Consider the following 114,355-nt stretch of genomic DNA (forward strand, 5'->3'; position numbering starts at 1 on the left):
CTCACCGAACACGTCAACAGGCAATCGCAAAAAATCGACAAGATCGAACAACACTCTGAAAATACAAACGAATTGGAAGCGAGAGTTATCAACAGCCCGCTCCGCATCACCAGACCAGCAAAACCAAAACCAGAATCATTGGCCAATCGGTCAAAAAGCGTTGCCAAGAGCCAGGGAACCGCGGAAGGGATCTGGCCGGCAGCCGATTATGGCCGCAGCGCCAGACCACCTGGCACCACCGCCAACACTCGCTCGCGGCTGAAACACCCCCGGTTCTCCCGCACGATCTGCGTCAGAAACTCGCGCACCGCCCTCACCCGCGGCACGGCAATCAAGTCGCGGTGGCAGATCATCCAATAGGTCCGCTTCAACTCGATCTCGTCGGGCAGCACGATCTCAATGTCCTTTTCGTCGCGCGCCATAAAATGCGGCAGCACACAGAGGCCAAGCCCTTGGCGTACGGCCTTCAGCTGCGTGAGGATGCTGGAACTCTGAAAATGCGCCCTGAGGCCCGGCTGGATCTCGCCGAGATAATCGAGCCCGGGCGCGAAGATCATGTCTTCGATGTAACCCACGAAACGATGGGCAGCGAGATCGTTGCGGCTCCTGATCGGCGGATGACTGGCGAGATAGCTGCGGGAACCATAGACATGCAGCGTATAGGGTGTCAGCACCTCTGAATGGTAAGGGCCGGCCTTTGGCGCCGTCAGCGCCACCGACAGATCCGCCTCCTTGCGCGACAGCGACATGATCTGCTGGATCGCCACCAGCTCCAGCGAAATGTTGGGGTAGGTCGCGGCGAAGCTCGAAAGCCTGTCCGACAGGAAGAAGTTACCGAAACCTTCGAGTGTGCTCAGCCTGACGACGCCGCGCTGCGCCGTCAGGCCGTCGCTGATATCGAGCTGCAGCTGCTCGGTCTCGCGCTCGATGCGCTCGGCGGTCTCGACGAACCGCTGGCCGATCGCCGTCAGCACGTAGCCGCGCGGATTGCGCTCGAACAGCTTGACCTTGAGCGCAAATTCCAGCCGGTCGATCCGACGGGAAACCGTCGCGTGGCTGGTGCGCAACCGCCTTGCCGCGGTCGACAATTGCCCGGTGCGGGCGACCGCCAGAAAGAACTGCAGGTCGTCCCAGGTGAAGTTCGGATTCATCTCGCTGCCCCCATCTGTTCGAAAATGAACAGACCCTGTTTGCAATTTACGGGCAGCAGCGCTTGCGTCCAAGCGAATTTTTCCGGATTGTATCGTCGGAGCCGACATCTGAGGAGCATGTCTGGCCAAATTTGAACAGAACGGGACCGATGGTCCGGCAACGCCATGCGCTTGCCGGAGCCGAGCGGGATTTCGCATGGTTTGTGCCGGACTGATGACCCTTGGAGGAGGACACGATGACGAAGAAACTGCTTACCGCATTTGCCATGATGCTTGCCAGCAGCACCGCGGCGCTCGCCGATGCATCCGACGGCAAGGTCAAGATCGGCATCTTGAACGACCAGTCCGGCGTCTATGCCGATTTCGGCGGCAAATCCTCCTACGAGGCAGCGCTGATGGCGGTCGAGGATTTCGGCGGCAAGGTTCTGGGTGTGCCGGTGGAAGTGATTACCGCCGACCACCAGAACAAGGCCGACATCGCCTCCAACATCGCCCGGCAATGGTACGACACCGAGCAGGTCGACAGCATCATGGAGCTGACGAGTTCTTCGGTCGGCCTCGCCGTCCAGGCACTGTCGAAGGAAAAGAAGAAGATCACCATCAATACCGGCGCTGCCACCACAGAGCTTACCGGCAAGCAATGCTCGCCCTATGGTTTCCACTGGGCCTATGACACCCATGCGCTTGCGGTCGGCACCGGTGGCGCGCTGGTCAAGCAGGGCGGCGACAGCTGGTTCTTCCTGACCGCCGACTACGCCTTCGGTTACTCGCTCGAGGAAAACACCGGCAACTACGTCAAGGAAAACGGCGGCACCGTCGTCGGCTCGGTTCGCCATCCGCTGGCGACCACCGACTTCTCATCCTTCCTGTTGCAGGCGCAGTCTTCCGGCGCCAAGGTCATCGGCCTCGCCAATGCCGGCCTCGATACCTCCAACGCCATCAAGCAGGCCGCCGAATTCGGCATCGTCCAGGGCGGCCAGCGCCTGGCGGCCTTGCTCTTCACGCTCGCGGAAGTCCATGGCCTCGGCCTTGAAGCGGCACAGGGGTTGACGCTGACCGAAGGCTTCTACTGGAACCGCAACGAGGAAACGGCAAAATTCGGCAAGCGCTTCATGGAGCGCACCGGCAAGATGCCGAACATGGTCCATGCCGGCACCTATTCCGCCGTGCTTTCCTATCTGAAGGCGATCGAAAAGGCCGGCAGCGATGACGGCGATGCCGTTTCGAAGGAACTGCGTGCGCTGCCCGTCAACGACGTCTTTGCCGAAAACGGCAAGGTCGCCGAGAACGGCCGCATGATCCACGACATGTATCTCTTGGAAGTGAAAAAGCCGGACGAAAGCAAGGAGCCCTGGGACTATTTCAAAGTGCTCGCCACCATCCCCGGTTCCGACGCCTTCATCGATCCGGCCAAGAGCGGCTGCGACCTCGTGAAGTCGTGAGCGGTCGGATCGCGATGACCGCTGTCTTGCCAGAACAGAATGGAGCGCCGCGGGTGGTTTTGTCCGCCCGCGGTCTCCGTCGCGATTTCGGCGGTTTCACCGCCGTCAACAACGTCAACCTCGACGTCCACGATGCACGGGTCCACGCACTGATCGGTCCGAACGGCGCCGGCAAGACGACCGTCTTCAACCTTCTGACCAAGTTCCTGCAGCCGACCGACGGCACGATCACGCTGCTCGGCGAAGACATCACCCGCATGGCGCCGGACAAGGTGGCGCGCATGGGGCTGGTGCGCTCGTTCCAGATCTCGGCGGTGTTTCCGCATATGAGCGTGCTCGAAAATGTGCGGGTGGCGCTGCAGCGGCCGAACGGACTTGCCACCCAGTTCTGGAAGCCGATGTCGGCGCTCGACGGGCTGACGGCAAAGGCCGATCAGCTCATCCGCTCCGTTGGTCTCGATAAGGAAAGAAACGCGGTTGCCGCCGATCTTTCCTATGGCCGCAAGCGGGTGCTGGAGATCGCCACCACGCTGGCGCTCGACCCGAAGGTTCTCTTGCTCGACGAGCCGATGGCCGGCATGGGCCACGAGGATGTCGGCATGGTGGCCGAGATCATCCGCGAGGTGGCGCGCGAACGCGCCGTGCTGATGGTCGAGCACAATCTTTCCGTCGTCTCGACCCTTTGCCACCACGTCACCGTGCTGCAGCGGGGAGAAATCCTCGCCGAGGGCGACTATGCAGAAGTGTCGGCCGACCCGCGGGTGCGCACCGCCTACATGGGCACCGAGGAGGCTTGAGATGAAACCGCTGCTGAAAGTCTCCGGCCTCAACGCCTGGTACGGCGAAAGCCACATCCTGCACGGCGTCGACATGACGGTCGGCGAAGGCGAGATGGTCACCCTGCTCGGGCGCAACGGCGTCGGCAAGACCACCACCCTGCGCTCGATCATGGGAATCGTGCGCAATCGCAAGGGCGCGATCGATTTTTCTGGCGAGGACCTGATCAAGGTTCCGCTGCACCGGGTCGCCCATCGCGGCCTCGGCTTCATCCCCGAGGAGCGCGGCATCTTCTCGACGCTCTCGGTCTATGAAAACCTGCTGCTGCCGCCGGCCGTGGCCAAGGGCGGCATGACGGTCGACGAAATCTTCGAGCTTTTTCCCAATCTGCACGAGCGCCGCAACAGCCCGGGCACCAAGCTTTCCGGCGGCGAACAGCAGATGCTGGCGATTGCCCGGATCTTGAGAACCGGCGTGCGCATGATGCTGCTCGACGAACCGACCGAGGGACTCGCCCCGGTCATCGTCCAGCGCATCGGCGACGTGCTCAAGACATTGAAGGAGCGCGGCATGACCGTTCTTCTGGTCGAACAGAACTTCCGCTTCGCCAGCAAGGTTGCCGACCGTTTCTACCTGATGGATCATGGCCGCATGGTCGGCGAGTTTCCGGTCTCGGAGCTCTCCGATCGCATGGGCATGCTGCATGACGTGCTGGGGGTCTGAGCCATGACCATGATCTTTGGAATTCCACTGCAAGCCTTCCTCGGCCAACTGCTGATCGGCCTGATCAACGGCTCGTTCTATGCACTCCTGAGCCTCGGCCTTGCGATCATCTTCGGCCTCTTGCGCGTCATCAACTTCGCTCACGGCGCGCAATACATGCTCGGCGCCTTCTTCGCCTGGATGCTGCTTTCCTATTTCGGCATCGGCTACTGGCCGGCGCTGATCGTGGCACCGCTTGCCGTCGGGCTTGTCGGCGCCGTCATCGAGCGCACGATGCTGAGAAGGCTCTACACGCTCGATCCGCTTTATGGCCTGCTCTTCACCTTCGGCCTGGCGCTGACGATCGAAGGCACCTTTCGCTATCTCTATGGCGCTTCGGGCCAGCCCTATGCCACGCCGGCAGCCCTTGCCGGCGGCACCAATCTCGGCTTCATGTTCCTGCCCGTCTATCGCGGCTGGGTGATCGCCTTCTCGCTCGTCGTCTGCATCGGCACCTGGCTGGTGATCGAAAAGACCAAGCTCGGCTCCTATCTGCGGGCGGCGACAGAAAACCCTATTCTCGTCCAGTCCTTCGGCATCAACGTGCCGTTCCTGTTGACGCTCACCTACGCGCTGGGGGCTGCACTTGCCGCCCTTGCCGGGGTGCTTGCGGCGCCGATCTACCAGGTCTCGCCGTTGATGGGATCGAACATCATTATCGTCGTCTTCGCCGTGGTGGTGGTCGGCGGTATGGGCTCGATCATGGGAGCAATCATCACCGGCTATCTGCTTGGCGTTGCCGAGGGGTTGACCAAGGTGTTCTACCCCGAAGCCTCCAACATCGTGATCTTCGTGATCATGGCCATCGTTCTCCTGATACGGCCGGCAGGCCTCTTCGGCCGGGATGTTTGATATGACACTGACACTCGATATCGATAAGCCCAGGGAAAAGAAGCCGGTCGTCGCACAAACGATCTTCCTGGCGGCGGGTCTTGCGCTGCTGGTGCTCGCCCCTCTGTTCTTCTATCCCGTATTCCTGATGAAGCTGCTGTGCTTCGCGCTCTTTGCCTGCGCCTTCAACCTGCTGCTCGGTTACACCGGCCTCTTGTCCTTCGGACACGCGGCCTTCTTCGGCGGCGCCGCCTATTTCACCGCCCATGCGGTGAAGGAATGGGGGCTGCCGCCGGAACTCGGCATTCTCGTCGGTGTCGCAGGAGCCGCGTTTCTTGGCGCGATCATCGGTTTCCTCGCTATCCGCAGGCAGGGCATCTACTTCGCCATGATCACGCTGGCGCTGGCGCAGATGTTCTATTTCTTCTGCCTGCAGGCCGAGTTTACCAAGGGCGAGGACGGCATCCAGTCCGTGCCGCGCGGCCATCTCTTCGGCTTCATCGATCTCAGCCAGTCGGCGAACATGTATTACTTCGTGCTCGGAGTCTTCATCATCGGCGTGGCGATCATCTGGCGGATCATTCACTCGCCCTTCGGCATGATCCTGAAATCGATCAGGGAGAACGAGACGCGCGCCGTGTCGCTCGGCTACTCCGTGCGCAACTACAAGCTTGCGGCCTTCGTCATGTCGGCGGCACTCACCGGCCTTGCCGGCGGCGTGAAGGCGCTGGTCTTCCAGTTCGCGACGCTGACCGACGTCAGCTGGCAGATGTCCGGTGAGGTCATCCTCATGACGCTGCTCGGCGGTATCGGCACGCTGATCGGACCGCTGTTCGGCGCCGGCCTGGTCGTGACCTTGCAGAACTATCTCGCGACCTCCGAATTCCCGGTCACCATCATTACCGGCCTGGTCTTCATGGTCTGCGTGCTGCTCTTCCGGCGCGGTATCGTCGGCGAGTTCTATAATTCGAGGCTCGGCCGCAAGCTCGGCTTTGAACATCGACACTGAGCATTTCCAGGAAAAGTGCGAAGCGGTTTTCCGTCAGGAAATGCGTAAAAACAGAGAGCTAGAGCGTTTCCGCGACGCCGTTTAACCGGAAACGCTCTCTAGACAGGTCGGAGACATTGGCTCACGGCCGGACCGGGCATCGACAAGAGAGTGATGAGCCCATGGACACGTTCGACTATATCGTCGTCGGAGCGGGTAGCGCCGGTTGCGTTCTGGCCAACCGCCTTTCCGAAAACCCGGATCGCCGCGTCCTGCTGCTCGAGGCCGGCGGCAGCGACAACTATCACTGGATCCACATTCCGGTCGGCTATCTCTATTGCATCAACAACCCCCGCACCGACTGGTGTTTCACCACAGCTGCAGAGGAAGGGTTGAACGGTCGTGCTCTCGGCTACCCGCGTGGCAAGGTGCTCGGCGGCTGCTCGTCGATCAACGGCATGATCTACATGCGTGGCCAGGCGCGCGACTACGATCACTGGCGCCAGCTCCGGTGCACCGGTTGGGGCTGGGATGACGTCCTTCCGCACTTCCGCAAATCGGAAGACCACTATCGCGGCGCCGACGAAATGCATGGCGCCGGCGGCGAGTGGCGGGTAGAGAAGGCGCGCGTTCGCTGGGCCGTGCTTGACGCTTTCCAGAAGGCAGCGACCGAGGCCGGCATCCCGGAAACGCCCGATTTCAACCGCGGCAATAATGAAGGCTCCGGCTATTTCGACGTCAACCAGCGTTCCGGCATCCGCTGGAACACGGCAAAGGCGTTTCTGCGGCCCGCACGCGGCCGGAGCAATCTCACCATTCTGACCAAGGCGCATGTCCGGCGGCTGGTGATCGAGGAAGGTCGCATCGCCGGCGTCGAATTCCAGCACGATGGTTTGGTCAAGCGTGTTCGTTGTCGCCGCGAAACCGTTCTTTCGGCGGGCGCCATCGGCTCGCCGCAGATCTTGGAGCTTTCCGGTGTTGGCCGGGGCAATGTCCTGAGGGATAATGGGATCGAGGTCCGGCACGAGTTGGCCGGCGTCGGCGAAAACCTGCAGGATCATCTGCAACTGCGCCTCGCCTACAAGGTGACCGGGGTGCCGACCCTGAACGAGAAGGCAAGCACGTTTCTCGGCAAGGCGGCGATCGGCCTCGAATATCTCGCCAGGCGCTCAGGCCCGATGGCCATGGCACCGAGCCAGCTCGGCATCTTCACCCGTTCCGGCCCCGAGAAGGAAACGCCGGACCTGCAATATCACGTCCAGCCGGTGACGCTCGAAAAGTTCGGCGAGCCGGTTCATCCCTTTCCGGCGATTACCGCCAGCGTCTGCAATCTTCGCCCCGAAAGCCGGGGGTCGGTGCATCTCAAAGGGCCCGATTTCGCCGCAGCACCCGACATTCGCCCGCGCTATCTGACGGCAGAGGCCGACCGCGATGTCGCGGTCCGTTCCATTCGCCTGACGCGTCGCATCGTCAGCCAGCCATCCTTCGCCCGTTTCAACCCGACCGAGTTCAAGCCGGGACCTTCCTATGAGAGCGACGAGGATCTGCGGCGTGCTGCCGGCGATATCGGCACGACGATCTTCCACCCGGTCGGCACCTGCCGGATGGGCGCGGATCCGGAAAGCGTCGTCGACCCGGAATTGCGGCTGCGTGGCCTGCAAGGCCTGCGGATTGCCGATGCCTCGATCATGCCGACAATCACCTCGGGCAACACCAATTCGCCGACGATCATGATCGCCGAAAAAGCGGCGACGATGATCCTGGAAGCCAACCGCTGAGGGCTTTTCCGGGCCGATTTCACCGTCGGGATTACGGTAAACCAGGCCAAAAGCGACTCGAAAACCTTAAATTCCGGGACCGGAACCTCTATATGAGCCCGTGAAGGCCTCATGGGCCCAAGCACAATACAAGGGGTTTGAATGGCAATGCAGCGTTTTGGACGAGCTCTGGCGATGATGGCGATCGGTCTCACTGTCGCGCTCACGGTTGTGGATGTCGCCGAGGCCCGGCGCTCGGGCGGCGGCTTCGGCAGCCGTGGCACGCGCACCTTTTCGCAGCCGCCAGCCACCCGCACCGCGCCGACAAACGCGGCACCGATCGACCGCACGATGACGCCGCGCCAGGACGCCGGCCCAACGACGACCAATCCCGGGGCAGCTCAGACGCGCCCCGCCGGCGCCAACACGCCCAACGCACGGCCCGGCTTCTTCAGCGGCTTCGGTGGTTCGCTCCTCGGTGGCCTCATGGTCGGCGGCCTGATCGGCATGCTGATGGGCGGCGGCTTCGGCGGTGCTGCCGGCTTCCTCGGCCTGATCGTGCAGATGCTGTTGATCGGTGGCGTGATCATGCTCGCTATGCGCTTCTTCGGCCGCAACCGCCAGCCGGCCTATGCCGGTCCGTCCGAGCGTTCGTCGGCCCACTCGCCTTCGACTGGCGTACCGTCGTTCAAGATCCCGAGCATCGGCGGTGGCCAGGCAGGCGGCCAATCGAGTGCACGCCCGACCGTCGTACCGACACCAGCCCCCGTCACCGACGGCCCGGCCGATGAAATCGGTGTCGGCCAGTCCGATCTCGAACAGTTCGAGAAGATGCTGAAGGACGTTCAAGCAGCCTATGCGGCAGAGGACTACGGCACCCTGCGTCGTTTGACGACGCCGGAAGCCATGTCCTACCTGGCCGAAGAACTCAGCGACAACGCCACCAGCGGCGTCAAGAACGACGTCACCGAAGTCCATCTCGTCCAGGGCGATGTCGCCGAGGCCTGGTCGGAAAACGGCACCGACTTCGCGACCGTCGCCATGCGCTACGAGAGCATCGACGTCATGCGCGACCGTACGACCGGCAAGGTGATCAGCGGCGATCCGGACAACCTGACCGAAGCCGTCGAGCTTTGGACCTTCGTACGCAAGCCCGAAGGCGAATGGCAGGTGTCGGCGATCCAGGGCGTCGGGCACGCCTGATAGCGCCAACAATCCAAAACCTTTGAGACCCGGCCGGCCCATCCGACCGGGTCTTTTTTTGCGCTTGCGACACCGCCCGACTCTAGCGCGCGACGGGGTGAAGCGCAGGCCCACCTGGTTCGTGCAAGGACGCAGACGAGTGATAACTCCGCATCAGCCCGCAACCGGCTCCTCATCGCCGAGAAGGCGCTCGATCAGCGTCCGCAACCAGCGATGCCCCAGATCGCCGTCGCGACGACGATGCCAGATCTGCTCGAAGTCGAACAGCGGAATGGCAAAGGGCGGCTCGAAGACGACCAGCCCGTGACCGTCCCCCTGTGGAAGGATGCGGCGCGCCACGGTCAGGACAAGATCCGTGCCGCGCACCAAGCCCGGTGCGACGCTCCAATGCGGAACCGCAAGACAGATGCGGCGCGTCTTGCCGGTCGCCGCGAGCGCAAGATCGATCTCGTTGCCGGCGTCGCCACGCAATGACACCAGCACATGCGGTCGGGCGAGATAGTCACCAAGATCGATGGCCAGCGATCCGCCAAGCTGTGACGCGTCGGCAAGGCAGGCAAAGCTTTCCCGAAAGAGCAACGATGATCGGATGCCTCCGCCGTGCGTCGGGAACACGCCCAGCGCCAGATCGATCTCGCCGTCCACCACCTGCGACGCCATGACCTCGCGGCTCGCCTGGCTGACGATCAGATCGATATATGGTGCCTCGGCCCGCAGGGTCGCCATCAGCTTCGGCAGCAGAACGGCAGCCCCGTAATCCGACATTGCCAATCGGAACACATGCCGCTCCGTTGCGGGATCAAAACCTGCGGGCGCAAGCAACGACCGCACGCGACCCATGGCCTCCACGAGCCGTGGCGCGAGCTCAAGCGCCCGTATGGTCGGCTCCAGCCGCCCGCCGTGGCGCACCAGCAGGGGATCATCGAAGAGTTCGCGCAAGCGCGCCAGCGCATGGCTGACCGCAGGCTGGCTCTTGTTCAGACGGACTGCCGCACGCGAGACATGGCGCTCAGTCAGCAACGCATCGAGCACGACCAGCAGGTTCAGATCGATTCCAGTCAGATTATTCATTCAACGAATATAGATCGTGCGAACTGCGAATTTCCATTCTTCATTTGGATGATGAACCATCGGGCGGTCAAACAGATCGGAATATTGTCATGCCAAATGCCGGATCACTCCTCCTCATCCTCGCCGCTGTCTTCGCCGGAGCCGTCGTGCCGTTCCAGCCCGGCGCCAACGCCATGCTTGGCCGGTTAATCGGTCATCCCCTCTGGGCGACGGTCGTTTCGCTCGGCGCCAGCCTCGCCCTCATCATTCCCATCATGATCGCCGTTCGCGTACCGATGCCAACGCTCGGTGAGACACTGAAGGGTCCCTGGTGGATCTGGATCGGCGGCCGTCATCTACATCACTGCCGCACTGCTGCTCGCCCCAAAACTCGGCGCCGCCAGTTTCATTGTCGCGGTGATCGCCGGACAGATGGCGGTCTCTGTCGTCATCGATCATTTCGGCCTGATGGGCTTTCCGGAAAAGCCGGTCAGCCTCGCCCGCCTCGTCGGCGTTGCGCTGATCATCGGCGGTATGGTCATCACGCAAATTGCAAGCACCATGCCCGCGCTGGCAAGCCAGGCCCGGTGAGCATGCACGCCTCCAACCACAATTCTTGTCGCTGACCCCGCAAGCATGTTAACACACGGTCATGTCGACCGAACCACACCTGATGGCGTGACGAGCCCCGCAAGGCGGGGCTTGCAGCAGCGAGCCCAAAGTCGCCCGTGTCTCACGGGCTGGTCTTCGTTGATTCGATTGATCTCCTTCTCCTAGATCGACGGCACGGCCCAACGACAGGTCGCCACGATGATCGGGAGCGCGAGGCAATCGACTGCCATTCGGGCTCGTTATGACATCGCCATCCCCCTGGAAATCGGCCGACTTCCGGCGCGTCGGGTTCGCTCTCGCCTTTTATTCCTTCTGCTCGTGGATGCTGGTCGCAGCACTGCCACTTCTCGTCGCCCAACGGTTCGGCACCGGCACAGACCTTGTCGGCAGCCTTGCGCTGCGGCTCGCACCGCGCATCCTGTTTGCCCCGGCTGCCGCCAGCCTGATCCGCCGCGCGGGCTCTCGGCTGCCCGTTGGTGCGGGGCTGATCGTCACTGCATTGTGCCTCTTCGCCCTTGCCGGCGTCGAACACGCAGGCACGCTTCAGATGGTGGTTCTGACAATCGGCCTTGCAGACACGATTGTCGTTCCAGGCCTGCTGGCGTTGCGCGCCGCCGCCGTGCCTTCCGGCCGCAATATGGAAGCCAACACGACGTTTCAGACGATCGATCGTCTCGCCAAAATCTTTGGCCCGCCGACGGCAGGTCTCATGCTGACGGTTATATCCCCTGCCCTCACCTTCCTTGCGCTTGCAGCCGGCCACCTCGTGGCCGCGTTCGCCCTTTGCCGGGGCGTTGCAACACCGGAGCAGATGCGGGTCAAACGGGAGCCAGCCGCTCGATCCGGTCTTTTCCGAGAGGCCGCGGCGACCATGCGCGAGAACCCGGTTCTTTGGGTACTCGTCCTGCCTGCTCTCGGCTACATGATTTCTCTCGGCGCGCTGCAGCCCTTCCTGTTCTGGCTCAATCACGACCAGTTCGGGCTTGGCGCCGCCACGTGGACCGTGCTGCTTGCAGCGCAAGGGACGGGTGCCGTCATCGGCGCGCTGGTCTCAAACCGCCTGGCGCGAACGCTGATCGATACACACTCGCTGCTGATGGCCTATCTCGTCGCAAGCCTTCTCGAAGGCGTGACGACGCTTGCGCTGGTCTTCGCCCCGACCCATGCGTTGGCGACGGTGGTGCTGATCATCGGCGGCATACCGGAGATGGTGGCTTTTGCCGCCTATTTCACGCTGCTCCAGCAGCGGCTGAACCTTGAGCGCCAGGCCGTCTTCTATGCGCTGAGCCTGCCGTTGATGGATCTGTTCATGGTGGCGGGCGTCCTCGCCGGCACCTTGCACAGCGGCGGCTGGATGACGCTTCGGCAGTTCTGGTTCGTCGCCAGTGCCGGCGCTATCCTTCCCGTTCTTCCGTTTCTTGCCTTCAGACCTTGCCGAAGATCGTAAGGGCCTGAACCGAAAGCGACATGGCCCAGAAAAAGTATGGCCGGCGGCTGGCGCGATCGCCACCGTGCGGGTCATACTCTCCCGGGCTGAAATGAGGGCACGGGCATGCGAGACAAACTATTCATTGACGGAAAATGGGAGAAACCCCGCCGCGGCGGTATGCTCGACGTGATCGATCCGGCAACGGAGGAGGTCATCCACCGCGTGCCGGCCGCCACCTACGACGATATCGACCGCGCCGTCAAAGCTGCCCGCATCGCCTTCGACAGCGGCCCATGGCCGAAGCTTACCGGCACGGAGCGGGCCGTCTATCTCCGCGCGATTGCCGAGAAGATCGAGGAAAGACGCCATGCGCTGGCGCATCTCGAAGTCACCGATAACGGCAAGCCGCTGCCGGAAGCACTGTGGGATATCGACGATGCCGCCGGGTGCTTCCGCTACTATGCCGGGCTTGCCGAGGAACTCGACGCCAACCCGGAGGAAACGATCGCCGTCGGCGACACCAGGTTCAGAGCCCGTGCCATCCGCGAACCGCTCGGCATCGTCGGCGCGATCACGCCCTGGAACTATCCGTTGCTGATGGTTTCCTGGAAGGTGGCGCCGGCGCTTGCCGCCGGCTGCACCATGGTGCTGAAACCGTCCGAGCTGACGCCGCTGACGGCTCTGGAACTGGGCGCAATCGCCGAGGAGGTCGAGCTTCCGCCCGGCGTGCTCAACATCGTCACCGGCACCGGCCAGGATGCCGGCCAGCCGCTGACCGAGCACCCGCTGGTCGACAAACTCGCCTTTACCGGCTCGGTACCGACAGGGCGAAAGGTGATGATGGCCGGCGCCCAGGACATCAAGAACATCAGCCTCGAGCTTGGCGGCAAGTCGCCCTTCGTGGTCTTTGCCGACAGCGATATCGAAAAGGCCGTCGAATGGATCATGTTCGGCATCTTTTGGAACCAGGGGCAGGTCTGCTCGGCAACCTCGCGCGTGCTCATCGAGGAACCGATCTACGATACCGTCGTCAAAAGGCTCTGCGAAGAGGCGGGCAAGATCACCATCGGCAACGGCCTCGACGAGGGCACATTGCTCGGGCCAATCGTTTCCAAGGGACAATATGACAAGATCCTGACCGCGATCGACCGCGCCCGCCAGGACGGCGCCACCATCGCGGCGGGCGGCGGCAGGCCCGCCGGTTTCAACAGCGGTTACTTCATCGAGCCGACCGTTTTGACCGACATGAGCGAAGACAGCTATGTCTGGCGCGAGGAGATCTTCGGGCCTGTCGTCTGCGTCAAGCCGTTCGCGGACGAGGCCGATGCGGTGCGCATGGCCAACGACAGCCGCTTCGGCCTTGCCGCGGCGGTCATGTCCGAGGACAAGGAGCGCTGCGAACGCGTCGCCCGGGCGCTACGCGCTGGCATCATCTGGATCAACTGCTCGCAACCGACCTTCCCCGAGGCGCCCTGGGGCGGCTACAAGCAATCGGGTATCGGTCGCGAACTCGGTCGCTGGGGCCTTTCCAACTATCTGGAGACCAAGCAGATCACCAGCTTCGATACCGACGAGCCGTGGGGCTGGTACATCAAGGCGTAGAGCGCCCCGCAGCACGGCGTCGGCCGCCAAGGACAGCGTCAAATTCCCTTCATGCGGCTATGGAATAAGCCAGATGACGGCAGCATCATGCCGCGGGGCTGCCGCATTGCGCGATTTGCGCGCTGGAGGGATGCGATGAACAGATCAACTGGCGACTTCGAAGGACAGGATTGGCTCGAGGCGGAACTCACCGATACGCTCGATGAAGACTATGAACTCGAGCTTTCCGAGCCGGCGCTTTCGGAAGAGATCCGCAAGATCTACCGCAAGAGCCACCCGCCGTCGCTGCCACGCATCGACTATTTCCGCGCTCTGATCGCGCTGCAGTCCGAGCTGATCAAGCTGCAGGACTGGGTCGTGCACCACAAGGAAAAGGTCGTGGTGATCTTCGAGGGGCGCGATTCCGCCGGCAAGGGCGGCGTGATCAAGCGCATCACCCAGCGGCTCAATCCGCGTGTCGTCAGGGTCGCGGCCTTGCCCGCCCCATCGGACCGCGAAAAGACCCAGTGGTATTTCCAGCGCTACGTGCCGCATCTACCGGCCGGCGGCGAGATCGTGCTGTTCGACCGCTCCTGGTACAATCGCTCCGGCGTCGAGCGCGTCATGGGCTTTGCCAGCGAAGACCAGGTCGAGCAGTTCTTCAACGACGTGCCGGAGTTCGAGCGCATGCTGGTGCGCTCCGGCATCCGGCTGGTCAAATACTGGTTCTCGATCACCGACGAGGAGCAGCAGATGCGCTTCCTGGTGCGCATCCACGACCCGCTGAAGCAGTGGAAGCTGTCACCGATGGATCTGCAATCGCGCGTGCGCTGGGAGGCCTATACCAAGGCCAAGGAAGAGACCTTCGCCAGAACGAACATCCCCGAGGCGCCGTGGCACATCGTCGAAGGCAACGACAAGAAGCGGGCGCGGCTGAACTGTATGGACCACCTGCTGCAGCAGATCCCCTATGAGGATGTGCCGCACGAGGAGATCACCCTGCCGGAGCGGGTGTTCAACCCGGACTACGAACGCAAGGTGCTGCCGCCTGAACTCTACGTGCCGTCAAAATACTAAGGCGACGTCAACGCGAAATGGCGCAGGCCTGGCTTTCCGGGCCTGCGCACTTGCAAACACCCCGTGGAAATCGGACAGTCCGTGAAACGACAGTTTCATGGAATTGGCAATGAGTCCCAAAGAGCGATCCTTCCTCACTCGCGTTCGTCAGGTCCTGCCGGAACTCCATCCGGCAGAGCGACGCCTTGGAGACTTTCTCTGCGACTTTCCCGGCGAGGTCGCCAGCTATTCCGCCCAGGAGCTGGCGGCACTGGCGCATGTGTCGAAGGCCACCGTATCGCGTTTCATCCAGCGGCTCGGCTATGAAAACTACGAAGAGGCGCGCCGCCATGCGCGCGCCGACAAGCAGACGGGATCACGGCTCTTCCTGGCGACAAGCGCCGATACGGCCGGCGAGCAATCCGTTACCGCCCATGTGGCCCAAGGGGTCGCCAATATCGAGGCGACCTTCCTTGCGATATCGGAAACACAGATCAACGCTGCGTCGGCAGCGCTGTTGAAGGCACGCAAGGTCTGGGTCATCGGCTTTCGTGCCAGCCACTCCTTCGCCACCTATCTGCAATGGCAGCTGACGCAGGTGATCGAGAACATCTCGGCCATTCCCGGAGGCGGCCAGACGCTGGGCGAACATCTCGTCAGCTTCACGCCCGACGACGTCGTCATCGTCTTCGGCCTGCGCCGCCGCATCGCCCTGATGGATGCGCTCATCAACCAGGTGGAAAAATCCGGTGCCCGCCTGCTTTATATCACCGACGAGGGCGTGCCCTTCCTCAGCCAGGCCGAGTGGCATTTCCGCTGCCAGACGCTGGCACCCGGGCCGCTCTTCAACCACGTCTCGGTCATGGCGCTCTGCCATCTGCTGACGACGCGTTGCATCGAAACGGCAGGCATCAGCGGCCGCAACCGTCTGCGCGGCATCGAAGCGTTAAACGACGCGCTCGAAGAGCTGTGATCGTTGTTTGGGCATCTGCCTGAAACAGCAGTGCATTATTCGATCACAAGAAACCACAGTTTCAAGTCGTAGATACCGACCAACGGCGCTCCATATCTTTGATTGAAAAGGAGAAACTGTAGTTTCTAACCTTTTGGCATGAAACCTGCATTCCTCAATGGCGTTGTTTCGAAGGTGAATTGTGCTGTCCGGCAAGAGCGCCCGTCAGGCGCGAAACGTCCGGCTCATCCGTTTCGGAGCAAGATTCTTGTATGAAACTGTGATTTCTTGATATAGCATCATGAAACTAAGTTTTCACGCCAGTTAAGCCATAAAGGGGAACAAACCATGGCAGCGGAAAATATGGTGCCGTCCGGCAAGTCTTCGCCGGTCATTCGACAATTGGAATCAGCCTTCACCAAGATCGGCGTCACCGGCGCCCACAAACAGATCATCGCCCTGGTTCTGATCGGCTGCCTGTTCGACAGTTTCGAGCAGAACACCATCGGCGTCGCCGGCCCGATCCTCAAGGAACATTGGGGCCTGACCGGCACGGATATCGGCTTCCTCAACACCATCACCTTCGGCAGCGCCGCTCTCGGCCGGTTGCTGTCGGGCATTCTCGGCGATCGCTACGGCCGCCGCGTGATGCTGACGATCAACCTTCTGCTCTTCACCATCGGCTCGGCCGCCTGCGCACTCGCGCCGAATTTCGCAGCGCTGTGCTTTGCCCGCGCCATTGTCGGCTTCGGCGTCGGCGGCGAAATCTCGACCGCGGTGACGATGCTGTCGGAATTCTGCTCGCCGAAATTCCGCGGGACGGCGGCCGGCCTCGTCAATGTTGGCGCCGGCGGCTTCGGCAACTTCCTTGCCCCCGCCTTCGGCCTGTTGATCTTCACGCTCTTTCCCGGTGAAAACAGCTGGCGCTGGCTTTTCGCCTCGCTGGCATTGCCCGCGCTGCTCGTGGTCTTCTATCGCCGGTTTGTGCCGGAGACACCGCGCTTCCTTGCTTCGCAGGGAAAGATCGACGAGGCCAACAAGGTGCTGTCGATTCTGGCCTCCGGATCACTGCGGCCCCGCAATCTGAAGGTTCAGGAATACCTGACCAAGGATCATCTCCAGGACGAAGCACCTGCCAAGAGCGACTGGAAGGAGCTTTTCCGGGCACCGTTCATCGGCAGAACCATTCCCGTCGCAATCGCCATCCTGATGAGCTACGGCGCCCAGCTATCGGTGCTCACATTGATGCCGATCATCTTCGTGTCGATGGGCTACACCCTGCAGGGCAGCCTGCTCTACAGCATGATCATCCAGAGCGGCAGCGTGCTCGGCGCCATCGCCGCCTCGATGTTCGGCTATTATTTCCCGCGCAAGAAAGTGCTGACGTTCGGTGCGGTCTTCGCGTGCCTGGCGGCCATTTCGATCGCCTATCTCGGAACCAACATCTACCTCGTCCTGATGTTTGGAGCGATCTTCCAGTTCTTCGTGCTTTTGCTCAACACCTCGATCTGGATCTACGCGCCGGAGCTCTTCCCGACACGCATTCGCGCCTTCGGCGTAGCACTTATCCTGGCGACAGGGTCGGCCGCGGGCTCCTTCGTGCCAACGATCTCCGGCATGCTGTTCGACACCTATGGCATGGTCGGGGTGTTCGGGCTGGCAGCCGGCATGTACGCAGTCTTCGCATTCTGCATCCAGCTCGGTCCCGAGACCTATGGCATGTCGATGGAAGATCTGGACCAGCCGGCGGACGCCGACCTCGCCAAGGCTGAGCCCAAACAGGTCAATGTCGGCATGGAAGTCAGAACGTGACCGCACATATCCTGTTGATCAACCCGAACAGCTCGCAGGCAACAAGCAGCATGATGCTCGCCATCGCTGAGCGGGCTGTAACCGGACGCACGGCCGTGGCAGTCGCCACGGCCGTGCGGAACCCGCAGATGATCGTCACGCCGCAGCAGCTGACCGCTGCGGCCGGCGAGGTCATCGAGATCGGCGCGGCCCATGGCGCCGGTTGCCTCGGCATCATCGTCAGTGCCTTCGGCGATCCCGGCCTTGCTACCCTCAGGGACCGTGTCGACATCCCCGTCGTCGGCATCTGCGAGGCATCGATGATCGAAGCCGCGCTGAGCGGCCGCAAGTTCGGCGTCGCAACCACGACGCCGGACCTGATCGAGGCCATCGACGACCGCGCCCGCGACCTCGGCCTTGCCGGCCAATATACCGGCATCCGCTGTACGCCCGGCGATCCGCTCGCGCTTGCCGGCGACGAAAAGCTGCTGCGGGAAGCACTCGACGAGGCGGTGCGGCAATGCATCGAGCTTGATGGCGCCGAGGCCGTCATCATCGGCGGCGGCCCGCTCGGCCAGGCGGCCGAACAGTTGCAGCCGCATTTCACCACGCCGATCATCGCCCCCATCCCTTGTGCGGTGGAGCGCGTGCTCGATCTGATGCGGGTCAACGCGTGACCCGCATCAGATCGATATATCGACCGTCAGAACTGGAAAACCGCTTCGCGCTTTTCCTGGTAGTGCTCTAAGCAAACGCCTCGCCCCCCGCTCCTTGCCGGGCGATTGACCTTGTTGACGGCAAGGACTCTGTGATATTTTCGAACATTCTTACATGCAAAACCGAAGCTGGGGCGGAGGTGGCGCTATGAACTATGTTTGTGCTTCGGTCGCCGGGCTAGCGTTTTTCACCTCGGCGGCTTTTGCGGGTCCCTTGCATGACGCGGCAAGAGACGGCGACGTCAAGCGCGTCACCCTGTTGCTGGATCAGGGTACCGACATCACCGAGCCGGATACGGCCGGCGAGCCGGCATTGCTGGTCGCGTCCCTTGCCGGACGGCCGGATGTCGTCGCCCTGCTGCTCGATCGCGGCTGCGACATCGAGATCCGCAACAAGGGCGGGCTGACCGCCCTGCACGCCGCGGCCTATGGCGGCAATCTCGACACCGTCAAGCTGCTGCTCGCCAAGGGCGCCGACGTCAACGACACCAAGAACTTCTACAAGATGTCGCCGCTTCATGCCGCAGCCGAGGAGGGTCACGCCGATGTCGTGGCTGTGCTGCTTACCCAAAAGGCCGAGGTCGAGGCGAAGGAACGCAACGGCTACACGCCACTGACACAGGCCGGCTGGCGCTCGCACTGGGACGCCGCCGAGCTTCTGCTGAAAGCGGGCGCCACCTGCCAGAAGGCCGACCTCGTCGGCGACTGGCTTTATACCGAATGCACGAAGCGGAAGTGACGCCAGAGCGTGCGCCAGCCGCATCCGGAATCGGAGAAGAGGAATGTTTTACAATCGATACGCATGCGCCGTCGGCCTCGCTGCGACGGCGTTTCTGGCACTGTCCGGGCCGATAATGGCGGAAGACCTCGTCAACACCGGCTACTTCGGCGATGTCGCCATCAAGGGCTACGACCCGGTCGCCTATTTCACCGAGAGCAAGGCGCTCGAAGGCTCGCCGCAATTTTCCTACCGCTGGCTCGGAGCGAACTGGCAGTTTGCCAGCGCCGAGAACCGTGAGCTTTTCATCCGCGAACCCACCCGCTACGCCCCGCAATATGGCGGCTACTGCGCCGACGGTGTGTCGTTTGGCACGGTGACCACCAATATCGATCCGAAGGCCTGGCGCATCATCGAGGGCAAGCTGTTCCTGAGCTACGATCCGGGTGCGGCAGAAGGCTTCGAGAAGAACCCGAACAAGCTGGTCGATTCGAAGAAGCACTGGTCTGAAGTGGAGAACACGCTCATTTCGGAAAAGCTCGGCACGACCTGGCAGGCGGCGCGCTGACCGGATAGCGATCACTGCTCGATCGAGAAGAATTTTAGCGCCTGCGGCGTCAAGTGGATGAAGTCTGCGCCGCGCTCGCCCTTGGCCGTGTTGCGATAGACATAGCCGCAGACCATGCGGTCGAGGAAATATCCGTCGAATTTCTCGCAGAGCTGGTTGCCCTTCACCTCGGCGCGCCCGGTGATGTTTGTGTTGGCGCTGCGATAGGCGGTGTTGCCGGCCTTATCGAAGAATTGCACGAAGCTCGTGCCATTCTTGTGCTGCCCGGCCCAGGTCTTGTCTTGGGTCAGCGTGCCAAGTTCCGCCGGCCCGAGCCTGTCCGCCGCCGCCCCGACGAAGCCGAAGGGCCACTCCGGAATGCCGGCAGTGCGCAGTCCGTAGAGGTGGCGATTGAGGTCCTCTTCGCGCCAGTAATCATAGAGGTAGCTGTAATAGGTGAGGTTGGTGTCGGGAAAGAGCTGAAGCAGCTTTGCGCCCTCTGCCACCGCGCGCGCCCGATCGCCGCGCTGGGCATAGGCCGAGGCCAGATACTCCCGTGCAGCCTCCGCATTCGGTAGGGCCTCGCCGGCTGCTTCGATCAGCGGGATCGCCCGGTCGGTGTCGCGTGCGGTGTAGTAGACGATGCCCGCCAGCAGCCGGAAACTCGGAGACGGTGACGGATCGAGCCTCAATGCCCGTTCCAGATCGGCGATTGCCTGTTCGTGTTCGCCGGTTTGCGCCAGGATCAGCGCCAGGTTGGCAAAGGCCTCTGGATCGCTCGGCTGCGCCGTGACCGCCCTGGCGGCAGATTCCCGCGCCTCCGTTTCGCGACCGTCGACGAGCTGCAGCAATGCCAGCACTGTGTGCGCGCGCGCATTGTTGGCGTCGAGCTTCAGGGCCTGGCCGGCAGCGTCATAAGCGATCTTGCGGGCAACGGCCGCCGACCAGAGATAATTGTAGTCATTGCGCCAGACGTCGACGGCGACCCGCGCGATCCCCGCATGGGCATCGGCGAAACGCGGATCGAGATCGATCGCCTTCTGATAGAAGGCCAGCGTCTGGCGATAGGTATCGACATCGCTATAGATGAGCCCCTGCTGCTCGGCCCGCATGTAGTAGTCGTAGGCTTCGAGATTGTCGGTCGGGATGCGCGCCAGCTGGTCGCGTTCGCCTTCGCTGAGTTTGACCTCCAGCGCCGCGATGATCTTGCCGATGACGTCGTCCTGGACCGCGAAGAGATCGGCATATTGCCGGTCATAGCGCTCCGCCCAGAGCGATAGACCGCTCATCGCATCGATCAGCTTGACGTTGATGCGCAGCCGCTGGTCGGCCCGTTGCAACGTGCCCTCCAGAATGTAGTGAACGCCAAGCTCCGCTGCCACGTCCTGGATCTTCGAAGCGTTGTCCTTCATCGCGAACACCGAATGGCGAGCGATTACGAACAGGCCGGACACCTTCGAAAGCTCGGTGATCAGGTCGTCGGTCAACCCCTCGGCCAGATGGTCATGATCCCGGTCGCCGCTGACATTGATGAACGGCAGGACTGCGACGGATGGCTGGTCCGGCAGGGGATAGGCAAAGCGCTCGGTCGGCGTCTCCGGCAGGATGAGCGTCCACGGCTGCCACCAGGCGGCGACAAATGCGAGGAGCAACATGAGGGCGCCGGCAATGAGCATGCTCCTTCGCGCAAAATGCTGCTGCGTATCCTTGACGATGGTCTTGCCAGCGTCATCAGGGTCGAGAAGCACGTGATAGACGCGGATCGGTTCGGCCATCCCCCGGACCGTCTGCTCGCCGAGCGAGGCGTAGCCGACACTAAGCTTCAATCGAACCTGGTCGTAGGCCGTACCCGATATCGCGATGCCACCGGGCTCGGCCAGCCCCTGCACCCGATCGGCGGTGTTGACGCCATCGCCGTGAATGTCGTCGCCTTCAACGATGATGTCGCCGAGATTGATGCCGATGCGGAAATCGAGCCGCCGGTCAGTTGTGACCTTGTCGGCCTGTTCGGCCTTGCGCTGTTGGATCTCCACCGCGCAGCGGAGTGCATCGACGACGCTGCGGAATTCCACCAGCAGCCCGTCACCCATGGTCTTGACCAGCCGGCCGTGATGTTCGGCAAACTGCGGCTCCAGAATGTCATGCAGGTCGCTCTGGAAATTGGCGCGCGTTCCCTCCTCGTCGAGCCGGCTCAGGCGACTGTATCCGGCGACGTCGGCGATCAGGACGGCTGCGAGGCGGCGCTCCATCGACGGTCTCTTCACGTGCGATGTATTCCAGCGACGATGTTACCGCAGGTCGTCAGGCGCCGCCATCGCGTCGGCAGCGAACGGCACCAGCACCGTAGTAACTGTTACGTACTTGCGGTTTTCCGCCCATCGCGCACCATCGAAGCATTGCTGGCCCCGCACGGCTTTGCGCATGCCGTCGGATTGTCCTTCGGTTATCTGCTTTGCGCGCTCATCCGGAGGATTTTGCCATGATTAAACGACGGACCATTCTGATGTACGGCGCGCTTGCTACCGCGCTTCCCCATGTGACAGCCTTGCCGTCCTTCGCCGCAGATGCGGCCCTCACGCCTGATGACGCGCGGGCGATCGCCAAGGAGGCAACGATCTACGGATTTCCGCTGGTCGACAATTACCGCGTGCAACATTCCTATTTCGTCGACGCCGGCGGGCCGGAGTTCAAGGCGCCGTGGAACACGCTGTTCAACAATGCCCGGGTCTATACGCCGGACGACAAGGCGATCCAGACGCCGAATTCAGACACGCCCTACTCCTATGTCGGCGCGGATCTCAGGGCCGAACCGTTGGTGTTCACCGTGCCGGCAATCGAGAAGGAACGGTACTACTCGCTTCAGTTCATCGAACAGTACACCTTCAACTTCGCCTATGTCGGCAGCCGCGCGACAGGCAACGATGCCGGCAGCTACCTGCTTGCCGGGCCGAACTGGAAGGGCGAAACCCCTCCCGGCATCAAGGACGTCATCCGCTCGGAAACGGAGTTTGCCTTCGTGCTCTACCGCACGCAGCTCTTCAATCCTGGCGATATCGAGAACGTCAAGAAGATCCAGGCCGGCTACAAGGTCGAGCCCTTGTCGGCATTTCTCGGAAAGCCGGCGCCTGCGCCCGCCCCCGCCGTCGACTTCTTCACGCCGCTCAGTGCGGAGGAGGAAAAGACGTCGCCCGAGGTCTTCAGCGAACTCAACTTCATTCTGCAGTTCTGCCCGACCGATCCTTCGGAAAAGGAGCTGATGGCACGCTTTTCCGAGCTCAACATCGGTGCTGGCAAGACATTCGACTTCACGGCCTTCCCGCCGGATATCCAGAAGGCGATCACCGACGGCATGGCCGACGGCTGGGCGGCCTTTAAGGAACACAAGGAAACCATGATCGATACCGGCAAGCTCTCGAGCGCCGACTGCTTCGGAACCCGAGCCTTCCTGAAGAACGACTACATGCAGCGCATGTCCGGTGCTGTGCTCGGCATCTACGGCAACTCCAAGGAAGAGGCGATCTATCCTGCCTATTTCATCGACGATCAGAAGCAACCGCTCTCCGGCGCGAGCAAATATGCGTTGCGCTTCGAACACGGCCAACTGCCCCCCGTCAATGCCTTCTGGTCGCTGACGCTCTACGAACTGCCGGCAAGCCTGCTCTACGCCAATCCGCTCAACCGTTATCTCATCAATTCGCCGATGCTCCCGAGCCTGAAGCAGGATGCCGACGGCGGCCTGACGCTTCATGTCCAGAACGAGAGCCCAGGCGCAGATCGGGAGAGCAATTGGCTACCGGCTCCCAAGGGCCCGTTCTTCGTGGTGATGCGCCTCTACTGGCCAAAACCCGATGCCCTCGACGGCAAATGGAAAGCCCCGCCACTGAAATCTGCGACATGAGCAGAGAGGATGACCAGCATGAATACATTTCGAACCACTGTTGCTCTCGCGGCGACCCTTGCCTTGATCGGCATCCTGCCGGCCACCGCCGCAGATCCTGTAATCGTCGGAGTCGACAATTTCATCCGCGCCGAGAGCGACATGTATGCCGCGGCCATGGTCAAGGACGGGGCGCTGGGCAAGTTCCTGCACCGCCGCGAGCCCGCCTCGATCGACAACCAGACGGTCATACGCCTCAACCGCGACACGCTCTATTCCTCGGCGGTGTTCGACCTTGATGCCGGTCCTGTCACCATCACGCTGCCCGATGCAGGAAAGCGCTTCATGTCGATGCAGGTGATCAACGAGGATCACTACGTGCCCGAGGTCGTCTACGATGCCGGAGAGCACACGCTGACGAAGGAGGGTGTCGGCACGCGCTATGTCGTCGTGGCAATTCGCACGCTCGTCGACCCGGCCGACGCCAAGGATATCGAAGCGGTCCATGCCTTGCAGGACGCGATCAAGGCCAGTCAGGCGAAGAGCGGCAGCTTCGAGGTCCCCGCCTGGGATCCGGCGAGCCAGAAGACGGTGCGCGAGGCATTGCTCGTGCTCGGCGCGACGATGCCCGACTTCAAGAAAGCCTTCGGGACCAAGGAGCAAGTCGATCCCGTTCGCCATCTGATCGGCACGGCGTCGGGCTGGGGCGGGAATCCGGATAAGGATGCGGTTTATCTCAACATCACGCCGACCAAAAATGACGGCGCGACTGTGTACAAGCTCGATGTGAAAGACGTGCCCGTCGACGCATTCTGGTCGGTGAGCGTCTACAATGCTGCCGGGTATTTCGAGAAGAACAAGTATGATGCCTACACGGTCAACGATATCACCGCGAAGAAGGGCGATGATGGCACGGTGGCGATCCAGTTCGGCGGTTGCGACGGCAAGATCGCCAACTGCCTGCCGACAACCAAGGGCTGGAACTACGCGGTGCGTCTCTATCGGCCGCGGCAGGAAATACTGGATGGAAAGTGGCAGTTTCCTGAGCCGAGCGCGGTCAACTAGCCCGGCGTTGGAACCAACTGCACAAACATTGCCTAGCCGCGCGTCGAGTGGGATGCGCGGCGGGCGGACGATCTATCAAGGAGGTTATGTCGGGCTTGGTTGGCAGAACATTGCCGGGCAATGGCTGCGCCCGGCCGATGAGCGCAATCAGGCGCTCGTGCGCTTGCGTGCCGGCTGGCGCTTGGGCGCCGGGGCCACGGGTTCGGCGTCAGCCTCATGCAACAACCGCTGAGCCTTGAGCTTTTCGGTCTTCTTCTCGCGCGCCAGCTTTTCCGCCGCAACGATACCGCGGGCCGTATGGTCGGTCGCCGCAGCCTTGTCGGCTGCCGACAAACGCTCAGGCTTGAAAAGATCTTTCTTCGTCGACGTCATGCGTACCTCCTCGCTCGGGCGTGGACCGATGCCGAAATCGGCATCGGTACCTCAGATTTAGCGGGTGCGGACAGCCTTCTTCGGTGCCGGCAGCAGGCCTTCGCGCTGAAGCTTCTTGCGCGCGAGCTTGCGCTGGCGACGAACGGCTTCGGCCTTTTCGCGAACGCGCTTTTCCGACGGCTTTTCATAGGCGCTGCGCGCCTTGAATTCGCGGAACAGTCCCTCGCGCTGCATTTTCTTCTTCAGAATGCGGAGTGCCTGGTCGACGTTGTTGTCTCTGACGAGTACCTGCAAGATGTATCCTTCCCTTTGGTTGGGGCCGCACATCGGCGGACCGAGATTGCTGTAGCTATCTTCCGATCCGGATGCGCGACGGTTTCAGCCAGGGTTCACCCTTGGCAATGATGCGCGACGGTCCCTCTTCGATGGGAGAGGCCGCCTCAGTGGTCTCGACGTCGCTTGCAACGATGCGACGTTCGAAGTTCTCGCCGTCGAAACGGACGCGATATTGGGTCTCGCCGTGGTCGGCGGGCAGAACACCGATGATCCGGCACGTCCTGACGGCGGGTGCCAGCTTGGTGAAATCGGCCCTTACGGTCACCGTGTCGCCAACGGCACAAATTCTGCGGGTCATGATAGTTTCCTTCCCCGGAATGTGCAGGGTCCGGACGCAAAAAGGCCGGGCTTCACCCGACCTCTTCCCGTCAATCAAACGTCCCCAGCCAGTACATCCGTGGTCGGGGGAGGCAGATGACGATTCATTCCGCCCGGAGATTGTCGGCAGAGTTCTTGCCGGTCTTGCGGTCGCGGACGATGTCGTAGGTGACCTTCTGGCCTTCCGCCAGCGAGCCCATGCCTGCACGCTCTACAGCGGAAACATGAACAAACACGTCGGTCGTACCGTCATCCGGCTGGATGAAGCCAAAACCCTTGGTGCCATTGAACCACTTTACAGTGCCTGAATTCATAACGATCTCCTTTCAATCGTTGATTTCGCTCGACGGGTATTCGCCGAGCCGTGTCGATGTTGAGAGGAAATCTGACAACGCTTTTCAGCGCTTTGACAAAGGTCGCAAGCAATATTCGATTGCACCCATATAATTCTTTTTTCGGGATTTTCAATGTTTCATTTGGAATACGGCCCGAAATGCAGCGGCACTGCCGAAAAACAACGTTGAATCACGTTCGTTTCGATTGGAATCCTTTCGGAATTTCCATCCCATTATTTTTGGGCGCCTCAAGAAATATATTGGCGCTACCGACCATAAACGACGAATACAGAGCAATAGCCCAGTTCAGGAAAGCATAGAGGCTTCAAGAAATCGGCAAGTGCCGGCATCGCCAAGCGCTCGGCGCAGTTTCATCTTGGATTGAGGCAAGTGGGAAAGACGGTTTCGCCGCATGGCCGGCCTTGCAGACCGCCTCGCTTCAAGCGCGAGACTGACGGGCATGATTGCCCGCCAGCACTATTGTTGGATTCCCGAGATTACTCGGCTGCCTCTGCTTCGGGCATCGGCACGTAGTTGAGGATCGGGGACAGCCAGCGTTCGACCTCGCGCACCGGCATACGCTTGCGCCCCGCATAATCCTCCACCTGATCCCGCTCGACCTTGGCGACACCGAAATAATAGGCCTCGGGATGGCCGACATAGAGACCGGAGACGGACGAACCGGGCCACATCGCAAAGCTCTCGGTCAAGGTCACGCCGATCGCCTTTTCGGCGTCGAGCAACCGGAACAGCGTTTCCTTTTCCGTATGGTCGGGCTGAGCCGGATAGCCAGGTGCCGGGCGAATACCGGCATAGGGCTCACCGACCAGGTCCTGCGGCGAGAATGTCTCGTCCGCAGCATAACCCCAGAGTTCCTTGCGCACGTATTCATGCATGCGCTCGGCAAAGGCTTCGGCGAACCGGTCGGCCAGTGCTTTGACCATGATCGACGAATAGTCGTCGTTGGCGCGCTCGAAGCGCTCGGCGATCGCCACTTCCTCGATACCGGCCGTGACGACGAAGCCGCCGAGATAATCTCTGCTGCCGCTGTCGACAGGTGCGACGAAATCCGACAGCGCCACGTTCGGTCGCCCGTCGCGCTTGCTCAGCTGCTGACGCAGCGTGAAGAAGGTGCCGAGCGTCTCGCCGCGCGTTTCCTCGGTAAACAGCCGGATGTCGTCGCCGACGGTTCCGGCCGGCCAGAAGCCGACGACCGCCTTCGGGGCAAACCATTTCTCGGCGATGATCTTGGCAAGCATGGCCTGCGCATCCTCGAACAGCTGACGTGCGGCCTGCCCTTGCTTCTCGTCATCGAGGATTTTGGGATAGACGCCCTTCAGTTCCCAGGTCTGGAAGAACGGCGTCCAGTCGATGTAGCGCGCCAGCTCGTCCAGCTCCCACCCCTGAAACACCCGCGTACCGAGAAACGAGGGAGCCTTGGCCTGATAGCCGCTCCAGTCGATCTTGTGAGCATTGGCGCGCGCCTGCGATAGCGGCAGGCGGCGCTTTTCCGCCTCGTTGCGAGCATGGGCGTCGGCAACCTTGCGATATTCAGCGCGGATCGTCTCGACGTAAGAGCCCTTGGCTTCCGACGACAACAGGCTGGAGACGACCCCGACCGCACGGCTCGCATCGGTGACGTAGACCGTCTGGCCGCGGTCGTAGCGCGGATTGATCTTGACCGCCGTATGCACCCGGCTCGTCGTCGCGCCGCCGATCAACAGCGGGATATCAAAACCTTCGCGCTCGAGCTCCGAGGCAACATGCACCATCTCGTCGAGCGATGGCGTGATCAGGCCGGAAAGGCCGATGATGTCGACCTTCTGCGCCTTGGCCACCTCGAGGATCTTGGCGGATGGCACCATGACGCCGAGATCGATGATCTCGTAATTGTTGCAGGCAAGCACGACGCCGACGATGTTCTTGCCGATGTCGTGCACGTCGCCCTTGACCGTCGCCATCAGGATCTTGCCGGCGCTCTGGCGCTCGCCTTCGCCACCGGCGGCCAGCCGCTCGGCTTCCATGTGCGGAAGCAGAACGGCAACCGCCTGCTTCATCACGCGCGCCGATTTCACCACCTGCGGCAGGAACATCTTGCCCGAGCCGAAAAGATCGCCGACGACATTCATGCCGGCCATCAACGGACCTTCGATGACATGCAGCGGCCGGGCGCTCGAAAGCCGCGCCTCGTCGGTATCGGCCTCGATATATTCGGTGATGCCGTTGACCAGCGCGTGCTCGAGTCGCTTTTCGACCGGCCATTCACGCCAGGAAAGATCTTTCTCCTTGGCCTGGGCGCCGCCCTGTCCGCGATAGCGCTCGGCAATCTCCAGCATGCGTTCGGTCGAATCGGCGCGGCGGTTCAGGACCACGTCTTCGCAGGCCTCGCGCAGCTCGGCATCGATGCCGTCATAGACGGCAAGCTGGCCGGCATTGACGATGCCCATGTCCATGCCCGCCTGGATGGCATGGTAGAGGAACACGGCGTGCATCGCCTCGCGCACCGGTTCGTTGCCGCGGAAGGAGAACGACAGGTTGGAGACCCCGCCGGAGATGTGCACATGCGGCAGCGTCGCAATGATTTCGCGCGTTGCTTCGATGAAGTCGACGCCGTAGTTGTTGTGTTCCTCGATGCCGGTCGCGACGGCAAAGATGTTCGGGTCGAAGATGATGTCTTCGGGCGGGAAGCCGGCTTCTTCGGTCAGCAGTTTGTAGGCGCGGGTGCAGATCTCGACCTTGCGCGCCTTGGTATCTGCCTGCCCAACCTCGTCGAAGGCCATGATGACGACGGCAGCGCCATAGGCGCGGCAAAGCCTGGCGTGATGCAGAAACGCCTCTTCGCCTTCCTTCATCGAGATCGAGTTGACCAGCGGCTTGCCCTGGACACATTTCAATCCGGCCTCGATCACCTCCCACTTCGACGAATCGATCATGACGGGCACGCGGGCGATATCAGGTTCGGAAGCGATAAGGTTGAGGAACTCGACCATCGCCTGCTTCGAATCGATCAGGCCCTCGTCCATGTTGATGTCGATGATCTGCGCGCCGTTGGCGACCTGATCGCGGGCGACATCGAGCGCTGCGGAATAGTCGCCGGCGGTGATCAGCTTGCGGAACTTGGCCGAGCCGGTGACGTTGGTGCGCTCGCCGACATTGACGAAGGGAATGTCTGAGGTGAGCGTGAAGGGCTCGAGGCCCGAGAGCCGCATCAGCGGCGCGACATCGGGGATCAGGCGTGGCGGGTGTTTGGCAACCGCCTTGGCGATCGCGCTGATATGGGCGGGCGTCGAGCCGCAGCAGCCGCCGACGATGTTGAGGAGACCGTCGCGGGCAAAGGCTTCGACCTGGGCTGCCATCTGGTCCGGGGTCTCGTCATATCGCCCGAATTCGTTTGGCAGGCCGGCGTTCGGATAGGCGCAGACGAAGGTGTCGGCGACACTCGAAAGTTCGTCGATGTGCGCGCGCATGGCATTGGCGCCGAGCGCACAGTTGAGCCCGATGGTGAAAGGCTCGGCATGGCGCACGGAATGCCAGAACGCCGTCGGCGTCTGGCCCGACAGCGTACGGCCGGAAAGATCGGTGATCGTGCCGGAGATCATCACCGGCAGTTCGATACCCTTCTCTGCGAACACTTCCTTGGTGGCGAAGATCGCCGCCTTGGCGTTGAGCGTATCGAAGATCGTCTCGATCAGGATGATATCGGCGCCGCCGTCGATCAGGCCGCGGATCTGTTCGGCATAGGCGATCCTGAGATCGTCGAAGGTCACCGCCCGGTAGCCCGGATTGTTGACGTCAGGCGAAATCGACGCGGTCCTATTCGTCGGGCCGAGCGCTCCGGCGACGAACCGGCGACGGCCGTCATGCGCTTCGGCGCGCCTTGCCGCCCGGCGCGCCAGGCGGGCGCCGTCACGATTGAGGTCGTAGACCATGTCTTCCATGCCGTAGTCGGCCTGGGCAATGCGGGTCGAGGAGAACGTGTTCGTTTCCAGGATGTCGGCGCCGGCGATGGCGTAGGAATAGTGGATGTCCTCGATCGCCTTCGGCTGCGTCAGGGTCAACAGGTCGTTGTTGCCCTGCTGATGGCAGGCACAACCGCCGAAGCGATCGCCACGGAAGTGATCCTCGACGAAACCCAGCTGCTGGATTTCCGTGCCCATTGCACCATCCATGATCAGGATGCGCTCGCTGGCCGCCTGCTTCAGCGCCCGCATGACTTCGGAGCCATCCGGCTTGGAGGAAAGGTCGCCGAAAAGGGCGTCGATGGCGGACATGGGAAATCTCCCGTTCTGAAAACGACAAGCAATAGTCAAGTCAATCACATAAAGACATCTTTATGTCAACATATGAACGGATTTAATTTGCCGCAATGACGTTGGCTTGGTAGCCTTGGCGCATGCGGTTTCAGTCTGCGCACAGGAGCGACAGAAAGGCGATTCCGCCTTTTGGGTGAACGCCACGGCAAAGAAAATGGCCCGCCGCGACCGCAGCGAGCCATGCGAATGCCATCAGAAGACAAACTCAGAGCGTTTCTGGCTTAAATTGAGCCGCGGAAACGCTCTGTCGCTTCGTTTTTCCGCATTTCCTGACGGAAAACCGCTTCGCACTTTTCCTGGAAATGCTCTAAAGACGGCCGAGGCAATCCTGCGTTTCATAGATGGCGCAGAGAATATGGTAGAAACTGCTCGCCGGCACCGGTTCGTCGACGAAACTGCCATCTGGTTTCTGCTTGTCGCGCCACAGCCCGGCCACCGGTGTCTCCAGGAACAGGTTGAGTGCCGAAGCCGCCCGCGCCGCCGAGGCGAGATAGCGCTCACGCTCCGCGCCTTCTGTGAGGGCTGCAAAACGAACCGAAGCCTTCAGCCATTCCGTCTGCGGCCAAAGCCGTGCGATCGGGTCGGCGACCGAGAAATCGTCGAAGAGCGTCATGACCGCGACATTGCGGGTCGGGCAGATGCCGTGCGCCTCGCCGATCGCAAACAGCCGCCGCGCCTTGACGATCGCCTCGGCATTGCCGCGCCGCTCGGCCCAGCGCAGCACCAGCCACGCCCATTCGAACAGATGGCCGGGCTCGACGATACGCCCCTTGTCACCCGGGAACGGCGCCCAGTCGTGGTCGAAGAACTCCCGCAACGCGCCGGTACCGCCGTCGATGAAATGATCCATCGCCAGATGCGCGATCTCGTCTGCAAGGTTGAACCAGGCGACGCGATCAAAGCCGACGACCTCCTCGCTCGCCAGGCACGCTTCGAACAGATGCATGTGCGGATTGGAGCAGAGCGGCAGCCGCGACGGATCGTCCTCTTCAAAGCCGATGAGCGGGTGCTTGCAGTGGGCCTCGATGCGTTGGCGCAAACCGTTGCTGCGCTCGATCATTTCCGGCCTGCGCTCGGGGAAGACCTCGGCCAGATAGGCAAAGGCCAGCAACGCGAAAGCCTGATTGTAGAGGTCGAAGGCGGCATCGATGAGGTTGCCGTCGGCATCCGCAAGCGCGCCGTAAAAGCCCGTCGGCTGCAGATAGACCCGATCGAAATAGGCAAGCCCGCCCTCGGCGGCACTCTTCCAGTCGCCCGCCCAGCCGCGCCTGCCGGCCTCGGCGAAACAGTAGACCTGACGCGGCTGCACCCGCGCCCGGCGATTGGCCCGCGTTGGCTCGCCGGCCATGTCGATGGTTTCGGCGAAACCGCCGCCCGTGGCATCGACGCCCTTTTCGCGCCAGAGCGGCAGGGCCCTTTCGGCCAGCCACGCCGACAAGATAGCGGATTGCGAGAAAATATCCTGCGGCAACGGTTCAGCCCTCGAGCTTCAGTTCATCATGGTTCTTGCCGAGCAGCTCGGCCAGCGCCTCGACCACCATGTTGTGGTCCTCGCGCTGCGGCAGGCCGGACACGGTCACCGCACCGATGCAGCCCGTGCCCTTGACGACGATCGGGAAACTGCCGCCATGGGCCGCATATTCGGCATCCGGAAGCCCGAGCTTCGCCTGCAGATTGGTCTGCTGCTTCAACAGCCCGAGGCCGGTCGAGTAGCTGCTCTTGAACAGGCGAAAAACGGTGTTGCGCTTGCGGCGCACCCAGTTCGGATTGTCAGGCGTCGCGCCCTCAAGCGCGGTATAAAACACCTGCATCGAAAACAGCGTGACATCGATGACGACGCCGAGCTTGCGTTCGGCGGCCATGCGGCGCAACGTCGTGCCCAGTTGCCATGCCATTTCCAGGTCGAAACTGTCGAATTGCAGCTCGCGCTCCTGTTGGCCGATGCGCTTGAGATCATTGTCGATATTCATGAAGCCTCCGCTCAATCCTTCCAGAGCCAAGCCGCGCCGCGCACGCCGGAACTGTCCCCGTGCATCGCCTTGCGAACAGGCGTTTCGAAACTGTCGCCAAAGAGGTAGTTGACCACCCGCGGCGGCACATCCTCATAGATCTCGTCGACATTCGACATGCCCCCGCCGAGCACGAAGACATCCGGGTCGACGATGTTGGTCAAAAGCGCAAGGCTGCGCGCCAGCCGGTCGACGAAACGATTGTAGACGCCTGTTGACGCCGGATCGCCGGCCCGCTTCGCCTCGATGATATCGCGACCACGCTTTTCGACGCCGGTGGTCAGGCGATAGTCGAGCTCGACCCCGGTGCCGCAGGCGTACATGTCGAGGCAGCCGTGTTTGCCGCACCAGCATTTGTGGCCGGGATACTCGTCCTTGGTCATCCATGGCAGCGGATAGTGGCCGATTTCGGCGGCGACGCCCTGGTAGCCGGCATGCACCTTCTTGCCGATCGCCAGCCCGCCGCCATGGCCGGTGCCGACAATCACGCCGAACACTGTCTGCGCGTCCTTGCCGGCACCGTCGACTGCCTCCGACACCGCCAGGCAATTGGCGTCGTTGGCGAGCCGCACCTTGCGGCCGAGCGCCTGTTCGAGGTCGCGCCCGAGCGGCTTGCCGTTGATCAGCACAGCGTTGGAGTTGCGCACGATACCGGTGCGCGGATTGGGACTGCCGGGAATGCCGATGCCGATCGATCCTTGTTCGCCCGCCGTCTTTTCGGCGGCGGCAACAAGGCCGTGAACGGCCAGAATGCAGTCGTCATAGCCGCTGGTCGGGGTCGCGACGCGGTGGCGGGCGCGCGTTTCACCATCGCGATCAAGCGCGATGACTTCCATTTTCGTGCCGCCCCAATCAATTCCGATGAACATGTCTGGATCAGGTCTCTGGGTGAAGGTCGCATGAAGGAGCGCCAGCCTCCTCAAGCCGGCGCTGATCACTGCTTAGCATCCGAAAGACGGGAAACACCAGCCCCCGATTTCGGCACGCCTCGGTAGAGGAGGAAACCGGATTGGACAGGCGCCTTCCGCTATCCCCTGCATTCCCGGCACCGCACGCCATGCCCTATTTCGCGAAGGCACCGCGCAAAAACACTTGGCGAAGAGGCCTTGCTTTTGTATGGGTGCTATCCGAGTGGTCCCGTAGCTCAGCAGGATAGAGCACCAGATTCCTAATCTGGGGGTCGCGCGTTCGAATCGCGCCGGGATCACCATCCTTCTCGTCAGCAGGACAAATCACAGGCGCGACGCTCCGCCGAGCCGGCTCTTGCGATGCCGATGCACCCGATGCCGATGTAAGCGATCATGGTTCAGCTGCTTGTGACCTACATGGAAATGCGCACTCGGCCGACTGGCGAGCCTTTGCTGCCGCCTGTCGAGGGCACGGCGTTTGCGCCTGAGCGCTTGGCAGCAGAGGAATTCCTCTCGCTCTACCGCGCAGTCGCCGAACCTTTGCGCTGGGATCAGCGACTGCGCATGCCTGCCGATGAGCTCGATGCCTTTTTGCGCAGCCCGTCGACCGCGCTCTATATCCTGCGGGTGGAAGGCAGTGCCGTCGGGCTCTGCGAATTCGAGCGCGCTGACACTTCCGATGTCGAACTCACCCATTTCGGCCTGATCCCGCAAGCGCAGGGAAGAAGGCTGGGGCCGTTTCTTCTCGATGGCTCACTGCGTGCCATCTGGGATCGGGCACCGGATCGCGTCTGGCTGCACACGGATACCTGGGATCACGCCAAGGCACAGGACACCTATCGCCGCGCCGGCTTCGGCATTTTCATGCAGAGGCTCGAAGAGTTCAGCGTCTAGCCAACCGATTGCCGCGCATTCACGAAGCCGTGAGTTTCTGCCCGTTCTCCGGCACAAAACATGCCCTCATCCATTTCCCCAATGAAAGGAAATGGTGAAGCCAATGAAAAAGCTGGCAATTGTTGCGCTTTCGCTGGCAACGGCCTTCTCCAGCGCAGCCCCGGTACAGGCATTCCCGTCGGTAACACCCATGAAGGCAGGCATCTCCGACGTCGAGACCGTGCAGTACTATCACCGCCGCTGGTATCGCGGATACGATGGCTACCGATGGCGGGGCGATCGGCGCTATTACCGTCACCGCCACTGGGATGACGACGACGACGATGACAATGTAGGCGCGATCATCGGCGGCCTTGCCGCCGGCGCCATCATCGGCGGGCTGATGGCCCAGCCGAGACGGTACTATGGCGGCAACGCCCATACGAGCTGGTGCTACAGTCGATACAGCTCCTACCGGGCATGGGACAATACCTTCCAGCCCTATTATGGCGCCCGCCGCGCCTGCTACTCGCCTTATCGGTAAACCTGCGATGAAGGCCCTGCCGCCCGTCTGGGCGGCGGGTGAAAGCATAACCTGATGTAAGGCAAGCACTTTCCTGAGCGCAGGACAGCCGATTTCGTCGTGTTCAAGCGTCGAGCAGCGCGCTCCGCTTGATCAATGCGTGCCCGCCCAAAGCGAAAAGTGCTCCCTCATCGATCCCTCCCCTGACTGATCAGCGTCGCCGGCCCCGCTGCCATGATGACCGTCGGTTTTGGCTGCGGCTTGACATTTCCGTAAGGCTGACCTTATCATTCCAATATAAAGTATCTTAGTACATAACTATGATATAACTATAAGAGAGGAACATAAGATGAAATCAGCAAGGATTGCACTGCTTCTGGGAACGGCACTCATCGCCTCCTCGTCCTTCGCCTTCGCGCAGGAAAAGGGCGGCGTCATCAACGTCGCCACGGTCGGCGAGCCGCCGACGCTCGACCCTATGGCTTCGACGGCCGACCTGGTCGGCATCGTCTCGCAGCATATGTTCGAGACGCTCTACACCTTCGACAAGGATTGGAAGCCGACGCCGCTTCTGGCTGTGGCCATGCCGGAAATCAGCGCCGACGGCAAAACCTACACGATCAAGCTGCGCTCCGGCGTCAAGTTCCATGACGGCACCGACATGGATGCGACCGACGTCGTCGCCTCGCTCGAGCGCTGGACGAAGACCGCCTCGCGCGGCAAGCAGACGGCAACGACGATCGCCGGCATCGAGGCCGTCGACCCGACCACGGTCAAGATCTCGCTCAACACCCCCTATGCGCCGCTGGTCTCGCTGCTCGCCTTCAACAATTCCGCGGCAATCGTACTGCCTTCGGAAAAGCAGGCTGAGCCGATGGTCGATTTCGTCGGCACCGGCCCCTACAAGCTCAAGGAGCGCAAGGCCGACCAGTACATCCAGCTTGAGCGTTACGACGGCTATGTCTCGCCCGAGGGCGAAAGCAACGGTTATGGCGGCGCGCGTCACCAGTATGCCGACGAGATCCGCTTCGTGCCGGTTCCCGACCCGAACACCCGTGTCGAGGCCGCCGTCTCCGGTCAGTACGACTACGTCGATTCGCTGCCGGTCGAATCCTTCGAACGGGTGAAAGGCTCGAGCGCTTCCGAACCTGTGATGCTGCAGCCTTTCGGCTGGCCTGTCTTTGTCCTCAACTCAGGCAACGGCATGACCAAGAATCTGGAACTGCGCAAGGCGATCCGCGCCGCACTCAGCATGGAAGACATGATGGCGGCCGCCTTCGGCAGCACCGACTTCTACGCGCTCGATGCCGCCCTCTACCCGGCGCAGTATGTCTGGCGCACCGAAGCCGGCACGGAAGGCGGCTACAATGTCGCCGATCCGGAAAAGGCAGGCGAACTCTTGAAGGCTACCGGCTACAAGGGTGAGCCGCTGCGCATCCTGACCAGCCGCCAGTACGAGTTCCACTACAAAATGGCACAGGTCGCCGCCGAGTATCTGAAGCTCGCGGGCTTCACCGTCGATCTGCAGGTGGTCGACTGGGCAACGCTCACCCAGCGCCGCGCCGACCCGACACTCTGGGATATCTATATCACCCACAGCCCGTTCCTGCCGGAACCGGCGCTGATCGGCATGATGTCGACCAAGGCGCCCGGAAACTGGGATACGCCGGCCCGCGCCAAGGCCGTCGATGCCTTCAACGCCGAATCGGATGCTGGCAAGCGCGTCACACTCTGGGCCGACGTCCAGAAGGTGATCTACGAGGAAGTGCCGTTCATCAAGATCGGCGACTTCAACGCCCTGTCGGCAAAGACCAAGACGCTTGACGGCGTCTCCCCCGCGCCGTGGCCCTACTTCTGGAACGCTTCGATCAAGAAGTAAGCTTTCATCCACTTGAAGCCTTCGGCGGGCGGTCTTTCCCTTCACGGATTGCTGCCCGCCGGATAGCCCGGCGCTGCCTTGCCAGTGCCCGTGCGGAAGAAGTTCGAGGCACCCATGATACGCTATATTCTCCAGCGCCTGTTCGGCATGATCGTGGTCATGGCGCTCGTCGTCACCATTGTCTTCGTCATCGTCCGCGTGACACCCGGCGATCCCGCCGCCGTCATGCTCGGACCGGAAGCGACGCAGCAAGACATCGCCGAATTGCGCACCAAGCTTGGTCTCGACCAGTCGCTCGGCCTGCAATATGTCTACTATATCGGGCAGCTGCTGCAGGGCGATCTCGGCCAGTCGATCTTCCTCAACCAGCCGGTCACTTCGGCGCTTGCCGAGCGTGCCGAGCCGACCTTCTTCCTGACCCTGTTCTCGATTCTGATCGCCAGCGGCATTGCGCTGCCGATCGGCATCTACGCCGCCTACCGCCGCGGCTCCTTCGTCGACCAGGCGGCCACCACGCTGGCGATGCTTGCCGCCAGCATTCCGAGCTTCTGGCTCGGCCTGATCCTCATCCAGTTCCTCGCGGTCCGCCTCGGCTGGTTCCCGGTTTCGGGTTACGGCGGGCCGGGTTCATCCTTCGCAGAGCGCATGTACCATCTGACCTTGCCGGCCATTGCGCTCGGGGTCGTCTCCTCGGCGCTGATCCTGCGCTTTACCCGCGCCTCGATGCTCGATGTGCTCGGCGACGACTTCATCCGCACCGCCCGCGCCAAGGGTCTCGGCGAACGCAAGGTGGTAATGAAACACGCGCTGAAGAATGCCCTCATCCCGATCCTGACCATCATCGGTCTCACCGCCGCGGTTCTGATCTCCGGCGCCGTCGTCACAGAAACCGTCTTCGGCCTTCCGGGCGTCGGCAATCTCGTCGTCTCCGCCGTGCTCAGGCGCGACTACCCTGTGATCCAGGGCGCGCTGCTCGTCATCGCCGCTCTTTACGTGCTGATCAATTTCGCGATCGACATGCTCTATCTCCTCGTTGATCCAAGGGTTCGCTACTGATGACCGCCACCGTATCAACCCCTGTCGCAAGCGAGCGTGCCAAGTTCCTGCGCCGCCTGCTCAAGCGCAAGACCGTTGCCTTCGGTCTCTTCGTTCTCGTCGTCTTCGTGCTCCTGGCCGTCTTCGCGCCGCTGATCGCGCCCTATGCGCCCGGCAAGCTGTCGATCGTCAACCGCCTGTCGCCGCCGAGCCTGCAATGGTTCTTCGGCACTGACGAATTCGGGCGCGACGTGTTTTCGCGCACGCTCTATGCCGGCCGGCTTTCGCTGCTCGTCGGCGCCGCCGTCGTCACGCTCGCAACGATCGTCGGTGTCGTCATGGGCCTCGTCGCCGGCTTCTTTCCGAAGCTCGACGCGCCGATCGCCCGCCTGATCGACGCGATGATGGCCTTTCCCGATATCCTGCTGGCGATCGCGCTCGTCGCCGCCCTCGGCCCGTCGCTGACGACGGTGATCGTCGCGCTCAGCGTCGTCTACGCGCCGCGGCTGGCGCGGGTGGTGCGCGCCTCGACGCTGGTGATCCGCGAGCTGCCCTATGTCGAGGCGGCTCGCGCGCTCGGCATCTCGACGCCGCACATCATGACGCGGCATGTGCTGCGCAACCTGCTCTCGCCGATCCTGGTGCAGGGCACGTTCCTATTTGCCCATGCCATGCTGGCCGAAGCCGGGCTTTCCTTCCTCGGCGTCGGCGTCAGTCCTGAGATCCCGACCTGGGGCACGATGATCGCCTCGGGCCGGCAATATATCGGACAGGCCGATTGGGTGACGCTGTTTCCCGGCATCGCCATCGTGCTTTCGGTTCTGTCCCTGCAGATGGTTGGCGATGGTTTGCGCGACATGCTCGACCCCCGCCTCAGAAAGGACCTGTGATCCATGCCCACCGCAACCCGTAGCACCAGCCCCATGCTGATCAGCAACGTGAAGCCCGTCGCCTTCGGCATGGCGGCACCGAGCGAAACCGTCGACATCCTGATCGGTGGCGACGGCACCATTGCCCGCATCGGCAGCCAGTTGTCGGCGCCTGAAGGCACCCAGCGCATCGACGGCAAGGGTGCCTGGATTTCGCCCGGCTGGATCGATCTGCACGCCCATGTCTGGCATGGCGGCACCGACATTTCGGTCCGGCCGCAACTCTGCGGCATGGAGCGCGGCGTCACCACCATCGTCGACGCCGGTTCGGCCGGCGAAGCCAACTTCCATGGTTTTCGCGAATACATCATCGAGCCGGCGCGCGAGCGCATCAAGGCCTTCCTCAATCTCGGCTCGATCGGCCTCGTCGCCTGCAACCGCGTCAGCGAGCTCAGCGACATCCGCTCGATTGACATCGACCGCATCATCGCCTGCTACCAGGAAAACCGCGAGCATATCGTCGGCCTGAAAGTGCGCGCCAGCCACGTGATCACCGGCTCCTGGGGCGTAACCCCGGTCAAGCTCGGCAAGAAGATCGCCAAGATCCTCAAGATCCCGATGATGGTGCATGTTGGCGAACCGCCGGCGCTCTATGACGAAGTGCTTGAAATCCTCGGCCCCGGCGACATCGTCACCCATTGCTTCAACGGCAAGGCCGGCAGTAGCATCATCGAGGACGAAGACCTGTTCGAGCTTGCCGAGCGCTGCGCCGGCGAAGGCATCCGGCTCGACATCGGCCATGGCGGCGCGTCGTTTTCGTTCCGCGTCGCGGAAGTCGCCATTGCCCGCGGCCTGCTGCCCTTCTCGATCTCCACCGATGTGCACCTGCGCAGCATGAACCAGTCAGTCTGGGACCTCGGCACCACCATGTCGAAGCTCTTGAGCGTCGGCATGCAGTTCGAAAAGGTCGTCGAGGCCGTGACGCAGGCTCCGGCCTCGGTCATTCGCCTGCCGATGGACGGGCTTCTGACCGTCGGCGCGCGCGCCGAGTTCACCCTCTTCGATCTCGTCGATTCCGAACTGCGCGTCTTCGATTCACTTGGAGCCGAAGCGCATCTCAACCGCCTCTTCGAGCCGCGATATGCGCTCATGGGCACGGACGTCGTGGCGGCAAACAGATACCAGCCGCAGCATGTCGAATGCCCCGACCACAGCCACGGCTTCAGCTACCGTTGAACCATCACAGAACACAGAAACTGGCAGGATATCGCGTGAACAGTTTGGACCATAAGACCAAGGGCCGTGTGCCGGCTTCGCCCTACCAGAGGCTTGCAGCCCTCGGCATCGACCTGCCCCCGGCACCGCCGCCGATCGCCAACTTCGTCACCCATGTTCAGGAGGGCAACATTCTCTACCTCTCCGGACAGGGCCCGCGCGAGGTCGACGGCCACCTGCATGCCGGCAAGGTCGGCGCCGACGTCGACGTTGAAAGCGCCTATGAGCACGCGCGGCTGACGGGCATCAATCTGCTGGCGGTGATGCATGATGCGCTCGGCGATCTCGGCCGCGTCAAGCGCATCGTCAAGCTCCTCGGCATGGTCAACGCCGTACCGGACTTCGCCGATCATCCGCAGGTGATCAATGGTTGCTCCGACCTGCTGATCGACGTCTTCGGCGAAGCGGGGCAGCATGCCCGCTCGGCCGTCGGTTTCGGATCGCTTCCCGGCAACATCACCGTCGAGATCGAAGCGATCGTCTCGCTTCACGAGTGACGGTTTAAGGGAGGTCGGATCAATGGCTGCGCCAGCCCATCATCTTCTCGATCCGCTCGGCGGAAACCCTGACGTGATCGGCGTAGAAGTTGCGATCGTCGACGATCTTCTGTTCGGGCAGAACGATGGAGATGGTCGCGACGCAGCTGCCCTTGTCGTCGAGGATCGGGGCGGCGACGCAGGCGACCGCATAGTCGGATTCACCGGCCTGGATCGAAAGCTTGGCGGCAAGCGCCGTCTCGGCCTGGCTCGACAGTGCGGCCGGATCTACATCGGCCCGGCCCGTCGGCGATGTGCGGGCGCAACGGCGGAACAGCTCCAACCTCTCGTCGGAGGGCAGATGGCCGACCAGCAATCGTCCGGAGGCCGTCCAGTTAAGCGGCACCCGGGTGCCGACCCTGGATGTCACCTGGAAATGGCCGGGGCCGTCCGCCATGGCGAGCACCTGCATGTAGTCGCCGTCGCGACCGCAGAGCTGGATGGTTTCGGCAACCTCGCGACCGAGATCATGCATCTCCCGCGTCGCCACGCCGAGGAAATCGAGCGAGCGCGCATAGGCGAGACCGTAATGGTAGAGCCTGTCACCGAGCCAGACCTGGCCGTCGGCATCGCGGCTGAGCAGGTTCTTTTCCACCATGTCGTCGACGATGACATAGGCCGTCGACAGCGGCGCGCCGACCGCTTTGGCAATCGCGTAGACGCCGCTCGGAGAACCGGTCTCGTAGAGGAAGTCGAGCACCTGCAATGCCCGATCCATGCCGCTTACGCGCGAACGGCGGGTCTTGCCGGTCGGCTCCATGTCGTCGCCGGCTTCGGCGGCAATCGTCGTCTTGTCCAAGGGTCTACTCCCATGCAATTCGAAATTCGCATCAGATGGGCGGTCAGCAACGGCTTTCCGTCTCACCCGCGACAACGGCCGGTTCGGCGATCCGAAACGGCCCGTTCATATCTCATTACTATGGTAGATATTCCGCGAAAACGGAATAGCTTAACCTGTTCCGACTGCCAGAAAATCATATGGAGACCACCATGCCTGACCGCGACATCCGCGAAGCTCTCGGACTTCGGCCCGTTATCAACGTATCCGGCACGATGACCAGCCTCGGCGCATCGATCGTGGTTCCGGAAGCGATCGCCGCGATGACAGGCATACTGCCGCAATTCGTCGAGATCAACGACCTGCAGCGCAAGATCAGCCCGGTGATTGCCCGGCTGACGGGCGCCGAGGCCGGCTTCATCACCGCCTCCTGCTCCGCCGGCATCAGCCTTGCAGTCGCCGGCACCATGACCGGCAACGACCTCGCCGCGATCGAGCGCCTGCCCGATGCCACGGGCTTGAAGAACGAAGTCATCATCCAGATGGGCCATGTCGTCAGCTATGGTGCGCCGGTCGACCAGGCGATCCGCATTGCCGGCGGCAAGCCGGTGCTCGTCGGCCAGGCGACGTCGGCCTATCGCTATCACATCGAAGGCGCCATCAACGAGCGCACGGCGGCTGCCATCTATGTCGTCTCCCACCATGTGGTTCAGTACGGCCTTATCGGGCTCAAGGAATTCGCCGAGGCCTGCCATGCCAAGGGCGTGCCGGTCATCGTCGATGCCGCATCCGAATATGATCTGAAGATCTTCCTCGAACAGGGCGCGGACATCGTCCTCTATTCCGGTCACAAATTCCTGGGCGGCCCGACCTCCGGCATCGTCGCCGGCGAAAAGACGCTGGTGCGCAACGCCTTCCTGCAGAACCTCGGCATCGGCCGCGGCATGAAGGTCGGCAAGGAAAGCATGCTCGGCGTGATGGCAGCCCTCATCGCCTGGGAAACGCGCGACCACCAGGGGATCCGCGACCGCGAGGCCGGCTATCTCCATCTCTGGCGCGACACGCTCGACGGCCGCCCGGGCGTCAAGCACGTGATCGAAGCTGACCCGACCGGCAATCCGCTCGACCGCCTGCGCGTCACCATCGATCCGCAGGAAGCCCACATCACCGCCTGGGATCTCGCCGATGCGCTGGCGCGCGGTCAGCCGCCGATCATCGTGCGCGACCACGAGGTCGAGCACAATTACTTCTATCTCGACCCCTGCAACCTGCACCCCGGCCAGGAAACCATCGTGGCAGACCGCCTTTCCGAGGAGCTGACAAAGGCGCGCAGCTCCAACGAGATCATCGCCACGCCGCTTCATGAGCGCAATGCCCGCCGCTTCGCCGGCCTGTTGCGCTGGCCCGACTGAGACCGATCCGCCCACCCCGTGCAGAACGACAAGGAATGTGAGACATGACCCGCACCGACGCTGCCACCGATCCGTCGAAAGCTGTGCTTTCGGTCGAGAACCTGACAACCTCGTTTCTGGTCGACGGCGCCTGGAAGCCTGTGGTGCGGGACATCTCGTTCTCGGTCATGCCGGGAGAGACGGTGGCGATCGTCGGTGAATCCGGCTCGGGCAAGAGCGTGACGTCCCTTTCGATCATGCGCCTGCTGCAGAAGGACATGAGCCGAACCGAAGGGCGAGTCATGCTCGGCGGCTGCAACATCCTCGATCTGCCGGAAAGCGACATGCGCCGCGTGCGCGGCAACGAAGTGGCGATGATCTTCCAGGAGCCGATGACCAGCCTGAACCCGCTGTTCACCATCGGCGACCAGATTTCCGAAGCGCTGCTCTGCCATCGACCGATGAGCAAGGCGGAAGCGAAGGCCGAGACCATTCGCCTGCTCGACAAGGTCAGGATCCCGTCGGCCGCTTCCCGTTTCGACGAATACCCGCACCGCTTCTCCGGCGGCATGCGCCAGCGCGTCATGATCGCCATGGCGCTTGCCAGCCGTCCGAAGCTCCTGATCGCCGACGAGCCGACGACCGCCCTCGACGTGACGATCCAGGGACAGATCCTCGACCTCATCAAGGTGCTGCAGGAGGAGGAAGGAACGTCCGTCCTGTTCATCACCCACGACATGGGCGTGGTTGCGGAGATCGCCGACCGCACCGTGGTGATGTTCCGCGGCGAAGCGGTGGAAACCGGCCGGACGGACGACATCTTCCTGCGCGCCAAACATCCCTATACCCGCGCACTTCTCTCGGCCGTACCGATGCTCGGCTCGATGAAGGGCAAGCCGCAGCCGCTGCGTTTTCCTGTTATCGACAGCGTCACTGGCCTGCCGGATACGCCGGCCGAGGGAACGAGCACGGTCGCTCAGACCCGCCCGATCCTTGAGGTGAAAAACCTCGTCAAGCGCTTCGACATTCATGCCGGGCTGCTCGGCAAGCTGCAGGGCCGCGTGCACGCCATCGAAAACGTCTCCTTCAGCCTGCAGCCGGGCGAAACGCTGTCGCTCGTCGGCGAATCCGGCTGCGGCAAGTCGACCACCGGTCGCGCCATCATGCGGCTGATCGAACCGCAGAGCGGGTCGGTCGTTCTCAACGGCCAGGACGTGCTGGCCATGGATCGCAAACGCTTGCGCGAAATGCGCCGGACCATGCAGATGATCTTCCAGGATCCCTTCGCCAGCCTCAATCCTCGCATGACCGTGGGGGCTGCGATCGCCGAACCCTATCTCGAGCACAAGCTCGGCACCGCGAGCCAGGCCCGCGACAAGGTCGCCGACCTGCTGGAGCGCGTCGGCCTGCAGGCCGACATGGCCGCGCGCTACCCGCATGAATTCTCCGGCGGACAGCGCCAGCGTGTCTGCATTGCGCGGGCGCTGGCGCTCGATCCGAAGGTCATCGTTGCCGACGAATCGGTCTCGGCCCTCGACGTCTCGATCAAGGCGCAGGTCATCAACCTTCTGCTCGACCTGCAGGCGAGCCTCGGCCTTGCCTATCTCTTCATCTCGCACGACATGGCCGTCGTCGAACGCGTCAGCCACCGTGTCGCGGTAATGTATCTCGGCGAGATCGTCGAGATCGGCCCGCGCACCGATATCTTCGAAAACCCGCAGCACCCCTACACCCGCAAGCTGATGGCAGCCGTGCCGATCGCCGATCCGACCCGGCGGCACACCAGGCGCAATGTCGCCAGCGACGAGATCAAGAGCCCGATGCGCGCGCCCGACTATGTCGTGGGCGAGCGGCAGTACCGCCAGATTTCGGCGGAGCACTTCGTGCAAGTGTAGAAAGCGGGCGCTTAAAACCGCGCCGTCACTTGTCTGGCGTGCAGACGCGCAGGCGATGGCCATCGGGATCGAGCGCGACAAAGGTGCGGCCGAAGACGGCGGTCATCAGGTCCTGCTCGATCGGGATCCCAGCCTTGCGCCATTCCGCGTAAAGCCGCTCGACCTCGGCGTCGTCCTTGACCATGAAGGCGATCTCCATCCGGTGGCCCGAACCGGAGGAGACGAAGTTCGCGGCCTTGGTGGACCAGAGGCTGAAGTTCAGGCCGTTATCGAGGGCATAGGCGACGTAGGCCGGAAAGGCCGCAACCGGCCCACGGCCAAGCAGCCGTGTGTAGAAGGCGGCGCTCTGTTCAGGATCTTCCACGTAAAGCAGGATGAGGTTCGGGGTCAGCATCGTCGATCATCTCCGTTGTTCGATGGTCGCAAGCTAGCGCGTGCCACTGTCAGCTTTTGTCAGCATCGAAATCATGCCCGGCGCAAAAAAGCCGCCGCTCCGAGGATGGAGCCGGCGGCCTTGTCGGACCATGCTAACCACTGAGGTCGGCGTCTGCGTCAGAAGACGGCCAGATATTTCAACAGCGAAATGATACCGATAACGAGCACGATAGCCTGCACGATCTGTTTCGCCCGGCCGTCCAGCGGCAGGCGCTGAACCAGATAAAGCACGAGCACGATGACGAGGAACGTGATCAGAATGCTGATAAGAAGCCCCATAGACAAACTCCCTTTTCAAGGCGACGCGAAGTCGTCTGAGTTGTAACTATGAGGCGAGCCGAAAAGTTCCAATACTGGCAAATACTTATTTAGATAAGGCTGGGTTCCGGCCTCCGTCCCTGCCGACTGGCAGCAGTTCCGCGCACACGAAATCAGAGCTCGCGGCGATCATGCCGCGCACGACTGGCTCATCAGCGTTGATTGCATGGAAGATCGGGAGAAGGGTGTCAGCCGGCCGCCTTGCAGGCGATCCCGGCATCATTCTCGCCCTTCGTCGCATCGTAGAGCGTTGCCTCGTCACCTTTCGTCCACCAGATATACTGGCCGCCGGCATACTTGGCACCCGATGCGGAAATCACGTTAGAGGCGACGGTGAAGTTGCCGTCGAGGGTGAAGGTCACCAATGAGGCCGGGCCGGCATTGATGTATTCGGCTTCGACCGTCTTGCCGCCGCAGTCATAGCGCGCCGACTGGCGATCGACGGTCTCTGCCCCCGGAACCGAAATCGTGACATCGACACTGCCCGATCCGCCCGCTGCCATCGACGCCAGCGTCAGCGCCGGCGCGCCGGCCGACTTGCCGAGGACCAGTTTCGACCCTTCGACATCCCAGGAAAGCTCGGTGCGCAGTGCCGCCAGGAATTTCTGTTCCTGATCCATCACCGCCGGCACGCACATCTTGCGGGTCGAGGCCGCCGGGCCGAAGGTGATCTTCGCACCGGAAAGGCTGAAAGTACCGGTAAAGTGGTTGCAGCCGGCCATGCCGCCATAGGTTCCATCGTCGCGGATCTCCAGCGTCGACTGAAGATTGTCGATCACCCCGCGGCCGGCGATATCTTCGGCAAGCCAGATGCCGACAAGCTGTTGCGGCACGTTTTCGGCAGCGACCGTCTGCATTGAGGCCATTTCGATCAGCACGCAGGCGCAGGAAAGGGCGGTGGCGACTTTCAGCATCGGGAACTCCTTCGCGCTTCGACTCGTCGTCCGATTCTTAGCCCGATCACACGCCGGATTGAAGACCGCGCCCTTGTTGCACGTCGATTTCGCCTGTAGAGCCTAGCGCATACAATGAAGATCGGCATCGGTTTTCGGCAAAACCAAAACGCGGCTTCCCTCTGTCGGAGCGAGCGTTAGGCGCTCGGCCGGGCGCTTGCGCCCCCGCCCCGCTGTAAGGCTGGAAGAACGAACAAGAACATGGGAATTGGCATGGCATCCCGCGAAAACGCGAAGCGCCGACTGACGATCCTGGGCTCGACCGGCTCCATCGGCACCAATACGCTCGATGTCGTCGAGCGGCTGGGCGGTCGCGACAGTTTCGAGATCGTCGCTCTGACCGGAAACGGCAACATTCCGCTGCTGGCGCAGCAGGCGATTGTCCACGGCGCAGAGCTTGCCGTTACCGCCGACGACAGCCATTACGCCAGCCTGAAGACAGCGCTCTCCGGCACCGGCATTGAGGTTGCGTCAGGCAGGAGCGGCCTGATCGAGGCGGCGGAGCGCGACGCCGGCTGGGTGATGGCGGCAATCGTCGGCAATGCCGGACTTGCCCCGACGCTGGCCGCCGCAAGCCGCGGCGCCGACATCGCGCTTGCCAACAAGGAATGCCTGGTTTCCGCCGGCAGCCTGTTCATCGAAGCGGTCAGGAAGGGCGGCGGCCGCCTCTTGCCGGTCGATAGCGAACACAACGCCATCTTCCAGGTGCTGGAAGAGCACCAGCGCCATGCCGTCGAGCGCATCATCCTCACAGCCTCCGGCGGCCCCTTCCGCACCAAGACACTCGAAGAGATGCGCCACGTGACGGCCGACGTCGCCCGCGCCCATCCGAACTGGTCGATGGGTCTGAAGATCTCGATCGACAGCGCCTCGATGTTCAACAAGGCGCTGGAGATGATCGAAGCCAAGCACCTGTTCGGCCTCAGGCCGGAGCAGATCGAGGTGATCGTGCATCCGCAGTCGGTCATCCACTCGATGGTCGGCTACACCGATGGCTCGGTGCTGGCGCAGCTCGGCTGCCCCGACATGCGCACCGCCATCGGCTATGCGCTCTCCTATCCCAGCCGCTGCGACCTGCCGATCGAACGGCTCGACTTCGCCAAGCTGTCGCGCCTCGATTTCGAAGCGCCCGATGAAATCAGGTTTCCGGCAATCCGCCTGGCGCGCCGCGCCATGGAACAGGGCGGCGTGCAGGGGGCCGTGCTGAACGGCGCCAAGGAGACGGCGCTGGAAGCCTTCATCGCCGGTCGGGCCGGGTTCCTGGACATGGCCGAAATTGTCGAGCAGGTAATGGACAAGCTCTCGGACCTGCCTGCGGCCGTCACCATGGACGATGTCTTTGCCGCCGACGAAAAAGCCCGACAACTGGCTGCCGGGCTGATCCGATAGTTTGCTGATCGGGCGTTCCCGCCCCTCATCCGGCTGCCGCCACTTTCTCCCCGCACGCGGAGAGAAGGTTAGGGGCAGATTTCTCGAAAGATAAGTGAAGCCTTACGCGACGGCCCGTGCCAGCGCGCAGCGCGACCACAGCGAATGCAGCGCGCCGACCAGATGGTCGATATCGGCATCCGAATGCAGCGGCGTCGGAGTGATGCGCAGGCGCTCGGTCTTCGTCGGCACCGTCGGGTAGTTGATCGGCTGCACATAGACGCCAAAATGGTCGAGCAGCAGGTCGGAGATCCACTTGCACTTGGCGGCGTCGCCGACCATGACCGGCACGATATGGCTCGGGTTCGGCATATGCGGAATGCCGCGCTGGTCGAGCAGCGAGCGCAGCCGGCGCACGCGCTCCTGATGGGCGAAGCGTTCGATCTGGCTTTCCTTCAGATGACGGATGGAGGCAAGCGCACCAGCCGCAAGCGTCGGTGGCAGCGCCGTCGTGAAGATGAAGCCCGAAGCAAAGGAGCGGATGAAATCGCAAAGCGCCGTCGAGCCGGTGATGTAGCCGCCCATGACGCCGAAGGCCTTGCCGAGCGTGCCTTCGATGACGGTGAGGCGATGCATCAGGCCTTCGCGCTCGGCGATACCGCCGCCACGCGGGCCGTATATGCCGACGGCGTGCACTTCGTCGAGATAGGTCATCGCGCCGTATTTGTCGGCGAGATCGCAGAGCTCCTTGATCGGGGCAATGTCGCCATCCATCGAATAGACGGATTCAAAGGCAATGATCTTCGGCGCGCGCGGATCGGCTGCGGCAAGCTTGGCTTCGAGGTCGGCCACCGAGTTGTGCTTGAAGATGACGCGTTCGCACTTGGAATGACGAATCCCCTCGATCATCGAAGCGTGGTTCCCGGCGTCTGAGAAGACGATGACACCGGGAATCTTCGAACAGAGCGTTCCAAGGGCGGCCCAGTTGGACACGTAACCCGAGGTGAACAGAAGCGCCGATTCCTTGCCATGCAGATCTGCGAGCTCGCGCTCGAGCAGCACATGGTAGTGGTTGGTTCCGGAAATGTTGCGGGTGCCGCCGGCACCGGCGCCGCATTCGTCGATGGCGCGTTTCATCGCCTCGGTGACGATGGTGTGCTGGCCCATGCCGAGATAGTCGTTGGAACACCAGACGGTGACTTCCTGAATGCCTTCAGCCGTGTGGCGCGCGGCCTTCGGAAAGTTGCCGCGATGGCGAGCGATATCGGCGAAAACCCGGTAGCGACCTTCCTGATGCAGCCCGTCCAGCTCGGTTTTAAAGAAATTCTCGAAATCCATCATCTTCTCCAGTGCCCTGCCGCTTTTTTTGATTCAAAGCGACCGGGGGTCAACCCCGCAATGCGACGCGGCCGCCGCCTGCGGCAAAAGGCCTCTAGTTTTGAACCGTTCCAAAGAAAGCCTTAGCGCATGTAAATCCCTCCAAGCTTGATCGAAGTCAAGCTTGGACGAAAAAAGGGCGGCCGAAACCGCCCTTTTTGACGCATCAAGACAGGCCCGCATTGCTCATGCTGCAGCCACCGCGCGTTTTGCCATCACCTTGACCAGATTGGCGCGATAGGCGGCATCCGCGTGGATGTCGGAAAGCAGGTCGGAAGCGTCGACCGGCACATTGGCAAGCGCATCCGGCGACCACTGCGACGAAAGCGCCGCCTCCATGTCCTTGTGCCGGAAGACGCCACTCGATCCGGCCCCCGTCACCGCGACGCGAACATCGCCATTGTCCCGGCGCACGACGAAGACGCCGGTCATGGCGTAGCGCGAGGCCGGGTTGGCGAACTTCTGGTAGGCTGCCTTTGCCGGAGCCTCGAAGGCGATCGCGGTCACCAGTTCGCCGTCTTCGAGCGCGGTCTCGAAAAGACCGGTGAAGAAATCGCCGGCGGCAATTTCCCGCCTATCGGTGACAATGGTCGCATCGAGCGCCAGCATCGCCGAAGGGTAGTCGGCAGCCGGATCGTTGTTGGCGATGGAGCCGCCGATCGTGCCCATGTGGCGCACATGCGGGTCGCCGATATGGCTGGCAAGCCCTGAGATCGCCGGGCACACGGCCGCCAGCTCGGCGGAGGACGCCACGTCGAAATGGGTGGCCGCAGCACCGATCCTCACGGTTCGCCCCGTCACCTTGATGCCCTTCATTTCCGCGACATGCCTGAGATCGATGAGGTCGGTCGGTGCGGCAAGCCGCTGCTTCATCGTCGGGATCAGCGTCATCCCGCCGGAGAGATATTTGCCCTCGCCTGCGGCCTGCTTGAGTTTGACGGCATCCTGGATAGAGGACGCCCGGTGATAATGGGTCTCGTACATGACACGTCCTCCCGCTCAGTTTGCGGCATGGGCGGCAGCCCACACCTTTTGCGGCGTCGCCGGCATCGTCAGCCGGTTGTTGCCGATGGCGTCGGTGATGGCGTTGATCAGCGCCGGCGGCGAGCCGATGGCGCCGGCCTCGCCGCAGCCCTTGATCCCGAGCGGATTGTTCGGGCAGGGCGTGTTCGAGGTCGAGACCGTGAATGACGGCAGGTCGTCGGCCCGCGGCATGGCATAATCCATGTAGCTTGCCGTCAAGAGCTGGCCGTTTGCCGGATCGTAGTGAACGCCCTCGAGCAGCGCCTGGCCGATGCCCTGCGCCAGGCCGCCATGCACCTGCCCCTCGACGATCATCGGGTTGATGATGTTGCCGAAATCGTCGGCGGCGACGAACTGGATGATCTTGGTCTGCCCCGTATCGGGATCGACCTCCACTTCGCAGATGTAGCAGCCGGCGGGGAAGGTGAAGTTGGCCGGATCGTAGAACGCGCCCTCTTTCAGCCCCGGCTCCATGCCCGGCGGCAGGTTGTGGGCGGTATAGGCGGCAAGCGCCATCTGGAACCACGGTACCGTCTTGTCGGTGCCGGCGACCTTGAGTTCGCCGTTCTCGATGACGATGTCGCTTTCATCCGCCTCCATCAGGTGGGCGGCGATCTTCTTCGCCTTGGCTTCAACCTTGTCGAGCGCCTTGACGACGGCCGACATGCCGACCGCCCCCGAGCGCGAGCCGTAGGTGCCCATGCCCATCTGCACCTTGTCGGTGTCGCCGTGGACGATGTTGACGCTGTCGATCGGCACGCCGAAGCGATCGGCGACCAGTTGGGCGAAGGTGGTTTCATGCCCCTGCCCGTGGCTGTGCGACCCGGTCAGAACCTCGATGGTGCCGACGGCATTGACTCGGACCTCGGCCGATTCCCAGAGACCGACGCCGGCACCGAGCGAGCCGACCGCCGCCGACGGCGCGATGCCGCAGGCCTCGATATAGCAGCTCATGCCAATGCCGCGCTTCATCCCGCGTTTAGCGGCTTCCGCCTTGCGGGCAGCAAACCCGTTCCAGTCGGAGGCCTGCATCGCGGCATTGAGCGAGGTTTCGTAATCGCCGGCATCGTAATTCATGATGACGGGCGTCTGGTGCGGGAAGGTGCGGATGAAGTTGATCCGCCGGAGTTCCGCCGGCGAAACTCCAAGCTCTCGCGCCGCCGTCTCCATGGTGCGCTCCAGGAGATAGGTCGCTTCCGGGCGGCCAGCGCCGCGATAGGCATCGACCGGGGCAGTGTTGGTGTAGACGGTGCGCACATTGGCGTGGATCGCCGGTATGTCGTACTGGCCCGACAGGAGCGTCGCATAGAGATAGGTCGGCACCGACGAGGAGAACAACGACATGTAGGCGCCGAGATTGGCAACCGTATCGACCTTCAGCCCGATGATCCGGTTGTTGGCATCGAACGCCATCTTCACCTTCGAGTGGTGGTCGCGGCCATGCGCATCGGTCAGGAAGGCTTCCGTGCGGTCGGAGGTCCATTTCACCGGCACGCCGGTACGCTTGGAGGCCCAGAGACAGACGACCTCTTCCGGATAGATAAAGATCTTCGAGCCGAAGCCGCCGCCGACATCCGGCGCGATGACACGCAGCTTGTTTTCGGGCGCGACATTATAGAACGCGCTCATCACCAGCCGCGCCACATGCGGGTTCTGGCTGGTGGTGTAGCAGGTGTAGTGATCGTCGCCGCCATCATAGATCCCGAGCGTGGCGCGCGGCTCCATCGCGTTCGGCGACAGGCGGTTGTTGTGGATAGTGATCTCGGTCACATGCGCAGCCGAGGCGATCGCCTTGTCGGTGGCGGCGGCATCGCCGATCTGCCAGTCGAAGATCAAGTTGTTGGGTGCTTCCGGGTGAAGCTGCGGCTGCCCCTGCTCCAGCGCCTTGGTCGCATCGGTGACGACGGGCAGTTCCTGGTAATCGACGACGACGGCTTCGGCGGCATCCTTCGCTTCCGCAATGCTGTCGGCAACGACGATGGCGACGGCGTCACCGACGTAACGCACCGTCTCGTGCGCGAGCGGCCGCCAGGCGCCCATCTTCATCGGCGATCCGTCCTTGGAATGGATCATCCAGCCGCAGATGAGATTGCCGATACCGTCGGCGAGCAGTTGCTCGCCGTCGAGCACGCCGATCACGCCGGGCATGGCCTTGGCCGCCGCCGCGTCGATCGACTTGATCTTCGCATGCGCATAGGGACTGCGCACGAAGATCGCATATTTCATGCCCGGCACCGACATGTCGTCCGTATAGCGCCCCTTGCCGGTCAGGAACCGTTTGTCTTCCTTGCGCGCCACCCGCGCGCCAATACCTTCAACGCCCATTGCCGATCTCCTCCCGAGATATCCAGCGAAAGTCCTGCGGTGAAATGTGATCGCGGCGAAACGTCATCGCCGCGGGCCGGACTTCATTCGGCAGCGACGCGGGCGCCGCCCATCTCGGCTGCCGCCGCAAGGATCGCCTTGACGATGTTGTGGTAGCCGGTGCAACGACAGATATTGCCGTCGAGTTCGGCGCGCACGGTCGCCTCATCGAGCTGCCCGCCATGCCGGCGGATCATGTCGACCGCTGTCATCACCATGCCGGGTGTGCAGAAACCGCATTGCAGGCCATGATTGGCCTTGAAGGCGGCCTGCACCGGGTGCAGCTCGCCATTGGCGGCCAGTCCTTCGATGGTGGTGACCTGTGAGCCCGCCGCCTGCGCAGCGAGGGTGGAACAGCTCTTGACCGACATTCCGTCCATATGAACGACGCACGCGCCGCATTGCGACGTGTCGCAGCCGACATGGGTGCCGGACAGCCCAAGGTTCTCACGAATGAAATGCACCAGCAACGTCCGGTCATCACATTGACCGCTCACCTGACGGCCGTTGACCGTCATTGTAATTTTCGCCATTTCGCTCCTCCGGGTGGGTCAATGCCAACACGAGCGCGAACGGTAAGCCGGGTGATGATCTGTTCACGCGACCAGGTACGCGCCAACTGCTATCGATGCCCTTCGCCTCGATATCCCTCCTCCGGGTTCCCGCGGCTTGTTTGTATCATTGTCTTTTTTTGGAATGTCGCAACCGCCCAAGGGTCAGGCGCGATAAAAATTTTGCGTGATGGTTGTGTTAGCTGAAATCGGGCCTTCATGTCCCGTTCAGGAACGATATCATTATGTTGGCGGCGAAGAGAATCCGCCAGACCTCCTGTAGACTTTCACAGCGGCCGGTTTATTTTCTGAATTTGCAAGTTCAAGTGGAGAAAGACATCTCGTCTTTGCGCCAATCACTCAGGGACGGACGAGGCGACAGGCTGAAATCCGTAGAGATCGGAGAGAACAATAATGAAGAAAGCCATCGCACTTGTGCTGGTTGCGTTGTCGGTTGCGAGCTGCACCCAGACTGAAAAGGGTGCCGGCATCGGCGCCGTCTCGGGCGCGATCATCGGCGGCGCGATCACCGGTGACGTTCGTGGCGCAGCTGTGGGCGCTGCGATCGGCGGCGTTTCGGGCGCGGTCATCGGCCATGTCACCGAACAGCCGGGCCAGTGCTACTACCGCGACCGCTACGGCCGCCGCTACATCGACTCCTGCCCGCGCTAAGCCGCAAGGACGGTCGACAACATCGACACGACGTCCACCTGTCAAATGACGGACCGGACGAAACATCGCCCCTCATGGCCACCTGCCGTGAGGGGTTTTCGTTTTCCTGACTGTCTCGGCAATCTGCCGATCAGCCATCAGATCCCGGCAGCCGTATCGAGCGCGCAGGAATCGGGTGGCCCGCGACAACACAATCCTGTCAGCTGCCTCGAAATAGCTTGATCGAGGCCCACTCCATGCTGAAACCGCCTGCAACTACCTTGCCGCCAGCTTTCAAACACATCGCCTGGTCCAACCTGTTTGCGCAATTCTCCGAGCAAATCGCCTTGGCCGCAGCACCGCTTGCGGCAGTCCTTCTGCTTTCGGCTGGCCCCGCGGAATCGGGCTGGCTGCAGATGGCCCAGACGCTGCCGTTTCTGCTGCTCTCCATTCCGGCCGGCCTGCTCGTCGACCGCGCCTCGCGGCGAATGCTAATGGTCTTCTCGGAAATGCTGCGTGCCCTCTCCCTGGTCGCCACTCTGCTTTTGATTGCGAGCGGTATGCTCACCCTGCCGCTTCTGGCGATCATGGGTTTTGTCGGCGCAATCGGAACGGTCTGCTACAGTGTCGCCGCCCCGGCATTGATCCCGGCCATCGTTCCGCGCACGCAGCTCGCCGACGCCAATCGCTGGCTGGAGCTTGCCCGCAGCCTCGCCTATTCCGGTGGTCCGGCAATCGGCGGAGCAATCATCGCCTGGACCGGTGCCTCGCTCGCCTATGTTGCGGCCACCACGCTCTCCCTTCTCGCCGTCGTGCTGCTCGCCGGCCTTCGCGAACAGGAGCAAGCGGCCGGGCCGCAACGCAATCTGCTTGATGACCTGATCGAAGGCGCACGCTTCCTTGCCGGCCATGCGCTCCTGCGGCCGATACTTGTCTCCGCGGTCGTGTTCAACACATCCTGGTTCGTGCTGCAGGCGGTCTATGTCGCCTATGCTGTCCGCACACTCGGACTGACGGCAACGGGCGTCGGTGTCACGCTCGGCATCTATGGAGCCGGAATGATGATCGGAGCCTATGCCGCCCCGACACTTGCGCGCCGTATCCCCTTCGGCGTCATGATCGCGCTCGGTCCGCTCGGTGGTCTGCTCGCCGCCGTCGTCATGCTGCTGACGGTCTGGTTCCCCCTCGGCGCGCTTGCGGGAGTGAGCTTCTTTCTCTTCGGTGCGGGGCCGATTCTCTGGTCGATCGCCACCCTCACGCTCAGGCAGGCCATCACCCCAAACGCGATGCTGGGGCGGGTTTCAGCCTTCATTACCACGGCGACATTCGGCGCAAGGCCGATCGGCGCGGCGCTCGGCGCTCTCGTCGCCACCCACTTCGGCGTCAAGGCTTGCCTCGTGGTCGCGGCGACCGGGTTCCTCATCCAGTTCCTGGTGATCATCGCCTCCCAGGTTCCCCGTTTGCAGGGCCTGCCCGAACCGGCTTGACCCCATTCAACCGCATCAGCGCGACCATCTGACACCCCGCAAACGGCAATCCCGAGCACGGAGCCACCGCCGACGTTGTGGCGGCGGCGCCCGGTTTTTGTGCTGCGTTGACAACATTCCGGCTCTTTTTCAGGGAAATCGACCCGGAATCTGGGCCTCAGGGGTGGATGCGGCCGGCCGTCATCGTTAACAGATGGAAAACCTTAGGCATGCAATAGTGACCCCGCCGCATGAAGGCAGTTTGTATTGGGTCGCCTTAAGACGGGATGCGGAAGCGAATGTCCCCACCACGGTCGAGTATTGCGTACTGGAAGGCAGCGACTGCGCTCGCCGTTGCCGCCTCGTGCGCGCTCGGCCCGATGTCCGTCACCAAGGCCTATGCGTTCAAGATCTTCGGCATGAAGTTTTTCGAGGGTGACGAGGACGCGGCCCAGGTCATCGACCCCGTCAACTACACCCTCACCTTCGACGCCGGTACCGACGACAAGGAATTGAAAGAGGCGCTTGAGAACAGCTCGCAGCTGGTCCAGGGCCAGGAAAAACCGGTTTCAGGCAACCTTGGCCTTGCGATCCGCGCCCGCGACGACCGCGACCGCCTGCTGGCGGCACTCTATGAGAAGGCCCGATACGGCGGCACCGTCGCAATCCAGATCAATGGTCAGGACATCGACAGCCTGCCACCCGATCCATCTTTCCCTGACGGCAAGGCCATACCCGTCACCGTCAGGGTGACGCCGGGCCCGGTGTTTTCGCTAGGCTCGGTCAAGTTCGAAGGCGACGCCGCCGGCCTCAATCCCGCCGACTACGATCTCGCGCTCGGAACCCGGGCGGATTCGACGCGGATCATCAAGGCCGGCGAAAAGGTCGTCAACGATCTGCGCGAGCAGGGACGGCCGCTTGCCAAGCTGACCGAGCGCAGCGTCGTTGCCGATCATGCAGATTCGACCGTCGACGTGGTGATATCAGCCGAAAGCGGGCCGGTGGCGCCCGTTGGCGAAGTCAGCGTTTCCGGAACCAAGACCGTCGATCCGGGGTTTGTTCGCGATTATTCGCGGCTCAACGAGGGCCGCCCCTATTCGCCCGAGGACATCCGCAAGGCGTCCGAGCGGCTGCGTCAACTCGGCGTGTTCTCGAGCGTGACCATCAAGGAAGCCAACACGCTTTCGCCCGACGGCTCGATCCCGATGAAGATCGAGGTGTCCGAGGGCAAGCACAAGTATTTCGGCTTCGGCGCCCAGGTCTCGACCACGGACGGTCTCGGGCTTTCCGGCTACTGGGGACACCGCAATCTGTTCGGCCGTGCGGAATCGCTGCGTGTCGAGGGCTCGATCGACCGTATCGGCGAGACCCAGGAACTCGATAAGCTCGACTATTCCGCGGGCATCCTCTTTGCCAAGCCCGGCGCCTTCGGTCCGGCCTCGACCTTCACCGCAAGCCTCAAGGCCAACATCCAGGATCCCGATGCCTATCGCGCCAAGATCCTGACCGGTGCGGCCGGCGCCACATTCGAACTGTCGCCGACCGACACCTTTTCCGGTGGCGGCGAGCTGAGCTGGGCGAATATCGACGACGCCTTCGGCTCCAATTCCTACCTGACAGCTGCCATTCCGCTCGAATATGTGCGCGACACCCGCGATGACAAGCTGAACGCGACCGAGGGCTACCGGGCGTTGGTCAACGCCAAACCAAGCTACGAGATCAAGGGCCAGACCTTCTTCTCGTCCTTCGAAGCAGCGGCATCGGGTTACCAAGCGCTCGGCGACGAGAAGCGTTTCGTTCTTGCCGGCAGGATCGGTGCGGGCGTTCTGGTCGGCGGCGACGGCCTTGCCGACATACCGGCAAACCGCCGCTTCTATCTTGGCGGAGGCGGCTCGGTGCGCGGTTATTCCTACCAGGAGATCAGCCCGCGCAACAGCAACAACGACGAGACCGGCGGACGCTCCTATGTCAACACTTCGGTCGAGGCGCGCATCGCCATCACCGACACGATCGGCATCGTGCCCTTCATCGACGCCGGCACCGTGTCTGCCAGCACCACGCCCGATTTCTCCGACATTCGCGCCGGCGCCGGCATCGGCCTTCGCTATCAGACGCCGTTCGGACCGATCCGTCTCGATGTGGCGATGCCGCTCAACAAATATCCCGGCGGCACCAGCTACGGCATCTATGCCGGTATCGGCCAATCCTTCTGATCCGCGCCGGTTCCAGCCGATTTCTGCGCCGCAGCCGGCAAATTTCGCACGAGCGCCCGGAGTTTCTGCCTGCAAAGATTCCGCAGCGACACAAGTTGCGTTATGGGTAGATCATGAATCACGTCGTCCGCTTCCTTCGCGCAACGCTGCGCTATTGCCTTTATGTGCTTGGCGCGCTTGCGGTCGCAGCTCTTCTCCTCGTCGCCTTCGTCGGCTTCACGACTCCCGGCGCCCGCCTTGTCGCCTGGGCGATCGAGAAATATGCGGCGACCCCGGACCAGATCGTGCGGATTGCCGACCCGAGCCCGCTTCTGACCGGCCAGTTCACCGCCGGCAGCGTGACGCTGTTCGATGGCGAGGGCATCTATGCGGAGGTTCGCGATCTCTCGCTCAACTGGTCGCCCGCGGCCCTCTTGTCCTTCCGCTTCGACGCCGCGGCGATTTCGGCAGGCTCCATCCGCGTCGAGCGCCTGCCGGTGCCTTCGACCGAAACCAAGGAAGTGCGCTCGACCTTCGCGCTTCCGGTCGACGTCAAGATCGATGCGATCGACCTCAAGGAAATCGTCATCGGCAAGGCAATCGCCGGCGAGGACCAGTTCCTGACGGCGAGCGGCAAGGTAAACGCCACCAACGAGAGCATCGCGCTCGCCATAACGGCGGCCCAGCGCGACCGGCCCGAGGCCCGTGCCGTTGCCGACATCGTCTTCAATCCGGCCGGCAACGAACTGAAACTTGAAGCGACCGTCAATGAGCCCGCCAACGGCGTTCTGGCGAAGCTCCTGCGCCTGCCGAACGAACCCGCCGTCAACATCAAGGTAACCGGCGAAGGACCGCTTTCGGACTGGGCCGGCGCCGGGACGGCTGCGCTTGACGGCACCGAGATCCTCAAGCTAGACGGCCGTCACGTCCAGTCTACCGATGGCATGCATCGGCTGACGCTTTCCGGCGGCGGCGGCTTCGGCTCGCTGATGCCGCCGGCCTTGCGCCCGATGTTCGAGGGCCAGACCAGCATCGATCTTGCTGCTGCCTTCGACGGCAAGGGCATGGTGCGCGTCGACAAGGGGCACGTGGCGACCGGCGCGCTTGCCTTCGCCGCCTTCGGCACCTTCGACAGCAAGGGCGAGAACAATCTGCAGGCAAGGCTCGCCGGTACCAATGGCGCCATCGATTTCCGCTGGCCACTGGAAAAGGGCGAGGCCCGCGTCCTGATCAATACCGTTAATCTGTCGCTGATCGGCGATGCCCAATCGGCAATCCTTGACGCGGCCGCCGACGTCGCCTCTGTCGCACTGCCGGACGTGGCCCTCGGCGCCATCAAGCTGTCGGCTGCGAGCGATGGCTTCAACCTGGCGACACAGTCGGGTCCGATCAAGACGACGGTCGAGGTCGGCCAGGTCGGCTTCGACAATGCCGATCTCGTCCGGCTGGTCCAGGCGCCGATGAAGATCGTCGGCGACATCACTGTTGCCAAGGACAGCATCACCTTTGCGCCGGTGACGCTGGAAAGCCCCGGCGTTGGCGGCACCGTCGAAGGCGCCTTCTCGCGCGAAACCAATACGGTTGCCGCGACCTTCAAGCTCTTCACGGTCCCAGGCGCCCTGCCGCCCGCTGCCGCTGCAAAATTCGACGGCACGATTGCGCTTGCCGGGAGCATCAAGACCGGCGCCAACGGCAGCGTCACCGTCGAAAACATCGATCTCAAATCCGGGACGATCGAGGCTGCCGGCTCCGTGGCGCTCGCTGAAGGCAATCTGACGGCGGATCTTAAAGGTGTCCTGCCGGATCTCGGCAAGCTGCTCGCCGACGCCAAGGGCAAGGCCGACTTCACCGCCGCTGTGACCGGACCGCTCGCCGAACTCGGCATCAAGGCGGAACTGTCCTCGAGCGGCGCGACGCTCGCCGGTCGCACGCTCAGCGACCTGACCATCAAGGCCGACGCCACCGCAAACCAGAGCAGCCCGCAGGCCAAGCTGACGGCAACCGGTGCGCTCGACGGTCAACCGATCGACGTGCGTGCCGACGTCGTCTCGAAGGACGGTCGCACATCGATCCCGGTGCTCGAAGCCAAGATCGGCGAGAACACGCTCAACGGCGCCATCAACTTCACCCCCGACTTCAAACCCGACGGCACTGTCGATTTCAATCTTCCGGACCTTGGGCTGCTTGCCGCCATGGCCGGCCAGAAGGCGTCCGGAGATCTCTCTGGATCGGCGGCGATCCGGACGGCCAACGGCATCACCTCCATCGTGCTCAAGGCCGGCGGCAGCGGCATCAAGCGCGATGACCTGACGATCGCCAAGCCGACGGCCGACATCACCATTGCCGACCTTTCGGCACTGGCGATCAAGGGCAGCGTCCGGGCAGAGACAATTGCCCAGGGGGCCAACCGGGTTTCCGGATTGAGCCTCGACTTCACCCAGCAGGCCGGCAAGACAGGCTTTGCCATCGACGGCAAGTATGACGGCGGGCCTTTGACGGCGAGGGGCGACCTGACGAGTTCGAACGGGCGCACGGAAATCCGTCTTTCCTCCTTCGGCGCGACGCCGAAACAGATTGCACTAAAGCTCGCGGCGCCGACCGTGATCGCGATCGAGAAGGGCACCGTGCGCCTGAATGCGCTCACGATCCAGGCATCGAAAGGCACGATCGCGGTCAGCGGCACCGCCGGCCAAAAGCTCGATATTACCGCAAAGCTGAACGCCCTGCCGGCAGCCCTGGTCAATGCCTTCGCACCGGGCCTCGGCGCGGAAGGGGCAATCGGCGGCACCGTCGATGTCGGCGGAACGGCGGCAGCGCCGGTCGTCGCCTATAACCTCAAATGGTCCGGCGCCTCGCTGGCAGCCGCGCGCACCGCCGGCGTCGGTGCCTTCGACATCTCGGCCAATGGCAAGTTTGCCAACAACCGCGTGACGCTCGACACCACGCTCTCCGGCGCCGGCGGCCTCGCATTCAAGGGCGGCGGCAATGTCGATATCGGCGGCAACATGCCGATCGCCATGAAGTTCAACGGCAATGTGCCCTTCGCGCTCGTTGCCAACCTGATGGCCCAGCAGGGCTTCACGCTCACGGGCCAGGCCTCCGTCGACCTTTCGATTTCCGGCTCGGCCAAGGCACCGCAGATTGCCGGCACGATCACCACCTCAGGCGGACGCCTTGTCGACGTCCGGCGCAACCTCGCGCTCAACAACCTGACGGCCAACGTGGCGCTCGACGGCAAGCAGGCGACGATCTCCAAGCTTTCCGCCAACCTCGCGACCGGCGGCTCGGTCGAGGTCACCGGCACGGTCGGCACCGTACCCAGCTCCGGCTTTCCGGCCAACCTGATCATCAGGCTCAACAACGCCACCTATGTCGACGGCACGCTGTTCACTGCGCAGCTTGCCGGCGAGATGACCTTGACAGGTCCGCTGGTCGCCACCCCGACACTCGGCGGCAAGGTGACGATCCGCAAGGCAGCAATTACCATTCCCGAGAAACTGCCGACCTCGCTCTCGGCTATCGACATCAAGCACAAGAATGCGCCGGCCAAGGTCAAGCGGATGGCCAGGGACATCCGCAAGGACGAGAAGCCGGCAGGCGCCAATGCCAGCGGCGTCATCGCCTTCAACCTTGGCGTCACGGCCAATCAGGTCTTCGTGCGCGGCCGCGGCATCGATGCCGAACTCGGCGGCGACCTGACGATCCGCGGCACGGCCGTGCAGCCGACCATTTCGGGCGGTTTCGAGATGCGCCGCGGCCGTTTGGAAATCCTCGGCAAACGCCTGACCTTTACCGATGGCACCATCGGCTTCGGTGGCGACCTGATCCCGACACTCAATCTCAAGGCGACATCGACCGCCGGCGCGACGACCATCACCGTCAGCGTCACAGGCCTTGCCAACAATCCGCAGATCACCTTCTCGTCGTCGCCAGCCCTGCCCCAGGACGAAATTTTGGCGCAGCTGATCTTCAACCGCTCGCTGTCCAACCTCTCGGCCTTCCAGATTGCTCAGCTTGCCTCTGCCGTCAGCCAGCTGGCGGGCGGTGGCTCGACCTCGCTGCTCGACGGTCTGCGCAACAAGCTCGGCGTCGACGATCTCGACGTCACCACCGACGAGAACGGCGGCGCCTCGGTGCGCGCCGGCAAGTATCTTAACGACCGCACCTATATCGAGCTGCAGCAAGGCTCGGATTCAGGCTCCAGCAAGGCCGTGATCAATCTCGATGTCGGCAAGGGCGTCAAGCTGAAGGGTGCGGCCGGCGGTGACGGCTCCGCATCGGGCGGCATCTTCTTCGAAAAGGAATATTGAGGCGGCGCGTCATCAATACCGTTTTGACTGACGGCGTGCCTACCTTCGCCACAAAGAATACGCCCGCGGGTCGCTAACGATCCGCGGGCGTATTCTTTGTCGTCTTCCGTCTTCGGACGGCCGGGACGGATCAGTCGTCCGTCACAGCCCCGGGCGAAAATAGATGCCACTGAGCTTGCCGCCGGGGGCAAGCATCAGCCCGCATTCCAGCGTTCCCTTTTCGAAGCGCACGTCATAGACATCCCAACCTTCTTGCAGCACGCCCTTGAACGCCACGCTCTGCAGTGACCCCAGGCGGTCGAGTTCGGCTTTGGCGAGGGGCGCCTGCTCGCGCGCCACCGCTGCGAGCGGCGGCGTCATGCCTTCGTAGTCGGGCTCGCCGCGCTGGTGCTCGGCGATGACGCGGCGAAGCAATGCCTCACTGTCGGGAAACGGGATCTTATCCTTCACGCGCTTCTCCAGGTCGTCGGCAACGGCACGCGCCTTCGTCTCGTCGATGCGTTTCGCCGCCTGTTCGTAGCCGCCCTGATGCAGCACTACGCCTTCCACCTCACCTTGCTCGTTGCGGGTGAAAGAGAGTTGCGCCTGGACGATGCGATAGAAGAACAGGTCATCCGCTTCGGGATAGATTTCGAGCGCATTCTGCCCGGTCAACTGCGCCATCAGTCCGCCCTCGCGGCGGGTGACGCTGAGCACATCGCCGGCCTCGAACTGGAAGTCGCCCACAACAGAGCCGTGTTTTTCGGGATCGAAACGAACCTCGGTTCGAGGCCGTGCCTGCTCATAACGTCGCCACGCGACGGTATCCGGCGATAGGTCGGTCATCCTGGTCTCCTTGGCAAGAGTGATGAGTTCGCTGATAGAGACGGCCCGACCGCTCGATATTTTCTGCAGCGCCGCGCCGATCAGCGACAGGCTGTGCTCGACCCGATCACGCAGATCGACGAGCGCGGATTGCTGGATCGTCAGTGTCTGGCCGAGATCCGGCGCGGCGCCCGCCAGCAACACGGTGATCCGGGTCAGGCTCAGGCCGAGACGCTTCAATGCGAGGATCTCGGTCAGCCGGGCGATTTCCGCAGCGCCATAGAGCCGCCAGTTCTTTTCCGTCCGGCGCGGTGCGATCAGCCCACGATCCTCGTAGACACGCAGCGCCCGCACGGTCAGGCCGAGACGATCGGCACATTCGGCGGCGGACAAAAGGGGATCATGGTTTCGCTTGTCGCTCATGGGAGCCTCCTGGAACTATCTTCTAAGGTATGACCTTAGGTTCGGCTCAAGCGATATTTGGTGTGGGTAGAATCAAGATTTCGCGGAGGATGCTCGCGCTTGGGTCGGGTCGCCATGGATTTTGCACAATTCCGTCCCTACCTGCCCTCTCGCGCAAATTGCATGTTTCCCTAAATCGTATCCGATTTAAGGCTAAAAACATGCAACGGTTCATAGTGCCACAGCGACCTTTGTACGTCGAAAAAGACGCGCGGCGCTGTAGGCCGCAATTTCGGAACAACCCGTATTTTCAGGTGGTTTTTTGTCTCTCCAGCTTCTCGATATCGATCTTCCGCCCACCCTGGCACCGCTGCTCGCAGGTTATGACTGCCGAAAGGATAGCCTCGGCCAGTCAGACTCCAGCGTCTTCCTGTTCGACGCAAAAGACCGCCCGCCCCTCGTTCTCAAGGTCGAAGAGGCCGGTCCCTTTGACGAGCTTGTCGATGAGGCCGAGCGGCTCGAATGGCTGGGCAAGCAGGGAATGCCCTGTCCGCGCGTCGTCGCCCGCGACGTGTACGCGCAAAAGAACTGGCTGCTGATGGAGGCGGTCGAAGGCATCGACCTCGCCTCAAGCACCCTTGCCGCCTCGGAGCAGGTTGTTCTGCTCGCCGAAGCGCTACGCCGCATGCATGCGCTCGATGTCGATGCCTGCCCGTTCGATCACCGGATTGGTGCGCGTGTCGCGATCGCCAGGCTGCGTGCAGAAGCGGACCTGGTCGATGAGACCGACTTCGACGACGAGCGCCTCGGCAAGACCGCCGACGAACTCTTCGTCGAGCTTCAGGCGCGCATCCCTCAGGAGGGAGAGCCGGTCGTCACCCATGGCGACGCCTGCCTTCCAAACATCATCGTCAGGGATGGCCGCTTCGCCGGTTTCATCGATTGCAGCCGTCTGGGCGTCGCCGACCCCTATCAGGATCTGGCGCTGACCTGCCGCAGCATTGCCTACAATCTCGGGGAGGAATGGGTTCAGCCGTTTCTCGATCTCTACGGCATCCGTCGTGCCGATCCCGAAAAACTCGGCTTCTATTGCCTTCTCGACGAGTTCTTCTGACCTCGGGGAAAGCAAGCGCAGGATGGCCCGCGCCGCCTTATGCGGCGTCGCGGGCCTCGATATTGAGATCGACGATATCGGCATCGCCGAGGTCGATGTCTTCCAGGGCGTTGAACAACGCCCAGATATGGCCGAACGGGTCGATGAAGGCACCGACGCGGTCTCCGGTCGACAGCGTCTCCGCCGGGTTTCTGAGGGCGGCACCCGCCCCGATCGCCCGGCCGATGACCCGGTCGACATCCTTCACATGCAGTTCGAGAATGACCGCCGTCGTGCCGAGCGCATGCGGCGATCTCGGCCCGCCTAGTTTCGGCTCCGCGTCCCGCCGCGGATTGGCACCGGCGATCCGGAAGACGGATTCGCCGATCCTGAGATCGGCGCTGGTTAAAATCCCGCTCGGCCATTCATGCCGTTGCACCAGTTCGGCACCCAGCACATCACGATAAAAGGCAATGGCGCGATCCTCGTCGCCATGCCGGACAAATAGCTTCACACAGATCTGCCGATCGGCCAGCCTGCCGCCATTGATGACCATGACATCCTCCAATCTCGGGTGAGGCGCACATCATATACAAAAACGAGAACAAATCAAGAACGACTGGCGCAAAAACGCAATTTTCGACCCTCGCCCTCCACGCGGAAAGAAGGCACTAAAATGCGCCCGTCAGCTTGCTGGTCTTCAACAGGATGTTCGTCTCCGTCACGGTAATGCCGTCGATCAGCCGGATCCGCCTCAGCGTCTCGTCGAACGACACCAGGTCCCTGTCCTCAAGCTCGGCGATGAAGTCCCAGCGGCCGTTGGTGCTGTGCAGCGCCCTCACCTGTGGCAGACCGCGCAACTGCCCGGCGACCCGGTCGGCCATCTTGCCGTGGACCTCGATCATCACCACGGCCCGCACGCCGGAGGCCGGGATTTCCTGTCCCGTGCGAATGGTAAAGGCGGCGATCGTCCCGTTGGCGACCAGCCGGTCGATGCGTGCTGCAACGGTTGCGCGCGATACGCCGGTCCGCGCCGAAAGGGTCGAAACAGGCAGACGGGCATTTTGGCGCAGGGCACTGATCAGCGCCTGATCAAGGTCGTCCATATCTCTCACTTTGCAAAATCGGACTTAGCAATCTGTCGATCTTACCTTTCCAATCGACAGTTTTCCATCTTTTTGCTGTCACGCGTTTTGAGGATAATCCGCGCCATCCACGGGAATCATGACAGAAGGAACAGGGCGGATATGACGACCATCACGCTGATCGGCGCACCCATCGAGGAAGGTTCTGGACGACGCGGCGCGGCCATGGGCCCCACGGCACTTCGTATCGCCGGTATCGACACCGTTCTGCGCGAACTCGGCCACACGGTTTACGATGAAGGCGACGTCAAGCCGCTGCCGGCACGCGACCTCGCCAACCACCCCGGCGCCAACAACCTGCAGATCGTCGCCGCCTTCGCCCGCGCGCTGCACGATTCGGTCCATGACACCGTTCGCAAGGGCCATTTCCCGATCATTCTGGGCGGCGACCACGCGCTTTCGATGGGCAGCGTTTCCGGCATGGCGCGTTACGCCGCCGAAGTCGGCCGACCGCTGTTCGTGCTCTGGCTCGACGCCCATGCCGACTTCAACTCCCCGGCAACCTCGCCGTCGGGCAACATGCATGGCATGCCGGTCGCCTTCTACTGCGGCAAGGCCGAGTTTGCCCCGATCCTGCCTGCGGACCGGCCTATGGTCGATCCGACCAAGGTCTTCCAGGTCGGCATCCGCTCGGTCGACGACCGCGAACGCGAAGAGATCGCCGAACATGGCGTGCGTGTCTACGACATGCGTGCGGTCGACGAGCTCGGCATGGCGCACATCATGCGTCATATCCTCGATGAAGTGCGCTCGGCCAACGGCCTCCTGCATGTCAGCCTCGACGTCGACTTCATGGATCCCGAGCTGGCACCGGGCGTCGGCACCACCGTTCCGGGCGGCGCCACCTTCCGCGAAGCCCACCTGATCATGGAAATGCTCTGGGAGAGCGATCTCGTGTCCTCGCTCGACGTCGTAGAACTTAATCCGTTCCTCGACGATCGCGGCAAGAGCGCGCGTGTCCTGGTCGAGCTGACCGCGAGCCTTTTCGGCCGCCGTGTCCTTGACCGCCCGACCCGCAGCGCCTGAAATAGAAACAACGGAGGACGACGGATGAACACCACGGCAGACCTGATCGAAACCGAATACCGGCTCGGCGCACACAACTATAAACCGCTCGACGTTGTGCTTTCACGCGGCGAAGGCGTCTATGTCTGGGACATGGAAGGCAACCGCTACCTCGACTGCCTGTCGGCCTATTCCGCCGTCAACCAGGGCCACTGCCACCCGAAGATCTTCCAGGCGATGATGGAGCAGGCGCAGAAGCTGACGCTCACCTCCCGCGCCTTCCGCAACGACCAGCTGGCGCATTTCTATGAAGAGATCGCAGCACTCACCGGTTCGCACAAGGTGCTGCCGATGAACTCGGGCGCAGAAGCCGTCGAGACCGCCGTCAAGGCGGTGCGCAAGTGGGGCTACGAGGTCAAGGGTGTCGCGGAAAACAAAGCGGAGATCATCGTCTGCTCCAACAATTTCCATGGCCGCACGATGGGCATCGTCGGCTTCTCGACCGATCCGGACGCCCGCACCGGCTTCGGCCCGTTTGCGCCGGGCTTCAAGGTCGTCCCCTTCGGCGACATCGACGCCTTCCGCGCCGCGATCAACGAGAACACCGTCGCCTTCCTGGTCGAACCGATCCAGGGCGAAGCAGGTGTTCTGGTTCCCACCTCCGGCTATTTCCCGGCAGTGCGCGAGCTTTGCACCAAACACGGCATCACGCTGATCCTGGACGAGATTCAGACCGGCCTCGGCCGCACCGGCAAGCTGCTGGCTGAAGAACACGAGGGCATCGAAGCCGATGTGACGCTGATCGGCAAGGCGCTTTCGGGTGGTTTCTACCCGGTCTCGGCCGTGCTTTCGAACTCGGAAGTGCTCGGCGTGCTTAAGCCCGGCCAGCACGGCTCGACCTTCGGCGGCAATCCGCTTGCCTGTGCCATCGCCCGCGCGGCGCTGAGGGCCCTGACCGAGGAAGGCATGATCGAGAACTCGGCGCGCATGGGCGACCGCTTCCAGAAGGGCCTGACCGACATCCGTTCGAACATCATCAAGGAAGTTCGCGGCCGCGGACTGATGCTGGCGGTCGAGCTGGTGCCGGAAGCCGGTGGCGCCCGCAAATATTGCGAAGCGCTGAAGCAGCTCGGGATCCTTGCCAAGGACACCCATGGCGACACGATCCGCATCGCGCCGCCGCTGGTGATCACCGCCGAACAGGTCGATTGGGCGGTGGAACAGTTCGCCAAGGTTCTCGCTTCCGCTTGATCCCCTGACATTCTTTGTGTTCCATTGCGCCCCGGCTTCGACCGGGGCGCAATGTCTTACTACCAACCTGCGCCGATACTGGCCTATTGCGCCGGAGCGATTTTGGTTTCCGGCAAGGAGAAAACCGGAACCGGACCCAGCGTCCGGTCAGGATCGACGCAGGCTGGAGGCCAATATCGGCACAGGTTGGTATTAGCACTTGCAAAAGCAAGTCTTAACGAATCCCGGCCTATAGTCCCTTCCCAAAGCGCAAAGCGGTTCCTCCGCGCATGATGCAGCTGCGCCCCGCCGGATGTCGTCGGCGGACTTTTGAAAACTCTCCCCATCGGCTCAATGGCCGCGCCAGCCGCGACCGCACCGCACGGAGATGTAACGAGTTTGGCGGTGTCGCGCGCCTTAAGGCGTCGACCGGAAAGCTGGAAGGACCTTCGATGACAAGCACACTCAGGACGGCTGGTTTCGACGGCGAGACGCTGGAAATCATCGCGTTCCGCCTCCACGATCAGGAATTCTGCGTCAAGACCACCACGATCCGCGAGATCCGCGGCTGGGCCCCCTCGACCCCCATTCCGCATTCGCCACCCGAGGTCATCGGCGTGATGAACCTGCGCGGCACCGTGATCCCGATCATCGACCTTGCCCACAAGCTCGGCATGAAATCGACCACGGCCAATGAGCGCAGCGCCATCGTCGTCGCCGAAGTGCACAACATGGTGATCGGTCTCGTCGTCGACCGTGTCTCCGACATCCTCACGGTCCAGGGCAACCAGGTGCAACCGGTTCCCGAAGTCACCGCATCCTTCGACAAGAGCTTTGCCGAAGGCATCATCGCCAACGAGAACGGCATGATCTGCTTCCTCAACCTCGCTCGCATGTTCAAGGAACGCGAAGTCGAGGAAATGGCCGCCTAAACAACAGATTCTGCGTCGCATCAAGGCCCGCTTTGCCCTGGGCAAGGCGGCCTTTTTGCGTTCGGGCGGCGTGGCCCCGTGGCGCCACCCATGATTCGTAAACGATGAGTTGCTAATTCAACCTAGAAACAGCATACGAGTTTTCACAACTAAAATTTGATGTTTGCTATTTTAACAGCTGCTTAATAAGCCTGCCACTAATCTAGATTGTATAAGCAAGACGTCATGGGCATGAACGCCCACGAGTTCGAACTCCCCCCTCGAAGCACGAAAACGCTGACCCCGTTTGGGCCGGCGACGACGGACCAGACAATTTTCGGCAAGCCGGCATTTGTCCTTGTCCCCGGAGTCTGCGCCGCTCTTGGCCCCGCACGCCCTGTCGACAGCACAAGCAACAATGATCCGGCTTTCCGGTTTGAAACAACAAGAACCAAACCAGAGGGTAATCATGTTCTCTTTCGGGCAGAGTCTGGATTCACGCCAGATCGTCGCCGCGCTTTCAAAGTCGCAGGCCATGATCCAGTTCGATCTCACGGGAAAAATTTTGACGGCCAACGAAAACTTCTGCCAGGCACTTGGCTACAACCTGCAGGAGATCGTCGGCCAGCACCACCGCATGTTCTGCGCGCCGGATTATGTCCAGACCCAGGAATATCGCGACTTCTGGGCGCGGCTCGGACGCGGCGAGTTTGACGCCAATGCCTACAAGCGCGTTGCCAAGGGCGGCCGCGAAATCTGGATCCAGGCGACCTACAATCCGGTGTTTCACAACGGCAAGCCCTACAAGGTCGTAAAATTCGCAAGCGACATCACAGCGGCCAAGATCAAGGCCAACGAGGATGGCGGCAAACTCGATGCCATATCGAGATCGCAGGCGGTGATCGAATTCACCCCCGGGGGCGAAATCCTCATGGCCAACGAGAACTTCTGCAACGCACTCGGTTACAGCCTTCAGGAAATTCAGGGCAGGCATCACAGCATGTTCTGCGAACCCAGCTATGTGCGCGGCACTGAGTATGCCGAATTCTGGAAGAAGCTGGCCGCCGGCGAGTTCATCTCCAACGAGTTTGTCCGTTACGGCAAGGCCGGCAAGGAGATCTGGATCCAGGCGGCCTATAATCCGATCCGCGATCCGAGCGGCAAGGTCTACAAGGTCGTCAAGTTCGCGACCGACGTCAGCGAGCGCATGGGCGCAATCAAGGCGCTCGGCCTCGGCCTGCAGGCGCTTGCCGAGGGCGACCTCACTCACAGCCTGCCGACACCCTTCGTTCCCAGCATGGAAACGGTGCGTACCGATTTCAATGGCGCGATCGATCGGCTTTGTCGGGCGATGCAGACTGTTGGCGACAATGCCAACGCCATCGCTTCCGGCGCCCGCGAGATCCGCTCGGCCGCCGACGATCTTTCCAAACGCACGGAGCAGCAGGCGGCCTCTGTGGAGGAAACCGCAGCCGCCCTCGACGAGATCACCACGACAGTCGTCGATTCCAGCCGTCGCGCCGAAGAAGCGGGCGGACTGGTCGCCAAGACCAAGGCGGGCGCCGAACGCTCCGGCAACGTCGTCAAGAACGCGATCGGAGCGATGGATCAGATCGAGCAATCGTCACGCGAGATCTCCAACATCATCGGCGTCATCGACGACATCGCCTTCCAGACCAACCTCCTGGCGCTCAATGCCGGCGTCGAGGCGGCACGTGCCGGTGAAGCCGGCAAGGGCTTTGCTGTCGTCGCCCAGGAAGTGCGCGAACTCGCCCAGCGCTCGGCCCAGGCCGCCAAGGAGATCAAGGCGCTGATCACCGCCTCCAGCGACCACGTCAAGAACGGCGTATCGCTTGTCGGACAGACGGGGGCGGCGCTCGAGGAAATTCTGGTCCAGGTCCAGGAGATCAATCTCAACGTTTCGGCCATTGTCGAGGCCGCACGCGAGCAGTCGACGGGGTTGAAGGAGATCAACCAGGCGGTCAATTCGATGGATCAGGCAACCCAGCAGAATGCAGCGATGGTCGAGGAAAGCACGGCCGCAAGCCACAACATGTCGCGGGAAGCCGAAGCCCTCCACGCCCTGCTACGCCAGTTCCGCATCGGCCAGGACACGGCGCCGTTCGAGATGCAGCGTCACGCCGAGGAACGACAGCAGGCAACACGACTGAACGCCACCGCCCGCGCCATGCGCGGCGGACAAAGACAAGCGCTCGCCGGCGCACCATTGAACGACGGATGGCAGAATTTCTGAGCGCAATCCCTGCACCCCGCGCTCAGGAATGAGGGAAGGTGGCGACCGGTCGCCGCCTTCCCTAAAAACTCTATGGGATCGCGCCATCGCCGCATGGCGAGTACCGATCGACAGCCGCTCTCCAGTGTTCGACATCGTCAGGCGGTTCCGCAAACAAGCTGACAATCAAGATCCTCAGGCCGCTTCCGGGCGCTTGATCTTCGACGCCGCTTCAAGCACCAACGGGCTCAGACCCTCGCCGCCGCCATCGATATGCCGGAACAGCTGTCGCCGCATGCGCGGCTCCCAGAACTTGTTGATATGCGTCGCAACGCCCTCAGCGGCTTCGTCCTGCGGCTGGCTCTTGAAGAAGGTGGCGATCTGGTTCGCCATGTAGATCAGCTTGGCATTGGTGTCATGCGACATCGGCGACGGCTCCGGACTTGATGCGTTCGGCATGGGTGAAGATTTCGAATTCGTCGCCGCGCACCAGCGCGATCAACGTCATGCCCGCCGCTTGCGCCGTGCGGATCGCCAGCGCCGTCGGCGCCGAGATCGCGATGATGACTGGGCTGCCGACGACAGCGGTCTTCTGCACCATCTCGACAGAAACGCGGCTGGTAACGATGACGGCGCCGTCGCAGCCGCGGAAGCCGGCACGCGCTGCCGCGCCGACGAGCTTGTCCAGCGCATTGTGACGGCCGACGTCCTCGCGCACCGCGATCAATCCCTTGCCCGGCACATAGAATGCGGCGCCGTGCACGGCGCGCGTTTCGAAATGCAGCGGCTGCTGACCGTTGAGCAGCGCGACCGCCTTGACCACGTCTTCCTGCGACAGACGAAGCGTCGATGCCGAAACGTCGGGCGTCGGCCGCACCGCCTGCTCGATCGATTCGATGCCGCAGAGACCGCAGCCGACAGGGCCGGCCATATGGCGGCGGCGCAGGCGCAGCATGTCGTTCTGCTTGTCCTTGAGCGTGATCTGCAGGTCGATGCCGAGGTTGCCGGCAACCTCGTCGGCCATCGCCTCGACCGCTTCGATCTGGCCGGGCTCGGTGATGATACCCTCGGTCAGGCTGAAGCCGACGGCGAAGTCCTCGAGGTTCCCGGGGGTGGCCATCATCACCGCATGGGTCGAACCGCCAAAGGTGAAGGCCACCGGCGTCTCCTCCGGGACCACACGGGACCCGTCCCGCAAGGCCCCATTGCGACGGGCGGCTTCCGGCACGGTCTTCGACATCTGGAATTTCGGCATTGATGGCCCGGACATGGAGGCTACTCCGCAGCCTCCAGCTTGCCGGCGATCCGGCGTGACTGCCGCGCCTGCTCGTCATAATCCTGCTGCCAGTCCGACGGCCCGTTGGACGGCATCACCTGAACCGCCGTCACCTTGTATTCCGGGCAATTGGTCGCCCAGTCGGAGAAGTCGGTGGTGATGACGTTTGCCTGCGTCGTCGGGTGGTGGAAGGTGGTGTAGACGACACCGGGTGCCACCCGATCGGTGATCTGCGAGCGCAAGGTCGTCTCGCCGGCGCGGCTGGCAAGCCTGATCCAGTCGCCATCGCGGATGCCCCGTTGCTCGGCGTCGTGCGGGTGGATTTCCAGCCGGTCCTCCGCATGCCAGACGACATTGTCGGTGCGCCGCGTCTGGGCGCCGACATTATACTGGCTGAGAATGCGGCCGGTGGTCAGAAGCAGCGGGAAGCGCGGACCGGTGCGCTCGTCCGTCGCGACATATTCGGTGCGGATGAATTTGCCCTTGCCGCGTACGAAGCCGTCGACATGCATGATCGGCGAGCCCTCCGGGTGTTTCTCATTGCAGGGCCACTGCACGGAACCCATCCTGTCCAGATAGTCGTAGGAGACGAGCGCAAAGCTCGGCGTCGTCGCGGCGATCTCGTCCATGATTTCGGAGGGGTGGCGATAGCTCCAGTTGAGACCCATGGCCTGCGCCAGCTTCTGCGTCACTTCCCAGTCGGCATAGCCGTTCTTCGGCGTCATCACCTTGCGCACGCGGTTGATGCGGCGCTCGGCATTGGTGAAGGTGCCGTCCTTCTCGAGGAAGGTCGAGCCCGGCAGGAACACCTGAGCGTAGTTGGCCGTCTCGTTGAGGAAGAGGTCGTGCACGACGACGCACTCCATCGCCGCAAGGCCGGCGGCCACATGCTTGGTATCCGGGTCGGACTGCAGGATGTCCTCGCCCTGGATGTAGATGCCCTTGAAGGTGCCGTCGACCGCGGCGTCGAGCATGTTCGGGATGCGCAGACCCGGCTCGTTGGAAATCTCGACACCCCAGAGCTTCTCGAAGGTCTCGCGCGTTGCATCGTCGGAGACGTGGCGGTAACCCGGCAGCTCGTGCGGGAACGAGCCCATGTCGCAGGAGCCCTGTACATTGTTCTGGCCGCGCAGCGGGTTAACGCCGACGCCCGGCCGGCCGATATTGCCGGTGACCATCGCGAGGTTGGCGATCGCCATGACGGTGGTCGAGCCCTGGCTGTGTTCGGTGACGCCGAGGCCGTAATAGATCGCGCCGTTGCCGCCGGTGGCATAGAGCCGTGCCGCCCCACGCACCAGTTCGGCAGGGACGCCGGTATAGGCCTCGGTCGCTTCCGGGCTGTGATAGGGCTCAGCGACGAAGGCTGCCCAGTCCTCATATTCCGACCAGTCGCAGCGTTCGCGGATGAAGGCCTCGTTGGCGAGGCCCTCCGTAACGATGACATGCGCCAGCGACGTCAGAATGGCAACGTTGGTGCCGGGCTGCAGAGGCAGGTGATAGGATGCTTCGATATGCGGCGAGCGCACGATATCGGTGCGGCGCGGATCGATGACGATCAGCTTTGCGCCCTCACGCAAACGCTTCTTCAGCCGCGAAGCAAAGACTGGATGGCCGTCCGTCGGGTTGGCGCCGATGATCACCGCAACGTCGGTGAACTCGACCGAATCGAAGTTCTGCGTGCCGGCCGAGGTGCCGAAGGCCTGGCCGAGGCCGTAGCCGGTCGGCGAGTGGCAGACGCGGGCGCAGGTGTCGACATTGTTGTTGCCGAAACCGGCGCGCACCAGCTTCTGCACCAGATAGGTCTCTTCGTTGGTGCAGCGCGACGAGGTGATGCCGCCGACCGAATCGCGGCCATACTGATACTGGATGCGCCGGAACTCCGCGGCCACATGCGCATAGGCCTGCTCCCAGGTCACTTCGCGCCAGGGATCGGAGATCTTTTCGCGGATCATCGGGTTGAGGATGCGATCCCCATGGTTCGAGTAGCCATAGGCAAACCGGCCCTTGACGCAGGAATGGCCGCGGTTCGCCTGGCCGTCCTTCCACGGCACCATGCGCACCAGTTCCTCGCCGCGCATCTCCGCCTTGAACGAGCAGCCGACGCCGCAATAGGCGCAGGTGGTGACGACGGAATGCTCCGGCTGGCCGATCTCAATCACCGACTTTTCCGTCAGCGTCGCCGTCGGGCAGGCCTGGACGCAGGCGCCGCAGGAGACGCATTCCGACGACATGAAGTCTTCGGCCATGCCTGCGGAAACGCGGCTGTCGAAACCACGGCCGCCGATCGTCAGCGCGAACGTGCCCTGCACTTCCTCGCAGGCGCGCACGCAGCGCGAGCAGACGATGCATTTCGCCGGATCAAAGGTGAAGTAGGGGTTGGATTCGTCCTTCGGCTGCCATTTGGCGTTGATGCCGCCGTTGTTGCGCGCCTTGACGTGATTGTCACCCTCATAGCCGTAGCGAACATCGCGAAGGCCGACTGCGCCGGCCATGTCCTGCAGCTCGCAGTCGCCATTGGCGGCACAGGTCAGACAGTCGAGCGGATGGTCGGAAATATAGAGTTCCATCACCCCGCGGCGAACGTCCTTCAGCCGCGGCGTCTGGGTCGACACTTCGAGCCCCGGCGCCACTGGCGTGGTGCAGGAGGCGGGCATGCCGGCCCGGCCCTTGATCTCGACGAGACAGAGCCGGCACGACCCGAAGGCGTCCATCATGTCGGAGGCGCAGAGCTTCGGCACCTCGATGCCGGCATCCATCGCCGCCCGCATGATCGACGTGCCCTCGGGCACCGTCACCTCACGGCCGTCGATAGTCAGCGTCACCATGGTTTCGGAGCGGGAGGCCGGCGTTCCATAGTCGATTTCATGAATGAGAGACATGGTCTTCCTCCTCACTCCGCCGCTTCGACAAGCGGAGCCGGTTTAAAATCATCCGGAAAATGCGTCATGGCGCTGACGACGGGATAGGGCGTGAACCCGCCGAGCGCGCAGAGCGAGCCGAACTTCATGGTGTTGCAGAGATCGGAGAGCAATTCGCGGTTCTTCTCCGGCTCGATGCCGGCGGCGATCTTGTCGGCCACCTCGACGCCGCGGGTCGAGCCGATGCGACAGGGCGTGCACTTCCCGCAGCTCTCGATGGCGCAGAATTCCATGGCGAAACGCGCCTGTTTCAGCATGTCGGCGGTATCGTCGAAGACGACGATGCCGGCATGGCCGATCAAACCGTCCCTTGCGGCAAAGGCTTCATAGTCGAACGGCGTGTCGAACAGCGCGCGCGGGAAATAGGCGCCGAGCGGGCCGCCCACCTGCACCGCCTTGACCGGACGGCCGCTCGCCGTGCCGCCGCCGATATGATCGATGATCTCGCCGAGCGCCAGGCCGAAGGCGGTTTCGAATAGGCCGGGATGCTTGACGTTGCCAGCGATCTGGATCGGGATCGTGCCGCGCGAACGGCCCATGCCGAAGTCGCGGTAGAAGACAGCACCCTTGTCCATGATGACAGGAACGGAGGCGAGCGAGATGACGTTGTTGATGACGGTCGGACAGTCGAACAGGCCCTTGTGTGCCGGCAACGGCGGCTTGGCGCGCACGATGCCGCGCTTGCCCTCGAGGCTGTTCAGGAGCGCCGTTTCCTCGCCGCAGACATAGGCGCCGGCGCCGGTGCGCACCTCCATGTCGAACGCCCGGCCGGAGCCGAGCACCGATGGCCCGAGCACGCCAGCGGCACGCGCGATCTCGATCGCCTTAGCCATCGTCGCGATCGCATGCGGATATTCGGACCTCGTGTAGATGAAGCCCTTGGTCGCACCGGTCGCGAGCCCTGATATCGCCATGCCTTCGATCAGCACGAAGGGATCGCCCTCCATGATCATCCGGTCGGCAAAGGTGCCGCTGTCGCCCTCGTCGGCGTTGCAGACGATGTATTTGCGTGCGCCAGCGGCTTCGAGCACGGTCTTCCACTTGATCCCGGTCGGAAAGCCGGCGCCGCCGCGACCGCGAAGACCACTGTCGGTCACCTGGGCAACGATTGCCATCGGCTCCATGGCGATGGCGTTCTCAAGTCCGCGAAGACCGCCATGCGAGCGGTAATCGTCGAGCGACAGCGGATCGATGACGCCACAGCGCGCAAACGTCAGCCGTGTCTGCTGCTTCAGGAACGGAATATCCTCGGTCTTCCCGAGACAGAGCGCGTGATCGCCGCCGGCAACAAGCCCGGCATCAAGCAGAGAGACAACATCACGGGCCTTCACCGGCCCATAGGCGACGCGCCCCTCCGAGGTTTCCACCTCGACCAGCGGCTCCAGCCAGTGCAGTCCGCGCGAACCGTTGCGCACAATGGCAACGTCGAGGCCGCGCGCGGCGACCGCGTCCTCCATCGCCTTTGCAACCTTGTCGGCGCCCAGCGCCAATGCTGCGGCATCACGGGGAATGTAGATCTTTGTTGTCATCGGCGCGCCTCCGCGACGAGAGCTTCGAGATCGTCGGCATCGACCCGGGCATGCACCTCTCCGTCGAGCATCGCGGAGGGTGCGCAGGAACAGAGCCCGAGACAGTAGACCGGCTCGAGCGTCACCGCGCCGTCGGGTGTCGTCTCGTGGAAGTCGATGCCGAGCAGGTGCTTGGCGCGTTCCGCAAGCGCATCGCCGCCCATCGACTGGCAGGCTTCGGCGCGACAGAGCTTCAACACATGACGACCGGCCGGGTGCTCGCGAAAATCGTGATAGAAGGAAAAGACGCCGTAGACTTCGGCGCGCGACAGGTTGAGCTCCCGCGCGATGACAGGCAGACAGTCCTGCGGCACATATCCGAACTCGTGCTGGATCTCATGCAGGATCGGCAGCAGCGGCCCTTCGAGCCCCTTCAGTTCCTCGACGATCGCAAGCGTGCGTCCGGGCACATCGCCACGCGGCTGGTGAATATTCACTCAGGAGCCCTCCCGGCTCGCGGCTGCAGCGCCCCTTGTACGGACCTCGCCCAGCTCGAATTGGCATCTTCTGGGAAGGCCGTTTCCTCCACGCCCTTGCCCAAGAGTGAAAAGCTTCGCCCTTCTGGCCGGAAGGGTCAATAAGGCTGTTTCGTTGATTGATAGAAAAAATCTATTGAACCTGATTTCGTTCGCCGAGAATGCGCGCTTCGTGCAAAAGCGCCGATACCAGCGGCGTGAATGGTTCACGATGGGTCGCAACCAGGCCAACGGTGTGGCGGGCATCCGGTTCGACGATCGGAATCATCTTGATATCATCGTGAAAGCCGAATGATTTCGCGACGTTAAACGGCATGATGCTCGCCCAGCGACCGGTGCGCACATGGGAGAAAAGCACGATCATCGAGTTTGATTCGAGCGTCGGCTCAGCGACGACGCCGGCCTCGGAAAGATGCTGGTTGACGATGCGGCGGTTCTGCATATCGGCGGTCAATAGACAAAGCCGAACGTTGCTAACCTCCTTCCACGTCACGGTTTCGCGATCGGAAAGCGGCGTTCCGGTGGCCGTCACGAGGTGATATCGCTCGATCTGCAGCGGAACGCTGGTCACGCGCCCGAGCGGCTCGTTCTCCAGATAGGTCAGTCCGGCATCGATCTCGAGGTTTTCGAGCAGCGCCAGGATCTGCAACGAGGTGGTCGACAGCACCGAGAACGTCACATCCGGATGCTTCTCCTGAAACGGCGCGGTGATCATCGGCACCATGGCAAGCGTCGTCGGGATCGCCGCCAGCCTGATATGCCCGGAGAGCCCCTTGCGCGCCGCGCGCATTTCCTCGCGCATCGTGCGGGCATCGCCGACGATGCGCCGCGCCCATTCCAGCACCCGCTGCCCCTCCGGGGTCAGCCCCTGAAAACGCGAACCGCGGCTGACGAGCATGACGCCGAGCTGTTCTTCCAGCTGGCGGATTGCCGCCGACAACGTCGGTTGCGTCACGCCGCATTCAAGCGCCGCCCGGCCGAAGTGCCTTTCGCGAGCGAGCACCAGGAACATTTCCAGCTTGTCGATCATCACACGTGTCTCAAGCGATCAACTGGCCGCCGTTGACCTCCAGCACTTGGCCCGTGATGTAGCCGGCAAGCGCATGGGAGGCGAGGAAGAGATAGGCCGGCGCGCAGTCTTCGGCGGTTCCGAGCCTGCCGATCGGGATTGTCTTGCGCGTTGCCTCCAGTTTCTCCGGCGACGAGTAACGCTCGTGAAACTCTGTCGTGATGGTGCCGGGCGAAACGCAATTGACCCTTATGCCTTCCGGGGCCAGTTCGCGCGCCAGCGCCTTGGAATAGGTGGAGACGAACGCCTTGGTTGCCGAATAGATCGAGGAGCCGGCGCTGCCGCCGGTCAGCGCCGAAATCGACACGGTGTTGACGATCGCCGGATGCGTGCCTTTGCGAAGAAGCGGCAACATGGCGCGTGTCATCTCGACCACCGAGGTCTGGTTGAGCTGAACGACGGTGCGATACTGTTCGTCCGTCAGTTCCGCCGCCGGAAAGCGGCCAACCATCGTGCCGGCATTGTTGACAAGGATATCGACGCTGTCGAATCGGCTGCGGATCGCCTCCGCCAAAGCCTCGACGCCGCCATCCGCCAGGAAGTCGGCTGCAGCCACATGCGCCCGGCCCTCGGTCGCTGCCGTCTCCAGAAAATCCGGCAGTTCCCCGACCGATCGCCCGGCATGCACGAAGACACGCGCGCCGCAATCGAGGAACTGGCGCGCCACCTCAAGGCCGATGCCGCGTCCGCCACCGGTCACCACCACATTCATGCCCTTGAACAAGGCCGGATGAAACATGTCTTTTCCCTCTTCCCGTCATTGCCAAAGTCGCCTATCGCCGAGGCGATTGCAACGCGCGCAATCGACATAGCCGACGACGAAAGCAGATTCGCGACAAACGCCGATTTCTGAAATTGCACAGCTTTCGTTTTTGCTTATTATGAAAAAAAACGAAAACGGGAGGTTTCGGAATGTATCTGACGGGGCGGCAGGCGGAAATCCTGGAACTGGCGAAGAACGAAGGACGCGTGCTCGTCGAGGAGCTGGCGCAGCGCTTTTCGGTGACGCCGCAAACCATCCGCAAGGACCTGAACGACCTCTGCGACGCCAAGATCCTGAACCGGATTCACGGCGGCGCGATCTGCCCGAGCGGCAAGGAAAACGTCAAATACGATGCCCGCCGCCAGATCGCCGCACCGGAGAAGCAGGCGATCGGCAGGGCGGCCGCCGCCCTCATCCCCGACAACGCCTCGCTGTTCATCAACATCGGCACGACGACGGAAGCGGTCGGCGAAGCACTTCTCGACCACAAGGAATTGATGGTCATCACCAACAATATCAACGTCGCCAACCACTTGCGCGTCTTTCCCTCGATCGAGGTGGTTATCACCGGCGGCGTCGTTCGCGGCTCCGACGGCGGTATCGTCGGCGAGGCTGCGGTCGATTTCATCAAGCAGTTCAAGGTCGACTTCGCCGTCATCGGCGCCTCGGCCATCGACCATGACGGCGCGCTGCTCGATTTCGATTTTCGCGAAGTGAAAGTCGCCCAGGCGATCATCGCCAATGCCCGCCATGTCATCCTCGTTTCCGACTCGACAAAATTCGAAAGAACGGCCCCGGTCCGCATCGGCCATATCTCCCAGGTTCAGACCTTCATCACCGATCGCTGTCTCATTGATAACGTGCGGAAAATCTGCGCAGAGCAGGACGTTCGCCTGATCGAAACCGAGGCTTGAAGATCGTTTTTTAGACTGTCCTGAGATTCGAACAACATTCGTTTGACATTCGATATCTTTTCGCTTTAACTGATTTCGCTTTCGCGACTGCATCAATTTGTGCATTGCGAAACGTGGGAGGGGAAAAGCAGTGGCAGAGCAGGCAATCTTCGACGTCTTCATTATCGGCGGCGGCATCAACGGATGCGGCATTGCGCGTGATGCGGTCGGTCGGGGATACTCCGTCGCGCTCGCTGAAATGAACGACTTTGCCTCCGGCACGTCGTCCGGCTCGACCAAGCTCATCCACGGCGGCCTGCGCTATCTCGAACATTATGAGTTCCGCCTGGTGCGCGAGGCGCTGATGGAGCGCGAAGTGCTCTGGGCAATGGCACCGCACGTCATCTGGCCGATGCGCTTCGTCCTTCCCTATCATAAGGGCGGCCCGCGCCCGGCCTGGCTCATCCGCCTCGGCCTGTTTCTTTACGACCATATTGGCGGCCGCAAGCTGCTGCCGGCAACGGCCACGCTCGACATGACGCGCGATCCGGCCGGAAAGCCGCTGAAGCGGCTCTTTACCAAGGCTTTCGAATATTCCGACGGTTGGGTCAACGATGCCCGACTGGTCGTGCTCAATGCCCGCGATGCCGCCGACCGCGGCGCCCGGATCATGGCGCGCACCCGGGTGATCTCGGCAAAGCGCGACAACGGCAACTGGGTGGTCGACACGGAAAATGCCGCGACCGGCGAACGTCGGCAGATCCGAGCGCGCATGCTGGTCAATGCCGCAGGCCCTTGGGTCGATGCGGTACTATCAGGCGCGCTCGGCAAGAACGACGTTCACAATGTGCGCCTGGTCCAGGGCAGCCACATCGTCGTCCGCAAGAAGTTCAACGACCCCCGCGCCTATTTCTTCCAGAATCCGGATGGCCGGATCATGTTCGCCATCCCCTATGAGGACGATTTCACGCTGATCGGCACCACCGATCGCGACTATACCGGCAACCCGGCCGACGTCCGCATCAGCGACGCCGAGGTCGACTACCTCTGCAAGGCCGCGAGCGAGTATTTCCTCGAGCCGATAGAAAAGGACGACATCGTCTGGACCTATTCCGCCGTTCGCCCGCTGTTCGACGACGGCGCCAGCAAGGCGCAGGAAGCAACCCGCGACTACGTTCTTCGCGTCGAAGGCGACAGGGCCGCGGCCCCGCTCCTCAACGTTTTCGGCGGCAAGCTGACGACCTATCGCCGCCTGAGCGAATCCGCGCTCGAGAAGATCGGCGATGCCATCGGCGTCAAGGGTGCCAAGTGGACCGCCGGCTCAAGCCTGCCGGGCGGGGACTTCCCGGCCAAGGGCTACGCCGACGAAGTCGCAAAACTTCACAAGAAGTATCCCTTCCTTGCCGCCGGCCATGTGCGTCGGCTGGTACGCCTCTACGGCACGCGCGCGTCCGCGCTCATTGGAGCGGCAGCGAATGAAGCAGCCCTTGGCCATCATTTCGGCGCCGACCTCTATGAGGCGGAAGTGAAGTGGCTGATCGAGCAGGAATGGGCCCGGCACGCCGAGGACGTGCTGTGGCGGCGCACCAAACTGGGATTGAAGCTGACGTCCGGCGAGGCGACGGCGCTGGAGGAATACATGCGGGGCGCGGCGCACGCCGCCGCCTGAGGGCCCCGCATTCAAGACTGCCGATGGCTGGGTGGAACACCGGAGAATTCAATGCTTGAAATGAAGAAGATATCCAAGGTCGTGGGTGGGGAGACGCATATCCTCCCGACCGATCTTGTGCTGGAAAGGGGGTCGCTCAATGTGCTGCTCGGCCCGACCCTTTCCGGCAAGACGTCGCTGATGCGGCTGATGGCCGGCCTCGACAAGCCTGCCTCCGGCTCGCTGATCTTCGACGGCACCGACGTCACCGGCCTGCCGGTGCAGAAGCGCTCCGTAGCGATGGTCTACCAGCAGTTCATCAACTACCCGTCGATGACCGTCTATGACAACATCGCCTCGCCGATGCGCATCAAGGGTTCGGACGCAGCCACGATCGACCGCGAAGTGCGCAAGGCCGCCGAACTGCTCAAGCTCACGCCCTATCTCGACCGGACGCCGCTCAGCCTTTCCGGCGGCCAGCAGCAGCGGACGGCGCTGGCGCGCGCCATCGTCAAGAATGCCGATCTCGTGCTGCTCGACGAACCGCTCGCCAACCTCGACTACAAGCTGCGCGAAGAACTGCGCGAGGAACTGCCGAAGCTCTTCGCAGCCTCCGGCGCGATCTTCGTCTATGCGACCACCGAACCTTCCGAAGCTCTGCTTCTCGGCGGCAACACCGCTACGCTTAGCCAGGGCCGGATCACCCAGTTCGGCAAGACCATCGACGTCTTCCGTCGCCCGGTGGACCTGGTGACGGCACGCACCTTCGCCGATCCGCCGCTGAACACGATCGAGCTCATCAAATCAGGCTCGATCTTCACCTTTGACGGCAAACACGTGCTGTCGGTTCCCGCCCATCTGTCGGCGTTGCCGGACGGCCCCTGCACGGTCGCCTTCCAGCCGCACCATCTGTCGTTCGACCGTCCCTTCGACGGCGCGACGCCGCTGACGGTAAAGACGGCAATCTCGGAAATCGCAGGTTCCGAAAGCTTCATCCACGTCGGATTTTCCGGCGCGCGCTGGGTCATGCTGGCGCCGGGCATTCACGACATCGAACCGGACGCAACCCTCGAGGTTTTCGTCGATATCCGCCACCTGATGGTCTTCGGGCCGGATGGGCGCGCGATCGGCGGAACCGCCTGAGGAGGCGCTGGGAGGAAACGAAAATGGCACGCATCGATCTCGAACATATCCGCCACGCCTATGGCGCCAAGCCGAAGTCGGAAAACGACTACGCGCTCAAGGAAGTGCACCACAAATGGAACGATGGCGGCGCCTACGCGCTGCTCGGTCCGTCCGGTTGCGGCAAGACCACGCTGCTCAACATCATCTCGGGCCTGATCAATCCGTCCGAGGGACGCATCCTCTTCGACGGCAAGGACGTGACGCACCTGTCCACGCAGGACCGCAACATCGCCCAGGTGTTCCAGTTCCCGGTCATCTACGACACGATGACCGTCTACGACAATCTCGCCTTTCCCCTGCGCAACCGGCATGTGCCGGAGACCGAGGTCGATCGCCGCGTCAAGGAGATCATCGAGATGATCGGCCTTGGCGGCTGGGCGGGCAAAAAGGCGCAAGGGCTGACGGCCGACCAGAAGCAGAAGATCTCGCTTGGCCGCGGCCTGGTGCGCTCCGACGTCAGCGCCATCCTGTTCGACGAGCCGCTGACCGTCATCGACCCGGAAATGAAATGGGTGCTGCGCTCGCAGATCAAGCGCCTGCACAAGCAGTTCGGCTTCACCATGGTCTATGTCACCCACGACCAGACCGAGGCGCTCACCTTCGCCGACAAGGTCGTCGTCATGTATGACGGCCAGATCGTGCAGATCGGCACGCCGGCCGAGCTTTTCGAGCGGCCGCGCCATACCTTCGTCGGCTACTTCATCGGTTCGCCGGGCATGAACGTGCTGCCGGCCAGGATCGACGGCAGCACCGCGACGATCGGCAGCGAGACCATCGCTCTCAACTTCCGGCCCGAGATCAAGGCCGGCGCCAAGACCGAACTCGGCATTCGCCCGGAATTCGTGTCGATCGGTCGCGAGGGCATGCCGGTTGCGATCACCAAGGTCGAGGATATCGGCCGCCACAAGATCGTGCGCGCCCGCTTCGCCGACCAGCCGATCTCGATCATCCTCGACGAGGACGGCGCCATTCCGGCCGAGCCGCGCATCGCCTTCGACCAGAAGGCCATCAACATCTACGCCGATTCCTGGCGCGTCGGCGGGGAGGCCTGATCATGGAAAAGACCTGGAACAACAAAGCCTGGTTCATGGTTCTGCCGGTGCTGGTGCTCGTCGCCTTCTCGGCGGTGATCCCGCTGATGACCGTGGTCAACTACTCGGTTCAGGACACCTTCGGCAACAACGAGTTCTTCTGGGCCGGCACCGACTGGTATGTCGACGTGCTGACCTCAGACCGGTTCTGGGACGCGCTCACCCGCAACCTGATCTTCTCGGCGATCATCCTCGCCATCGAAATTCCGCTCGGCATCATCATTGCGCTCAACATGCCCAAGAAGGGCCTCGGCGTTCCGGTCTGCCTCGTCCTGATGGCACTGCCGCTTTTGATCCCGTGGAACGTCGTCGGCACCATCTGGCAGGTCTTCGGCCGCGTCGACATCGGCCTGCTCGGCCACACGCTGGAAGCGTTGGGCATCAACTACAACTATGTACAAAACCCCATGGACGCCTGGGTGACGCTGATCGTCATGGACGTCTGGCACTGGACGAGCCTCGTCGTACTTCTGTGCTATGCCGGTCTCGTCTCGATCCCCGACGCCTACTACCAGGCCGCCAAGATCGACGGCGCATCGCGCTGGTCCGTCTTCCGCTACATCCAGTTGCCGAAGATGAAGCGCGTGCTCCTGATCGCCTTCCTGCTGCGTTTCATGGACTCATTCATGATCTATACCGAGCCCTTCGTCGTCACCGGCGGCGGCCCCGGCAACTCGACCACCTTCCTGTCGATCGACCTCGTCAAGATGGCCATCGGCCAGTTCGACCTCGGTCCGGCGGCAGCCCTGTCGATCATCTACTTCCTCATCGTCCTGCTGCTCTCGTGGATCTTCTACACCGTGATGACCACAAGCGACGCGCAGAGCTGAGCCGGAAGGGAGGAAAAACCATGACCGCTACAACACAACCCCTGTCGCAACGCCTCTCCTGGCTGATCCCGACGGTCTATATCCTGTTTCTGCTGCTGCCGATCTACTGGCTCGTCAACATGAGCTTCAAGGAGACGAGCGAGATCCTCAGCACGTTTTCGCTGTGGCCGCAGAACCCGACCCTGCGGAACTATACGGTGATCTTCACCGATCCGTCCTGGTACAAGGGCTATATCAACTCGATCATCTATGTCGTCATGAACACGGTGATCTCGGTGGCAGCCGCCCTGCCTGCAGCCTACGCCTTCTCTCGTTATCGCTTCCTTGGCGACAAGCACCTGTTCTTCTGGCTCTTGACAAACCGCATGGCGCCGCCGGCCGTTTTCGCCCTGCCGTTCTTCCAGCTCTATTCGGCCTTCGGCCTGATCGATACGCACATTGCCGTGGCGCTTGCCCACTGCCTGTTCAACGTGCCGCTGGCGGTCTGGATCCTGGAAGGCTTCATGTCGGGCGTGCCGAAGGAGATCGACGAAACCGCCTATATCGACGGCTATTCGTTCCCGCGCTTCTTCGTGAAGATCTTCACGCCGCTGATTGCCTCCGGCATCGGTGTCGCGGCCTTCTTCTGCTTCATGTTCTCCTGGGTCGAGCTGCTGCTGGCCCGCACGCTGACGACAACCGCGGCAAAGCCGATCGCCGCCATCATGACCCGGACCGTGTCCGCCTCCGGCCTCGACTGGGGCGTTCTGGCCGCGGCCGGCGTGCTGACCATCATCCCCGGCGCGCTCGTCATCTATTTCGTGCGCAACTACATCGCCAAGGGCTTTGCCCTGGGCCGCGTCTAAAGGAGCTTCGTGATGAATTTCTCATGGATGGCATGGACGCTGCCGACGGCGTTGTTCTTCATCACCATCGCGCTGCTGCTCATCGGCATGGGCGTGTGGGAATATGTCTCGCCGGGCGGCAACCCGCGCGTCGGCATCCTGCGCTTCGAAACGACCCGAGGTGACCGGCTCTTCGTCTCGCTGCTCGGCAGCGCCTTCATTCACCTCGCATGGCTCGGCTTCGGCGGCGGACAGGACCTCTGGTGGGCGCTGGCGCTCTCCGTCGTCTATGCCGTCGGCGTCTTTCGCTACGTCTGAGGCGATCGAAATGGCAGGTCCGGGAGGGCCTTCCGACACTGCAATGAACGCAATCGCAAAACCCAAAGGGAGGAAATTATGCGACGGCACCTTTTCACGACGACAGCGGCAGTGCTGCTGGCTCTTACCGGCACGGCATTCGCCGGCATGGACGAGGCAAAACAGTTCCTCGACAAGGAAGTCGGCGATCTCTCCACGCTCGACCGCGCCGGCCAGGAAGCGGAAATGCAATGGTTCATCGATGCCGCCAAGCCGTTTGCCGGCATGGACATCAAGGTCGTTTCCGAAACGCTGACCACGCATGAATACGAATCCAAGGTGCTGGCTTCCGCCTTCACCGCGATCACCGGCATCAAGATCACCCACGACCTGATCGGTGAAGGCGACGTCGTCGAAAAGCTGCAGACGCAGATGCAGTCCGGCGAGAACATCTACGACGCCTATGTCAACGACAGCGACCTGATCGGCACCCATTGGCGCTACCAGCAGGTGCGCAACCTCACCGACTGGATGGCCAACGAAGGCAAGGACGTCACCAATCCCGGCCTCGACATCGCCGACTTCATCGGCACGTCGTTCACCACCGCTCCGGACAAGAAGCTCTACCAGCTTCCCGACCAGCAGTTCGCCAACCTCTACTGGTTCCGCTACGACTGGTTCAACGACGAGAAGAACAAGGCGGACTTCAAGGCGAAGTACGGCTACGACCTCGGCGTTCCCGTCAACTGGTCTGCCTATGAGGACATCGCCGAATTCTTCACCGGCCGTGAGATCGACGGCAAGAAAGTCTATGGCCACATGGACTACGGCAAGAAGGACCCGTCGCTCGGCTGGCGCTTCACCGACGCGTGGCTGTCGATGGCCGGCAACGGCGACAAGGGCATCCCGAACGGCCTGCCGGTCGACGAATGGGGCATCAAAGTCAACGAGAAATCCCAGCCGGTCGGCTCGTGCGTCGCCCGTGGCGGCGACACCAACGGCCCGGCCGCGGTCTACTCGATCGCCAAATACCTCGATTGGCTGAAGGCCTATGCGCCGCCGGAAGCCCAGGGCATGACCTTCTCCGAATCGGGCCCGGTCCCCGCCCAGGGTGCCGTCGCTCAGCAGATCTTCTGGTACACGGCGTTCACCGCCGATGCCGTCAAGAAGGGCCTGCCTGTTGTCAACGAGGATGGCACGCCGAAGTGGCGCATGGCCCCCTCGCCGCATGGCGTCTACTGGAAGGACGGCATGAAGCTCGGCTACCAGGACGTGGGTTCCTGGACGCTGATGAAGTCGACCCCGGAAGACCGCGCCAAGGCCGCATGGCTCTATGCGCAGTTCGTGACGTCGAAGACCGTGGACGTGAAGAAGAGCCATGTCGGCCTGACGCTCACCCGCGAATCCTCGATCCAGCACGAGAGCTTCACCAAACGTGCGCCGGAACTCGGCGGTCTGATCGAGTTCTATCGTTCGCCGGCCCGCGTGCAGTGGTCGCCGACGGGCACCAACGTTCCTGATTATCCGAAGCTGGCTCAGCTCTGGTGGCAGGCCATCGGTGACGCCTCCTCTGGCGCCAAGACACCGCAGGAAGCGATGGACTCGCTGTGCGCCGAGCAGGAGAAGGTGCTTCAGCGCCTCGAACGCGCCGGTATCCAGGGCGAGATCGGTCCGAAGCTCGCCGAGGAACACGACCTCGAATACTGGAACGCTGAAGCCGTCAAGGCCGGCAACCTCGCTCCGCAGCTGAAGATCGAGAACGAAAAAGAAAAGCCGATGACCGTCAATTACGACGAACTGGTCAAAAGCTGGCAGCAGTAACAAGCCCAAGACGACGGCCGCCCGTGCAAACGGGCGGCCGAAGATCAGGAGATGCGGCACCGGGGTCGGCAACGGCCCCGGTTTTTTCATGCCTGTCAGCCGGAGCGGGACGGAAATCCATGCCGGCTAGCCCATGCCACGGCCGGGGCCTGCAGCAGGATCGCCAGCAGGACCGCTGGAAAGATCGCTGCGCCGACACTGTCGAGCAGCACGCCGCCGGCCAAGCCGCCGCCGGCCATCGCCGCGTTCCAGGCCGTGACGATCATCGACTGCGCCGCATCCGCTTCCGTCCCGGCCGCCTTTGCGGAGGCGGTCTGAAACAGCGTCGCTGCACCGCCGAAGGCGAGACCCCAGGCGACAACGCCGATATAGATCGCGGCCGACTGCTCGCCCCAGACGGCAAGCAGCAGTGACGCTGCCGCAAAGAGCATCATGCTCGCCAGCACCAGCAAACGCAGATGCCTATCGACAAGGGCGCCGATGATCGGAATGACAACGAGCGAGGCGATGCCAAAGACAAGAAGTACCGTGTCAGCCCGCGCATCAAGCCCTGACGGTTCCAGGAACGGCACGATGTAGGTGTAGAGGATGTTATGGGCGAAAACGACGGCAAACATCACGAACAGAATGGGTCGGATCCCGGGCAGCCGGAACACCGACGAAAGCGCCAGGCGTCGTTCGGCGCGCTGCCCCGGAGAGTTGGGAAGCGACCATAAAACCCAGCCGACGAGCAGGGCCGCCATGATGCTCAGGAGGCCGAAGGTCAGGCGCCAGCCGGCCATAGCGCCAAGCAGGGTGCCGGCGGGAATGCCTATCGAAAGCGCCACCGGAGCACCGAGCATGGCAACGGTGATCGCCCGCCCCTGCTGCTGCGGCGGTACCATGCGGCTGGCGTAGCCGGCGGCCAGTGCCCACAACAGCCCGGCAAAGACGCCGGCAAGGAAACGCGCCGCCATCGTCACGACATAGTCGGTCGAGAGCGCTGTGACCGTGTTGACGACGGCAAATCCCGAGATCGCCGTGATCAGCAGCGGCCGCCGACGCCAGGTCTTCGTCAGCGCCACGAGCGGGATGGCCGCGACCAGCGAGCCGATCGCATAGATCGTCACCATCTGCCCGGCCAGGGACTGAGAGACGTCGAGATCGGCGCTGATCTGCAGCAACAGGCCGGCCGGCGACGCCTCCGTGAGGATGGTGATGAAGCCGGCGGTCGCAAGCGCAAGCAGCGCCGCAAGCGGCAGCCCGGCCCCGGCGACAACGACGGGCGTGGATGCTGCTTCCTGCGGAGCCGGAAGCGCGCAGTCGGTGGATTGCATGGATAGTGTCTTTCAGGATGATCGCCAGTGACGTCTCTCTTGACGGCAATAGCGGAATGGAAGCGCGTGCCAGGTGTTCGCCGCCGGCCGAAGCGGGCGGCGATCTCGTTTGTGCCTAAGCTGCGGTTACGGCGCGCTTGGGCAGCACGATGTCATCGACGCGATAGGTGTGAAACTCGCAGGTTGAGACCGAATTCAGCGCCCTGAACTTTTCCAGGAAGACCGCGTCGGTGAAGAACTCCTCGACGTTTCCTTCGCCGGCTATCGCTTCGATATTGACCACCGTCTGGCCGTCGGTGCTCTTGGAGAGGTTGCTCCAGAGAAAGCCCTCCTTGCGCTCGGCCACATAGTTCACGACGTCCTGGATCAGCCGGAACGCTTCCTCCTGCTTGCCCGGGTGGGCGTGGATGACATTGACGATGAAGACGGTCGGTTCCGGATCCCTATGGAAACCCGCCACAAGTGCCTGCTGCATGTTTTCTCCTTCTGTCGCCGACGATGTTTTCGCACGTCACGAACGCGCGTTTGTCGGACGGGCGGACTATGACGAGCTTCCAATCAGAGAAAAATACGCTACAGCTCCGAAGATATCGGACAAAAATATCCACAATTCCCGAAACGGATGAGGACGGCGGATGGACAGCCTTGGTGCACTCAATGCTTTCGTGCAGGCGGCGGACTTCCGCAGCTTTACGGAGGCCGCAACCCAGCTCGGCGTTTCACCCTCCGCCGTCGGCAAGGCGATTGCCCGGCTGGAGGAGCGGTTGAGCGTTCGCCTCTTTCATCGCAGCACCCGCAGCGTCACGTTGACCCCGGAAGGCACGCTGTTTCTCGAACGCTGCCGGCGGATTTTTTGCGAAATCGAAGCGGCCGAGGCCGAACTGGTTCAGAGCCAGGAGGCTCCGCGCGGCAAGCTGCGCGTCAGCCTGCCCATGGCCGGCATGCTGCTGATGCCGACGCTGACGGCCTTCATGCGCGCCTATCCGGAGGTCGAGATCGATCTCGATTTCTCCGACCGCATGGTCGACGTTATCGAGGAGGGGTTCGACGCGGTCGTGCGCAGCGGGGAAATCGGCGACTCCAGGCTGATGACGCGTCAGCTTGGCACGTTTCACCCCTATCTCGTCGCATCACCCGACTACTTCGAAAGACATGGGAAGCCGGAGGCGCCTGCGGATCTCGAACAACACCACTGCCTGCACCATCGCTTTCCCTCGACGGGCAAGCTCGAGCCCTGGCCGCTGGTGCAGGACGGCGCCGAAGCCAACGTCGATGTGCCGGTAACGGCCGTCTCCAATGCCCTGGAGCCGCTGATCCATATGGCCGAGGAAGGGCTCGGTATCGCCTGCCTTCCCAACTTCACGATCAGACGGCAGATGCGCGAGGGAACACTCGTATCGGTTCTCGATAACCAGCTGCGCCGCTACGGCACCTACCGGATCCTGTGGCCGTCCAGCCGGCATCTCGCGCCGAAACTGCGCGTCTTCGTCGACTTCATGGCTGCCAATCTCTTCCCGACCAGTGGTGCGTCATCGGGCTCGGCTTGACCGATAGCGGCCGCACTACGATTTCGCCATCACGCGGCGCGCGGTTTTGCCCGGCCGATCCTTGTCGAAAATCGCTCTGATTGCCTGTTTCGTGCCATCGTCCATCAGCACGATCATGTCGAGGTAGAGCTGCTTGTCGACGATGACGAAGCGGACATCGAACGGCTTGCCACCATAGTGGCCGCTGACGTTCTCGCTCCATCGGCCGATGCCGGCCGCAGTCGTGGAGCCCGTCTTCAGGTCCGCATGGGCAAAGGCAAACCAGCCGTTGTTGGAAGACACCTTCAGGATAGGCCCGTGCTGCTTGATCGCCAGCCAGCAGGTTCCGCAGGTGCCGGCGTTCGACACCATCTGTCGCCACTGCCCCGGAAAATCTTCGGTTTCGGCGTTGGCGGCAAACGGCCACAGAACAATGGCGACGGCAATCAATGCGCCGACCAAACGGCGAAACGTGCCAGCAGGCGACGAAAATCTCATATGCTGCAATCCCATGGACACCGGCGGAGGCGAGCCTTCGCCTCGACGCCAGTGCACACTGCCTGCGCTGCATTGCGGCAACGTTGCATCCGTTGGCGTCTTTTTCCGCGGTGCCTTCGGTGCAGCATTCCCTTTGCCCACTCCCCCCGGATTCCCGAAAGTGTTTACTCCACGGTTGCACTTGCGGCACTCTGTCTCGGCACCAAAGATACCCTTTACCCTGTTGGAGGATGGGGCCCCCTGTTGGAGGACGGGGGAAGCGGACTGGTCGACGTGATGGGAGGAGTAACCATGAGCGACGCATCCAGCATACACCCGGTGGACGAGAGCCAATCGGCAAGCTCGCGACCCTCGGGATTCAGCATGTCCTTGTCATGTACGGTGGCGCCGTCGCGGTTCCGCTGATTGTTGGCCGGGCCCTGCAGCTCAGCCCTCAGGACGTCGCTTTCCTGATTTCCGCCGATCTTTTCGTCTGTGGCCTCGTCACCATCATCCAGTCTCTCGGCATTACCCGGAGCGTCGGCATCCGTCTTCCCGTGATGATGGGCGTGACCTTCGCTTCCGTCGGCCCGATGGTGTCGATGGCAACGATGACGCCCGGACAGGAGGGCGCCCGACTGATCTTCGGCGCCATTATCGGCGCCGGGTTGGTCGCGCTGCTGCTCGCCCCGATCATGGGGCGGCTGTTGCGTTTCTTCCCGCCGATCGTCACCGGCACCATCATTCTGGTGATCGGCGTGACCTTGATGCGCGTCGGCGTCAACTGGATCTTCGGCAATCCCTTCGGACCGACGGCACCGAAGCTGGTCGATCCGACCCACGCCGAATGGCTGGCCGAGCTGAAGAAGCTCGCCACGACAGGCGGCCCGGCCGTTCCCGACGGCGTCGTGCTTGGCGCAACGGTGCCGAACCCTGCTTATGCCGAACTGAGCCATGTGGTACTTGCCGCCTTCGTGCTCATCTCCATCCTCGTGGTCGCGCGCTACGGCCGCGGGCTGATCAGCAACATTGCGGTTCTGACCGGCATCGTCATCGGCTGCGTCTTTGCAGCGAGCCTTGGCATGATGCATTTCGACCGGGTTGCGGATGCCGGCTGGTTCGCGGTCGTCACGCCGTTGCGTTTCGGCATGCCGATTTTCGATCCGGTGCTGATCGCCACCATGTCGCTGGTGATGATCGTCGTCATGATCGAATCGACAGGCATGTTCCTGGCGCTGGGCGAAATAACCAACAAGGAAGTCTCGCAGCAGCAGCTGACGGCCGGCCTTCGCGTCGACGGCATCGGCACGATGATCGGCGGCCTGTTCAATACCTTCCCCTACACCAGCTTCTCGCAGAATGTCGGTCTCGTCGGCGTCACCGGCGTGAAGAGCCGTTATGTCTGCGTCATGGGCGGCGTGATCATGATCGTGCTCGGCCTGATCCCGAAGATGGGCGCGCTGGTCGAGGCGGTTCCAACCTTCGTGCTCGGCGGCGCCGGCCTGGTGATGTTCGGCATGGTGGCAGCCACCGGCGTGCGCATCCTGTCGACCGTCGACTTCAAGTCATCGCGCAACAACCTGTTCGTCGTTGCCGTCTCGGTCGGTTTCGGCCTGATCCCGCTGATCGCGCCGAACTTCCTGATGTGGATGCCGCATGCGATCCACCCGATCATCGAATCGGGCATCGTGCTCGCCTCGATCTCGGCAGTGGTGCTCAACGCCTTCTTCAACGGATTGAGCGTCGAACGCTCTGCCCGGCCCCCGCGAGGAGGCCGGGGCTTTGTCATCAGGCCGTTCCAAAAAGCCCCGACACTTCGATCGCCAACGAAGCATCGACAGGTGTCGGCACGGTAGAAAGAGGACAACGAAAACGCCCCGAAGGATTCGACGACGATGGCCAAGACCAACCTCACCCTCGAGCTTCTGCTGCTCGCTCTTCTCGCAACGCTTTGGGGCGCATCCTATACCTTCATCAAGATCGGCGTCGAAACCATTCCCCCGGTGACGCTGATTGCCGCCCGCACGCTGATCGCCGGCACCATCCTGCTCGCCGTCCTCCGCTTTCGCGGCATCAAGCTGCCGCGCGACGCAGCCACATGGAAGCGCTTCCTGTTCCAGGCCTGCCTCAACAGCGTCTTCCCGTTTACCCTGATCGCCTGGGCAGAGCAGACGATCGACGCCGGCGTCGCCTCGATCCTCAACGCCGCCACCCCCATCTTCGCCTTCCTGCTGACGGCGCTGATCACCCGCCACGAGCCGGCATCGACAAGAAAGCTGATCGGCGTCGTGGCCGGCATGGCCGGCATCAGCCTGATCATCGGCGTTGAAGCCTTCGGCGGCCTGGGTGACCAGCTGCTGGCCCAGCTTGCCGTGGTCTTCGCAACCGTCTGCTACGCCGGCGCCGCCATCTTCGGAAAGAGCTTCAGGGGCCTCGACCCGATGGTTCCGGCCGCAGGCTCGCTCCTTGCAGGTGCCGTGCTTCTCATCCCCGCAAGCCTTGTCATCGACCAGCCATGGACGCTTGCCCCTTCCGCTCAGTCGGTGATCGCGCTCGTCTGCTTGGCGGTGTTCTCGACGGCGCTGGCCTTCGCCATCTATTTCCGGCTGATCCAGACGCTCGGTTCGGTCGGCGCTACCGCGCAAGCCTACCTGCGCGTTCCCGTCGGGGTCACCATCGGCGTTCTCTTTCTCGGAGAAAGATTGTCGGACACGATCTGGATCGGCCTTGCCTGCGTCGTCATCGGCGTCGCAGCCATGACCATCCCGGCGCGCCGGGCCGGGCCGGCCCTTGCCGATCGCGGCTAGTCTCAAGGCCAAAACGGAAAAGGCGCAGCGATTGCCCCGCTGCGCCTTTCGTCAGTCACGGCGCTATGTCGATCAGTCCTTGCGCTTGCGGCAATAGAGCTCGAGCCGGTGACGAACCAGGTCGTAACCGAGTTCGGCGGCGATCTCCGCCTGCAGCTGCTCGATCTTGTCGGAGCGAAACTCGATCACAGCGCCGGTGTCGATGTCGATCAGGTGGTCATGGTGCGGAGCGTCGGCCGTCTCGAAACGGGCGGTGGCACTTTCAAAGGCGTGGCGATGGACGACGCCCTGGTGCTCCAGCGCCGACAGTGTCCTGTAGACCGTCGACAGCGAAACGGTGGCATCGATTTCCTTGGCGCGGCGGTGCAATTCGCTCGCATCCGGGTGGTCTTCGGCGGTCGCGAGAATCTTCAGGATTGCCGCACGCTGCCGCGTCACGCGCACACCACCATCTCTCAGGACGCCTTCCAGCTCTTCGATGCGATTTTTGTTCTGTTTCATGGTCGTACACTAGCCAAGGCCGATAAGTTTGAAAATAGCTAGTTGCGAATGCTTCTCATGTGCATTGACTTATGCAAATCATTCGCCTAGTCCTGTGAACGACAACATCGGGGAGTATGGAATGATCGATCACACGAGACGCGCGATCCTGGTTGCCGCCACGGCATTGGCAGGTTTCGCGCTCGTTCCGGGTGCCGCTTGCGCGCAGGAAAAGTTCAAGGCCGTCACCACCTTCACGGTGATCGCCGACATGGCCAAGAACGTCGCCGGCGACGCGGCAATCGTCGAATCGATCACCAAGCCCGGCGCCGAGATCCACAACTATCAGCCGACGCCGCGCGACATCCTGAAGGCGCACGATGCAAAGCTGATCCTCTGGAACGGCCTCAATCTCGAACTCTGGTTCGAAAAGTTCTTCCAGAACTTCGACGAGGTGCCCGGCGTCGTGGTTTCTCAAGGGATCGAGCCAATGGGCATCGCGGAAGGCCCCTATAGCGGCAAGCCGAACCCACATGCCTGGATGTCGCCTTCGGCGGCGCTGATCTATGTCGACAACATCCGCGACGCTTTCGTCAAATACGATCCCGGCAACGCCGAGACCTACAAGGCCAATGCCGAAGCCTACAAGCAGAAGATCGAGGCGGCGATCGCCCCTATCCGCGCCGAGATCGGCAAGATCCCGGAAGACAAGCGCTGGCTGGTGTCGAGCGAGGGCGCCTTCAGCTACCTCACCCGCGACTTCGGCATGAAGGAACTCTATCTCTGGCCGATCAATGCCGATCAGCAGGGCACGCCGCAGCAGGTTCGCAAAGTCATCGACGCGGTGCGCGCCAACAATATACCGGTCGTCTTCTCCGAAAGCACGATTTCGCCCGACCCGGCACAGCAGGTGGCGCGGGAAACCGGCGCAAAATACGGCGGCGTGCTCTATGTTGATTCCCTGAGCGAAGCGGACGGTCCGGTACCGACCTATATCGACCTCTTGCGCGTCACGTCCGAAACCATCGCGAAAGGCCTTTCGCAATGAACCTTCAGGTAAAACCTCGCTCCGGCCCGGAAGCCGCCTCCGGGGATGCAGGCGGTGGCATCCGCGTCTCCGGCGCGACCGTGACCTATCGCAACGGCCACCGCGCGCTTCTCGATGCCTCCTTCGAGATCCCGACCGGCACGATCACAGCACTGGTCGGCGTCAACGGCAGCGGCAAGTCGACCCTCTTCAAGGCGATCATGGGCTTTGCCCGGCTGGCGCGCGGAGAAATCTCCATTCTCGGCCTTTCGGTCCAGGAGGCGCTGAAGAAGAACCTTGTCGCCTATGTTCCGCAAGCCGAAGAGGTCGACTGGAATTTTCCGGTTCTGGTCGAGGACGTGGTGATGATGGGCCGCTACGGCCATATGAACATGCTGCGCATCCCGAAGAAGGCCGACCATGAGGCGGTGGGGGCCGCGCTTGCCCGTGTCGGCATGAGCGACTTCCGCAAGCGCCAGATCGGTGAGCTCTCCGGCGGCCAGAAGAAGCGCGTGTTCCTGGCGCGCGCCCTTGCCCAGGACGGCCGCGTGATCCTGCTCGACGAGCCCTTCACCGGGGTCGACGTCAAGACCGAAGATGCCATCATCCGCCTGTTGATCGGCCTGCGCGACGAGGGCCGCGTCATGCTGGTCTCGACCCACAACCTCGGCAGCGTGCCGGAATTCTGCGACCGGACCGTTCTCCTGAAGAACACGGTGCTGGCCTATGGCCCGACGGAAACCACCTTCACCCGCGAAAACCTCGAACTCGCCTTCGGCGGCGTCCTCAGGCATTTCGTGCTCGGTGGCGACAGCCTGCATGACGACGCGGATCCGCGGCAACTGTCCGTCATCACCGACGACGAGCGTCCGCTGGTGATGTATGGCGCCAAGGGGCAGATGGTGTCGCAACCGGCCAAGCCTGAGAGCGACCCGGAGGCAGCAGGCAAATGATCGCCACGCTCTTCGAGCCCTTCACCTACAACTACATGGTCAACGCCATGTGGGTCAGCGCGCTGGTTGGCGCCGTCTGCGCCTTCCTGTCGTCCTATCTGATGCTGAAAGGCTGGTCGCTGATCGGCGACGCGCTCTCGCACTCGATCGTTCCGGGCGTTGCCGGCGCCTATATGCTCGGCCTGCCCTTCTCGCTCGGCGCCTTCTTCTCCGGCGGGCTTGCGGCCGGCGCGATGCTGTTTCTCAACCAGCGCACCCGGTTGAAGGAAGACACCATCATCGGGCTGATCTTCACCTCGTTCTTCGGCCTCGGCCTGTTCATGGTGTCGCTGTCGCCAACCTCAGTAAACATCCAGACGATCGTTCTCGGCAACATCCTCGCCATCACGCCTGCCGACACGTTGCAGCTTGCGCTGATCGGCGTCATCTCGCTGATCATCCTGACGGCCAAGTGGAAGGATCTGATGGTCACCTTCTTCGATGAGAGCCACGCACGCTCGATCGGTATCCCGACGACCTTCCTGAAGGTGCTGTTCTTCACGCTGCTGTCCGCCTGTACGGTCGCCGCGCTGCAGACGGTCGGCGCCTTTCTCGTCATCGCCATGGTGGTGACACCGGGCGCCACCGCCTATCTGCTCACCGACCGCTTTCCGCGGCTGATCGTCATCAGCGTCGCGATCGGCGCGCTCACCAGCTTCTTCGGCGCCTATTTCAGCTACTTCCTCGATGGCGCTACCGGCGGCATCATCATTGTGCTGCAGACGCTGATCTTCCTCTTTGCCTTCGTCTTCGCGCCCAAGCACGGATTGCTGGCTGCCCGCAGGCGCAGCGCCGAAGCCCTGGAGGTCACGCAATGATCTCGCTCGACCTTTTGCTTGCCGTCTTCGAATTCGAGTTCATGCGCAATGCGCTGCTGATCTCGGTCCTGGTGGCGATCCCGACGGCCCTGCTCTCCTGCTTCCTCGTGCTCAAGGGCTGGTCGCTGATGGGCGACGCCATCTCGCATGCGGTCTTTCCCGGCGTCGTCATCTCCTACATCGTCGGCCTGCCGCTCGCCGTCGGCGCCTTTGCCGCCGGCATGTCCTGCGCGCTTTTGACCGGCTACCTCAAGGAAAACAGCCGCATCAAGCAGGACACTGTCATGGGCGTGGTGTTCTCCGGCATGTTCGGCTTCGGCCTGGTGCTCTACACCAAGATCCAGAGCGACGTGCATCTCGACCATATCCTCTTCGGCGACATGCTCGGCATCGGCTGGCCCGACATCATCGAAACCGGTCTGATCGCCCTGGTGGCAACCGGGATCCTGGCGGTAAAATGGCGCGACTTTCTGCTGCACGCCTTCGACCCCGCACAGGCCAAGGCCGTCGGCCTGCGCGTCAACTGGCTGCATTACGGGCTCTTGGCGATCCTGTCGCTCACGATCGTCGGCGCGCTGAAGGCCGTCGGCCTGATCCTTGCCATCGCCATGCTGATCGCGCCCGGCGCCATCGCGTTTCTGATCACCCGCACCATGGGCAGCATGCTCATCGTTGCGGTGCTGGTGGCAACCGTCGCCTCGTTCTCAGGCGTCTATCTCTCGTTCTTCATCGACAGCGCCCCGGCACCGACCATCGTGTTGTTGATGACCGTGATCTTCCTCGCAGCTTTCCTCTGGTCGTCCTGGCGGACGGCCCGCATCGAGGCCCAGCGAACGACGGTCGAATGAGGGCGGGGCTCCCCTCCCCCCGGGACGGGAGCCTCTCCACTGCAACCTCAATGGCTCGGATGCAGCGCGTCGTTGAGATACATGCAGCTCAGCATGGTGAAGATATAGGCCTGGATGACCGACATCAGCAGTTCCAGACCCGTCAGCGCCACGGTCATCATCAGCGGCATGACCGCGCCGAGCGTACCGAGCGCGCCGAAGCCACTGAGGCTGACGACGAAGCCGGCGAACACCTTGAGCGTGATGTGACCGGCGAGCATGACGGCGAAAAGACGAACCGAATGGCTGACCGGGCGCGACAGGAAACGACCTCGATCGGGATGATGATCGGCGCCAGCACCAAAGGCACGCCCGACGGCATGAACAGCCTGAGAAAGCCGAAACCGTGTTTAATCAAGCCGTAGAGCGTCACGGTCAGGAACACGAGCAGCGCCAGCGCAAAGGTCACCGCAATGTGGCTCGTCACGGTGAAGGCATAGGGAAACATGCCGATTAGGTTGGCGACCAGGATGAACATGAACAGCGAGAACACCAGCGGGAAGAAACGCATGCCGTGCTCTCCGGCATTCTCGCGCAACGTCTTCGATACGAACTCGTAGAGGATCTCGGCCGCCGACTGGGCAAGGTTCGGCACCAGGCCGCGCCTGCGCGTCGAAAGGATCAGGAAAAGGCTGGCGATCGCCACGGTCACGGCCATGTAGACGGCCGAATTGGTAAAGCTGATGTCGTGTCCGCCGACCTCGGCGATGTGGAAGAGCGACTTGATCTCGAATTGTTCGATGGGTCCGGCCATCATGAACCTCGTGCGTTGGCAACGGAGCAACCACGGCGCGGCGGCCGCGGGCGCATCAATGTGTGTGGGAAGCGGGTGAAAGCCGATCGCGAGACGGGGCGCGATGGCGCCCGAAGCAAACGTTCAGCTCTGTCAGGAAGGAAAAGCTCACGCGGGCGTGCCGCAGGCCAGGATGCTGCATGATGCGATCGACTCCATTATCTCAAGCGGTCGAGATAGTGGGGCCGTCCCCAGGCGAAGCATCGACGCGGGTCGTCCCGCGTGCGCCTGACCTAGAGACAATTTTTGATGAGGTCAAGCCGAGACGATACCTGCCGATAGGCCTGCGGCATCGGGGCCGGCATCAATCTGCCCGCCGAGGCTCAGCCAAATTGCCGATGGTCGGCAAGCACCTGCTCGATCACCGCCAAGCTCTTTTCCGCTTCGGCGGAGTTGGTACCGGGAAGACCAGCATAGACGATCAGCGCCTTCCACAGGGTCCAGCCGCGACCGCGCGCCCAGGTGCCGGCGTCGAGCGCCACGCCGGCGCGAAACGCCTCCCGGCTTTGCCCGTGGAACAGCGTCCAGGCAATGGCAAGGTCGCAGGCGGGATCACCGATACCCGAGGTGCCGAAATCGATGACTGCGCTCAGGCGACCGTCTTCGACCAGCAGATTGCCCCAACTGATATCGCCGTGGAACCAGACCGGCGCGCTCTGCCAGCTTGCCGCCAATGCGGCCTCCCAGACATCGCGCGCCGCTTCCGTGTCGATGCGTCCCTCGAGCGCGACGAGCGCGCGGCGGGTTTCCTCGTCATAATGGGCAGGTGGCCCGCCGCGAAGGAAATTGTGCGGGCCAGGCAACGGCCCGCCGCGCGCATCGACCTGCCGCAAGGCGACAAGAAAGCGCGCCAGATCCTGCGCAAAGACCTTGAGGTCGCCGATCCGATCATCCGTCGCCGTCTCACCCGGCCGCCAGCGATAGACCGACCACGGCCATGGATAGCCCTCGCCTGGCACGCCCCTTGCCAAGGGCACCGGGATAGGCAGCGGCAGGTGCGGCGCCAGCTTCGGCAGCCAGAACTGCTCCTTTTCCACCTGCAGCGCATAGGACTCAGCACTCGGCAGACGCACGGTCATGTCTCGCCCGAGATGGAAGGTCCTGTTGTCCCACCCGCCGGGCAGCACCGGCCTGATGTCGAGTGCGGCCCACTGCGGAAACTGTGCAGCGATCAGGCGCCGGACGAGCAGCGCGTCGATGGTGGGAGTGATCGTCGATTGATCGGACATAACGGGACAAATGCCTCACGCCAGAAACTCGGACGCCTGTTTTAGCCGATCGTCGCCTGTTCGCAACTTTTCCGCTCGGGGATGGCGAACGGACAACCCGATCCAGCCGAAACGCGTCGCCTTCAACCTGCCTTCGTCGAGCACCACACCGGGCCGGACGCGTCACCGTCCCGATGGTCGCATGGATATTGTCTGCCAGGCGGATTCCGGGAATGATGGAAGTGGAAAAGGACAGGCCGTCTTCCGGTCGCCGTGGGATGATCGCTTTACCCCGCATCACAATCTGATATTTTCAACTCCACCGAATTTTCGGCCTTTTTGATAACCTGAGATCATGGAACACCGGCTGCTCGACCGCATATCGCTGGAGGCTTTTCGCGTTTTCGACGCGGCCAGCCGGCATATGAATTTTTCCGGCGCCGGTCGCGAGATCAACATCACTCATGCCGCCGTCAGCTGCCGCGGCAAGGACCTGGAATTGACGCTGCTGGGCGAGCGGCTGTTTCAGCACGTACGGGCGATCATCCCCGCTGGCACCTGTCGCCGCTGATGGCAGAGGAGCTCTCGTCGGTCACATCATCAGACTATCTCGCTTCGCGCGCCCTCGACGCGGAAAGGCTGGCCTCTCTCGGCCTGCCCCGCAACCGGCCATCGAGGGACGAGGCGCTGCGCCTGCACGCCGCACTCGGAAGATCGACATGAGCGGCGGACGCGGAAAGGCGACGACACCGCCAAAACAGCCGAGCCGCACCGGCATCGCCTTCTTTCTCGTTGCCTTTGCATTGATCGCAACAGTGATCCTGGCGACCGCTCTGCTCGCCAACGGACAGAGGAACCTGAGACAGTTGCTGAAGGCACTCGATCTTCCGACGACGTTTCTCGATCCGGAGAAGCCGGTGGCGCAGGCCCCGGAGGTCCACGTCAAGCGACAGCCGCCGCGCATCGCCCTGCCGGTCTGGACGTTTCAGGATCTGCAGACGCCGGAACAGCAGTTCCTGCGGGTGCTCCGCAGCGATCCCCGCGCTCTCTGCGATGAGCTGCGCGAGGCCGGATTCCGCGAACTCGAATGGAAATCGAGCGCCGGCGAGCGTGGCCAGTGGGAATGCTCCTCACTCGTATCCTTTCCGCGCCCTGGGGTCGACAAGATCTCGTCGATCTTCATTTTCATCAAGGGCAACGGCGAAGAAGAGATCACCTCGTTTCGCGTCAAGCTCAACATCGAGCGCCCGGAGGACGCGCAGGTGGTGACAACAAGCGCCGCGCGCGCCGCGTCGGTCTTCCTCGACCATGTCCGCTGGGCCGATGGCGGCAGCATTGCGCTGCAGATCCAGGCGTTGAAGGAATTTGACGTAAAGCGCTTCGGCAGCCGCGTGCAGTTCAAGCGCGAAACGGACGAGACCACGGCACGCTACAATTTCCTCGCCAACCAACCGGCCCGCGCCCGCCCGAAGAGCATTGCCGAACTCTATTTCGACCGTGAAAAATGGCTCGCCTATGGCAACGCCGATGCGCGTAGCTTCGTTCTCGGCCCGACGGCGTGGAATGGCCCGGCGAAGATACCCGAAGGCGGCGACGCCGTAGCAGACCCGGCATCACCAGAGGGTGCCGGCACTGCGAAGGTAAACACTGACGCAAGACCCTGACTTGAAGCGCGTCGCGGTCTCTACAGCGGCGCGCGTCTTATTGGACGCTGCGCTTTAAGCTCGTGTTTCGCGCATGTCGTTATCGCAAAGCCGCTACGCACTTTTGCGCGACATGCTTGAGGTCAGCGATCGATCCGGGTCGAAAGGATGATCGACGACAGCGTGCGGTCGACACCGTCGATTTCACCGATACGATCGATCAGCAGGTCGAGTTCGCTGATCGATGCTGCCGCAACGACGGCGATAAGGTCGAAGCTACCGCTGACGGAATGAAGGGTGCGGATCTCGCGGATGGCAGCAAGTTCCGGGGTGACGCGGCTGAGTGCCCTTGGCGCGATGGTGATCAGCACATGCGCCTTGACCAGACCCTTCTCATAGCTCTCCGACAAGCGGACGCCATAACCGGCGATCACGCCCTCGCGCTCCAGCCGCTCGATCCGGGCCTGCACGGTCGTCCGCGACAGGCCGAGCCTGCGGGCAATCGTTGCTGTCGGCATGCGGGCGTTTTCGCTGAGCACGGCGAGGAGCTCGCGATCCTTGTCGGTAATCTGCATTTCGTCGGTCCATATAGGCATTCTGCCGAATATCTATAGGCGATTTAGTCATATTACAGCTTCAAATCAACAACTCTCGGTCGGACAATAGGGTCTGAAACGCATTTCATACCCTGGGGGAAAGTCATGAAGGACATCGTCGTCATCGGAGCAGGCAAGATCGGCTCCACCATTGCTCGCATGCTCGCGCACACCGGCGATTACAGCGTCTGCGTTGCCGACCGTAGCGCCGAGCAGCTGGGCCAGATCGAGAAGCATGCCGCCATCACGACGGCAGCCGTCGATATCGGCGACAAGAAGGCGCTCGTTGCCCTTCTCTCCGGCAAGTTCGCCGTTCTCAGCGCCGCCCCGTTCCACCTGACGGTTGCCATTGCGGAAGCCGCTGCCGAAGCCGGCATCCACTACCTCGACCTGACCGAAGACGTCGAATCCACCCGCCAGGTCAAGGCGATCGCCGCCAAGGCCAGCACCGCCTTCATTCCGCAGTGCGGCCTCGCACCGGGCTTCATCTCCATCGTCGCCAATGACCTTGCCAGCCGCTTCGAGACGCTCGAAAGCGTGCGCATGCGCGTCGGCGCGCTGCCGCAGTACCCGTCGAATGCGCTCAACTACAACCTGACCTGGAGCACCGACGGCGTCATCAACGAGTATATCGAGCCCTGCGAAGCGATCGTCGAAGGCAGCCTGATCGAAGTTCCCGCCATGGAAGAGCGCGAAGAATTCTCGCTCGACGGCGTGACCTACGAAGCCTTCAACACCTCGGGCGGCCTCGGCACGCTCTGCGAATCGCTGAAGGGCAAGGTCCGCACCCTGAACTACAAGACGATCCGCTATCCCGGCCATGCCGCCATCATGAAGGCGCTGCTGAACGACCTTGGTCTGCGTCATCGCCGCGAAGTCCTCAAGGACATCTTCGAAAACGCGCTGCCGACCACCACCCAGGACGTCGTCGTGATCTTCGTGACGGTTTCGGGCTTCCGCGAAGGTCGCCTGATCCAGGAAACCTACGCCAACAAGGTCTATAGCGGCGTCGTCGCCGGCCGCATGCAGAGCGGCATCCAGATCACCACCGCCGGCAGCATCTGCGCCGTGCTCGATCTGCTCGCCAACGGCAAGATCGCATCCAAGGGCTTCGTTCGCCAGGAAGACATCGCTCTCGATACCTTCCTCGCAAACCGCTTCGGTCACTACTACGCCCAGAAGGGCGAGACAGAACGCGTCGCCGGCTGAGGCCACTCGGCTCGTCTGCGCTGACTATAATGCCCGGGTCCTGCCCGGGCATTTTTTATGTGTCGAACTGAACGTCGCCGCTTCGATTACCGCGGTTTCGACCCGAAACGTGTTGGATGGCCGTATTATGTCCGGCCGAACTCATCCTCGATGCGGATGATGTCGTCCTCGCCGAGATAGGACCCGGTCTGAACCTCGATCAGCTCCAGCGGGATCTTGCCTGGATTGTGCAGTCGGTGGACGGTCCCCTGCGGGATATAGACGGACTCGTTTTCATGCAGCAGACGGGTTTCGCCGGCCATGGTGATCTCCGCCGTGCCACGCACGACAATCCAGTGCTCGGCCCGATGATGATGCTTCTGCAGCGAGATCTTCTTGCCGGGGCTGACCTTCAGTCGCTTGACCTCGTAGCGCTCGCCGCTGGAGACCGAAGAGACCGCGCCCCAGGGCCTGTAGGACGTCGGGTGCTCCTGTGTAAGCCCTAAGGTTGCCTGCGACCGTGCGAGCACCTTGACGATGTTTCCAACGCTCTGGCTGTCTTCCAGGCGCCCGACATAGACGGCGTCTTCGCTGGCGATCACGGCGATATCGTCAAGCCCCTGCACAGCAAGGTGGATGTCGCGGGAGAGCACTAATGAGTTGCGCGTGTTCGCTACCGTCGCCTTGTCGGTAACGACATTGCCGTCACCGTCCTTGCGACCGATCTTCCACACGGCATCCCAGCTGCCCAGATCCGACCAGGCGAATGAGGATGGAACGACGGCAGCGCGAACGGTCTTTTCGAAGACCGCGTAGTCGACGGAAATATCCGGCGCCTTGGAGAAGGCCTTCGCTTCCAGCCGGCTGAAATCGAGATCCTTGCTGGCGCCCTCGACGGCCGCCTTTGTCGAGGCATAGACGTCAGGCGCATAGAGCTGCATCTCGTCGAGGAACACCTTAACCGGCAGCATGAACATGCCGGAGTTCCAGAGATAGCGCTCGGTCGCCAGCATCGCCTCTGCCTTGGCGCGATCCGGCTTCTCGACGAAACGGGCAACCCTGTTGGCGCCGGCCGGCAACGCTTCCCCAAGTTCGATATAGCCGTAGCCGGTCGCGGGCTCCGTCGGAGTGATGCCGAACGTCACCAGTTCACCGGCCTCGGCTGCCAGCTGCGCCCGCAGCATGCAATCGATGTAGACCGCTCCGGCATCGATCTCGTGATCGGAGGCGAGCACCTGCATGATCGCCGCCTCCCCGAACTTGGCGAGCACGACGAAGGCGGCCGCCGCCAGTGCCGGCGCCGTGTTGCGTGCCACCGGCTCGAGCAGAATATCGCTGAGCGGCGCATCGACGGCGCGCGCCTGTTCGGCGACGATGAAGCGGAAATCGCTGTTGGTGACGATGATCGCCGGCTCATACAGCCTGCTATCGCTCACCCGTTCCAGCGTCTGCTGGAACAGCGATCGATCGGACAGGATCTGCAGAAACTGTTTCGGCGCGCCCGAGCGCGACAGCGGCCACAGGCGCGTACCTTTTCCACCCGCCATGATCACGGGAACGATCTTAGACGTCATGCCAAGCCTCTGCGCGCATCGAACGAGAGTCCATCCATACAGGACCGATGCTAAAGAATGCCTGAAGCCGGCCGTGCAAACAAACCGCACCAAAGGTGAGGCATGCCCCTCACTTCGGATAGGACGCCAGCTTGCCCATCGTCTTACGCCGTACCAATTCGCATCGGCACAACGATGAGGCGGCTCTGTCGCGGCCATCGCGGGCAACAAAAAACCCCGCTCGAAGGCGGGGCTTTTTCATTGGTTTATCCCGTCGGGATGTCCCTTTCAGGCCGGGATCACGATTTCCCCGAGCTTCGTCAGTTCGGCGATGAACTGCTCGGCGCGCGTCTTCTTCTCGTCGCCGGCACCGTCCAGCTCGGCACGGACCGCCTCGATGCGCTTTTCAAGCGCGGTGCGGTCGAGTTCGTCGACGTGCACGGCGGATTCGGCAAGCAGAGTGCAGCCGGTCGGCAGGATATCGGCAAAGCCGCCGAAGACGGCGAACCGCTCGGTCTTGCCGTCAGCCGTTTTCACGGTAACGACGCCGGGCTTCACCGTCGTCATTGTCGGGGCATGATTGGCCATCACGGTCATCTCGCCCTCGGTCGCCGGAATGACGACTTCCGTCACCTTCTCGGAGAGGAGCAGGCGCTCGGGGGAAACAAGCTCAAAATTGAAACTGTCGGCCATGACCATTCACTTCTCGTGGGCGCGCCACCTGAGGTGGCAGGCTGTGCATGTCTTCCCTGCTCCGCAATATGGCGGAACGCAGGATGAAAGCCTCGGCGCATCGCTGCGCCGAGGCTCACGATGCTATCAAGCGGCTTCTGCAGCCAGCTTCTTGGCCTTTTCGACCGCTTCTTCGATCGAGCCGACCATGTAGAACGCGGCTTCCGGAAGATGGTCGTAGTCGCCGTTGACGAGGCCCTTGAAGCCCTTGATCGTGTCTTCGAGAGCGACGAGCTTGCCCGGAGAACCGGTGAAGACTTCGGCCACGAAGAACGGCTGCGACAGGAAGCGTTCGATCTTACGAGCGCGGGCGACGGCCAGCTTGTCCTCTTCCGACAGTTCGTCCATGCCCAGGATGGCGATGATGTCCTGGAGAGACTTGTAACGCTGCAGGGTCGTCTGGACCTTACGCGAAATCTCGTAGTGCTCTTCGCCGACGATCATCGGGTCCAGCATGCGCGACGTGGAGTCGAGCGGGTCAACGGCCGGGTAGATGCCCTTTTCAGCGATCGAGCGCGACAGAACCGTCGTTGCGTCCAGGTGGGCGAACGAGGTTGCCGGCGCCGGGTCGGTCAAGTCGTCGGCCGGAACGTAAATGGCCTGAACCGAGGTGATCGAACCCTTGGTCGTCGTGGTGATGCGTTCCTGCATCTGACCCATGTCGGTCGCCAGCGTCGGCTGGTAACCCACGGCCGATGGAATACGGCCGAGCAGAGCCGAAACTTCGGAGCCTGCCTGGGTGAAGCGGAAGATGTTGTCGACGAAGAACAGAACGTCCTGGCCCTTGTCGCGGAAGTCTTCAGCGATCGTCAGACCGGTCAGAGCGACGCGAGCGCGGGCGCCCGGCGGTTCGTTCATCTGGCCGTAAACGAGGGCTGCCTTCGAGCCTTCGCCGCCGCCGAGCTTGTTAACGCCGGACTCGATCATTTCGTGGTAGAGGTCGTTGCCTTCGCGGGTACGTTCACCCACGCCAGCAAATACCGAGTAACCACCGTGCGCCTTGGCGACGTTGTTGATCAGTTCCATGATGAGAACGGTCTTGCCGACGCCTGCGCCACCGAAGAGGCCGATCTTGCCGCCCTTTGCGTAAGGAGCGAGAAGGTCGACGACCTTGATGCCGGTGACGAGGATCTGCGCTTCCGTCGACTGCTCGACGTAGGACGGCGCGTCCTGGTGGATGGCGCGCTTGCCCGACGTGATCAGCGGACCAGCTTCGTCGACCGGCTCGCCGATGACGTTCATGATGCGGCCGAGCGTTTCATCGCCAACCGGAACCGTGATCGGTGCCCCGGTGTCGGTGACCGGCTGACCGCGGACGAGACCTTCGGTCGAGTCCATGGCGATCGTGCGGACGGCGTTTTCGCCGAGGTGCTGCGCGACTTCGAGAACGAGGCGGTTACCGTGGTTCTCGGTTTCCAGTGCGTTCAGGATCTGCGGAAGCTGGCCTTCGTCGAACACAACGTCGACGACGGCGCCGATGACCTGCGTTACGCGACCGACAGCGCCGGCTGCCGCAACTGCGGTCTTGGCGGAAGCTGCCTTCCTCGGTGCAGCCGGCTTCTTCGCCGCTGCGGTTTCTTTCGGGGTAGCTGCCTTAGCCATAATCCTTACCCTCTTCTCGTAACCTTAGAGCGCTTCCGCGCCCGAGATGATTTCAATGAGTTCCTTGGTGATCTGAGCCTGGCGCTGACGGTTGTAGTTCAGCGTCAGCTTATTGATCATGTCACCAGCATTGCGCGTCGCATTGTCCATCGCGCTCATCTTTGCGCCCATTTCGCCGGCGACGTTCTCGAGCAGGGCCCGGAAGATCTGCACCGAAATGTTGCGCGGAATGAGGTCGCTCAGGATCGCGCCCGCGTCCGGCTCATATTCGTAGACGGCCGAAGCATCCGATGCTTCCACTGCGACCGGGCCGGCCGAAGCGGGGATCAGTTGCTGTGCCGTCGGAATCTGGGCGATAACGGACTTGAACTCAGAATAGAACAGCGTGCAGACATCGAACTCGCCCTTTTCAAAGAGCGCGATGACCTTGTGGCCGATCTGGTCGGCATTCTGGAAGCCGATCTTCTTGACCTCACGCAGGTCGATACGATCGATGATCAGCGACGCGTATTCGCGACGCAGAATATCGAAGCCCTTCTTGCCGACGCAGATGATCTTCACCGTCTTGCCGGCGGCAAGCAGCTTGCGAAGGTGGTCGCGAGCGTGGCGGGCGATCTGCGAGTTGAAGCCGCCGCAAAGACCGCGTTCCGCCGTGCAGACGACCAGAAGATGCGTATCGTCCTTGCCGGTGCCGGTCATCAGCTGCGGCGCATCGTCGTCCGCGCCAACCGCCTGGGCGATGTTGGCGAGAACGGCAGCCATGCGCTGCGAGTAAGGCCGGGCGGCCTCGGCCGCCTCCTGCGCACGCCGAAGCTTCGCCGCGGCGACCATTTTCATCGCCTTGGTGATCTTCTGCGTCGCCTTGACGGAGGCGATCCGGTTCTTCAGATCCTTAAGTGAAGGCATCCGTTATCCGTCCTAAATGAAATCCGCTCAGGCGAAAGACTTGGCGAAGCTGTCGATTGCAGCCTTCAGCTTGCCCTTGACGTCGTCGGAGATCGCCTTGTCCTTGCGGATGGTTTCCAGGATGTCCTTGCCTTCCGAACGCATGTACGAAAGCAGGCCCTGCTCGAACTTGCCGACCTGATTGACCGGCAGCTTGTCGAGGTAACCGTTGACGCCTGCGAAGATGACAGCAACCTGCTCTTCCGTCTTCAGCGGCGAGAACTGCGGCTGCTTCAGGAGTTCGGTCAGGCGTGCACCGCGGTTCAACAGACGCTGCGTAGCAGCATCGAGGTCGGAGCCGAACTGCGCAAAGGCCGCCATTTCGCGGTACTGAGCGAGTTCGCCCTTGATCGAGCCGGCAACCTGCTTCATCGCCTTGATCTGCGCGGCGGAACCGACGCGCGAAACCGACAGACCGACGTTAACGGCCGGACGGATGCCCTGGTAGAACAGGTCGGTTTCAAGGAAGATCTGGCCGTCGGTGATCGAGATCACGTTGGTCGGAATGAACGCGGAAACGTCGTTGCCCTGCGTTTCGATGACCGGCAGAGCCGTCAGCGAACCGCCACCATTGTCGTCCGAGAGCTTTGCAGCGCGCTCGAGCAGGCGGGAGTGTAGGTAGAAAACGTCGCCCGGGTAAGCTTCGCGGCCCGGCGGGCGGCGCAGCAGGAGCGACATCTGACGGTAGGAAACGGCCTGCTTCGACAGGTCGTCGTAGCCGATCAGGGCATGCTTGCCGTTGTCGCGGAAGTATTCGCCCATCGCGCAACCGGCGAACGGTGCGAGGTACTGCATCGGAGCCGGGTCGGATGCGGTCGCAGCAACGATGATCGAGTACTGAAGAGCGCCACGCTCTTCCAGAACCTTCACGAACTGGGCAACCGTCGAACGCTTCTGGCCGATTGCGACGTAGACGCAATACAGCTTGTCGCCTTCCGGACCATTGTCGTGAATGGCCTTCTGGTTGAGGATCGTGTCGAGGATGATCGCGGTCTTGCCGGTCTGGCGGTCGCCGATGACGAGCTCGCGCTGGCCACGGCCAACCGGGATGAGGGCGTCGATGGCCTTGAGGCCGGTCGACATCGGCTCATGCACCGACTTGCGCGGAATGATACCAGGAGCCTTGACGTCAACGCGCGAGCGCTGCTTGGCGTTGATCGGGCCCTTGCCGTCGATCGGGTTGCCGAGCGCGTCGACGACGCGGCCGAGCAGTTCCGGACCAACCGGAACGTCCACGATGGCGCCGGTCCGCTTAACGGTGTCGCCTTCCTTGATGTCACGGTCCGAACCGAAAATAACGACGCCGACGTTGTCGGCTTCGAGGTTCAGCGCCATGCCGCGAATTCCACCCGGGAATTCGACCATCTCGCCTGCCTGAACATTGTCGAGGCCGTAGACGCGGGCGATACCGTCACCGACGGAAAGCACCTGGCCGACTTCGGAGACTTCTGCTTCCTGGCCGAAATTTTTGATCTGATCTTTAAGAATTGCGGAAATTTCCGCGGCGCGGATATCCATCAGCCGACCTCTTTCAGTGCAAGCTTAAGGGTAGAGAGTTTGGTGCGAAGGGAGGTGTCAATCTGGCGGGACCCGACCTTGACGATCAGACCTCCAAGAATAGACGGGTCGACGGTGACGTTAACAGTCACGTCTTTGCCGGTGACGCTCTTGAGCGTCGCCTTCAATTCAGTTTCCTGCGCTGCAGTGAGCGCATGGGCCGACATTACGTCGGCGGAGATTTCACCCCGGTGGCGCGCGGCGATCAGGCGAAACGCCTTGATCATGCCCGGCAGCGTGAAGAGGCGGCGATTGCGTGCAACAACCTTGAGGAAGTTACCGACGAGACCAGAAATACCGGCCTTGGCGGAGATCGCCGAAATGGCCTTGAACTGGTCGTCGGCAGAAAAGACGGGGCTTACGATCAGCCGCTTCAGGTCATCGCTGCCGTCGATCAGGGCCTGGACGCGGGTAAGATCCGCACCGACCGCCTCGACGGAACCCGCTTCGAGAGCGAGGTCAAAAAGCGAGGACGCATACCTTTCTGCAACACCGGAAATAAGCTGGGATGTGTCTGCCACGGGCACAAGCTTCTCTCAATTTCATCCAAGAACGGTGGTCGCGGCGAGCCGTCAACTTAACGTTTTGAATTTGCTGCAATAATTTGCAGGATATCGAGGCCTGGCGACCCACTTCCCCCGCAATTCGCGGTTCGTCTAGCATAGGATGTTTGGACTCGCAACACGCGAACGGCAGGAATGCGGCATAAGTCGACCCGGATTGGCCGAATTTTGCCGTAAATTGGTTTCTGAGGATGTGAATCGCGAAAACGCGAGGGCGGCGGTCAGATCATTCCGAAGACATAAGCGAGCGGAAGAATGGCAAGTGCGCCCTGCACTAGGAGCGCCACCCAGTTGTAGAGCGTGCCGCCGTTGTCGCTCATCATGGAGAGAATGCGGCCGAAGGCGGCGAGCGCAAAAGCGGCGCCGACGGCGAGATAGACCATCGGCTGCGCCAGGAGGATGGCGGCAAGGCCAAGGCCGGCATGCATGCCCCCCATGGTCGAGCGCGCTTCGGCGAGACCGCCACGGCGGCCTTCGGCAATGCCGATGCCGGCGGCGCGAAAGGTAAGCCGCGGCGCAAACAGCATGACGACACCGATCAGCGCCGCGACCGCTGCCGCACAGAAGGCGAGGAATTCGCCGGTTTCCGTCGGAATGTAGAACTCCATGCCCGTTCCCGCAGATGAGCGCCGATCTCGATCGCCTCGCCTTCAGGCCATGCCTTGGGACGATGCGTTTCTTGACCTCTAGCGCATGTCGCAGCGGTTGTGAATCGCCCACGATCCGATCGCAGCCACGATCACAGGAAACTTTCGATCACAGGAAGCTCTGGGGATCGATGTCGAGCTGGACGCTGATCGAGCCGCGCTCCTTCGGGCCGGCGGCAATCATCGCCTTGACGAAGGCCTGCATGTCGCTGTTGCGGCGCCCGTGCACCAGCAGCCGAAATCGATGGCGGCCACGGATCAGCGCCAGCGGCGCCTCGGCCGGACCGAGGATCGAAATGCCATCGGTGCGCGGCGCTGCACTTCGAAGTCCGCGGGCATGGGTCTCGGCATCCTGTCGCGTATCGGCCGATACGATCAGCGACGCCAGCCGGCCGAACGGCGGCAGCAGCGCCTTTTCGCGCTCGGCGATCTCGCGGTCGTAAAAGGCATCCGCATCGCCCGAGACGATCGCCTGCATCACCGGGTGCTGCGGCTGGTAGGTCTGCAGCAAGCCGAGGCTCTTCAAACCGGTTCGGCCGGCGCGCCCGGTCACCTGCGACAAGAGCTGGAACGTGCGCTCCGCCGCTCGCGGATCGCCATTGGCAAGCCCGAGATCGGCATCGATGATGCCGACCAGCGTCATCAGCGGAAAATTGTGGCCCTTAGCGACAAGCTGCGTGCCGATGACGATATCCGCTTCGCCACGCGCAATCGCCTCCAGCTCCAGCCGTAGGCGCTTCACGCCCATCAGATCGGAGGAGAGCACGATCGTGCGCGCCTCTGGAAAATGGCGCTCGACCTCTTCGGCGATGCGCTCCACACCCGGACCGCAGGCAACGAGGTGATCGAAGGTGCCGCATTCCGGGCAGGCCTCAGGCGTCTTTTCCGCATAGCCGCAATGGTGGCACTGGATCTGGCCACGGAAGCGATGCTCCACGAGCCAGCTCGAACAGTCCGGGCACTGGAAGCGATGGCCGCAGACGCGGCAAAGGGTCAGCGGCGCATAACCGCGCCGATTGAGAAACAGCAGCGCCTGCTCGCCACGCTCGACGGCCTTGCCGATCTGGTTGATGAGAACCGGCGACAGGAACCCGCCGCGCGCCGGCGGATGCTGGCGCATGTCGACGACGCCGAGCCGCGGCAGCGCCGCATCGCCGAAGCGGGTCGGCAGATGGATCGGTTTATAGCGACCAACCTCGCCATTGACCCGGCTTTCGACCGATGGCGTTGCCGAAACCAGCACCACGGGAAAGCCGGTGATGCGCCCGCGCACGACGGCCATGTCCCGGGCATTGTAGAACACCCGATCCTCCTGCTTGTAGGCGGGGTCGTGTTCTTCATCGACGATGATGAGGCCCAGTTCCTCGAACGGCAGGAACAGCGCCGAGCGGGCACCCGCGACCACGCGCACCGTGCCGGTCGTCACCTGCCGCCAGACTTTTTCGCGCGTCCGCGGCGCGAGATCCGAGTGCCACTCGGCCGGCTTGCTGCCGAAGCGATCCTGGAAGCGTTCGAGGAAGCTCGCAGTCAGGGCGATTTCGGGCAGCAGGATCAGCACCTGCTTGCCGGCCCTGAGCGTCGCGGCGATCGCTTCGAAATAAACCTCGGTCTTGCCCGAGCCGGTGATGCCGTCGATCAGCGACACCGAAAACCCGCCCTGCTCGACAGCGGCCAAAAGGTCGGCAGCCGCATCCTTCTGCGGTCCTTCGAGCCGGTGGGCGGCGAATTCCGGGTCGGGAGCCGCCACTACAGGCGGCGGCGCCATGAAGACCGTCTCGAAGACGCCCTGCTGGGCAAGGCCGTCGATGACGCTCGACGACGCGCCGGCCGCGTGAGCAAGGCCTGAGCGCGTCCAGGCAAAACCATCGCCGGCAGCAGCGATGACGCGCTCGCGGGCCGTCGTCATGCGCTCGGGGCGCATGTCGGTCAGCCGCAGGGCCTCCACCATCGGTTCCGGATCGAAGGCCGCTGGCGCACGCAACGCCATGCGCGCCACCAGACCCGGCGGTGTCACCGTATAGGTCGCCACCCAATCGAGAAAACTGCGCATGTCAGGCGTCAACGGCGGGCAGTCGAAGACCTTTTCGATCGCCTTCAGCTTCTTCGGATCGACGCTGCCATCGTCGTCGCCATCCCAGACGACGCCCACGACCAGACGGGGGCCGAGCGGCACCTGGACGATCGAGCCGGGCTCGACCGCCATGCCATCAGGCACCGCGTAGGAATAGGCCTTCGAGGCCGGCATCGGCACCAGAACTGGCACGACACGACGGCCGGAAACAGGCCCGAATAAATCGGTTGAATCGCGAGTCATTTTGCCGTGACCTTGCCACGTGTTTCGGTTAAAGAAAACTGCGCTGCGAACCGCAGCCTTGCCGGCGCAGGGTTTCTCACGGTTCCACCAGAGTTTCAACGCGCGCGTTCTCTGCCAAAGGAATTCCTCCCGGTAGATATGCGCCCGAACGGCAATCGTGCCCCAAGGGAGTGACCCCATGAAATTTTTCGTTGATACCGCCGACGTCAAGGAAATCCGTGAGCTGAACGATCTCGGCCTCCTTGATGGCGTGACCACCAACCCTTCGCTGATCCTCAAGTCGGGCCGTGACATCACCGAAGTCACCAAGGAAATCTGCGGCATCGTCGAAGGCCCGGTTTCGGCCGAAGTGACCGCGACCGAATACGCCGAGATGATGAAGGAAGCGGCCGTTCTTTCGAAGATCGCCGACAACATCTGCATCAAGCTGCCGCTGACGCTTGACGGCCTCAAGGCCTGCAAAGCCCTGACGTCTGACGGTCATCAGACCAACGTGACGCTGTGCTTCTCGGCCAACCAGGCGCTGCTTGCCGCCAAGGCCGGCGCGACCTTCGTTTCGCCCTTCGTCGGCCGCCTCGACGACATCGCGTTCGACGGCATGGACCTGATCCGCGAAATCCGCCACATCTTCGACAACTACGGCTACGAGACCGAAATTCTCGCCGCCTCGATCCGCACCGTGAACCACGTCAAGGAAGCCGCGCTCATCGGCGCCGACGTCGTCACCGCACCGCCGGCAACGCTGAAGGCGCTGGTCAAGCACCCGCTGACCGACAAGGGCCTCGAAACCTTCCTCGCCGATTGGGCGAAGACCGGCCAGAAGATCGCCTGATCTTTTCGCGATAAAGATTCGAAGGCTCCGCAGCGATGCGGGGCCTATTTTATGCGTCATCGTCGTCCATCAGGCCAGTGAGCCGCATACCGTCGATCCAGGTGGCGCTGTCCTTGCGGATCACCCGGCGGGCGCGAACGCCGCAGCGCTCGCGGATGGCACCGGCCAGCCGCTCCGAATGGGTAACGATCCAGATCTGGCTGTCGCGCGAGGCGCTGGCGATCATGTCGGCGAGCGCGGGCAGCATATCCGGATGCAGGCTGGTTTCCGGCTCGTTGAGCGCGATGAAGGGCGGGCGGCGATAGGAAAGCAGCGCTGCCGCAAGCGCCAGGAACCGCATTTGCCCGTCGGACAGTTCGCGCGTCGAAAACGGCCGTTGCGGGAAATCGGGAAAGACGAGCGAGAATTCGGCGAACTGTCCGGGATGCGGCACCTCCAGATAGGCGCCGCCAAATGCATCGGCGATGGCGCGGTCGAGATCGACGGTGTCTTCGCGGGTATGGCGCAGCGTCGCGAAGACCGCCGCCATGTTGGTGCCGTCTTCGTCCAACATCGGTGCCGTGACTGCAAGGCACGGCAGGCGCAGGGGTGAATCGCGATCGGTGCGGAAGCCGTGAAAGAAGCGCCATTGATCGACGGCCCGGCGGAAGCTGCCAATCTCAGGATAGTGCCCGGCATCGCCCAACAGCGCGATCGCCGTCTCCGATTGTAGCGCCTGCTCGGGATAGTCCTCCATCCGCCCGCGGTCGCCGCGCACGAAGATGCCGGGACCGGCGCGCTTCATCATCGTCACCGGACGTCGTCCGGTCTCGACGCTCAGCTCTTCTTCCTTGACCTGCGGTTCATAGGCAAAGCCTGCGGCCGCCTTTGGCGGGCGCAGTCCCGCTTCTATCCGGTAGCGGAAGGTGATGGCCCGCTCCTCGTCCATCAACTCCGTCTCGAGCCGGATGCGCGCCGGTTTGTCGGCCCGTCGCCGACCGCTCCAGAGTGCGGACGACATGCCGCCCTCCTTGGCGATCTCATGGGCAAGGTTGCCGCGCACAGCCGCCTGCACCAGTTGCAGCGCGCGGTAGAGGTTGGATTTGCCCACCCCGTTCTCGCCGATAAACAAATTGACACCGGTCAGATCCATGCGGATCGACTTCAGGGAACGGTAATTTTCGGCGAACATCGAACGAAGCAGCATGGTTCTGCTTAGCGCATTCCCGCCATCACATGAAGGGATCAACAGGCAACGGCAGCGCGCAAAGCCGGCCGAAACACCGCATCGGCGTCGCGCGCCAGTTCGGACACCGTGTGCCGTTCCAATGCCTTCGTCACGTCGACAGCGTCACCGTCCAGAGCCTCCGGCGCAATGAGATTGCCGATGCGGAAATCGAAGAGGTCGCCCTTCTTGTTGAGCAACTCGTGGA

100 protein-coding genes, 1 tRNA gene and 3 pseudogenes (1 of these 104 cut by a window edge) are annotated in these 114,355 nt (G+C 62.5%); 57 read left to right on the forward strand and 47 right to left on the reverse strand.

Annotated features, from left to right (window positions below):
- Nucleotides 1–206: 206 nt before the first annotated feature.
- Nucleotides 207–1,151 (reverse strand): LysR family transcriptional regulator, encoded by a 945-nt coding sequence (locus ASD02_RS33500; protein WP_025424977.1) that lies wholly within the window; start codon nt 1,149–1,151, stop codon nt 207–209.
- 236 nt (nt 1,152–1,387) lie between these two features.
- Here ASD02_RS33500 and ASD02_RS33505 point away from each other — a divergent pair, with 236 nt between their 5' ends.
- The 7 genes from ASD02_RS33505 (at nt 1,388) to ASD02_RS33535 (ending at nt 8,911) form a co-directional block, all read left to right on the forward strand.
- Nucleotides 1,388–2,593, forward strand: coding sequence for an ABC transporter substrate-binding protein (locus ASD02_RS33505; protein ID WP_025424978.1), 1,206 nt, complete (start codon nt 1,388–1,390; stop codon nt 2,591–2,593).
- Between the two features lie 14 nt (nt 2,594–2,607).
- The gene (locus ASD02_RS33510; RefSeq protein WP_057210885.1) at nt 2,608–3,390 is read left to right on the forward strand and encodes an ABC transporter ATP-binding protein; all 783 of its coding nucleotides are present in this window, start codon (nt 2,608–2,610) and stop codon (nt 3,388–3,390) included.
- A gap of 1 nt (nt 3,391) precedes the next feature.
- Nucleotides 3,392–4,093, forward strand: a complete 702-nt coding sequence (locus tag ASD02_RS33515; RefSeq protein WP_025424980.1) for an ABC transporter ATP-binding protein — start codon at nt 3,392–3,394, stop codon at nt 4,091–4,093.
- A 3-nt stretch (nt 4,094–4,096) separates the two neighbouring features.
- Nucleotides 4,097–4,984, forward strand: a complete 888-nt coding sequence (locus ASD02_RS33520) for a branched-chain amino acid ABC transporter permease (RefSeq protein WP_025424981.1) — start codon at nt 4,097–4,099, stop codon at nt 4,982–4,984.
- Nucleotides 4,977–5,972 (forward strand): branched-chain amino acid ABC transporter permease, encoded by a 996-nt coding sequence (locus tag ASD02_RS33525; protein ID WP_025424982.1) that lies wholly within the window; start codon nt 4,977–4,979, stop codon nt 5,970–5,972. The genes ASD02_RS33520 and ASD02_RS33525 overlap by 8 nt, the downstream gene beginning before the upstream one ends.
- A gap of 161 nt (nt 5,973–6,133) precedes the next feature.
- Nucleotides 6,134–7,729: a GMC family oxidoreductase N-terminal domain-containing protein gene (locus ASD02_RS33530; protein WP_025424983.1), complete on the forward strand. Its 1,596-nt coding sequence runs from the start codon at nt 6,134–6,136 to the stop codon at nt 7,727–7,729.
- 147 nt (nt 7,730–7,876) lie between these two features.
- Nucleotides 7,877–8,911 (forward strand): Tim44 domain-containing protein, encoded by a 1,035-nt coding sequence (locus ASD02_RS33535; protein WP_156408537.1) that lies wholly within the window; start codon nt 7,877–7,879, stop codon nt 8,909–8,911.
- Between the two features lie 153 nt (nt 8,912–9,064).
- Here ASD02_RS33535 and ASD02_RS33540 read toward each other — a convergent pair whose 3' ends face one another.
- Nucleotides 9,065–9,982 carry a LysR family transcriptional regulator gene (locus ASD02_RS33540; RefSeq protein WP_025424985.1) on the reverse strand — a complete coding sequence of 306 codons (918 nt, stop codon included), beginning with the start codon at nt 9,980–9,982 and terminating at the stop codon, nt 9,065–9,067.
- Nucleotides 9,983–10,071: 89 nt separating this feature from the next.
- Between ASD02_RS33540 and ASD02_RS33545 the strand changes: the two are divergent.
- The 9 genes and pseudogenes from ASD02_RS33545 to ASD02_RS33585 all read left to right on the forward strand — a co-directional run bounded on the left by ASD02_RS33545 (nt 10,072) and on the right by ASD02_RS33585 (nt 19,384).
- Nucleotides 10,072–10,552, forward strand: a pseudogene (locus ASD02_RS33545) (DMT family transporter).
- 262 nt (nt 10,553–10,814) lie between these two features.
- Nucleotides 10,815–12,020 carry an MFS transporter gene (locus ASD02_RS33550; RefSeq protein ID WP_057221768.1) on the forward strand — a complete coding sequence of 402 codons (1,206 nt, stop codon included), beginning with the start codon at nt 10,815–10,817 and terminating at the stop codon, nt 12,018–12,020.
- A gap of 105 nt (nt 12,021–12,125) precedes the next feature.
- Nucleotides 12,126–13,604: an aldehyde dehydrogenase family protein gene (locus ASD02_RS33555; protein ID WP_025424987.1), complete on the forward strand. Its 1,479-nt coding sequence runs from the start codon at nt 12,126–12,128 to the stop codon at nt 13,602–13,604.
- A 135-nt stretch (nt 13,605–13,739) separates the two neighbouring features.
- On the forward strand, nt 13,740–14,660 hold the full coding sequence (gene ppk2, locus ASD02_RS33560) for a polyphosphate kinase 2 (RefSeq protein ID WP_057221769.1): 921 nt from the start codon (nt 13,740–13,742) through the stop codon (nt 14,658–14,660).
- A gap of 109 nt (nt 14,661–14,769) precedes the next feature.
- Nucleotides 14,770–15,612 carry a MurR/RpiR family transcriptional regulator gene (locus ASD02_RS33565; protein WP_025424989.1) on the forward strand — a complete coding sequence of 281 codons (843 nt, stop codon included), beginning with the start codon at nt 14,770–14,772 and terminating at the stop codon, nt 15,610–15,612.
- 327 nt (nt 15,613–15,939) lie between these two features.
- Nucleotides 15,940–17,403, forward strand: coding sequence for an MFS transporter (locus tag ASD02_RS33570; RefSeq protein WP_057210807.1), 1,464 nt, complete (start codon nt 15,940–15,942; stop codon nt 17,401–17,403).
- Nucleotides 17,400–18,059, forward strand: coding sequence for an aspartate/glutamate racemase family protein (locus tag ASD02_RS33575; RefSeq protein WP_057210809.1), 660 nt, complete (start codon nt 17,400–17,402; stop codon nt 18,057–18,059). Before ASD02_RS33570 ends, ASD02_RS33575 begins: the two co-directional genes overlap by 4 nt.
- A gap of 187 nt (nt 18,060–18,246) precedes the next feature.
- Complete coding sequence (locus ASD02_RS33580; RefSeq protein ID WP_025424990.1) at nt 18,247–18,837, forward strand: ankyrin repeat domain-containing protein; 591 nt, start codon at nt 18,247–18,249, stop codon at nt 18,835–18,837.
- Between the two features lie 115 nt (nt 18,838–18,952).
- Nucleotides 18,953–19,384, forward strand: coding sequence for a YHS domain-containing (seleno)protein (locus ASD02_RS33585; RefSeq protein ID WP_107027573.1), 432 nt, complete (start codon nt 18,953–18,955; stop codon nt 19,382–19,384).
- 11 nt (nt 19,385–19,395) lie between these two features.
- On the opposite strand, the gene ASD02_RS33590 is transcribed toward ASD02_RS33585, so the two are convergent.
- Nucleotides 19,396–21,612: an adenylate/guanylate cyclase domain-containing protein gene (locus ASD02_RS33590; RefSeq protein WP_057221770.1), complete on the reverse strand. Its 2,217-nt coding sequence runs from the start codon at nt 21,610–21,612 to the stop codon at nt 19,396–19,398.
- Between the two features lie 39 nt (nt 21,613–21,651).
- Nucleotides 21,652–21,786, reverse strand: a complete 135-nt coding sequence (locus tag ASD02_RS40485) for a hypothetical protein (protein WP_255569867.1) — start codon at nt 21,784–21,786, stop codon at nt 21,652–21,654.
- An 80-nt stretch (nt 21,787–21,866) separates the two neighbouring features.
- On the opposite strand from ASD02_RS40485, the gene ASD02_RS33595 reads away from it, so the two are divergent.
- Together ASD02_RS33595 and ASD02_RS33600 are read left to right on the forward strand one after the other, a co-directional pair.
- Entirely contained in the window at nt 21,867–23,261 is a 1,395-nt protein-coding gene (locus ASD02_RS33595) for a DUF1254 domain-containing protein (RefSeq protein WP_057210812.1), read from the forward strand.
- Nucleotides 23,262–23,279: 18 nt separating this feature from the next.
- The gene (locus ASD02_RS33600; protein ID WP_025424994.1) at nt 23,280–24,305 is read left to right on the forward strand and encodes a DUF1254 domain-containing protein; all 1,026 of its coding nucleotides are present in this window, start codon (nt 23,280–23,282) and stop codon (nt 24,303–24,305) included.
- A 147-nt stretch (nt 24,306–24,452) separates the two neighbouring features.
- Here the strand turns inward: ASD02_RS33600 and ASD02_RS33605 are convergent, their stop codons facing one another.
- The 8 genes from ASD02_RS33605 to ASD02_RS33640 form a co-directional block, all read right to left on the reverse strand.
- Complete coding sequence (locus ASD02_RS33605) at nt 24,453–24,677, reverse strand: hypothetical protein (protein ID WP_057221771.1); 225 nt, start codon at nt 24,675–24,677, stop codon at nt 24,453–24,455.
- Nucleotides 24,678–24,734: 57 nt separating this feature from the next.
- Nucleotides 24,735–24,971: a 30S ribosomal protein S21 gene (gene rpsU, locus ASD02_RS33610; protein ID WP_025424996.1), complete on the reverse strand. Its 237-nt coding sequence runs from the start codon at nt 24,969–24,971 to the stop codon at nt 24,735–24,737.
- 55 nt (nt 24,972–25,026) lie between these two features.
- A complete protein-coding gene (locus ASD02_RS33615) occupies nt 25,027–25,311 on the reverse strand; it encodes a hypothetical protein (protein WP_025424997.1) in 285 nt (94 codons plus the stop codon).
- 124 nt (nt 25,312–25,435) lie between these two features.
- Complete coding sequence (locus tag ASD02_RS33620) at nt 25,436–25,645, reverse strand: cold-shock protein (RefSeq protein WP_025424998.1); 210 nt, start codon at nt 25,643–25,645, stop codon at nt 25,436–25,438.
- Between the two features lie 518 nt (nt 25,646–26,163).
- On the reverse strand, nt 26,164–29,937 hold the full coding sequence (gene metH / locus ASD02_RS33625) for a methionine synthase (protein WP_025424999.1): 3,774 nt from the start codon (nt 29,935–29,937) through the stop codon (nt 26,164–26,166).
- A gap of 349 nt (nt 29,938–30,286) precedes the next feature.
- Nucleotides 30,287–31,450: an AGE family epimerase/isomerase gene (locus ASD02_RS33630; protein WP_057221772.1), complete on the reverse strand. Its 1,164-nt coding sequence runs from the start codon at nt 31,448–31,450 to the stop codon at nt 30,287–30,289.
- Between the two features lie 4 nt (nt 31,451–31,454).
- The gene (locus tag ASD02_RS33635) at nt 31,455–31,949 is read right to left on the reverse strand and encodes a heme-degrading domain-containing protein (RefSeq protein WP_025425001.1); all 495 of its coding nucleotides are present in this window, start codon (nt 31,947–31,949) and stop codon (nt 31,455–31,457) included.
- 11 nt (nt 31,950–31,960) lie between these two features.
- A complete protein-coding gene (locus ASD02_RS33640) occupies nt 31,961–32,857 on the reverse strand; it encodes an ROK family protein (protein WP_025425002.1) in 897 nt (298 codons plus the stop codon).
- Between the two features lie 264 nt (nt 32,858–33,121).
- Here ASD02_RS33640 and ASD02_RS33645 point away from each other — a divergent pair.
- The 8 genes from ASD02_RS33645 to ASD02_RS33680 all read left to right on the forward strand — a co-directional run bounded on the left by ASD02_RS33645 (nt 33,122) and on the right by ASD02_RS33680 (nt 39,847).
- Nucleotides 33,122–33,198 (forward strand) — tRNA-Arg (locus ASD02_RS33645).
- Between the two features lie 91 nt (nt 33,199–33,289).
- Nucleotides 33,290–33,790 carry a GNAT family N-acetyltransferase gene (locus tag ASD02_RS33650; protein WP_025425003.1) on the forward strand — a complete coding sequence of 167 codons (501 nt, stop codon included), beginning with the start codon at nt 33,290–33,292 and terminating at the stop codon, nt 33,788–33,790.
- A gap of 103 nt (nt 33,791–33,893) precedes the next feature.
- The gene (locus tag ASD02_RS33655) at nt 33,894–34,313 is read left to right on the forward strand and encodes a BA14K family protein (RefSeq protein WP_038576546.1); all 420 of its coding nucleotides are present in this window, start codon (nt 33,894–33,896) and stop codon (nt 34,311–34,313) included.
- Between the two features lie 328 nt (nt 34,314–34,641).
- Nucleotides 34,642–36,171, forward strand: coding sequence for an ABC transporter substrate-binding protein (locus ASD02_RS33660; protein ID WP_025425005.1), 1,530 nt, complete (start codon nt 34,642–34,644; stop codon nt 36,169–36,171).
- A gap of 114 nt (nt 36,172–36,285) precedes the next feature.
- Nucleotides 36,286–37,227, forward strand: coding sequence for an ABC transporter permease (locus tag ASD02_RS33665; protein ID WP_025425006.1), 942 nt, complete (start codon nt 36,286–36,288; stop codon nt 37,225–37,227).
- On the forward strand, nt 37,227–38,096 hold the full coding sequence (locus tag ASD02_RS33670; protein ID WP_025425007.1) for an ABC transporter permease: 870 nt from the start codon (nt 37,227–37,229) through the stop codon (nt 38,094–38,096). Before ASD02_RS33665 ends, ASD02_RS33670 begins: the two co-directional genes overlap by 1 nt.
- A gap of 3 nt (nt 38,097–38,099) precedes the next feature.
- Complete coding sequence (locus tag ASD02_RS33675) at nt 38,100–39,311, forward strand: amidohydrolase/deacetylase family metallohydrolase (protein WP_057221773.1); 1,212 nt, start codon at nt 38,100–38,102, stop codon at nt 39,309–39,311.
- A 44-nt stretch (nt 39,312–39,355) separates the two neighbouring features.
- On the forward strand, nt 39,356–39,847 hold the full coding sequence (locus ASD02_RS33680; RefSeq protein WP_025425009.1) for a RidA family protein: 492 nt from the start codon (nt 39,356–39,358) through the stop codon (nt 39,845–39,847).
- Nucleotides 39,848–39,866: 19 nt separating this feature from the next.
- Here ASD02_RS33680 and ASD02_RS33685 read toward each other — a convergent pair whose 3' ends face one another.
- A complete protein-coding gene (locus tag ASD02_RS33685; RefSeq protein WP_051509186.1) occupies nt 39,867–40,646 on the reverse strand; it encodes an IclR family transcriptional regulator in 780 nt (259 codons plus the stop codon).
- Nucleotides 40,647–40,876: 230 nt separating this feature from the next.
- Here ASD02_RS33685 and ASD02_RS33690 point away from each other — a divergent pair, with 230 nt between their 5' ends.
- Together ASD02_RS33690 and ASD02_RS33695 are read left to right on the forward strand one after the other, a co-directional pair.
- On the forward strand, nt 40,877–42,076 hold the full coding sequence (locus ASD02_RS33690; RefSeq protein ID WP_025425011.1) for an aminotransferase class V-fold PLP-dependent enzyme: 1,200 nt from the start codon (nt 40,877–40,879) through the stop codon (nt 42,074–42,076).
- Between the two features lie 44 nt (nt 42,077–42,120).
- Entirely contained in the window at nt 42,121–43,950 is a 1,830-nt protein-coding gene (locus ASD02_RS33695; RefSeq protein WP_025425012.1) for an ABC transporter ATP-binding protein, read from the forward strand.
- A 25-nt stretch (nt 43,951–43,975) separates the two neighbouring features.
- On the opposite strand, the gene ASD02_RS33700 is transcribed toward ASD02_RS33695, so the two are convergent.
- The 3 genes from ASD02_RS33700 to ASD02_RS33705 form a co-directional block, all read right to left on the reverse strand.
- Nucleotides 43,976–44,344, reverse strand: a complete 369-nt coding sequence (locus ASD02_RS33700) for a VOC family protein (protein ID WP_025425013.1) — start codon at nt 44,342–44,344, stop codon at nt 43,976–43,978.
- Between the two features lie 158 nt (nt 44,345–44,502).
- Nucleotides 44,503–44,664 (reverse strand): Thivi_2564 family membrane protein, encoded by a 162-nt coding sequence (locus ASD02_RS39345; protein ID WP_107027568.1) that lies wholly within the window; start codon nt 44,662–44,664, stop codon nt 44,503–44,505.
- 227 nt (nt 44,665–44,891) lie between these two features.
- Nucleotides 44,892–45,617, reverse strand: a complete 726-nt coding sequence (locus tag ASD02_RS33705; RefSeq protein WP_057221774.1) for an META domain-containing protein — start codon at nt 45,615–45,617, stop codon at nt 44,892–44,894.
- Nucleotides 45,618–45,869: 252 nt separating this feature from the next.
- Between ASD02_RS33705 and dxr the strand changes: the two genes are divergently transcribed.
- Nucleotides 45,870–47,045, forward strand: a complete 1,176-nt coding sequence (gene dxr / locus ASD02_RS33710) for a 1-deoxy-D-xylulose-5-phosphate reductoisomerase (protein WP_025425015.1) — start codon at nt 45,870–45,872, stop codon at nt 47,043–47,045.
- Between the two features lie 102 nt (nt 47,046–47,147).
- On the opposite strand, the gene hemA is transcribed toward dxr, so the two are convergent.
- The 4 genes from hemA to ASD02_RS33730 all read right to left on the reverse strand — a co-directional run bounded on the left by hemA (nt 47,148) and on the right by ASD02_RS33730 (nt 52,321).
- Complete coding sequence (gene hemA / locus ASD02_RS33715; RefSeq protein WP_025425016.1) at nt 47,148–48,362, reverse strand: 5-aminolevulinate synthase; 1,215 nt, start codon at nt 48,360–48,362, stop codon at nt 47,148–47,150.
- A gap of 225 nt (nt 48,363–48,587) precedes the next feature.
- A complete protein-coding gene (locus ASD02_RS33720) occupies nt 48,588–49,385 on the reverse strand; it encodes a xanthine dehydrogenase family protein subunit M (protein WP_025425017.1) in 798 nt (265 codons plus the stop codon).
- A 15-nt stretch (nt 49,386–49,400) separates the two neighbouring features.
- Nucleotides 49,401–51,749: a xanthine dehydrogenase family protein molybdopterin-binding subunit gene (locus ASD02_RS33725; protein WP_057210822.1), complete on the reverse strand. Its 2,349-nt coding sequence runs from the start codon at nt 51,747–51,749 to the stop codon at nt 49,401–49,403.
- 83 nt (nt 51,750–51,832) lie between these two features.
- Complete coding sequence (locus ASD02_RS33730) at nt 51,833–52,321, reverse strand: (2Fe-2S)-binding protein (RefSeq protein ID WP_025425019.1); 489 nt, start codon at nt 52,319–52,321, stop codon at nt 51,833–51,835.
- Between the two features lie 432 nt (nt 52,322–52,753).
- Between ASD02_RS33730 and ASD02_RS33735 the strand changes: the two genes are divergently transcribed.
- The 4 genes from ASD02_RS33735 to ASD02_RS33750 all read left to right on the forward strand — a co-directional run bounded on the left by ASD02_RS33735 (nt 52,754) and on the right by ASD02_RS33750 (nt 60,958).
- Nucleotides 52,754–53,011, forward strand: coding sequence for a glycine zipper domain-containing protein (locus ASD02_RS33735; protein ID WP_025425020.1), 258 nt, complete (start codon nt 52,754–52,756; stop codon nt 53,009–53,011).
- Between the two features lie 236 nt (nt 53,012–53,247).
- A complete protein-coding gene (locus tag ASD02_RS33740; RefSeq protein ID WP_057221811.1) occupies nt 53,248–54,477 on the forward strand; it encodes an MFS transporter in 1,230 nt (409 codons plus the stop codon).
- Between the two features lie 278 nt (nt 54,478–54,755).
- Entirely contained in the window at nt 54,756–56,669 is a 1,914-nt protein-coding gene (locus ASD02_RS33745) for an autotransporter assembly complex family protein (RefSeq protein ID WP_025425022.1), read from the forward strand.
- A gap of 113 nt (nt 56,670–56,782) precedes the next feature.
- Nucleotides 56,783–60,958 (forward strand): translocation/assembly module TamB domain-containing protein, encoded by a 4,176-nt coding sequence (locus ASD02_RS33750; RefSeq protein WP_057210825.1) that lies wholly within the window; start codon nt 56,783–56,785, stop codon nt 60,956–60,958.
- A 141-nt stretch (nt 60,959–61,099) separates the two neighbouring features.
- On the opposite strand, the gene ASD02_RS33755 is transcribed toward ASD02_RS33750, so the two are convergent.
- On the reverse strand, nt 61,100–62,185 hold the full coding sequence (locus ASD02_RS33755) for a MerR family transcriptional regulator (protein ID WP_025425024.1): 1,086 nt from the start codon (nt 62,183–62,185) through the stop codon (nt 61,100–61,102).
- A 301-nt stretch (nt 62,186–62,486) separates the two neighbouring features.
- Between ASD02_RS33755 and ASD02_RS33760 the strand changes: the two genes are divergently transcribed.
- Nucleotides 62,487–63,278, forward strand: a complete 792-nt coding sequence (locus ASD02_RS33760) for an APH(3') family aminoglycoside O-phosphotransferase (protein ID WP_025425025.1) — start codon at nt 62,487–62,489, stop codon at nt 63,276–63,278.
- Between the two features lie 37 nt (nt 63,279–63,315).
- Here the strand turns inward: ASD02_RS33760 and ASD02_RS33765 are convergent, their stop codons facing one another.
- Together ASD02_RS33765 and ASD02_RS33770 are read right to left on the reverse strand one after the other, a co-directional pair.
- The gene (locus ASD02_RS33765; protein ID WP_025425026.1) at nt 63,316–63,813 is read right to left on the reverse strand and encodes a VOC family protein; all 498 of its coding nucleotides are present in this window, start codon (nt 63,811–63,813) and stop codon (nt 63,316–63,318) included.
- Between the two features lie 115 nt (nt 63,814–63,928).
- The gene (locus tag ASD02_RS33770) at nt 63,929–64,363 is read right to left on the reverse strand and encodes an Lrp/AsnC family transcriptional regulator (protein ID WP_025425027.1); all 435 of its coding nucleotides are present in this window, start codon (nt 64,361–64,363) and stop codon (nt 63,929–63,931) included.
- 141 nt (nt 64,364–64,504) lie between these two features.
- Between ASD02_RS33770 and rocF the strand changes: the two genes are divergently transcribed.
- From rocF to ASD02_RS33790, 4 genes are all read left to right on the forward strand, one after another.
- On the forward strand, nt 64,505–65,428 hold the full coding sequence (gene rocF, locus ASD02_RS33775) for an arginase (RefSeq protein ID WP_025425028.1): 924 nt from the start codon (nt 64,505–64,507) through the stop codon (nt 65,426–65,428).
- A gap of 24 nt (nt 65,429–65,452) precedes the next feature.
- Complete coding sequence (gene rocD, locus ASD02_RS33780; RefSeq protein WP_025425029.1) at nt 65,453–66,658, forward strand: ornithine--oxo-acid transaminase; 1,206 nt, start codon at nt 65,453–65,455, stop codon at nt 66,656–66,658.
- Nucleotides 66,659–67,089: 431 nt separating this feature from the next.
- On the forward strand, nt 67,090–67,569 hold the full coding sequence (locus tag ASD02_RS33785) for a chemotaxis protein CheW (protein ID WP_025425030.1): 480 nt from the start codon (nt 67,090–67,092) through the stop codon (nt 67,567–67,569).
- Nucleotides 67,570–68,017: 448 nt separating this feature from the next.
- Nucleotides 68,018–69,802 carry a PAS domain-containing methyl-accepting chemotaxis protein gene (locus ASD02_RS33790; protein WP_025425031.1) on the forward strand — a complete coding sequence of 595 codons (1,785 nt, stop codon included), beginning with the start codon at nt 68,018–68,020 and terminating at the stop codon, nt 69,800–69,802.
- 174 nt (nt 69,803–69,976) lie between these two features.
- Here ASD02_RS33790 and ASD02_RS33795 read toward each other — a convergent pair whose 3' ends face one another.
- From ASD02_RS33795 to ASD02_RS33825, 7 genes are all read right to left on the reverse strand, one after another.
- Nucleotides 69,977–70,207 (reverse strand): formate dehydrogenase subunit delta, encoded by a 231-nt coding sequence (locus ASD02_RS33795; RefSeq protein WP_025425032.1) that lies wholly within the window; start codon nt 70,205–70,207, stop codon nt 69,977–69,979.
- Complete coding sequence (gene fdhD, locus ASD02_RS33800; protein ID WP_225906371.1) at nt 70,197–71,021, reverse strand: formate dehydrogenase accessory sulfurtransferase FdhD; 825 nt, start codon at nt 71,019–71,021, stop codon at nt 70,197–70,199. The genes ASD02_RS33795 and fdhD overlap by 11 nt, the downstream gene beginning before the upstream one ends.
- Before the next feature lie 35 nt (nt 71,022–71,056).
- Nucleotides 71,057–73,936, reverse strand: a complete 2,880-nt coding sequence (gene fdhF / locus ASD02_RS33805; RefSeq protein ID WP_057221776.1) for a formate dehydrogenase subunit alpha — start codon at nt 73,934–73,936, stop codon at nt 71,057–71,059.
- Nucleotides 73,937–73,947: 11 nt separating this feature from the next.
- A complete protein-coding gene (locus ASD02_RS33810; protein WP_057221777.1) occupies nt 73,948–75,504 on the reverse strand; it encodes an NADH-quinone oxidoreductase subunit NuoF in 1,557 nt (518 codons plus the stop codon).
- Nucleotides 75,501–75,980 carry a formate dehydrogenase subunit gamma gene (locus tag ASD02_RS33815; RefSeq protein WP_025425036.1) on the reverse strand — a complete coding sequence of 160 codons (480 nt, stop codon included), beginning with the start codon at nt 75,978–75,980 and terminating at the stop codon, nt 75,501–75,503. Before ASD02_RS33815 ends, ASD02_RS33810 begins: the two co-directional genes overlap by 4 nt.
- 172 nt (nt 75,981–76,152) lie before the next feature.
- On the reverse strand, nt 76,153–77,049 hold the full coding sequence (locus tag ASD02_RS33820; protein ID WP_025425037.1) for a LysR family transcriptional regulator: 897 nt from the start codon (nt 77,047–77,049) through the stop codon (nt 76,153–76,155).
- 10 nt (nt 77,050–77,059) lie between these two features.
- Complete coding sequence (locus ASD02_RS33825; protein ID WP_025425038.1) at nt 77,060–77,827, reverse strand: SDR family oxidoreductase; 768 nt, start codon at nt 77,825–77,827, stop codon at nt 77,060–77,062.
- A gap of 173 nt (nt 77,828–78,000) precedes the next feature.
- Here ASD02_RS33825 and ASD02_RS33830 point away from each other — a divergent pair, with 173 nt between their 5' ends.
- The 8 genes from ASD02_RS33830 (at nt 78,001) to ASD02_RS33865 (ending at nt 86,440) form a co-directional block, all read left to right on the forward strand.
- Nucleotides 78,001–78,765 (forward strand): DeoR/GlpR family DNA-binding transcription regulator, encoded by a 765-nt coding sequence (locus ASD02_RS33830; RefSeq protein ID WP_057221778.1) that lies wholly within the window; start codon nt 78,001–78,003, stop codon nt 78,763–78,765.
- Between the two features lie 130 nt (nt 78,766–78,895).
- Entirely contained in the window at nt 78,896–80,413 is a 1,518-nt protein-coding gene (glpD, locus tag ASD02_RS33835; RefSeq protein ID WP_025425040.1) for a glycerol-3-phosphate dehydrogenase, read from the forward strand.
- A gap of 51 nt (nt 80,414–80,464) precedes the next feature.
- Nucleotides 80,465–81,535, forward strand: a complete 1,071-nt coding sequence (locus ASD02_RS33840) for an ABC transporter ATP-binding protein (RefSeq protein ID WP_057221779.1) — start codon at nt 80,465–80,467, stop codon at nt 81,533–81,535.
- A gap of 23 nt (nt 81,536–81,558) precedes the next feature.
- Nucleotides 81,559–82,629, forward strand: a complete 1,071-nt coding sequence (locus ASD02_RS33845) for an ABC transporter ATP-binding protein (protein ID WP_025425042.1) — start codon at nt 81,559–81,561, stop codon at nt 82,627–82,629.
- Between the two features lie 2 nt (nt 82,630–82,631).
- The gene (locus ASD02_RS33850; protein ID WP_025425043.1) at nt 82,632–83,498 is read left to right on the forward strand and encodes a sugar ABC transporter permease; all 867 of its coding nucleotides are present in this window, start codon (nt 82,632–82,634) and stop codon (nt 83,496–83,498) included.
- 20 nt (nt 83,499–83,518) lie between these two features.
- A complete protein-coding gene (locus ASD02_RS33855) occupies nt 83,519–84,343 on the forward strand; it encodes a carbohydrate ABC transporter permease (protein WP_057210833.1) in 825 nt (274 codons plus the stop codon).
- A 12-nt stretch (nt 84,344–84,355) separates the two neighbouring features.
- Nucleotides 84,356–84,640: a DUF2160 domain-containing protein gene (locus ASD02_RS33860; RefSeq protein WP_025425045.1), complete on the forward strand. Its 285-nt coding sequence runs from the start codon at nt 84,356–84,358 to the stop codon at nt 84,638–84,640.
- 78 nt (nt 84,641–84,718) lie between these two features.
- Nucleotides 84,719–86,440, forward strand: coding sequence for an ABC transporter substrate-binding protein (locus ASD02_RS33865; protein ID WP_025425046.1), 1,722 nt, complete (start codon nt 84,719–84,721; stop codon nt 86,438–86,440).
- 95 nt (nt 86,441–86,535) lie between these two features.
- Here the strand turns inward: ASD02_RS33865 and ASD02_RS33870 are convergent, their stop codons facing one another.
- On the reverse strand, nt 86,536–87,756 hold the full coding sequence (locus ASD02_RS33870) for an MFS transporter (RefSeq protein WP_025425047.1): 1,221 nt from the start codon (nt 87,754–87,756) through the stop codon (nt 86,536–86,538).
- Nucleotides 87,757–87,871: 115 nt separating this feature from the next.
- Nucleotides 87,872–88,231 carry an antibiotic biosynthesis monooxygenase gene (locus tag ASD02_RS33875; protein ID WP_025425048.1) on the reverse strand — a complete coding sequence of 120 codons (360 nt, stop codon included), beginning with the start codon at nt 88,229–88,231 and terminating at the stop codon, nt 87,872–87,874.
- 160 nt (nt 88,232–88,391) lie between these two features.
- On the opposite strand from ASD02_RS33875, the gene ASD02_RS33880 reads away from it, so the two are divergent.
- Entirely contained in the window at nt 88,392–89,303 is a 912-nt protein-coding gene (locus ASD02_RS33880; protein ID WP_025425049.1) for a LysR family transcriptional regulator, read from the forward strand.
- Between the two features lie 15 nt (nt 89,304–89,318).
- Here ASD02_RS33880 and ASD02_RS33885 read toward each other — a convergent pair whose 3' ends face one another.
- Nucleotides 89,319–89,780, reverse strand: a complete 462-nt coding sequence (locus tag ASD02_RS33885) for a hypothetical protein (protein ID WP_128090430.1) — start codon at nt 89,778–89,780, stop codon at nt 89,319–89,321.
- A gap of 291 nt (nt 89,781–90,071) precedes the next feature.
- On the opposite strand from ASD02_RS33885, the pseudogene ASD02_RS33890 reads away from it, so the two are divergent.
- A pseudogene (locus ASD02_RS33890) lies at nt 90,072–91,615 on the forward strand (nucleobase:cation symporter-2 family protein).
- 39 nt (nt 91,616–91,654) lie between these two features.
- Nucleotides 91,655–92,566, forward strand: coding sequence for an EamA family transporter (locus tag ASD02_RS33895; protein WP_025425051.1), 912 nt, complete (start codon nt 91,655–91,657; stop codon nt 92,564–92,566).
- Nucleotides 92,567–92,638: 72 nt separating this feature from the next.
- Here the strand turns inward: ASD02_RS33895 and ASD02_RS33900 are convergent, their stop codons facing one another.
- On the reverse strand, nt 92,639–93,067 hold the full coding sequence (locus ASD02_RS33900; protein ID WP_025425052.1) for a Fur family transcriptional regulator: 429 nt from the start codon (nt 93,065–93,067) through the stop codon (nt 92,639–92,641).
- A 121-nt stretch (nt 93,068–93,188) separates the two neighbouring features.
- Between ASD02_RS33900 and ASD02_RS33905 the strand changes: the two genes are divergently transcribed.
- Genes ASD02_RS33905 through ASD02_RS33920 form a run of 4 tightly spaced genes read left to right on the forward strand, consistent with a single transcriptional unit; the run spans nt 93,189 to nt 96,731 of the window.
- The gene (locus ASD02_RS33905; protein ID WP_057210835.1) at nt 93,189–94,094 is read left to right on the forward strand and encodes a metal ABC transporter substrate-binding protein; all 906 of its coding nucleotides are present in this window, start codon (nt 93,189–93,191) and stop codon (nt 94,092–94,094) included.
- A complete protein-coding gene (locus tag ASD02_RS33910) occupies nt 94,091–95,026 on the forward strand; it encodes a manganese/iron ABC transporter ATP-binding protein (RefSeq protein WP_025425054.1) in 936 nt (311 codons plus the stop codon). The genes ASD02_RS33905 and ASD02_RS33910 overlap by 4 nt, the downstream gene beginning before the upstream one ends.
- A complete protein-coding gene (locus tag ASD02_RS33915) occupies nt 95,023–95,883 on the forward strand; it encodes a metal ABC transporter permease (RefSeq protein WP_025425055.1) in 861 nt (286 codons plus the stop codon). The genes ASD02_RS33910 and ASD02_RS33915 overlap by 4 nt, the downstream gene beginning before the upstream one ends.
- Entirely contained in the window at nt 95,880–96,731 is an 852-nt protein-coding gene (locus tag ASD02_RS33920) for a metal ABC transporter permease (RefSeq protein ID WP_025425056.1), read from the forward strand. The genes ASD02_RS33915 and ASD02_RS33920 overlap by 4 nt, the downstream gene beginning before the upstream one ends.
- 47 nt (nt 96,732–96,778) lie before the next feature.
- Here ASD02_RS33920 and ASD02_RS33925 read toward each other — a convergent pair.
- Nucleotides 96,779–97,524, reverse strand: a pseudogene (locus ASD02_RS33925) (F0F1 ATP synthase subunit A).
- A gap of 362 nt (nt 97,525–97,886) precedes the next feature.
- Nucleotides 97,887–98,792: an aminoglycoside phosphotransferase family protein gene (locus ASD02_RS33930; RefSeq protein WP_025425057.1), complete on the reverse strand. Its 906-nt coding sequence runs from the start codon at nt 98,790–98,792 to the stop codon at nt 97,887–97,889.
- Nucleotides 98,793–99,126: 334 nt separating this feature from the next.
- Here ASD02_RS33930 and ASD02_RS40255 point away from each other — a divergent pair, with 334 nt between their 5' ends.
- Nucleotides 99,127–99,342, forward strand: a complete 216-nt coding sequence (locus tag ASD02_RS40255) for a LysR family transcriptional regulator (protein WP_025425058.1) — start codon at nt 99,127–99,129, stop codon at nt 99,340–99,342.
- Between the two features lie 148 nt (nt 99,343–99,490).
- Nucleotides 99,491–100,435 carry a DUF6030 family protein gene (locus ASD02_RS33940; protein ID WP_063978415.1) on the forward strand — a complete coding sequence of 315 codons (945 nt, stop codon included), beginning with the start codon at nt 99,491–99,493 and terminating at the stop codon, nt 100,433–100,435.
- 122 nt (nt 100,436–100,557) lie between these two features.
- Here the strand turns inward: ASD02_RS33940 and ASD02_RS33945 are convergent, their stop codons facing one another.
- Nucleotides 100,558–100,989: an Lrp/AsnC family transcriptional regulator gene (locus ASD02_RS33945; RefSeq protein WP_038575742.1), complete on the reverse strand. Its 432-nt coding sequence runs from the start codon at nt 100,987–100,989 to the stop codon at nt 100,558–100,560.
- A 126-nt stretch (nt 100,990–101,115) separates the two neighbouring features.
- On the opposite strand from ASD02_RS33945, the gene ASD02_RS33950 reads away from it, so the two are divergent.
- Complete coding sequence (locus tag ASD02_RS33950) at nt 101,116–102,219, forward strand: saccharopine dehydrogenase family protein (protein ID WP_025425061.1); 1,104 nt, start codon at nt 101,116–101,118, stop codon at nt 102,217–102,219.
- 125 nt (nt 102,220–102,344) lie between these two features.
- On the opposite strand, the gene ASD02_RS33955 is transcribed toward ASD02_RS33950, so the two are convergent.
- The 8 genes from ASD02_RS33955 to ASD02_RS33990 all read right to left on the reverse strand — a co-directional run bounded on the left by ASD02_RS33955 (nt 102,345) and on the right by ASD02_RS33990 (nt 112,111).
- Nucleotides 102,345–103,772 carry a mannose-1-phosphate guanylyltransferase/mannose-6-phosphate isomerase gene (locus ASD02_RS33955; protein WP_025425062.1) on the reverse strand — a complete coding sequence of 476 codons (1,428 nt, stop codon included), beginning with the start codon at nt 103,770–103,772 and terminating at the stop codon, nt 102,345–102,347.
- Between the two features lie 267 nt (nt 103,773–104,039).
- Nucleotides 104,040–104,444, reverse strand: a complete 405-nt coding sequence (locus tag ASD02_RS33960) for a F0F1 ATP synthase subunit epsilon (RefSeq protein ID WP_025425063.1) — start codon at nt 104,442–104,444, stop codon at nt 104,040–104,042.
- Nucleotides 104,445–104,570: 126 nt separating this feature from the next.
- On the reverse strand, nt 104,571–106,085 hold the full coding sequence (gene atpD, locus ASD02_RS33965; protein ID WP_025425064.1) for a F0F1 ATP synthase subunit beta: 1,515 nt from the start codon (nt 106,083–106,085) through the stop codon (nt 104,571–104,573).
- Nucleotides 106,086–106,109: 24 nt separating this feature from the next.
- A complete protein-coding gene (locus ASD02_RS33970) occupies nt 106,110–106,991 on the reverse strand; it encodes a F0F1 ATP synthase subunit gamma (protein WP_025425065.1) in 882 nt (293 codons plus the stop codon).
- A 27-nt stretch (nt 106,992–107,018) separates the two neighbouring features.
- On the reverse strand, nt 107,019–108,548 hold the full coding sequence (gene atpA / locus ASD02_RS33975) for a F0F1 ATP synthase subunit alpha (RefSeq protein ID WP_025425066.1): 1,530 nt from the start codon (nt 108,546–108,548) through the stop codon (nt 107,019–107,021).
- Nucleotides 108,548–109,114: a F0F1 ATP synthase subunit delta gene (locus ASD02_RS33980; RefSeq protein ID WP_025425067.1), complete on the reverse strand. Its 567-nt coding sequence runs from the start codon at nt 109,112–109,114 to the stop codon at nt 108,548–108,550. Before ASD02_RS33980 ends, atpA begins: the two co-directional genes overlap by 1 nt.
- Nucleotides 109,115–109,371: 257 nt before the next feature.
- Entirely contained in the window at nt 109,372–109,758 is a 387-nt protein-coding gene (locus ASD02_RS33985; RefSeq protein WP_057221780.1) for a hypothetical protein, read from the reverse strand.
- Nucleotides 109,759–109,906: 148 nt separating this feature from the next.
- Nucleotides 109,907–112,111 carry a primosomal protein N' gene (locus ASD02_RS33990; RefSeq protein ID WP_057221812.1) on the reverse strand — a complete coding sequence of 735 codons (2,205 nt, stop codon included), beginning with the start codon at nt 112,109–112,111 and terminating at the stop codon, nt 109,907–109,909.
- Between the two features lie 178 nt (nt 112,112–112,289).
- On the opposite strand from ASD02_RS33990, the gene fsa reads away from it, so the two are divergent.
- On the forward strand, nt 112,290–112,943 hold the full coding sequence (gene fsa, locus ASD02_RS33995; RefSeq protein ID WP_025425070.1) for a fructose-6-phosphate aldolase: 654 nt from the start codon (nt 112,290–112,292) through the stop codon (nt 112,941–112,943).
- Nucleotides 112,944–112,992: 49 nt separating this feature from the next.
- On the opposite strand, the gene ASD02_RS34000 is transcribed toward fsa, so the two are convergent.
- Complete coding sequence (locus tag ASD02_RS34000) at nt 112,993–114,129, reverse strand: AAA family ATPase (RefSeq protein ID WP_057221781.1); 1,137 nt, start codon at nt 114,127–114,129, stop codon at nt 112,993–112,995.
- A gap of 38 nt (nt 114,130–114,167) precedes the next feature.
- Nucleotides 114,168–114,355, reverse strand: partial view of a GNAT family N-acetyltransferase gene (locus ASD02_RS34005; protein ID WP_057221813.1) — the final stretch only. Its footprint extends 736 nt past the window's final position; 188 of the gene's 924 nt are visible here — the last part of the coding sequence; the start codon falls outside the window, past its right edge; its stop codon occupies nt 114,168–114,170.

This window comes from Ensifer sp. Root1252 (assembly GCF_001425885.1).
GTDB lineage: Bacteria > Pseudomonadota > Alphaproteobacteria > Rhizobiales > Rhizobiaceae > Ensifer > Ensifer canadensis.

What these genes read in the sequence shown, in the direction of transcription:
- ASD02_RS33500 (WP_025424977.1), bottom strand. Translation starts at nt 1,151, where the DNA reads ATGAATCCGAACTTCACCTGGGACGACCTGCAGTTCTTTCTGGCGGTC.
- ASD02_RS33505 (WP_025424978.1), top strand. Translation starts at nt 1,388, where the DNA reads ATGACGAAGAAACTGCTTACCGCATTTGCCATGATGCTTGCCAGCAGC.
- ASD02_RS33510 (WP_057210885.1), top strand. Translation starts at nt 2,608, where the DNA reads ATGACCGCTGTCTTGCCAGAACAGAATGGAGCGCCGCGGGTGGTTTTG.
- ASD02_RS33515 (WP_025424980.1), top strand. Translation starts at nt 3,392, where the DNA reads ATGAAACCGCTGCTGAAAGTCTCCGGCCTCAACGCCTGGTACGGCGAA.
- ASD02_RS33520 (WP_025424981.1), top strand. Translation starts at nt 4,097, where the DNA reads ATGACCATGATCTTTGGAATTCCACTGCAAGCCTTCCTCGGCCAACTG.
- ASD02_RS33525 (WP_025424982.1), top strand. Translation starts at nt 4,977, where the DNA reads ATGTTTGATATGACACTGACACTCGATATCGATAAGCCCAGGGAAAAG.
- ASD02_RS33530 (WP_025424983.1), top strand. Translation starts at nt 6,134, where the DNA reads ATGGACACGTTCGACTATATCGTCGTCGGAGCGGGTAGCGCCGGTTGC.
- ASD02_RS33535 (WP_156408537.1), top strand. Translation starts at nt 7,877, where the DNA reads ATGCAGCGTTTTGGACGAGCTCTGGCGATGATGGCGATCGGTCTCACT.
- ASD02_RS33540 (WP_025424985.1), bottom strand. Translation starts at nt 9,982, where the DNA reads ATGAATAATCTGACTGGAATCGATCTGAACCTGCTGGTCGTGCTCGAT.
- ASD02_RS33550 (WP_057221768.1), top strand. Translation starts at nt 10,815, where the DNA reads ATGACATCGCCATCCCCCTGGAAATCGGCCGACTTCCGGCGCGTCGGG.
- ASD02_RS33555 (WP_025424987.1), top strand. Translation starts at nt 12,126, where the DNA reads ATGCGAGACAAACTATTCATTGACGGAAAATGGGAGAAACCCCGCCGC.
- ppk2 (WP_057221769.1), top strand. Translation starts at nt 13,740, where the DNA reads ATGAACAGATCAACTGGCGACTTCGAAGGACAGGATTGGCTCGAGGCG.
- ASD02_RS33565 (WP_025424989.1), top strand. Translation starts at nt 14,770, where the DNA reads ATGAGTCCCAAAGAGCGATCCTTCCTCACTCGCGTTCGTCAGGTCCTG.
- ASD02_RS33570 (WP_057210807.1), top strand. Translation starts at nt 15,940, where the DNA reads ATGGCAGCGGAAAATATGGTGCCGTCCGGCAAGTCTTCGCCGGTCATT.
- ASD02_RS33580 (WP_025424990.1), top strand. Translation starts at nt 18,247, where the DNA reads ATGAACTATGTTTGTGCTTCGGTCGCCGGGCTAGCGTTTTTCACCTCG.
- ASD02_RS33585 (WP_107027573.1), top strand. Translation starts at nt 18,953, where the DNA reads ATGGCGGAAGACCTCGTCAACACCGGCTACTTCGGCGATGTCGCCATC.
- ASD02_RS33590 (WP_057221770.1), bottom strand. Translation starts at nt 21,612, where the DNA reads ATGGAGCGCCGCCTCGCAGCCGTCCTGATCGCCGACGTCGCCGGATAC.
- ASD02_RS40485 (WP_255569867.1), bottom strand. Translation starts at nt 21,786, where the DNA reads ATGCGCAAAGCCGTGCGGGGCCAGCAATGCTTCGATGGTGCGCGATGG.
- ASD02_RS33595 (WP_057210812.1), top strand. Translation starts at nt 21,867, where the DNA reads ATGTACGGCGCGCTTGCTACCGCGCTTCCCCATGTGACAGCCTTGCCG.
- ASD02_RS33600 (WP_025424994.1), top strand. Translation starts at nt 23,280, where the DNA reads ATGAATACATTTCGAACCACTGTTGCTCTCGCGGCGACCCTTGCCTTG.
- ASD02_RS33605 (WP_057221771.1), bottom strand. Translation starts at nt 24,677, where the DNA reads ATGACGTCGACGAAGAAAGATCTTTTCAAGCCTGAGCGTTTGTCGGCA.
- ASD02_RS33615 (WP_025424997.1), bottom strand. Translation starts at nt 25,311, where the DNA reads ATGACCCGCAGAATTTGTGCCGTTGGCGACACGGTGACCGTAAGGGCC.
- ASD02_RS33620 (WP_025424998.1), bottom strand. Translation starts at nt 25,645, where the DNA reads ATGAATTCAGGCACTGTAAAGTGGTTCAATGGCACCAAGGGTTTTGGC.
- metH (WP_025424999.1), bottom strand. Translation starts at nt 29,937, where the DNA reads ATGTCCGCCATCGACGCCCTTTTCGGCGACCTTTCCTCCAAGCCGGAT.
- ASD02_RS33635 (WP_025425001.1), bottom strand. Translation starts at nt 31,949, where the DNA reads ATGAATATCGACAATGATCTCAAGCGCATCGGCCAACAGGAGCGCGAG.
- ASD02_RS33640 (WP_025425002.1), bottom strand. Translation starts at nt 32,857, where the DNA reads ATGTTCATCGGAATTGATTGGGGCGGCACGAAAATGGAAGTCATCGCG.
- ASD02_RS33650 (WP_025425003.1), top strand. Translation starts at nt 33,290, where the DNA reads ATGGTTCAGCTGCTTGTGACCTACATGGAAATGCGCACTCGGCCGACT.
- ASD02_RS33655 (WP_038576546.1), top strand. Translation starts at nt 33,894, where the DNA reads ATGAAAAAGCTGGCAATTGTTGCGCTTTCGCTGGCAACGGCCTTCTCC.
- ASD02_RS33660 (WP_025425005.1), top strand. Translation starts at nt 34,642, where the DNA reads ATGAAATCAGCAAGGATTGCACTGCTTCTGGGAACGGCACTCATCGCC.
- ASD02_RS33665 (WP_025425006.1), top strand. Translation starts at nt 36,286, where the DNA reads ATGATACGCTATATTCTCCAGCGCCTGTTCGGCATGATCGTGGTCATG.
- ASD02_RS33670 (WP_025425007.1), top strand. Translation starts at nt 37,227, where the DNA reads ATGACCGCCACCGTATCAACCCCTGTCGCAAGCGAGCGTGCCAAGTTC.
- ASD02_RS33675 (WP_057221773.1), top strand. Translation starts at nt 38,100, where the DNA reads ATGCCCACCGCAACCCGTAGCACCAGCCCCATGCTGATCAGCAACGTG.
- ASD02_RS33685 (WP_051509186.1), bottom strand. Translation starts at nt 40,646, where the DNA reads ATGGAGCCGACCGGCAAGACCCGCCGTTCGCGCGTAAGCGGCATGGAT.
- ASD02_RS33690 (WP_025425011.1), top strand. Translation starts at nt 40,877, where the DNA reads ATGCCTGACCGCGACATCCGCGAAGCTCTCGGACTTCGGCCCGTTATC.
- ASD02_RS33695 (WP_025425012.1), top strand. Translation starts at nt 42,121, where the DNA reads ATGACCCGCACCGACGCTGCCACCGATCCGTCGAAAGCTGTGCTTTCG.
- ASD02_RS33700 (WP_025425013.1), bottom strand. Translation starts at nt 44,344, where the DNA reads ATGCTGACCCCGAACCTCATCCTGCTTTACGTGGAAGATCCTGAACAG.
- ASD02_RS39345 (WP_107027568.1), bottom strand. Translation starts at nt 44,664, where the DNA reads ATGGGGCTTCTTATCAGCATTCTGATCACGTTCCTCGTCATCGTGCTC.
- ASD02_RS33705 (WP_057221774.1), bottom strand. Translation starts at nt 45,617, where the DNA reads ATGCTGAAAGTCGCCACCGCCCTTTCCTGCGCCTGCGTGCTGATCGAA.
- dxr (WP_025425015.1), top strand. Translation starts at nt 45,870, where the DNA reads ATGGCATCCCGCGAAAACGCGAAGCGCCGACTGACGATCCTGGGCTCG.
- hemA (WP_025425016.1), bottom strand. Translation starts at nt 48,362, where the DNA reads ATGGATTTCGAGAATTTCTTTAAAACCGAGCTGGACGGGCTGCATCAG.
- ASD02_RS33720 (WP_025425017.1), bottom strand. Translation starts at nt 49,385, where the DNA reads ATGTACGAGACCCATTATCACCGGGCGTCCTCTATCCAGGATGCCGTC.
- ASD02_RS33725 (WP_057210822.1), bottom strand. Translation starts at nt 51,749, where the DNA reads ATGGGCGTTGAAGGTATTGGCGCGCGGGTGGCGCGCAAGGAAGACAAA.
- ASD02_RS33730 (WP_025425019.1), bottom strand. Translation starts at nt 52,321, where the DNA reads ATGGCGAAAATTACAATGACGGTCAACGGCCGTCAGGTGAGCGGTCAA.
- ASD02_RS33735 (WP_025425020.1), top strand. Translation starts at nt 52,754, where the DNA reads ATGAAGAAAGCCATCGCACTTGTGCTGGTTGCGTTGTCGGTTGCGAGC.
- ASD02_RS33740 (WP_057221811.1), top strand. Translation starts at nt 53,248, where the DNA reads ATGCTGAAACCGCCTGCAACTACCTTGCCGCCAGCTTTCAAACACATC.
- ASD02_RS33745 (WP_025425022.1), top strand. Translation starts at nt 54,756, where the DNA reads ATGTCCCCACCACGGTCGAGTATTGCGTACTGGAAGGCAGCGACTGCG.
- ASD02_RS33750 (WP_057210825.1), top strand. Translation starts at nt 56,783, where the DNA reads ATGAATCACGTCGTCCGCTTCCTTCGCGCAACGCTGCGCTATTGCCTT.
- ASD02_RS33755 (WP_025425024.1), bottom strand. Translation starts at nt 62,185, where the DNA reads ATGAGCGACAAGCGAAACCATGATCCCCTTTTGTCCGCCGCCGAATGT.
- ASD02_RS33765 (WP_025425026.1), bottom strand. Translation starts at nt 63,813, where the DNA reads ATGGTCATCAATGGCGGCAGGCTGGCCGATCGGCAGATCTGTGTGAAG.
- ASD02_RS33770 (WP_025425027.1), bottom strand. Translation starts at nt 64,363, where the DNA reads ATGGACGACCTTGATCAGGCGCTGATCAGTGCCCTGCGCCAAAATGCC.
- rocF (WP_025425028.1), top strand. Translation starts at nt 64,505, where the DNA reads ATGACGACCATCACGCTGATCGGCGCACCCATCGAGGAAGGTTCTGGA.
- rocD (WP_025425029.1), top strand. Translation starts at nt 65,453, where the DNA reads ATGAACACCACGGCAGACCTGATCGAAACCGAATACCGGCTCGGCGCA.
- ASD02_RS33785 (WP_025425030.1), top strand. Translation starts at nt 67,090, where the DNA reads ATGACAAGCACACTCAGGACGGCTGGTTTCGACGGCGAGACGCTGGAA.
- ASD02_RS33790 (WP_025425031.1), top strand. Translation starts at nt 68,018, where the DNA reads ATGTTCTCTTTCGGGCAGAGTCTGGATTCACGCCAGATCGTCGCCGCG.
- ASD02_RS33795 (WP_025425032.1), bottom strand. Translation starts at nt 70,207, where the DNA reads ATGTCGCATGACACCAATGCCAAGCTGATCTACATGGCGAACCAGATC.
- fdhD (WP_225906371.1), bottom strand. Translation starts at nt 71,021, where the DNA reads ATGTCGAAGACCGTGCCGGAAGCCGCCCGTCGCAATGGGGCCTTGCGG.
- fdhF (WP_057221776.1), bottom strand. Translation starts at nt 73,936, where the DNA reads ATGTCTCTCATTCATGAAATCGACTATGGAACGCCGGCCTCCCGCTCC.
- ASD02_RS33810 (WP_057221777.1), bottom strand. Translation starts at nt 75,504, where the DNA reads ATGACAACAAAGATCTACATTCCCCGTGATGCCGCAGCATTGGCGCTG.
- ASD02_RS33820 (WP_025425037.1), bottom strand. Translation starts at nt 77,049, where the DNA reads ATGATCGACAAGCTGGAAATGTTCCTGGTGCTCGCTCGCGAAAGGCAC.
- ASD02_RS33825 (WP_025425038.1), bottom strand. Translation starts at nt 77,827, where the DNA reads ATGTTTCATCCGGCCTTGTTCAAGGGCATGAATGTGGTGGTGACCGGT.
- ASD02_RS33830 (WP_057221778.1), top strand. Translation starts at nt 78,001, where the DNA reads ATGTATCTGACGGGGCGGCAGGCGGAAATCCTGGAACTGGCGAAGAAC.
- ASD02_RS33840 (WP_057221779.1), top strand. Translation starts at nt 80,465, where the DNA reads ATGCTTGAAATGAAGAAGATATCCAAGGTCGTGGGTGGGGAGACGCAT.
- ASD02_RS33845 (WP_025425042.1), top strand. Translation starts at nt 81,559, where the DNA reads ATGGCACGCATCGATCTCGAACATATCCGCCACGCCTATGGCGCCAAG.
- ASD02_RS33850 (WP_025425043.1), top strand. Translation starts at nt 82,632, where the DNA reads ATGGAAAAGACCTGGAACAACAAAGCCTGGTTCATGGTTCTGCCGGTG.
- ASD02_RS33855 (WP_057210833.1), top strand. Translation starts at nt 83,519, where the DNA reads ATGACCGCTACAACACAACCCCTGTCGCAACGCCTCTCCTGGCTGATC.
- ASD02_RS33860 (WP_025425045.1), top strand. Translation starts at nt 84,356, where the DNA reads ATGAATTTCTCATGGATGGCATGGACGCTGCCGACGGCGTTGTTCTTC.
- ASD02_RS33865 (WP_025425046.1), top strand. Translation starts at nt 84,719, where the DNA reads ATGCGACGGCACCTTTTCACGACGACAGCGGCAGTGCTGCTGGCTCTT.
- ASD02_RS33870 (WP_025425047.1), bottom strand. Translation starts at nt 87,756, where the DNA reads ATGCAATCCACCGACTGCGCGCTTCCGGCTCCGCAGGAAGCAGCATCC.
- ASD02_RS33875 (WP_025425048.1), bottom strand. Translation starts at nt 88,231, where the DNA reads ATGCAGCAGGCACTTGTGGCGGGTTTCCATAGGGATCCGGAACCGACC.
- ASD02_RS33880 (WP_025425049.1), top strand. Translation starts at nt 88,392, where the DNA reads ATGGACAGCCTTGGTGCACTCAATGCTTTCGTGCAGGCGGCGGACTTC.
- ASD02_RS33885 (WP_128090430.1), bottom strand. Translation starts at nt 89,780, where the DNA reads ATGAGATTTTCGTCGCCTGCTGGCACGTTTCGCCGTTTGGTCGGCGCA.
- ASD02_RS33895 (WP_025425051.1), top strand. Translation starts at nt 91,655, where the DNA reads ATGGCCAAGACCAACCTCACCCTCGAGCTTCTGCTGCTCGCTCTTCTC.
- ASD02_RS33900 (WP_025425052.1), bottom strand. Translation starts at nt 93,067, where the DNA reads ATGAAACAGAACAAAAATCGCATCGAAGAGCTGGAAGGCGTCCTGAGA.
- ASD02_RS33905 (WP_057210835.1), top strand. Translation starts at nt 93,189, where the DNA reads ATGATCGATCACACGAGACGCGCGATCCTGGTTGCCGCCACGGCATTG.
- ASD02_RS33910 (WP_025425054.1), top strand. Translation starts at nt 94,091, where the DNA reads ATGAACCTTCAGGTAAAACCTCGCTCCGGCCCGGAAGCCGCCTCCGGG.
- ASD02_RS33915 (WP_025425055.1), top strand. Translation starts at nt 95,023, where the DNA reads ATGATCGCCACGCTCTTCGAGCCCTTCACCTACAACTACATGGTCAAC.
- ASD02_RS33920 (WP_025425056.1), top strand. Translation starts at nt 95,880, where the DNA reads ATGATCTCGCTCGACCTTTTGCTTGCCGTCTTCGAATTCGAGTTCATG.
- ASD02_RS33930 (WP_025425057.1), bottom strand. Translation starts at nt 98,792, where the DNA reads ATGTCCGATCAATCGACGATCACTCCCACCATCGACGCGCTGCTCGTC.
- ASD02_RS40255 (WP_025425058.1), top strand. Translation starts at nt 99,127, where the DNA reads ATGGAACACCGGCTGCTCGACCGCATATCGCTGGAGGCTTTTCGCGTT.
- ASD02_RS33940 (WP_063978415.1), top strand. Translation starts at nt 99,491, where the DNA reads ATGAGCGGCGGACGCGGAAAGGCGACGACACCGCCAAAACAGCCGAGC.
- ASD02_RS33945 (WP_038575742.1), bottom strand. Translation starts at nt 100,989, where the DNA reads ATGCAGATTACCGACAAGGATCGCGAGCTCCTCGCCGTGCTCAGCGAA.
- ASD02_RS33950 (WP_025425061.1), top strand. Translation starts at nt 101,116, where the DNA reads ATGAAGGACATCGTCGTCATCGGAGCAGGCAAGATCGGCTCCACCATT.
- ASD02_RS33955 (WP_025425062.1), bottom strand. Translation starts at nt 103,772, where the DNA reads ATGACGTCTAAGATCGTTCCCGTGATCATGGCGGGTGGAAAAGGTACG.
- ASD02_RS33960 (WP_025425063.1), bottom strand. Translation starts at nt 104,444, where the DNA reads ATGGCCGACAGTTTCAATTTTGAGCTTGTTTCCCCCGAGCGCCTGCTC.
- atpD (WP_025425064.1), bottom strand. Translation starts at nt 106,085, where the DNA reads ATGGCTAAGGCAGCTACCCCGAAAGAAACCGCAGCGGCGAAGAAGCCG.
- ASD02_RS33970 (WP_025425065.1), bottom strand. Translation starts at nt 106,991, where the DNA reads ATGCCTTCACTTAAGGATCTGAAGAACCGGATCGCCTCCGTCAAGGCG.
- atpA (WP_025425066.1), bottom strand. Translation starts at nt 108,548, where the DNA reads ATGGATATCCGCGCCGCGGAAATTTCCGCAATTCTTAAAGATCAGATC.
- ASD02_RS33985 (WP_057221780.1), bottom strand. Translation starts at nt 109,758, where the DNA reads ATGGAGTTCTACATTCCGACGGAAACCGGCGAATTCCTCGCCTTCTGT.
- ASD02_RS33990 (WP_057221812.1), bottom strand. Translation starts at nt 112,111, where the DNA reads ATGACTCGCGATTCAACCGATTTATTCGGGCCTGTTTCCGGCCGTCGT.
- fsa (WP_025425070.1), top strand. Translation starts at nt 112,290, where the DNA reads ATGAAATTTTTCGTTGATACCGCCGACGTCAAGGAAATCCGTGAGCTG.
- ASD02_RS34000 (WP_057221781.1), bottom strand. Translation starts at nt 114,129, where the DNA reads ATGCTGCTTCGTTCGATGTTCGCCGAAAATTACCGTTCCCTGAAGTCG.